Raw genomic sequence first — 115,264 nt, forward strand, 5'->3', positions numbered from 1 at the left:
TATTCCGCCATAGCTCAGTTGGTAGTAGCGCATGACTGTTAATCATGATGTCGTAGGTTCGAGTCCTACTGGCGGAGTAAGTAGAGGATAGCTGTATAGCTATCTTTTTATTTTGTCAACGGTAGTTGATGTCGAAGGTTAATAGTTTGAGAGGTTCGGAAAGGACCTCTTTTTGTGTTTATTCAGAGTTATGATGACCTATTTCCTAAAGGTGAAATGTTTTTAGGCAATGTTAGCTCTTATGAAAAGTCCTAAACTTCCTAATTCCTCGTGTAGTCTCTAGGTTTGACGGAAATTCTTTGAATACAGGGTTCTGGGAGATAGCTTATGGCTGTCCTGTGGTATTTGGAATGAGTTTCATAGGGTCTCAGTAATGATGGTATTTATGAGACTTTTTGTATACATTCAAAAGGCTCTATAATCTCTAAAGCGGTTTTACCCACTATAGAAATTACAGAGCCTTTCATTTATCGTTTTGCAATAGTAGTAAATTGAAATTTATCTAATTTATGATGACTTTCGGTGAACTGAAATTGTCTTCCATCAGTTAAGTAGGCCTTGGAACGAATGCAGACAATTTGGAGGTCTTTACCTAAGTCAAGGTAGTTTTTGTCATTTTCTGATATTTTTTCAATAGTGATTTCTTTTTTGGCAAAATCAATACGATGGTTTTGTTCAATGGTCGAATAAAGAGACTTTGTGGCTTCTTCTTTGGTTAAGGCAGGAACGATATCTTTTTTGATGTAGTCTGTGTCGAGTATGGTTGCTTTTCCATTGACAATGCGTTGTCGGATGATTTTCCATAAAAGTGTTTGTTCAGGAAAACCAGTGAGTTGCGAAAGTTTTTGGTCTGTGATTATCTTGCTGAAAGCTATTATCCTGGTTTGTGAAGAAAAATTGAGTTGGTTGACTAGCTGTTGGTAATTTGTAAGCTGGGCAACAGGAAGAGGGATTGTGGTACGGTTAAGAACTTGTGAACCTTGCCCTTGCGTTTTTTTGATATAGCCATTTTCTTGAAGGAGATCTAGAGCTTTTCGGATGGTACTGCGACTAACTTGATAGGTTGTTTGCAAGTCTTTCTCTGTTGGTAAATTGCTATTGGCTGGAAATTCTGATTCTAAAATCTTTTTCTCTAAATCTGCATAGATAAATTGGTATTTTTTCATAAGGGTCTCCACAAGGATTTGTCCTTATTTTAGCATACAAATTTGAATTTTTGACATTTAAGTTGAGAAAAAAGACCAGCTTGTCTTGTTTTAAAATTTGGAATCGGTTACAATAAAACCATAATAAATCTTATCACTAGATTGGAGTGTATACATGGGAAAATTTGAAAAGGATGCTAAGGAGCTCTTAGGGGCTATTGGTGGTAAAGACAACATCACAGCTGTTACGCATTGTGCCACACGGATGCGTTTTGTATTAGCTGACGATAATAAGGCAGATGTTAAGACCATCGAAGCGATTCCTGTCGTTAAGGGAACTTTTACCAATGCTGGTCAGTTTCAGGTTATCATTGGTAACGATGTTCCTATTTTCTATAATGATTTCACAGCTGTTTCTGGCATCGAAGGGGTGTCAAAAGAGGCAGCCAAATCAGCTGCAAAAAGCAACCAAAACCCTGTTCAGCGGGTTATGACGACTTTGGCGGAGATTTTTACACCTCTGATTCCTGCCTTGATTGTTGGCGGTCTCATTTTAGGTTTTCAAAATGTTTTAAGTGGCATCCAGTTTGAGGGTCTCGGTGGCAAAACAATTGTTGAGACGTCGCAGTTCTGGGCTGGAGTTAATGAATTATTGGGTATTCCTGGCGGTGCTATTTTTGGCTTTTTACCTGTAGGGATTACTTGGTCCGTCTCTCGGAAAATGGGGACGAGTCAAATCTTAGGGATTGTCCTGGGAATTTGTTTGGTTCATCCGAATCTGCTTAGTGCTTATGAATATGCTGCAGCACAAGCAGCTCATAAGGTACCAGTTTTTGACTTTGGAGCCTTTACTTTACAAAAGGTCGGTTACCAAGGGCAAGTTATTCCTGCCTTATTAGCTGGTTTGGCTTTAGCTTATCTTGAAATCTTCTGGCGCAAGTATATTCCAGAAGTGATTTCAATGATTTTTGTACCTCTTTTGTCTTTGATTCCAGCTGTTATCTTATCTTATGCAGTTCTTGGCCCAATTGGCTGGTGGCTAGGTGGAATCATTTCTAGTGTTGTTTTAGCAGGATTGACAGGTCCCGTTAAATGGCTCTTTGGTATTATTTTCGGGGCAATCTATGCACCATTTGTTATCACTGGTCTGCATCACATGACCAATGCCATTGACTTGGAGTTGGTTCGGACGTCGGGTGGAACAGGTCTTTGGCCGATGATTGCACTGTCTAATATCGCACAAGGTTCAGCCGTATTTGCTTACTATTTAATCAAACGACACAATGAACGCGAAGCACAAATTTCGTTACCAGCTGCCATTTCTGCTTATTTAGGAATTACAGAACCTGCCCTTTTTGGGGTCAATGTCAAATATATCTATCCTTTGGTAGCTGGGATGTCAGCCTCAGCGCTTGCAGGTTTACTTTCTGTAACTTTTGGTGTACAAGCCAATTCAGTCGGTATTGGAGGACTTCCTGCCATCTTGTCTATTCAACCGCGATTCTGGGTGCCATTTGCCCTAATCATGGTTGTTGATATCGCAGTTGCGATGGTATTGACCTTTATTTTCCATAAAACTGGTTTTCTGACTAAGACCGAAGAAGAAGGGCAAGCAAAACAAGTGGATGCCATCAAAGAGGCTGAGCAAGCGGCACCAAAAGCTGATTTTGAAACGATTGTTAGCCCATTGTCCGGTGACGTTAAAGACCTCAGTCAGGCATCAGACCCTGTCTTTGCACAAGGCGTTATGGGGCAAGGTGTGGTTATTTTTCCAAGTGAAGGGGAATTGGTCTCTCCAGTTAATGGAACGGTTACTGTCCTCTTTCCAACAAAACATGCAGTTGGTATCCTTTCAGATGAAGGGGTGGAACTGTTGATGCATATCGGAATGGATACGGTCAGTCTTGACGGTAAGGGCTTTGAGGCGCATGTGTCACAAGGTTCTCAAGTCAAAGTGGGTGATTCTTTGATTAGCTTTGATAAGCAGGTGATAGAAGAGGCTGGTTTGGTGACTGAAACACCTGTTATAATCACCAATCAAGACGTTTTCCAACCGGATGCTTTAGGGGAATTGCCACGTCAAGTCGCCCGCGGTGAACAGTTGATGACTGCAACTCGGATTTAAGCAAAAGTATAAGAGGTGACAGCTAGCGCTACACCTCTTTCCTTTAGACAGAAAAGAGATAAAAATGGTATTAGACAAAACAAAAGTGATTTATCAGATTTACCCGAAGTCCTATAAGGATACGACGGGAAATGGTGTTGGCGATTTTCAAGGGATTATTGAAAAGATTCCTTATCTGGCGGAATTGGGGATTGACATGATTTGGTTAAATCCATTTTACCCAAGTCCTCAGCGAGATAATGGCTATGATATTTCAGACTACACAGCAGTAAATCCTCTCTTTGGGGATATGGCAGACTTTGAAAAGATGGTAGCTGTTGGTAAGGCTTATCACATTGATTTTATGTTAGATATGGTTCTCAATCATTGTTCTACTGAGCATGAGTGGTTCCAGAAGGCTCTAGCAGGTGACAAGTATTATCAAGATTTCTTCTTTATTCAGGAGCAACCAACCGACTGGCAGTCTAAGTTTGGTGGCAGTGCTTGGGCACCTTTTGGCGATACAGGGAAATATTATCTTCATCTTTTCGACATAACTCAGGCGGATTTGGATTGGCGCAATCCAAATGTTCGTAAAGAATTATTTAAAGTGGTTAATTTCTGGCGAGAAAAAGGTGTTAAAGGCTTTCGGTTTGATGTGATTAATCTCATCGGAAAGGACCCAGTATTAGTGGATTGTGCCGAAGATGAGGGCAAACCAGCTTACACTGATAAGCCGATTGTACATGATTATTTGCACATGATGAATGAAGCAACTTTTGGTGAAGACGATAGCTTTATTACTGTAGGGGAAATGTCTTCTACCACTATTGATAACTGTGTCTTGTATTCAGCACCTGAGCGACATGAATTATCAATGGCCTTTAATTTCCATCATTTGAAGGTGGATTATGCGGATGGGCAAAAATGGACCCTTCATCCTTTTGATTTTGAAGCCTTAAAGCGTCTTTTCCATACCTGGGGACGTGAAATGAGCGACCGCGGAGGATGGTCAGCCCTATTCTGGAATAATCACGACCAACCACGTGCCCTCAATCGCTTTGTTGATGTTAAGAATTTCCGTCAAGAAGGAGCGACCATGTTGGCGGCCAGCATCCATTTGTCCCGTGGGACACCCTATATTTATATGGGAGAAGAGATTGGTATGCTAGATCCCGACTACGATACGATAGCGGATTATGTCGATGTTGAATCACTGAATGCTTTTGAGATGTTAAAAGGGGAAGGCAAATCAGAGGAAGAAGCGTTTCGAATTATTCAAGCCAAATCTCGAGATAACTCACGGACTCCCATGCAATGGGATAGTAGTTTAAATGCAGGTTTTTCAACAGGCACACCTTGGCTAAAACCAGGAAAAACTTATCCTGAGATTAATGTCGAGCGAGAAAAAGATGGGCCAATCTTCCAATTTTATCAAACATTAATTCAGTTAAGGAAATCGCATCCTATTATTTCAGAAGGGACTTATCGGCCAGTATTGGAAGACCACCAGCAGGTTTACGCTTTTGAACGCCTTTACAAGGACGAGAAATTGCTGGTTCTTAATAACTTTTATGATCAGACAGTTGAATTAGACCTACCAGAAGGCTACCAAGAGGGAGAAGTTTTCTTAACCAATCAAGAGCTAGCTAAGTGGGATAAAAAACTTCTATTGAAACCTTATCAGACCTTGGCGATAAAAGCTTAAAACCGAACGGACACTCGAAAAGAGTGTATTTTTTTGACTTATTGGTAAAATAAGGAGATTTAACACCAAAAAACGAAGGAAAATGCTATAATTATTTCATAAAACACGAAAAATATTCTTTTTTGGTCTAATATGTCCTTTTCTTCCTTTTAAAGTGACCGTATACTAATGCTATCACTTAAAAGGAGATTTTATATGGAAAATATTGGGAAATATTATGGAAAAGTTCGTTTGATTGTGTTGAAGCAACAAAAGCAGTATGGCATCCAGTTATGGGAAAAAGAAGATTGGGAACAAGAGGGCCTTATCTGTCTTTATCAGCTACTGACTAGCCATCCAGAGTTGCGAGATGATGAAGAAAAGTTGAGGATTTATTTTAAAACAAAATTTTCAAATTACGTTAAAGATCAATTGAGGGCTCAAGGGAGCCTCAAACGACGGATTAACAATCAAACTTTTGAAGATGTTCATGAGTTAGAGTATTTAATTGAGGACCCGAGAATGGCTGTGGAAAACTATCTTATCTTTCAGGAATGCTACCAATCTTTCAAAAATCAGTTAGAGACTAAGGAAGAGCACGAACAGTTAGAAAAAGTGGTAGCTGGAGAAGTCTTTCGTGGTCGCAAAGCCATGTTACGCCGTATGCAGACGTATTTTGAAGATGTTATAAAATAATCTCTCCCCTAGCAATGAGGAGAAATTTATGTTGGGAACGTTGGGAAATCGGATTAAAACACTACGAAAGGAAAAAAAGTTAAGCCGAGAGGCAATTTGTGAAGATGGTGAAGTGCTTTCTCCGAAGCAACTCTATCGCATTGAGGCAAATATTTCAATGCCCAGTGTGGAGAAAGTCGTCTTTTTGGCCAAACAGTTAGATGTTTCGGTGAGTGAACTCTTTGATGAGAAGAAAGAGTTACCTCAAGAATATCTTTCATTAAAGTATGATATTTTAAACACCCAAGTCTATCGGCATCCGGATTTAATGACTCAGGTCTTGAAACAGATATCAGATGTTCATGAGCGGTTCTATGCTGACTTACCTCAAGAGGAGGCCTATATCTTTGGTCTCCTCGAAAAAATGCTACGTGCCTATAACTTGGAGGAAGACCAGATGCCTATTACCGAGATAAAAGAGCATCTGCGACCCTTGTTGAATCATTTGTATTTTGATTTAAATACACTCATTATGATTCGGTATGTTCTTAATCGTGAAATCAGTTATGATGAAAAATATAAGAAAAGTTTGTTTGGTGCGTCCTATATTGCAATGGTTCAAGAGGAACTGGTCAATCTGACAACAACAGTGAGACGCGAAGACTGGTTTATCTGTCGAGACAATTTAATCACCGCCTTGACCTTAAGTTTAAATCATGCAGACCATGAGAAGTGTTTTCTTCTATTAAAAGTATTGAAAGAAAATATGGCGCGTTTTCAAGATGTCCAGAAAAAAATGATTGTGATGATGCTGGAATGGAAAATATTTCTGTTAAACAATCAGCTGGACGAAGCACAGGAAACCTATGATAAGACAAAGGCATTCGTGCAAATTATTGGTGACAAACATGTTCTAATGAAAATTATGGAAGAATGGGAAAGTGATTTCAAAGATTTCCAAAAGAAAAAGGAAATCTAATGGAAGCATAAAAAGCACGTTTGTAACATTTTTGTAATGGAAATGATATGATAAATATGGTAGCATAGTAATGTCTTATCAAAAAGGAGTTTTTATTAGATGAAAAAAAGCATTTTATCTGCAGTCTTGGTAAGTGGTGTTACCCTTACTTCTGCACAAACTTTGACTCATGTAAACGCTGATGAATATGATAATCAGATTGCCGCTAAGGATAGCGTCATCAGCGACCTTACTGCTCAACAAACTGATGCCCAAAAACAAGTAACCAATATTCAAGCACAAGTTGATTCATTGACAACTCAACAAAATGAATTGGCTGCGCAAAACGATCAATTGCAACAAGAGTCACAAGAACTCTCAACTGAGATTCAAACACTCTCTAACAAGATCGTTGCTCGTAACGAAACATTGAAGAAGCAAGCGCGTGCGGCTCAAAAAGCAAGCACACTCTCAAGCTACCTCGATGCCATTGCTAACTCAAAATCAATCTCAGATGCCATCAGCCGTGTTGCTGCTGTCCACGAGGTTGTTTCTACCAACCAAGCGACTATCAAGCAACAAGAATCTGATAAGTCAGCCTTGGAAGAAAAACAAGTAGCTAACCAAGAAGCTATCAATACAGTTGCAGCAAACCAAGTGCAATTGCAAGAAACTTCAGCTGCCTTGACAACTCAACAAGCTGAATTGCAAGCAGCACAATTGGCATTGCAAGCACAATTGGCGACAGCTCAAGAAGAAAAAGCATCTCTTCAATCACAACAAGCAGCCGCTCAAGCAGCCGCTCAAGCAGCCGCTGAACAAGCAGCTGCGCAAAAACAAGCGCAAGAAGCAGCTGCTCAAGCCGCTCAAGAATCAGTTCAAACAGCTCAAGCTGCTGTAGAAACTGGTACTGCTACAACGGATACTACAACAGATACTTCTGCTGATGCGGCAACTAGCCAACCAGCAGCGTCAACAGCTTCTGCAACACCTGCTGCAGCAACAGCAACAGCTGTGTCAGCAAGCGTGAATACAGCTGGTAACACCTATCCAGTTGGACAATGTACTTGGGGTGTTAAATCTCTCGTATCATGGGCTGGAAACGGCTGGGGAAATGCTAACCAATGGGGAGCTTCTGCAACAGCTGCTGGTCACTCAATTTCATCTACACCTTCAGTAGGTGCTATCGCAGTTTGGCCAAATGATGGTGGAGGATACGGACACGTGGCTTATGTGGTCGCAGTGAACGGAACAAACAGCATTCAAGTTATGGAATCAAACTATGCGGGTAACATGTCTATCGGTAACTACCGTGGTTCATTTGACCCAACAGCTTCAACTTGGGGTGGATCAGTATACTACATCTTACCTTAAGAACAAAACATTAAAAAAAGAGTGGGGACGCCTGCTCTTTTTTGCTGTTGCGAAAAGAGCCGAAAAAAGATAAAATAGAGGGGTAGTGAACTCGGTGTATATAATGTGGAGGGTATCATGTCTTACGCCAATTTAAAACTTTTTGCCTTATCATCTAATCAGGAATTAGCGGCTAAGGTTGCAGACACGATGGGGATTTCTTTAGGAAAATCAACTGTGCGTGAATTCTCAGATGGTGAGATTCAAGTTAATATTGAAGAATCTATTCGTGGCTGTCATGTCTTCATTTTGCAGTCGACTAGTGCGCCAGTCAATGATAATTTAATGGAAATTTTGATTATGGTGGATGCCTTACGTCGAGCTAGTGCAGCGACCATTAATGTCGTGATGCCATATTATGGCTACGCGCGTCAAGACCGTAAAGCACGTTCGCGTGAACCTATCACTTCCAAGCTGGTTGCCAACATGTTGTCTGTTGCTGGGGTTGACCGTTTGTTGACAGTAGATTTACACGCTGCTCAAATCCAAGGTTTCTTTGATATTCCAGTAGACCACCTCATGGGGGCGCCTCTCATTGCAGATTACTTTATCCGTAAAGGGATGACTGGAGATGACTATGTCGTTGTCAGTCCTGACCACGGCGGTGTAACCCGAGCGCGTAAGTTAGCGGAATACTTGAAAACGTCAATTGCCATCATTGACAAACGTCGTAGTGTCGATAAGATGAATACCAGTGAAGTGATGCATATTATCGGGGACGTTTCAGGCAAAACCTGTATTTTGATTGACGATATGATTGACACAGCTGGAACAATCTGTCACGCAGCGGACGCATTAGCAGAAAGTGGCGCAACAGCAGTTTATGCTTCTTGTACGCATCCTGTCTTGTCTGGTCCTGCCTTGGACAATATTGAAAAGTCAGCTATTGAAAAACTAGTGGTTCTGGATACAATTTATTTACCTGAGGAACACTTGATCGATAAGATTGAACAAATCACAATTGCTGATTTGATTGCGGAAGCCATTATCCGTATTCATGAAAATCGGCCCTTGTCTCCGCTGTTTACGATTCAAACCCAAAAATAATGACTTTAAAAAAGAGCCGGGTAGCTTTTACGTCTACAAGTGCTCTTTTTTGCTTGGTTTTAGTTTGTTTGTTGCTGGACTTGTAGTATAATGGTTAAAAATGATTTTTGGAGGGTGTATGGCATTAGTAGATCGCTTTAATAAGCATTTGGATGATATTCAGGTATCTTTAATTCGGCAATTTGATCAATCTATTTCAGATATTCCAGGGATTCTCAAGTTGACATTAGGGGAACCTGATTTTAATACGCCTGAACATGTCAAAGAGGCAGCTAAATCAGCGATAGATGCCAATCAGTCCCATTATACCGGTATGGCTGGTCTTTTACCCTTGCGTCAGGCGGCTGCAGACTTTGTGAAATCTAAGTATGGCTTGGCTTATGCCCCAGAAGATGAAATTTTGGTAACGATAGGCGCTACTGAAGCTCTATCAGCTACCTTAACAGCTATTTTGGAACCAGGGGATTCGGTTCTCTTACCAGCGCCTGCTTATCCAGGGTATGAGCCAATCGCAAACCTCGTGGGAGCTGAAATCGTTGAAATTGATACAACGTCTAATCAATTTGTCTTGACTCCTGAGATGCTAGAAGAGGCGATTAAAAAACAAGGGTCACGTCTCAAAGCCGTCTTGTTGAACTACCCAGCCAATCCGACTGGTGTGACTTATAGTCGAGAACAAATGCAAGCTCTTGCAGAGGTCCTCAAGCGTTATGAAATTTTTGTTGTCAGTGATGAAGTGTATTCGGAATTGAACTATGATGCCGAAGGTCACGTGTCTATTGCAGAGTTTATTCCCGAGCAAACTATTGTCATCAATGGTCTCTCCAAGTCTCATGCCATGACGGGTTGGCGTTTGGGCTTTATCTTTGCACCACGTGAGTTGACAGCACAATTGATTAAGAGCCACCAATACTTAGTGACGGCGGCCTCCACGATTTCTCAATTTGCTGGGATCGATGCCTTGACAGTTGGTAAAGATGATACCCTTGCGATGAAACAAGAATACCTGAAACGGCGTGATGTGATTATCGAGAAAATGTCAGCACTAGGATTTGACATTATCAAACCAAATGGTGCCTTTTACATTTTCGCTAAAATTCCAGAGGGCTATGAGCAGGATTCCTTTAAATTCTGTCAAGAATTTGCACGGCAACAGGCAGTTGCTATCATTCCTGGTGTGGCTTTTGGACCTTATGGAGAAGGCTACGTGCGTTTGTCTTATGCAGCTAGCATGGAAACCATTCAGGAAGCTTTGAGCCGTCTGGAGGAATTTATGCATGCCACTACAAGCAGTCACTAGTCGCGGACTGGTTTTGTTTGAACGCCCCTATCGTGAAAAAGATCGGCTGGTGAAGATTTTTACTGAACAGGCAGGCAAACGGATGTTTTTAGTGAAAAATAGCGGTCAATCGCGTTTACGTTCGGCTTTGCAACCCCTGTCTCTAGCAGACTACCTGTGTAAAATCAATCCTAATGGCCTGTCCTATTTGGATGATTACCGAGATTTGGAACCTTTGCATGAGGTGAGTCAAGATATTTTTAAATTGGCTCATGCGACTTATGCTATGGATTTGGCTGATCATGCGATAGATGATGGTGAGGAGGACCCAGCGCTCTTTGCTTTTTTGACTCAGATTTTACAGCTAATGAATCAAGGGGTTGATGAGGCGGTCTTATTGTTGATATATGAGACGCAGCTTTTGTCCCGTTTTGGGGTATCCTTGGACTTTAGTCACTGTGTATTTTGTCACCGTAGTCAGCAACGGTTTGATTTTTCCTTTAAATACTCAGGGGTTTTGTGTCCAGAACACTATTTGGAAGATGAAAAACGCCTCCACGCAGATCCGAATGTTTTGTACCTATTAGCGGGTTTTCAAGAGATTTCTTTGGAACGCTTGCAGGGGATTTCATTAAGCGCTGAGACAAAAGAGAAGCTGAGAGAGTTTATGGATGCTATTTATGATAATTATGTAGGAATACACTTAAAAAGCAAGAAATTTTTGGATGGCTTATCTGACTGGGGAGAAATCATGCGCTAATGTTTTACGTGAAACAAGCCATAAGGAAAAGAACTAGAAAGTAAGGAATAAAAATGACAGTTAAGACAATTGCAATTGATGCCATGGGAGGAGACCATGCGCCACAGGCTATTATTGAGGGAGTTAACCAAGCCTTGGCTGAGTTTTCAGATTTTGACGTAATCCTTTATGGCGATGAAGATAAAATCAAACCTCATCTAACGGCGACAGAGCGTGTTTCTATCGTACATACCACTGAAAAAATTTTTTCAGAAGATGAGCCCGTTAAAGCTATTCGAAAGAAGAAAAACGCCTCAATGGTTTTAGCGGCGCAAGCCGTTAAAGAGGGCAAGGCTGATGCCATGTTATCTGCGGGAAATTCAGGTGCCCTTTTGGCAGCTGGTGTCTTTATTGTTGGGCGAATTAAAGGGATTGACCGACCAGGTTTCTTGTCTACCTTACCAACGGTTGATGGACAAGGTTTTGACATGATGGATTTGGGGGCGAATGCTGAAAATACGGCGCGTCATTTGGACCAATACGCGACCTTGGGGTCTTTTTATGCCAAGCATGTTCGCGGGCTGGCTAAACCACGCGTTGGTTTGCTCAATAATGGAACAGAGTCCAGCAAAGGAGCACCTCTGCAACAAGATGCTTTTGGCTTACTGTCAGAAAATCCGGATATTCATTTTATTGGCAATATTGAAGCGCGTGAACTGCTCAATGGCGTTGCAGATGTTGTCGTGACAGATGGATTCACGGGAAATGCTGTCCTAAAAACGATGGAAGGGACGGGGGCGACTATTCTGTCCAGTTTAAAAACAGCCATTTTGAACGGTGGCTGGAAAGCTAAACTCGGGGCTCTTTTATTGAAAGATAGTCTCAAAGGCTTGCAGGCACAGATGGATTACTCAAACTTTGGTGGTGCGGTGCTCTTTGGCTTGAAGGCGCCAGTTGTTAAGAGTCACGGTTCTAGTCAGGCAAAGGATATTTACACTACTATCAACCAAATTCGTCGTATGCTAGAAGCTGACGTGGTTGCTAAATCCATTGAGGCATTTTCACATAAGGAGAAATAGATGACTCGCACACAGATTTTAGCACAGATGCAGGTTTTGGCAGAGGAACAAACCAATGAAAAACTGCTTTTTACAGAGTCATTAAGCCTGCAAGAAGGTTTAGGGGTGGACTCGATTGCGGTAATGGAATATATTATCAGTTTGGAAGATAATTTTGGCATGGATATTCCCGATGAGGTCCTTGACCATGTTCAAACGGTGGGGCAATTAGCTGATTATATTACAGAAAAGTTGGCCTAAGCCAATGGAGAGACTGGAGTGGTCTCTTTTTTTGTGTCTTGGAAAATGAAATTGGTGAAAATTGGGAAAAAGACAAGAAAATGCTAGATTATAGAAAAAAGCAAATGCAAACATTCGTAAATAACGAACAATGTTATTTAAATAAAGGTCTAATGTCTGTAAATTATTGAAGATAAGTGGGGGATATGTTAAAATAAGAAGAACACTTTAGGAAAGGCGAACAATTATGACGAAGGAACTGATTTATTCAGGAAAGGCCAAAGACCTTTATACAACTGAGGATGACGATGTTATTTTATCTGTCTACAAAGACCAAGCGACTGCTTTTAATGGCGTGAAAAAGGAGCAAATCGCTGGTAAAGGCGTTCTCAACAATAAGATTTCATCTTTTATCTTTGAAAAATTGAATGCTGCTGGGGTTAAGACACACTTCATCAAGAAGGTTTCTGAGACGGAACAATTGAATCAGAAGGTTACGATTATTCCATTAGAGGTTGTTTTACGTAATTACACGGCTGGTTCGTTTTCTAAACGTTTTGGTGTGGCAGAAGGTATCGCTTTGCCAGAGCCAATTGTTGAGTTTTATTACAAAAACGATGATTTGGACGACCCTTTTATCAATGATGAGCATGTCAAATTTTTAGATATTGCTAATGATGCTCAAATTGCCTACCTAAAAGAAGAAACCCGTCGCATCAATGCTCTCTTGGTGGATTGGTTCCAACAAATTGGCTTGAAACTGATTGATTTCAAGCTAGAATTTGGTTTTGATAAAGACGGCAATATTATCCTGGCAGATGAGTTTTCACCAGATAATTGCCGCTTGTGGGATGCCCAAGGACATCATATGGATAAGGATGTCTTCCGACGTGGTTTGGGAGAATTAACAGATGTCTATGAAGTCGTCTGGCAGAAATTGCAAGCATTAAAGTAAGCAGACCGTTAACTGGCTGAGTGTGAGTTCTAGGACATAAAGGAAGGAAATGAAATAGCCGTAAGACAGATGGGTGCTGTTGTCTAAAAGAGAGAGGCAATAGGCCTACTGTTTGCTATGACTGGGGATTTGATATATGGATAAACGTATTTTTGTAGAGAAGAAAGCAGATTTTGGAGTTAAGGCTCAGAGCTTGCTGGAAGAATTACGCCATAATTTACAATTGAAAACTTTGAAGAATGTGCGTGTTGTGCAAGTTTATGATATCTTTGATTTGGAAGACCACTTGCTTTCTCGGGCACAAGAACGCATTTTTTCAGAACCTGTGACGGATGTCTTGCTGACTGAGGCTGACATCAAGGCTACCTTGGCTCAGTCTGCCTTTTTTGCCATTGAAAGTTTGCCTGGTCAGTTTGATCAACGCGCAGCAAGTGCACAAGAAGCCCTTCTCTTGTTGGGAAGTCAGGGACAAGCAAGTGTTAATACCGCGCAATTGTATCTGGTTAACAAGGATATTGACTCTGTCGAGTTAGAGGCCGTTAAAAATTACTTGCTCAACCCTGTGGATTCGCGTTTTAAAGACATCACTGTTGGGATTGCCAAGCAAGATTTTTCTGAGTCTGATAAGACTATTCCAAACTTGGACTTCTTTGAAGGCTATACGGCAGAAGATTTTGCACAGTACAAGGCAGAGCAAGGATTGGCCATGGAAGTGGATGACCTGCTCTTTATTCAAGATTACTTCAAATCGCTTGGACGTGTGCCAACTGAGACGGAATTGAAGGTTTTGGATACTTACTGGTCTGACCACTGCCGTCACACAACCTTTGAGACGGAGTTGAAAAACATCGACTTCTCAGCTTCTAAATTTGAAAAACAATTGCAGGCGACTTATGACAAGTATATTGCCATGCGTGATGAGTTGGGACGTACGGAAAAACCGCAAACCTTGATGGATATGGCGACTATTTTTGGGCGTTATGAGCGTGCCAATGGGCGTTTGGATGACATGGAAGTGTCTGATGAAATCAATGCCTGCTCAGTTGAGATTGAAGTGGATGTCAATGGGGTCAAAGAACCATGGCTCCTCATGTTCAAGAATGAAACCCACAACCACCCAACAGAGATTGAACCATTTGGTGGTGCGGCTACCTGTATCGGTGGTGCCATTCGTGACCCATTGTCAGGGCGTTCCTACGTTTACCAAGCCATGCGTATCTCAGGTGCAGGCGATATTACAGCTCCGATTGCTGAAACTCGTGCGGGTAAATTGCCCCAACAAGTGATTTCAAAAACCGCAGCTCACGGTTATTCTTCCTACGGGAACCAAATTGGTTTGGCAACAACTTATGTTCGTGAATACTTCCACCCAGGCTTTGTGGCCAAACGGATGGAGCTAGGTGCCGTTGTCGGTGCAGCGCCTAAGGAAAATGTGGTCCGTGAGAAACCTGAAGCTGGTGACGTGATTATCTTGCTCGGTGGGAAGACTGGACGTGACGGTGTCGGTGGGGCGACAGGTTCATCTAAAGTTCAAACGGTTGAGTCTGTGGAAACAGCTGGTGCCGAGGTTCAAAAAGGAAACGCCATCGAAGAACGTAAGATTCAACGTCTTTTCCGCAATGGGGATGTGACCCGTCTCATCAAGAAATCCAATGACTTTGGTGCCGGTGGTGTCTGTGTGGCGATTGGGGAATTAGCCGACGGTCTTGAAATTGATTTGGACAAAGTGCCTCTGAAATACCAAGGCTTGAACGGTACCGAGATTGCCATCTCTGAATCACAAGAACGGATGGCGGTTGTCGTTCGTCCTGAAGATGTGGACGCTTTCGTTAAGGCTTGTCACAAAGAAAACCTTGATGCAGTTGTAGTGGCAACGGTTACTGAAAAACCAAATCTTGTCATGCACTGGAATGGGGAAACCATCGTTGATTTGGAACGTTCTTTCCTGGATACTAACGGTGTGCGTGTCGTGGTAGATGCCAAGGTGGTTGACAAGGCTGTCAAGCTCCCAGAAGAACGCCAAACATCTGCTGAAACCCTTGAAGCGGATACGCTTGAAGTCTTGGCTGACCTTAACCATGCCAGTCAAAAAGGCTTGCAAACCATCTTTGATAGTTCCGTTGGTCGGTCAACGGTCAACTCTCCACTTGGTGGGCGCTACCAAATCACGCCTACGGAAGCCTCTGTTCAAAAACTACCCGTTCAACATGGCGTAACAACAACGGCTTCTGTCATGGCGCAAGGATTCAACCCTTACATTGCTGAATGGTCTCCCTATCACGGGGCAGCCTATGCCGTCATCGAAGCAACCGCTCGTTTGGTGGCTGCAGGGGCAAACTGGTCGAAAGCACGTTTTTCTTACCAAGAGTATTTTGAACGCATGGACAAACAAGCAGAACGTTTTGGCCAACCGGTATCGGCTCTTCTTGGTTCCATTGAAGCGCAAATTCAACTTGGTTTGCCATCTATCGGTGGGAAGGACTCCATGTCTGGTACCTTCGAAGAATTAACCGTACCACCAACCTTGGTTGCTTTTGGTGTGACAACAGCTGATAGCCGTAAGGTTCTTTCCCCTGAATTTAAAGCAGTGGGTGAAAATATCTACTATATCCCAGGTCAAGCCCTTTCCCAAGAGATTGACTTTGACTTGATTAAGAAAAATTTTGCTCAGTTTGAAGCCATCCAAGCGGACTACCAAGTAACCTCTGCTTCAGCAGTCAAATATGGTGGTGTCCTTGAAGCGCTTGCTCTGGCAACCTTTGGGAACCATATCGGTGCTACAGTGGACTTGGCTAATCTTGAAAGTGCTTTGACCGCTCAATTGGGTGGCTTTGTCTTCACATCTGCTGAAGACATTGCAGGTGTTGAGAAAATCGGTCAAACAAGTGCTGACTTTACACTCACTGTCAATGGTGTAAGGCTTGATGGACACAAACTTGACAGGGCCTTCCAAGGGAAATTGGAAGAGGTTTACCCAACCGAATTTGTCCAAGCGACTGAGTTGGAAGACCTACCTGCTGTGGCCTCAGAAACAGTCATCAAAGCCAAAGAAACCATTGAGACACCAGTGGTTTACATCCCAGTATTCCCTGGAACAAACTCTGAGTACGATTCTGCTAAGGCCTTTGAAAAAGAAGGTGCGAACGTCAACTTGGTGCCATTTGTGACGCTTAACGAAGAGGCTATCGTCAAGTCTGTTGACACCATGGTTGACCATATCGAAAAAGCTAACATCATCTTCTTTGCTGGAGGATTCTCAGCAGCGGATGAGCCCGATGGATCTGCGAAATTTATCGTGAACATCTTGCTCAATGAAAAAGTACGTGCAGCCATTGATGCCTTCATCGCGCGTGGTGGCCTGATCATTGGTATCTGTAACGGATTCCAAGCCCTTGTTAAATCAGGTCTTCTCCCATATGGTAACTTTGAAGACGCTAGCAGTACCAGTCCAACTCTCTTTTATAATGATGCCAACCAACACGTGGCCAAGATGGTGGAAACACGCATTGCTAACACCAACTCACCATGGCTTGCTGGAGTAGCAGTTGGTGACATCCATGCCATTCCAGTTTCTCACGGGGAAGGGAAGTTTGTTGTAACGGCTGAAGAGTTTGCAGAGCTTCGTGACAATGGTCAAATCTTTAGCCAATATGTGGACTTTGACGGCCAACCAAGCATGGATTCCAAGTACAATCCAAATGGTTCAGTTAATGCCATCGAAGGAATCACCAGCAAGAACGGTCAAATCATTGGGAAGATGGGTCATTCCGAACGTTTCGAAGACGGACTCTTCCAAAATATTCCTGGCAAGAAAGACCAAGGTCTCTTTGCATCAGCCGTTAAGTACTTTACTGGGAAATAATTTTCTTCTCTCTACTCGACACTTGCAGAGAGGACAAAAAGACTGTTGCTAGAGTTGCTTGCCAAGCTCTTCATCGCTTGGATGGTCTAGCGGACGCGTAACAGGTATTTTCCATCTTAGCAGTGGTCCACTAGGACTTGGGCATGTTGAGAGATAGCAGGCATGTAAGCCAGGATATGATGGCTGTCATACGTGCTTTTTGAGGAAAATATCACAAATAAAAGGTATAGAAAATGACATACGAAGTGAAATCTCTTAATGAAGAATGTGGGATTTTTGGGATTTGGGGACATCCCCAAGCCTCACAAGTTACCTATTTTGGACTTCATAGCTTACAGCACCGTGGTCAAGAAGGGGCAGGTATTCTTTCAAATGATCAGGGGCAACTGAAACGCCACCGTGATTTGGGGCTTTTGTCTGAAGTCTTTAAAAATCCTGCGGATTTAGATGGCTTGACAGGAGAGGCTGCTATTGGGCATGTACGCTATGCGACAGCTGGAAATGCCTCAATCAATAATGTTCAACCTTTCTTGTTTGAGTTTTATGACATGCAGATGGGCTTGGCGCATAATGGCAATTTGACAAATGCTGAGACTCTTAAACGAGAGTTGGAAAAAGAGGGAGCCATTTTTTCAAGTTCATCGGATACTGAAATTTTGATGCACCTGATTCGCCATAGCAAAAAAGAGCACTTTGAGGATAAACTCAAAGAGGCGCTCAATACGGTTAAGGGTGGTTTTGCCTACCTCGTCATGACGGAAGACAAACTCTACGCCGCTTTGGACCCCAATGGTTTTCGTCCCTTGTCCATTGGACGCATGAAAAATGGCGCTTGGGTCGTTTCTAGCGAGACCTGTGCTTTTGAAGTGGTTGGCGCTGAGTGGGTCCGTGATGTCAAACCAGGAGAGTTGGTCATTATCGACCAAGATGGCGTGACCTATGACAGCTACACCAATGACACCCAGCTGGCTATTTGTTCGATGGAATATGTCTATTTTGCACGGCCTGACTCTGTTATTCACGGGGTAAATGTTCACACAGCTCGTAAAAACACAGGTCGTATCCTTGCCCAAAACTTCCCGTTTGAGGCGGATATCGTCGTTGGTGTGCCCAATTCGTCTTTGTCAGCGGCCTCAGGCTTCTCAGAAGAGTCCGGTTTGCCAAACGAGATGGGCTTGATTAAAAACCAATACATTCAGCGAACCTTTATCCAGCCGACGCAGGAACTACGTGAGCAAGGTGTCCGCATGAAGCTGTCCGCTGTTTCAAGCATCGTCAAGGGCAAGCGCGTGGTAATGGTAGATGATTCTATTGTGCGTGGAACGACTTCCAGACGTATTGTGCAATTGTTGCGAGAAGCGGGTGCGGCTGAGGTTCATGTGGCCATTGCGAGTCCACCGTTGAAGTACCCTTGCTTTTATGGTATCGATATTCAAAGCCGTCGGGAGTTGATTGCGGCCAACCATACGGTTGAAGAAACTCGCGAAATCATAGGTGCAGATAGTTTGACTTACTTGTCGATTGAGGGCTTGATTCAGTCTGTTGGTCTCGAAACGGATGCGCCAAATGGGGGTCTTTGTGTGGCCTATTTTGACGGAGATTATCCAACACCACTTTACGACTACGAGGAACGCTATCTACAAAGTCTAAAAGAAAAAACGAGCTTTTACTAGGAGGATTTATGAAATTTTCCATTCAAGCGTCTAATGTCGCTAAAAAGAAAGACTTCACCTACGAATTTAGTTTGTCCGATGCCGTTATTATTGCAACGACAGTGACCTTAGTGGGTTCCATTGCTTTGGTGAAAATTGCGAAAGATTATAAACCTCTCCTGAAAAGAGGATAGGTGTCTAAAAGAAGGAAATAAATATGACTGAAAATAAAAATGCATACGCTCCACGTCTCACTACTGACTAAAAGCTAAAGCATTTGTCAGTAGACGCTTTGTCCTATGGGACCAAAGCTAGAGACCTGACTAGTATTTTTAGATAAAAAGATGGTTTATCTAAAAATACGTCGCACTCTTTCTCAAAAAAGAAAAGGATTAAAAAATGACAAATAAAAATGCATACGCGCAGTCTGGCGTAGATGTTGAAGCAGGCTATGAAGTGGTTGAACGAATCAAAAAACACGTGGCGCGTACGGAGCGTGCCGGTGTTATGGGAGCTCTTGGTGGCTTCGGTGGGATGTTTGACCTGTCAAAAACAGGTGTCAAAGAGCCTGTTCTGATTTCAGGGACAGATGGTGTTGGGACCAAGCTCATGTTGGCCATCAAGTATGACAAACACGACACCATCGGTCAGGACTGTGTGGCCATGTGTGTTAACGACATCATCGCTGCAGGTGCAGAACCCCTTTACTTCCTGGACTACGTCGCAACTGGTAAAAACGAACCAGCTAAACTGGAGCAAGTCGTGGCTGGTGTGGCTGAAGGCTGTGTGCAAGCTGGTGCTGCCCTTATCGGTGGGGAAACAGCTGAAATGCCTGGTATGTATGGCGAAGACGACTATGATTTGGCGGGATTTGCAGTCGGTGTGGCTGAAAAATCTCAAATCATCGACGGTTCAAAGGTGGCAGCAGGCGATGTCCTTCTTGGACTGGCTTCCAGCGGGATCCACTCCAATGGGTACTCCCTCGTCCGTCGTGTCTTTGCTGACTACACAGGTGAGGAAGTCTTGCCAGAACTGGAAGGCAAAAAACTCAAGGAAGTTCTCCTAGAACCAACGCGGATCTATGTTAAGGCAGTGTTGCCACTCATCAAAGAAGAATTGGTCAACGGAATCGCCCACATCACTGGTGGTGGTTTTATCGAAAACATTCCTCGTATGTTTGCAGATGACTTGGCTGCGGAAATCGACGAAAGCCAAGTACCTGTTCTTCCTATTTTCAAAGCCCTTGAAAAATATGGGGAAATCAAACATGAAGAAATGTTTGAAATCTTCAACATGGGGATTGGACTCGTGCTGGCAGTGAAACCTGAACATGTGGAACGTGTCAAAGCCTTGCTGGATGAACCTGTCTATGAAATCGGTCAGATTGTGAAAAAAGAAAATGAAAGTGTCATCATTAAATAAAAAAATCGCTGTCTTTGCCTCTGGTAACGGCTCCAACTTCCAAGTGATTGCAGAACAATTTCCCGTGGCGTTTGTCTTTTCAGATCATCGTGATGCCTATGTGCTTGAACGTGCTGACCGTCTAGGTGTGCCTGCTTATGCCTTTGAGCTTAAGGAGTTTGAGAACAAAGTTGCCTATGAAAAAGCCATCGTTAAACTCTTGGACGAGCACCAAATCGACTTGGTTTGTTTGGCGGGCTACATGAAAATTGTCGGCCCAACCTTGCTAGCAGCTTATGAAGGCCGTATCATCAATATTCATCCAGCCTATCTGCCGGAATTCCCAGGTGCCCACGGTATTGAGGACGCTTGGGAGGCAGGTGTTGCCCAATCTGGCGTGACCATTCACTGGGTGGACTCCGGAGTGGATACCGGCAAGGTCATCAAACAAGTCCGTGTCCCACGACTGGCAAAGGATAGCCTCGATACCTTTGAAACCCGCATCCATGAAGCAGAGTACCAACTCTATCCAGAAGTGTTGGATGGATTAGGGGTTGCGAGAAAATGAAAAAATGGCTAGAATGGCCAGCACTAGCTATCTTGGTAATCCTGTTAAGAACCCTTGTCAGTCTCACTGTCCCGGATTTTCCCTATTGGGCACGGTTTTTATTGACAATTGTTCTGGGAGTTGTAGTGATTGTTTCTATTCACCTCGTCAGTAAGAAATGGAATAGACCTAGCTAATTTGAAAATGAAAGGAATTAAAGCCGTCAGGAAGGTTCGAAAAATAGGAAAATAATCCTTAGACGTAAGTGTCTTTGATAGGTTTCTTGTTTTTCATCCCCCTTCTCGTCGGACTTGGTATCTTAATTATGACTAAACGTGCACTGATTAGTGTTTCAGACAAAGCGGGCATTGTTGAATTTGCTCAAGAACTAAAAAAACTCGGTTGGGACATTATCTCGACAGGTGGGACCAAGGTTGCCCTTGACAAGGCTGGGGTTGACACCATTGCCATCGATGATGTGACTGGTTTTCCAGAAATGATGGACGGTCGTGTCAAGACTCTCCACCCAAAGATCCACGGTGGTCTCCTTGCTCGTCGTGACCTTGATAGCCACCTAGAGGCTGCCAAGGACAATAATATCGAACTTATCGACCTTGTTGTGGTTAACCTCTACCCCTTCAAGGAAACCATCCTTAAACTAGACGTGACCTATGCGGATGCGGTTGAAAATATCGACATTGGTGGTCCATCCATGCTTCGTTCTGCTGCGAAGAACCACGCTAGCGTGACAGTTGTAGTTGACCCAGCAGACTATGCTGTTGTTCTTGACGAATTGGCAGCCAACGGCGAAACGACTTACGAAACCCGTCAACGCTTGGCAGCAAAAGTATACCGTCACACAGCTTCATACGACGCTTTGATTGCGGAATACTTCACCGCACAGGTGGGGGAAAGCAAGCCTGAAAAACTCACCTTGACCTATGACCTCAAGCAAGCCATGCGTTATGGGGAAAACCCTCAACAGGATGCGGACTTCTACCAAAAAGGCTTGCCAACGGACTACTCTATCGCGGCTGCCAAGCAGCTGAATGGTAAAGAATTGTCCTTCAACAACATCCGTGACGCTGATGCGGCTATCCGGATCATCCGTGACTTCAAGGAACGCCCAACCGTTGTGGCTCTCAAACACATGAACCCATGTGGAATTGGTCAAGCCGACGACATCGAAACGGCTTGGGACTATGCTTATGAAGCTGACCCAGTCTCCATCTTTGGTGGAATTGTCGTTCTCAACCGTGAAGTGGACGCTGCGACAGCCCAAAAAATGCACGGGGTCTTCCTTGAAATCATCATCGCACCAAGCTATACAGATGAAGCGCTTGAAATCTTGACAACCAAGAAGAAAAACTTGCGGATTCTTGCCTTGCCATTTGACGCGCAAGAGGCCAGTGAAGTGGAAGCAGAATACACGGGTGTTGTTGGTGGACTTCTGGTTCAAAACCAAGACGTGGTCAAAGAAAGTCCAGCGGACTGGCAAGTGGTGACCAAACGTCAACCAACTGAGACAGAAGCGACAGCCCTTGAGTTTGCTTGGAAAGCTATTAAGTACGTCAAGTCAAACGGGATCATTGTGACCAACGACCACATGACCCTTGGTGTCGGACCAGGTCAAACCAATCGTGTGGCTTCAGTCCGCATTGCCATTGACCAAGCCAAAGACCGTTTGGACGGGGCTGTCCTTGCTTCCGATGCCTTCTTCCCATTTGCGGATAACGTGGAAGAAATCGCCAAGGCAGGGATTAAAGCCATCATCCAACCCGGTGGCTCCGTGCGTGACCAAGAGTCTATCGAAGCGGCAGACAAGTATGGCTTGACCATGATTTTCACTGGTGTACGCCACTTTAGACATTAAGAAAAAAGTCAATTTCTGGCAGTCTGAGGACTGGCTGAGATTGGCTTTTTTAGCGAAAAAAATAAAAAATAATTTTCATGTCATAAAACGTTACATTTATTGTTGACAAGGCTATTTAATCACGTTATACTAGGGGAGAAAGGAGCTTGCCATGAAGGAAAAGGAACTACGTCGATCGCTTGCAGTCTTTACGATTGGCTCAGTTATGAAGTTGACAGATTTGACAGCGCGTCAAATTCGTTACTATGAAGAGCAAGGTTTGGTTTTTCCAGAACGAACCCAAGGAAATCGGCGTCTGTATTCTTTGAATGATATGGATCGGCTCCTAGAAATCAAGGACTTTATTGCTGATGGCAAAAAGATGTCAGCTATTCGGGCGATTTATGCCAGTCGGAAACAGAAAGAACACAATATTTCTGATGAAGAGCTAAGACATCGTTTACGTCAGGAGATGAGCCAACAAGCTGGCTTTACCAGTCCTTCCGCAACCCACTTTGGTAATCTACGCTTCTAATTTCCAATTCGTAGATAGAGATTTTAAGGAGATCTTAACATTATGGCTATCACAGCAGAAGACATTCGTCGCGAAGTGAAAGAAAAAAATGTCACATTCTTACGTTTGATGTTCTCAGACATCGCAGGTTCCCTCAAAAACGTTGAAATTCCTGCGACAGATGAGCAGTTGGATAAGGTTTTGAGCAACAAAGCCATGTTCGATGGGTCTTCTATCGAAGGGTTTGTCCGGATTAATGAATCTGACATGTACCTCTACCCTGACCTTGACACTTGGATTGTCTTCCCTTGGGGGGATGAAAATGGCGCAGTAGCTGGTCTGATTTGTGATATCTATACTGCCGAAGGGGAGCCTTTTGCAGGTGACCCACGCGGCAACCTGAAACGCGCTTTGAAACATATGGAAGAGGTTGGCTTTAAATCCTTTAACCTAGGACCTGAGCCAGAATTCTTCCTCTTCAAGCTCGATGAAGATGGTGAAACAACATTGGAAGTCAACGACCGTGGTGGCTACTTTGATTTGGCACCGACCGATTTGGCAGACAATACCCGTCGTGAAATTGTGAATGTCTTGACTCAGTTAGGCTTTGAAGTGGAAGCATCCCACCACGAGGTTGCGGTTGGACAACATGAGATTGACTTCAAATATGCGGATGTCTTAAAAGCATGTGATAACATCCAAATCTTTAAACTCGTTGTTAAGACCATTGCACGCAAACATAACTTGTATGCGACCTTCATGGCAAAACCAAAATTTGGTATCAATGGGTCTGGAATGCACTGTAACATGTCACTTTTTGACAAAGATGGCAACAACGCCTTCTTTGATCCAGAAGACCCACGTGGTATGCAACTGTCACAAAATGCTTACTACTTCTTGGGTGGTCTTATGGAGCATGCCTACAACTACACGGCTATCATGAACCCAACTGTAAACTCTTACAAACGTTTGGTCCCTGGTTATGAAGCACCTGTCTACATTGCATGGGCTGGTCGTAACCGTTCACCATTGATTCGCGTACCTGCTTCACGTGGAATGGGGACACGTTTGGAATTGCGGTCTGTTGACCCAACAGCGAACCCTTACCTGGCTTTAGCGGTTCTTTTGGAAGCGGGTCTTGACGGAATTGAAAATAAAATCGAAGCGCCAGAACCTGTGGAATCTAATATTTACGTTCTTAATGAAGCAGAACGTAAAGAGTACGGCATCAAAGACCTGCCATCAACACTGCACAATGCGGTTAAAGGGCTTTTGGAAGACGATGTTGTTAAGGAAGCCTTGGGTGACCACATCTTGACGAACTTCGTTGAAGCTAAGCGCATTGAGTGGGCATCTTATGCTGCCTTCGTTTCACAATGGGAAATTGATAACTACCTGCACCTATATTAAGCAAAGCAAGGGGCCTAAGGGCCCTTTTGCTATGAGTCAGTCGCTTGTGGGGATTTTCAAACGAGAAGCGCCTAGCGCGAGTAATATTTCAAATTACCCCTTGTCAATCCCATAAGACTGTGGTAAACTAGTACAGAATGTGGCGTATGCCCGAAAACTAAGAGGAGGTATTCCATGGCTAAAGTATGTTATTTTACTGGTCGTAAGACAAAAGCAGCTAATAACCGTTCACACGCAATGAACAAAACAAAACGTACCGTTAAACCAAATCTTCAAAAAGTTACGATTCTTGAAGACGGAAAACGTAAAAAGTTTGGGTTTCAGCTCGTGCCCTTAAATCAGGTAAAGTTGAGCGTGTCTAACCTAGATAAAAAAGAGTTTGGAAGTTATTCCGAACTCTTTTTTTGTGCCTAAACACGATCATCTTCTGACTGAAAAATGGCTTTAAATTGTCAAGCCTAATAAGATTATGATAAAATGGAGTGATTAAAGAATTTGAGGTTAGGAATATGACAGTAAAAATTAATACACAAGACGGTCAAATTGAACTGTCTGATGATGTCATTGCTACAGTTGTTGGGGGTGCTGCAACACAGATTTTTGGTGTTGTCGGTATGGCTAGCAAAAGCGCTGTAAAAGATAATATTCAAGCTCTCTTGCGTCGTGAAAATTACGCCAAGGGTGTCGTTGTGCGCGCCAGTGAAGAAGACGGTATCAGCGTTGATGTGTATACGGTGATGAGTTATGGCGTGAAGATTTCAGAAGTTTCAAAGAATATCCAAGAACGTGTGAAATTTAATCTAGAAAACCAATTGGGCATTGCAGCAGATACGGTCAATGTCTACGTACAAAATATTCGAGTGATGGGAGAAAAAGCGTGACAACAATTACTACAAGTCTCTTGCAGGAAATGGTTCAAGCGGCCGCAACACGCTTGAGCAGCCAGGCAGAGTATGTTAACTCGCTAAATGTCTTCCCTGTTCCAGATGGAGACACAGGGACTAACATGAGCATGACCATGGATAATGGGGCAAAGGAAGTTTCTCGCCAAGATGCTGCTACAGTTGGCGAAGTTGGACAAATCTTGTCCAAAGGGCTTTTAATGGGTGCCCGTGGGAACTCTGGAGTCATCACCTCTCAGCTCTTTCGTGGTTTTGGACAAAGCATCAAAGAAAAAACCGAGCTAGATGGTAAAGATTTGGCTCAGGCCTTCCAAGCAGGTGTAGAAGTTGCCTATAAAGCGGTGATGAAACCCGTAGAAGGGACCATTCTGACAGTTTCACGGGGGGCTGCAACAGCGGCTATCCATAAGTCTGAAACGAGTGATGATGCTGTTGCTGTTATGACGGCGGCCCTTGACGGTGCCAAAGCCGCCTTAGCTAAGACACCAGAAATGTTGCCGGTTTTAAAAGAGGTCGGCGTCGTGGACTCTGGTGGCCAAGGTTTGGTGTATATCTACGAAGGCTTCTTATCCGCTTTGACTGGCGAATACATTGCTTCAGATGATTTTCAAGCGACTCCCGCAACGATGACGGAAATGATTAATGCCGAACACCATAAGGCGGTCGCTGGACACGTGGCAACTGAAGATATCACCTTTGGTTATTGTACGGAAATTATGGTGTCTTTGGGACAAGGGCCTACAGTTGTTCAGGACTTTGACCACGACACTTTCCGCAACTACCTCAATAATCTGGGGGACTCGCTTTTAGTCGTCAATGATGATGAAATCGTCAAAGTCCACGTCCATACAGAAGATCCAGGCTTGGTTCTTCAAGAGGGACTCAAATACGGGTCTTTGGTCAAGGTCAAGGTAGATAACATGCGCAACCAGCATGAAGCTCAAGTTGAAAAAGAAGAACGCCTTGAGCCTCAGACGCAAGCGCCAAAACCTTATGGTGTTATTGCAGTAGTCGCTGGTCAGGGAATGGCTGATATTTTTGAGTCACAGGGTGTTGATTACGTGATTTCAGGTGGGCAAACCATGAATCCGTCAACCGAGGATGTGATTCGTGCCATCAATGCTGTCAATGCAGAGCAAGTTATCATTCTTCCAAATAACAAGAATATCTTTATGGCAGCCCAAGCCGCAGCAGAAGCCTCTGATATTCCAGCTGGAGTTGTGCCGACTAAAACCTTGCCACAGGGCTTGACCAGTCTTTTAGCCTTCAACCCAGAGGTAGATGTTCAAACAAACGTTGACGCGATGACTGCAGCACTAGATGACGTGGCTTCTGGCAGTGTCACACTGGCAGTTCGTGATACGACAATTGACGGTTTAGCTATCCACGAAGGTGACTTTTTAGGGATGGTTGATGGGAAAATTGTCATTTCAGCGACTGATTTGGAAGCCGTTCTCTTGACCAGCTTTGAGCGCATGATCACAGAAGACAGTGAGATTGCTGCTATCTATGTTGGTGAAGAAGGTGATCAGGCCTTTGCGAAAGCCATTGCACAAAAATTGGAAGAAGCGCATGAAGATTTAGAAGTTGAGATTCATTTGGGTGGTCAGCCAGTCTATCCTTATCTCATGAGCGTTGAATAAATAAAGGAGTCTGAGACAGTTGTCTCGGGCTTTTTGCATGGGCAAAAGGAAATTTGTCAAAAAAGGCGAAATTTTCTGACAATTCCCTTGACAATCTCCTTAAAAATGTTAGTATATGATGTACTGATGTGGTCGTTATCTATTCGGAAAATGCTTGCAAAATTTGCAGAAAATGATATCCTAGGGATAACGTTTTACCATGATGACAGAAATGAAAAAGAAAGGAAGCCTATGGGAAAAATCACGCTTGATGAGCCCAAAACAGGGTCGCAACTCCTTCTTGAAACCCTAAGGGATCAGGGAGTCGATACGATTTTTGGTTATCCAGGGGGAGCTGTTTTACCCCTTTATGATGCGATTTACAGTTTTGAAGGGATTCATCATATTTTAGGACGTCATGAGCAGGGCTGTGTTCACGAAGCAGAAGGTTATGCAAAGTCAACCGGTAAAGTTGGTGTGGCAGTTGTGACCAGTGGTCCTGGGGCAACCAATGCCATTACGGGTATTGCAGATGCCATGAGCGATAGCGTTCCCCTCTTAGTTTTCACGGGGCAAGTGGCGACGGCAGGGATTGGTAAGGATGCCTTTCAAGAAGCTGATATTGTTGGGATTACCATGCCAATCACGAAGTACAATTATCAGGTTCGTGATACGGCAGATATTCCACGGATTATCACAGAGGCTATCCATATCGCAACGACGGGACGTCCAGGCCCAGTCGTCATTGACTTACCAAAAGATATCTCAGATAAAAAGGTTGAGGCCATCAATGACCCGGCCGTTCACTTACCGAGCTATCAGCCGACAGTTGTGCCAAATGAGATGCAAATCAAAAAAATTCTCAAGCAACTGGGCAAGGCTAAAAAACCTGTTATTGTCGCAGGTGGCGGGGTGACCTATTCGGAAGCCAGCGATGCTTTGATCGCCTTTGCAGAACGCTATCAGATTCCAGTCGTGACTAGTCTTTTGGGACAAGGAACTATCGCAACGACTCACCCCCTATTTTTGGGAATGGGTGGCATGCACGGCTCCTATGCGGCAAATATCGCCATGACGGAAGCAGACTTTATGCTTGCTATCGGCTGTCGGTTTGATGACCGCCTGACAGGTAATCCAAAAACCTTCGCCAAAAATGCCAAGGTTGTCCATGTAGATATTGACCCTGCTGAGATTGGGAAAATCATTGCTGTTGATATTCCGGTTGTTGGTGATGCCAAGAAGGCACTAGAAATGCTTCTAGCAGAAACGCCAATCCATAATAACACGCAAAAATGGATTGAAAAGGTCAATAAAGACAAGGAACGTGTGCGATCTTACGATAAGAAAGAGCGCGTGGTTCAACCACAGGCTGTCATTGAGCGTATCGGTGAACTGACGGATGGTGACGCCATCGTCGTGACCGATGTTGGTCAACACCAAATGTGGACAGCTCAGTATTACCCTTATAAAAATGAACGCCAGCTTATCACATCGGGTGGTTTAGGTACCATGGGATTTGGTATTCCAGCGGCTATTGGGGCCAAGATTGCCAATCCTGATAAAGAGGTTGTCCTGTTTGTCGGTGACGGTGGGTTCCAGATGACTAACCAAGAGTTAGCTATCTTGAACATCTACAAGGTGCCTATCAAGGTGGTTATGCTGAACAATCATTCACTGGGAATGGTTCGGCAGTGGCAGGAGGCTTTCTACGACGGTCGGACGTCCGAGTCAGTCTTTGATGTTCTCCCTGATTTCCAAAAACTTGTAGAAGCCTATGGTATCGAACACTACAAGTTTGATAATCCTGCAACCTTAGAAGATGACTTGACGGTCATTCAGAAAGACAAACCGCTCTTTATTGAGGTTGATATTTCTCGCAAAGAGCATGTGCTTCCTATGGTGCCAGCCGGAAAGAGTAATCATGAGATGTTGGGGGTGAACTTCAATGCGTAGAATGTTAACCGCTAAACTGCGAAACTCGACGGGTGTCCTCAACCGTTTTACCGGTGTCCTCTCTCGTCGTCAGGTCAATATTGAGAGTATCTCTGTCGGCGTAACCGAAGAACCAAATATTTCACGTATTACGATTATCATCGATGTGGCTAGTCATAATGAAGTCGAGCAAATCATTAAACAGCTTAATCGTCAGATCGATGTGATTCGCATCCGTGACATTACCGATCAACCACACTTGGAGCGAGAGGTGATTTTGGTTAAGGTGACCGCACCACCAACCAAACGGGCTGAGGTTTTGGCTATCATTCAACCTTTCCGTGCAACGGTTGTGGATGTGGCACCGACCTCGATTACGGTGCAGATGACTGGCGATGCTGAAAAGAGCGAGGCGCTCCTGCGTGTGATTCGCCCTTACGGCATCAAAAACATCGCCCGTACGGGGGCAACTGGTTTCACCCGAGACTAGTTAGCTTTCCTTTTCCTTATTATTGTTACCCCATGTCTTAAAAAGACAAATATATTTTTTAGAAAAGAGATTTTTCATGGCAGTAGAAATGCAATACGAAGCAGACGTAAAAGTTCCAGCACTTGACGGTAAAAAAATTGCCGTTATCGGTTATGGTTCTCAAGGACATGCGCACTCACAAAACTTGCGTGATACAGGTCACGATGTGATTATCGGTGTTCGTCCAGGTAAGTCTTTTGATAAAGCTAAAGAAGATGGTTTTGATACTTACACAGTAGCAGAAGCAACTAAATTGGCTGACGTTATCATGATTTTGGCACCAGACGAAATCCAAGCAGACCTCTACGAAGCAGAAATTGCACCAAACTTGGAAGCTGGTAATGCCGTTGGTTTTGCACATGGATTTAACATCCACTTCGAATTCATCAAAGTTCCTGAAGATGTTGATGTCTTTATGTGTGCGCCTAAAGGACCAGGTCACTTGGTACGTCGTACTTTTGAAGAAGGCTTTGGTGTTCCTGCGCTTTACGCAGTTTACCAAGACGCTACAGGTAATGCCAAAGACATCGCTATGGACTGGTGTAAAGGTGTTGGTTCAGCTCGTGTTGGTCTTCTTGAAACAACTTACAAAGAAGAAACTGAAGAAGATTTGTTCGGTGAACAAGCAGTTCTTTGTGGTGGTTTGACTGCCCTTATCGAAGCAGGTTTTGAAGTCTTGACTGAAGCTGGCTATGCTCCAGAATTGGCTTACTTTGAAGTGCTTCACGAAATGAAATTGATCGTTGACTTGATCTACGAAGGTGGCTTCAAGAAAATGCGTCAATCTATTTCTAACACTGCTGAATTCGGTGACTACGTATCAGGTCCACGTGTCATCACTGAACAAGTGAAAGAAAACATGAAAGCTGTTTTGGCTGACATCCAAAATGGTAAATTCGCTAACGACTTCGTTAACGACTACAAAGCTGGACGTCCTAAATTGACTGCTTACCGTGAAGAAGCTGCTAACCTTGAAATCGAAAAAGTTGGTGCTGAATTGCGTAAAGCAATGCCATTCGTTGGTCAAAACGACGATGACGCTTTCAAAATCTACAACTAATTGATAGCCGTATAAACTCACAAGAGCTCAGCTTTTGTGGGTTTTCTTATGGGAAATCCAAGGGAAAGAGTTTTTTTTAGACTCTTTTTTTGATATAATGACAGGTAAATAGACAGAAAATTTTGAAAAAAGAGGGACTTATGATTACTGCTAGAGATGTCGTGGCGGCACAAGCCGTTTTAGGGTCGGTGATTGAGCGGACACCATTGGATTTTGACCGCTACTTGTCGGAAAAATATGGGGCGACCATTTACCTGAAACGTGAAAATATGCAAAAAGTGCGTTCCTTTAAGATACGGGGGGCTTACTATGCTATTTCCCGTTTGAGTGATGATGAGAAAGCGCGTGGCGTGGTCTGTGCGTCGGCGGGAAATCATGCCCAAGGTGTGGCTTTTACCTGCAATGAAATGAAAATTCCTGCAACTATTTTCATGCCAGTTACTACCCCACAACAAAAGGTTGGCCAAGTGCAGTTTTTTGGTGGAAAATTTGTCACGATTAAACTGGTTGGAGATACCTTTGATGCGTCGGCTCAGGCAGCGCAGGATTACACCAAAGAGCATGACATGACCTTCATCGCCCCTTTTGATGATCCGGATGTCCAAGCAGGTCAGGGGACTGTCGCCGTGGAGATTTACGAGCAAGCGCAAGACGAAGGGGTGAGCTTTGATGAGGTCTTTGTCCCTGTTGGTGGGGGTGGCTTGATCGCAGGGGTGGCTACCTATCTTAAGGATGTCTCACCTGAGATTAAGATTGTCGGTGTCGAGGCAAATGGGGCGCGTTCGATGCGGGCGGCCTTTGATCAAGGGCGACCAGTCAAGTTGGAAAAAATTGATAAATTTGCTGACGGTATCGCTGTTCAAAAGGTCGGTCAATTGACCTATGAGGTGGCTCGGCAAACTGTGGACCAGTTGATTGGTGTAGATGAAGGCTTGATTTCTGAGACACTGATTGACATGTATTCTAAGCAGGGGATTATCGCTGAGCCTGCAGGGGCAGCTTCTATTGCGGCACTTGAAGTCCTCAAGGATGATATCAAAGGCAAAACCATTTGCTGTATCATTTCTGGGGGGAACAATGATATCAACCGTATGCCTGAAATGGAAGAGCGAGCACTCATCTATGATGGGGTTAAGCATTACTTTGTGATTAATTTCCCGCAACGTCCAGGGGCTCTGCGAGAGTTTGTCAACAATATCTTGGGGCCAAACGATGACATCAGCCGTTTTGAATATATCAAACGGGCTAGTCGTGGGAAAGGGCCTGTCTTGATTGGGGTAACCTTAGCGGACAAGAAGGACTACGAGGGGCTATTGCAGCGTATCTCAGAGTTTGACCCTAACTATATCAACCTGCATGGTAATGAAAGTCTTTACAACATGCTGGTCTGACAAAAGTAACCATAAGGCGGGTGGGCGGATTGGGCTCCTCGCCTTTTTATATCGGAAACAACTGGAAATAACCGAACGGTTTTGGTAAAATAGAAATGAAAAATTCGTAATTTGGAGTGTGTCATGAAACTTTTGGTTGTTGGTTCGGGTGGACGCGAACATGCGATTGCAAAAAAATTGTTAGAGTCTAAGGACGTCGAACAGGTGTTTGTAGCCCCTGGTAATGACGGCATGACCTTGGATGGGCTGGAAACCATTAACATTGGGATTTCCGAACATTCTCGCTTGATTGCTTTTGCTAAGGAACAAGAGATTGCTTGGTCCTTTATCGGACCAGATGATGCGCTAGCAGCTGGTATCGTTGATGATTTTGAACAGGCCGGTCTTCGAGCCTTTGGGCCGACACAGGCGGCTTCTGAGTTGGAGTGGTCAAAAGATTTTGCCAAGGAAATCATGGTCAAATATGATGTTCCGACAGCTGCCTATGGCACATTCTCAGATTTTGAGGAGGCCAAGGCCTACATCGAAGAAAAAGGCGCTCCCATCGTTGTCAAGGCAGACGGTTTAGCCCTTGGTAAAGGGGTTGTCGTAGCAGAAACCGTTGAGCAGGCGGTCGAAGCGGCTCACGAGATGCTGTTGGACAATAAATTCGGTGACTCTGGTGCGCGTGTGGTCATCGAGGAATTCCTGGACGGGGAAGAGTTCTCGCTCTTTGCCTTTGTCAATGGCGACAAGTTTTACATCATGCCAACGGCTCAGGACCACAAACGGGCCTATGATGGCGACAAGGGACCAAACACCGGTGGAATGGGTGCCTATGCACCAGTGCCACACCTGCCACAGAGCGTGGTGGATACAGCGGTTGATACCATTGTCAAGCCAGTCCTTGAGGGCATGATTAAAGAAGGCCGTCCTTACACGGGTGTCCTTTATGCGGGGCTTATCTTGACAGCTGAGGGTCCAAAAGTCATCGAGTTTAACGCTCGCTTTGGCGACCCTGAAACCCAAATCATCCTGCCACGCTTGACCTCTGACTTTGCACAAAATATTACAGACATTTTGGATGGCAAAGAACCTGCCATCACTTGGACGGACAAGGGCGTGACACTGGGTGTTGTTGTCGCTTCAAACGGTTACCCGCTCGCTTATGAGAAGGGTGTCAAACTTCCAGCCAAAACGGACGGTGACATCATCACCTACTATGCTGGTGCTAAATTTGCTGAAAATGGCCAAGACCTCCTCTCAAACGGCGGACGCGTCTACATGCTGGTCACCACAGCCGACACCGTCAAAGATGGTCAAAACATCATCTACAAGGAACTCAACAACCAAAACACAGAAGGCCTCTTCTACCGAAATGACATTGGAAGCAAAGCTAACAAATAAAACTCTTCGAAAACCTTCGATTGACTGTGTTAAAGCTCCTTGATGAACTTTAGTTCTATCTTCGTCGCTTTGCCTTGTCACTCTATGATTTTCTTCGAGTTTTCGAATATCAATGCTATTTTAGGCGACACAGTCACCAATCCGATAATGGTCGCCATGGTGAAAAGACCAGAACAGTCTTTGTTCTGGTCGAGGGAAACTTTGAGACCTTAGGCTCAAAGTTTAGGAATGAAACCGAAGGTTTGCTTCCGTCCCCACCACCTAAGACCATTATCAAAAAAGAAAAGGATATTAACTATGAAACCAGTAATTTCCATTATCATGGGCTCCAAATCCGACTGGGCTACCATGCAAAAAACCGCTGAAGTGCTCGACAACTTCGGTGTTGCCTACGAAAAGAAAGTTGTCTCTGCCCACCGCACACCAGACCTCATGTTTAAACACGCTGAAGAGGCCCGTGATCGTGGCATCAAAGTCATCATCGCGGGTGCAGGTGGCGCTGCCCACCTGCCAGGGATGGTTGCTGCCAAAACCACCCTGCCTGTTATCGGTGTACCGGTCAAATCTCGTGCCCTTAGCGGTGTGGACTCGCTTTACTCTATCGTGCAGATGCCCGGTGGGGTGCCTGTGGCAACCATGGCCATCGGTGAAGCAGGTGCGACTAACGCGGCCCTCTTTGCCCTTCGTCTTCTTTCAGTAGAGGACCAGGCTATTGCGACAGCGTTAGCGGATTTCGCAGAAGAACAAGGAAAAATCGCAGAGGAGTCGACAAATGAACTCATCTAAAACCATTGGGATCATCGGGGGCGGTCAGCTGGGGCAGATGATGGCCATCTCGGCTATCTACATGGGCCACAAGGTTATCACACTGGACCCAGCAGCAGATTGTCCTGCTTCACGTGTGTCTGAGGTTATCGTGGCACCCTACGATGACGTAGACGCCCTTCGTCAGTTGGCGGACCGCTGTGACGTTCTCACTTATGAATTTGAAAATGTCGATGCTGATGGACTCGATGCTGTTATCAAAGACGGTCAGCTCCCACAAGGAACAGACTTGCTTCGCATTTCCCAAAACCGTATCTTTGAGAAGGACTTCCTCGCAAACAAGGCTAAAGTAACCGTTGCCCCTTACAAGGTCGTGACCTCTAGCCTTGATTTGGAAGATATTGACCTGTCTAAAAAATACGTCCTCAAGACTGCGACAGGTGGTTACGATGGCCACGGTCAAAAAGTCATCACATCAGCTGACGATTTGAAAGAGGCCAATGCCCTGGCTAACTCAGCCGAGTGTGTCTTGGAAGAGTTCGTCAACTTTGACCTTGAAATTTCAGTCATCGTGTCTGGGAACGGCAAGGATGTGACAGTTTTCCCCGTTCAGGAAAATATCCACCGCAACAACATTCTTTCAAAAACCATCGTGCCTGCTCGCATTTCTGACAGTCTAGCGGAAAAAGCCAAAGCCATGGCTGTGCGAATCGCTGAACAACTGAACCTCTCTGGTACCCTTTGTGTGGAAATGTTTGCGACCGCTGATGACATTATCGTCAATGAAATCGCACCCCGCCCACACAATTCAGGCCACTACTCCATCGAAGCCTGTGACTTTTCTCAGTTTGACACCCACATCTTGGGTGTTCTCGGAGCCCCACTCCCAGCCATCCACCTCCATGCCCCTGCTGTCATGCTCAATGTCCTCGGCCAACATGTCGAAGCTGCTGAAGCATATGTCACAGAAAATCCAAGCGCCCACCTCCACATGTATGGTAAACTAGAAGCAAAGCACAACCGCAAAATGGGACATGTGACCTTGTTTAGTGATGCGCCAGACGGGGTTGAGGAGTTTTAAAAAACAAAATTATGATTACTTGATGAGTTAAATAACTTTATAAGGATTTTATAGTAAGAAATTAATATTTTTTAATAGTATTGGAATGGTAGCTATATGAAAGTATTAGCAATCTAAGGAGTAAAAATGGATTATTCATTGATTACAGATGATTTTAATCGGGGAGTTTCAGAAGTTAATGAAACAATGACAAGCTTGGATTTACAAGTGACTCAAATATTAAAATGTTTGAATCTACCGACTAAGGATGTTGTAAGTGAAGTTCGACAAAGAAAATATGTTTATTCAAATTTACTATTTGTTTTTGAAGCTTTAGAGGAGCAACCTAATAATCAATTGTATTTATCTCGCTTTGTACATGCGTGTGCAGATGGATTATTTGATGCGGCCTTGAATTATCTATGGGATGCAGTAGTAGAAGTTTTACGAGCAAAAATTATAGACTATGACTTGGTCTATTTCTATGATTTACTTTATTCTGATAAAAAGGATAGGAAAAACTATAAGGATGAATCTGATATAACTAAAGTATCTGAGGCGGAATTATTACAGGGAATCAAGTTAATGGGCTTTATCAATGATACTGAATATCAACAATTAATGCACATAAATTATATGCGGAATTGGAGTAGTGCAGCACATCCAAATAGAGTTTCTTTAGATGGGCCGACCCTAATAAGCTTTTTAAATCAGTGTTTTGACATAGTGTTTAATATGAAAGTCTCTCCTCTTAATTTAGAGATTAGTACGCTTCTAAGAGATATAAAAAACAGAAAACTAGATACTAGTGAAATGACTTCTAGAAAACAGATTATGCGAGATCTTCCTAAGGATAAAGCTAATAGTTTAATTCAAGGTTTTTTTGGCATATACACTGATGAAGGTGTCTCACAGGATACAATGGAAAATATTCATGGGTTAGCACCTACGTTGTGGAATGTTGCAGATGAATCTACTAAAACTAAAATTGGTATGAACTATGCACAAATAAAAATAAATGGAACCACTGAGGCTTCGAAGACTGCAGAGGCATTTTTGGAGGTTGTAGATGGAAAATCCTATATCCCTGCTGTGCTTAGAGCTGGAGAAATTGATAACATATTAGATGAATTGCAAAGTGCTCATAAAGCTGCCGGAAATTTTTATAGTGAGCCATTGATAGTTCAAAATTTAATTTCAATTATTTCTAGCGTTGGTGGACCTCTTCCTAAAGAAGTAGAATTTAAATATGTTAATACGATAGTTAATTGTTTTTTGACTAATGGAATTGCAGAAGCTTGGAATGCGAATTCGTATTATGTAAGATTGATTAGTAGTTTTACAAAGGAGCAAGCTGAGCTAGCTTTAATTTCATTTTTTGAAGTAGAAATAAATCAAAAATTAAATTATGCAATATGTAGTACTAAATTCAAAGAGATGCTAAAGAAAATACGAGACAAATTTACTGGTGGTCAATATACCTTGTTTATTGACTATTTAATTGGGTTTGAAACAGAACCTTTAACAAAATTTTTACAGGATCAAAATTATAAACATCAATTTGAACGATTTATTCATACGTTAAATAGTTTTAATGAGCATTATAGTAAATAGGAGACAACAACATGATCAACCGTTACTCTCGCCCAGAAATGGCGAACATTTGGACTGAGGAAAACAAATACCGTGCTTGGCTTGAGGTGGAAATCTTGGCTGACGAAGCATGGGCTGAGTTGGGAGAAATCCCTAAGGAAGATGTGGCTTTGATTCGTGAAAAGGCGGATTTTGACATCGACAGGATTTTAGAAATCGAGCAGCAAACGCGTCACGATGTGGTGGCTTTCACGCGTGCGGTTTCTGAGACACTTGGTGAAGAACGTAAGTGGGTTCACTATGGTTTGACTTCTACTGACGTGGTGGACACTGCCTATGGTTACCTCTACAAACAAGCCAACGACATCATCCGCAAAGACCTTGAAAACTTCCTCAACATCATTGCGGACAAAGCGCGTGAACACAAGTTCACGATCATGATGGGGCGTACCCACGGTGTGCACGCTGAGCCGACTACTTTTGGTTTGAAATTAGCGACTTGGTACAGCGAAATGAAGCGCAACATCGAGCGTTTCGAGCATGCAGCTGCTGGTGTGGAAGCTGGTAAGATTTCTGGTGCGGTTGGGAACTTTGCCAACATCCCACCATTTGTGGAAAAATACGTCTGCGACAAACTGGGTATCCGTGCTCAAGAAATCTCGACACAGGTCCTTCCTCGTGACCTTCACGCGGAGTACTTTGCAGTTTTGGCGAGCATCGCAACTTCTATCGAGCGGATGGCAACTGAAATTCGTGGTCTGCAAAAATCAGAACAACGTGAAGTGGAAGAGTTCTTTGCCAAAGGGCAAAAAGGGTCGTCAGCCATGCCTCACAAACGCAACCCTATCGGTTCTGAAAACATGACAGGTCTCGCGCGTGTTATCCGTGGTCACATGGTAACAGCCTACGAAAACGTCGCTCTTTGGCACGAGCGTGATATTTCCCATTCATCAGCTGAGCGGATTATCACACCAGATACGACCATCTTGATCGACTACATGCTCAACCGCTTTGGCAATATCGTCAAGAACTTGACCGTCTTCCCAGAAAACATGATCCGCAACATGAACTCTACCTTTGGTTTGATCTTTAGCCAACGTGCCATGCTTACTTTGATTGAAAAAGGCATGACCCGTGAGCAAGCTTACGACCTTGTTCAACCAAAGACTGCCCAATCTTGGGACAACCAAGTGGACTTCAAACCCTTGCTTGAAGCAGATCCAGAAGTGACTTCACGCCTCACGCAAGAAGAAATCGACGAAATCTTCAACCCAGTTTACTACACCAAACGTGTCGACGAAATCTTCGAACGCATCGGTTTGGACTAAAAGGAGAAAACGAGCGACAGCTCGTTTTTTTGTCATCATTTTGTTAACAGGCTTTTCTGGGAAAGGATTGACAATTTATGTTGTTTTATGGTATCTTTAAGCTAATAACAATAAGGAGCAGACAGGAATCATCAGGCTTCCAGGAGCCTAAAGAGATCCCTTGCTGGTCTTAAGAAAACAAAGCCCAAAGGCCATTAGGAAAGGAAAAGGAGAGGACACATGAATAAAGCAGATTGGTTAGACTACTTTGAGACAGTCAACGGTCGCAAACCATCAGAGGAAGAGTTGCAAGCAGCCTTGGCTGCTGGGGAGTTTGAGGAAGAGTCTGACAGCACAGATGCTGTTACAGACGCCTCTACCAGCAGTTCAGAAAGTGTTTCTGAGTCATTGTCTGAAAAAGCAGGCAGTGAGGTAGCTGCAGAAGTGCTGGTAACGGAAGCTCAGGTGCAAGAAGGTTTGGTGCAGTCTCAAACCAATGCTCAGACAGCAGGTGTGGTGCCACCGACCTATGTCTTGCCACAAGAAGGGAAAAAGTTCTCTACAAAGAAACTCTTGCTGATTATCGCTGCGGTTCTAGCGGTTCTTGTCCTCACTCTAGGGGCTGGGACAACCTTTTACTATATTTCAGGTAACGTGGATGGGTCTTACCACAATAAAACCCTCGAAACAAAGCTGAAAAAATCTTGGAAAGAAAGCCAATCAACCAGCGCTGAGGACGTGCTATCTGATGCCAATGTGAACTTGGATGTTAAAAAGGATAAAGCAGTGGCCACCCTTACCATGAAGATGGATTATTCAAGCTACTATAAGAGCCTTAAAAAGACCTATGATTGGATGAGTGATAGCTCTCTTTACAGTAGTTATTACAGCTATTTCATGCCATCATACCTCAAGTCAGAGTCAGCTTTTGATAGTTACATGGATGACAATATGAAAGAGACTCTTGAAGACGCAGAGGCGACTTATGATGCGAAAACCAATACCATTACCTATGTTATTTTCAAGGGAAATGTTGATCGCTGGTCACGGGCAATTAAGGTGACATGGGTCAACAAAACCATCTATAAAGATTCTTCTAGCAACGGCGAAAGTGTGAAAGATGCCTTTGAAAAATCTCTGAAATTCAAAAAAGGTAGTTACGTTAGCTACAAAAAAGAAGCGAACAAACTGATCTTAAACAACAAGTCAGACAGTGCTTTCGTCAAGCGTTAATAGAAAAAAGGAGGGGGCACAATGATGTCACGAGAGGAATGGCTGGACTACTTTGAAACAGTCAACGGCCGTAAGCCATCGGAAGAAGAAATCAAAGCGGCTCAAGCGGTGGGAGAGTTTTCTGTAGCAACCGATCAGCCTGTAGCTCAAGAAACTTCTGATGCATCCGCTAACATCATCCCATCAGAACCCGTACAGGCGGATGGACCGATTGAAAAACGGCCACCTGTTTCCCCGGTAGGGGGCGTCCCTGTGGCTGGCCAGCCCTTCCAACAAGTGCCTGCTAACCAAGGTCCCTTTGGGCAACAACAGGCCCCAGTTGGCCCTTATCAAACAGGTGTTCCAACTTACGTCATGCCGTCAGCTAAGCGCAAGGGGAAAATCGGCTTGATTATCGGTTTAGTGGCTGGTGTGCTTGTATTGCTCGGTCTGGGCGTCGGTGGTGTCTTTGGTTTTCGGTATATGACGGGCTGGGTACCAGATGGGACTTTTACAAGTACAGCCATTACAAAAGATATCGAAGATGCCCAAGATGAGGTCGATGACTACCCCGAAGTTCAAGATGTTATCTCTAAACCGAAACTGCAGCTGACGGTTGATGACAAAGATGTTGCTGTCTCTTTGACCTATCAGTTTGACTGGGATACCTATTGGAAAAATTACCTGTCTATCCTAAAGCAAGAGTTAAAGAGTAGCTATGGTGACTATGTCTCAGATACGACGATTGATAGTTATGTCGAATCAAACTACGCTTCCAGCGAATCCACTTATAAGTCTAAATACCTGACAGAACTGAAAACACAAATTCAAGATGCTGGTGGGATGTTTGACAAGTCAACGGGTGAGGTTAGCTTCTTGCTCGTGCGTGGAAAGCTTGATTATCTTAGCCATAAAATGACCGTAACCTCTGTCAATACAGATGCGCTGCGTACAAAAGTCGGCAAGGACTATACGACAGATTATTTAGCTTCGGTTTATGTCAATAAACTCTCTACTTATTTTGCGAATCTCTCCGAAGGAAAAGAGGTTGATTATAGCTATAACGACGGTGACCTCGAAATCGGCAATGTCACTTATAGTCGTTAAAAGGCTAGCGAATTGACCGAGAGGCTGGAAAACCAAAGCCAGAAAGAAGACCAGAAGGTCTTCTTTTTTGGTTACTGCGGGAGATTGGATGAAACTAGGGGTGAAACTTTCAGAAAATTCCAAAAAACATTGACCGAAAGCTTAAAAAAAGCTATAATGGTGACAATTTTAGCTTTAGGAGGAGTTCATATGCAGACAAAACGCCTAACTTTGGGGTCGTTCTTTATGGCCTTGACGATTATTTTAAGTTCTAGTTGGCTGAGTTTTCCGGTAGCTGGAGGTCACTTTTACTTCAATGGTATCCTTATCTTTTTAGTGGCCTTGATTTTCCAACCATGGGAAGCCGTGATTATTGCAGGCTTTGGGTCTTTTTTAGGGGATTTCTTCTTTTATCCCTTACCAATGTTTGTGACCCTGGTTGTGCACAGCGTTCAAGTGTTGGTTATCGCTTTGTTGCTCAAACGCTACCAACAACCTGCCCCTAAGATTCCGACGATTATGGCGCTTTTGATGGGTAGTGTCATTGTTGTGGTTGGTTATTTCTTTGGTCGTGGTTATGTCTATTCGACACTGGCCTATGCCTGGATGAAACTGCCTTTTGATATTTTGGCAGCGATCCTAGGCGCATCTGTGGCTTATGTGATTTACTACCATACCGATTTTCTCAATAGTTGGAAGGCCCTTTTGAAAGGCTAACTATAAGAGGAATCGCAGACCTTGCGTTCACGCCACTTTAGAGGAAACAAAAAGCACTCGACAGGAGTGCTTTTTTAGTTTTCTTTGCTGGCCAGACTATCTTTGGCCTTGGCTGATGTGTCTGCTTTAACCTGTATCTTTCCTTTACTGCTAAGGACAGCACGCAGGCGTTTTTCTTCGGGGTGCTCTAGGTAATAGTCAGTGATGGCATCTTCGATGTATTCTTGAATGGTGCGACGCAGTGGGCGAGCTCCCATTTTAGGGTCATAGCCAAGGTCAACCAATTTTTCCTTGACCTTTTCTGTGACGTGAAGGTGCAAGTCGTTTGATGCTAGTCGGTTATTGACATCGTCTAACATTAGGCTGACAATGGAAAGGAGGTTTTCCTTGCTCAAGGCCTTGAACTCAATAATTCCATCGAAGCGGTTCATAAACTCAGGACTAAAGAAGTTGCCTAATTCACCTAAGACAGAGTTGGTACGGCCTTCTCGGGCAGCCCCAAATCCCACGCTGGCTTCAACCTTACCGGTTCCGGCATTGGAAGTCATGATGATGATGGTATCTTTAAAGCTGACTGTCCGTCCTTGACCATCCGTTAAGCGGCCATCGTCTAGAACTTGCAGGAACATGTGCATGACATCTGGGTGGGCTTTCTCAACTTCGTCTAAGAGAACGAGAGAGTAGGGATTGCGGCGAACCTGTTCGGTCAGTTGTCCAGCTTCATCGTAGCCAACATAACCAGGAGGTGCTCCGACCAACTTGGCCACGCTGTGTTTTTCCATGTATTCGGACATATCAAAACGAATCATGCTATCTGCAGAACCAAACAGTTCGATGGCTAATTGTTTGGACAGCTCAGTTTTTCCGACACCTGTTGGTCCCACAAAGAGGAAGGAGCCGATAGGACGGTTGGGAGACCCAAGGCCGACCCGGTTGCGGCGAATGGCTTTGGCAATCTTATCCACCGCTTCATCTTGGCCGATGACGTGTTTTTTGAGGTCGCTGGCCAAGTGAATGAGTTGACTTTGTTCTTTTTCCTTGAGGTCGCCCACAGGAATATTGGTTTTTTCTTCAACAATCCCTTCGATGTTTTGTTCTGTGATCACAGGGATGTCTTCCTCGGTGAGGGTCTGCGCTTGCATTTCTTTGTATTTGGCAATCTGGTCGCGGAAATAGGCAGCGCGTTCAAAATCTTCCTCACGTGTGGCTTGGGCTTTGAGATTTTCAGCTTCGACCAGGCGGTTATCAATCTCTTTAGGATCGATAAAGTTGAGGGTTAGGTTCATCCGTGAGCCTGACTCATCCAAGAGGTCAATCGCTTTATCTGGCAAGAAGCGGTCCTGGATATAACGGTTGGACAAGACCGCCGCAGCCTTGATGGCATCATCGGTATATTTGACGTGGTGGTAGTCTTCGTATTTTTTCTGAATTCCTTTGAGGATGGTAATGGTTTCATCCACTGTCGGTTCATCAACCTTGACAGGTTGCATCCGACGTTCTAGGGCTGCATCCTTTTCGATAATACGGTATTCGTTGAGAGTAGTGGCACCAACCAGTTGTAATTCCCCGCGAGCCAAGGCAGGTTTGAGGATGTTGCCAGCATCCATATTGCCATCACCTGCATTTCCAGCGCCGACGATTTCATGGATTTCGTCAATAAAGAGAATAACATCTTGGCGCTGACGGATTTCTTCCATGAGCTTTTGCATGCGCTCTTCAAATTGGCCTCGAATACCAGTCCCTTGGACAAGACTGACGACGTCTAGGCGAATGACCTTGCGGTTTTGCAGCTTTTGTGGCACACTGCCATCGACAATTTTTTGCGCCAGACCTTCAACAACGGCTGTTTTACCAACTCCAGGCTCTCCGATGAGAACAGGGTTGTTTTTGGTTCTGCGGTTGAGGATTTCGATGACGCGTTTGATTTCATCGTCTCGTCCGATGACAGGGTCAATGTCCCCCTTACGAGCAATCTCAGTGATATCCACTCCAAACTCATCCAGAAGTCCTGCTTGTTCTGGTGGTTGTTGAGAAGGGCGTCCACCACCTGAGCGACCGCCGTTGTTTCCGCCCCCTCGGTTGCCCCCGGCTTGGGTTTCTGGGTCATTCGGCAGGTTGCTGTTAAAAGCGCGGAAGTTGTTCAGGTCCCCGATCAGATCTTCAAATGGGGTAATGTCTTGGTGCTTGGTGAACTGACCGAGCAAACTATTTTCAGGGTCAGTTTTCATGATTTGGTAGCAGTTTTGGCAGAGGTCGATTTGTTTTTGGTGCCCATTTAAATTGGTATATAAATGTATGGTTGATTCATTCAAATGGCAGTTTTGACACAGCATAACTGTCTCCTTTCTCAGCTATCAAGGAAGCCTTGACGAGTTACTTCAACCACTTTATAGTCAAAAATGGTCAAACTTATAGCTTCATTATACGCTTTACGGCTTGAAATGCAAGCAAAAAGATTCGATTTCTGGCACTCTCGGATGAGACTGCTAAAAACTTTTTTTGAAAAATGTATTTTATTTCAGAATAATCTGTGGTATAATGCATAAAAATACAATATAGGAGAAAAATCATGCATTTTTTAAAAGAAATCGATTTTACGAAAGACCAACTCTTAGATTTGCTGGCCCTATCGGCGCAATTTAAGGCGCAAAAAAAAGCAGGGGAGGCGCACCGTTATCTGGAAGGAAAAAATATTGCCCTGATATTTGAAAAATCAAGCACTCGGACGCGGTCTGCCTTCACAGTTGCCGCTCAAGACCTCGGCATGCAGGCGACTTATCTGGGTGCTGGAGAGATTCAGCTAGGGACGAAAGAATCGGTCGCTGATACCGCTAAGGTTCTGGGGTCTATGTTTGATGGGATTGAGTATCGGGGGTTTTCCCAAGAGGCTGTCGAAACCCTGGCTAAGGAGTCCGGTGTCCCTGTCTGGAACGGCTTAACAGATACCTGGCACCCTACGCAAATGATAGCAGATTTTTTGACGATTCAAGAACAATTCGGTAGCCTTGAAGGGCTCCACTTGGTCTACATCGGTGACGGAAGAAACAACATGGCCAACTCCTTGTTGGTTACCTCAGCTATTTTAGGGGTTGACGTCACAATTGTAGCACCTAAGGCCCTTCAACCCGAGGCTGAAATTGTGGCCTTGGCTCAGGCGCACAATACAGGCGCCAAACTGACAATCACGGAGGACACTGCTGCAGTGGCAGGTGCTGATATCCTTTATACAGATGTTTGGCTATCTATGGGGGAAACCGTTGACTTCAAGGAGCGGATTGACCTGCTGTTACCCTATCAAATCAATGCAGATTTGATGCAAAAGGTGGCCAATCCTCAGGCGATTGTCATGCATTGTCTGCCAGCCTTCCATGATACAAAGACCCTGATTGGTCAAGAAATGTTTGAAAAGTACGGCCTAGAGGCGCTAGAAATTACGGATGAGGTCTTCCAAGCTCATAGTGATGTCATCTTTTCTGAAGCTGAAAATCGGATGCATTCGATTAAAGCCATCATGTATCAGAGCTTTCTCCAGCAAAAAAACAGTCCTAAGTCATGAAATCAGAGCCTTTTGACAGGGAAATTGCGGTTTGGGTACACATTTAACGCTTTTTATGTTAGAATGGGTTGACTAATAAAAAAGGGAGTACATATATGGAATCTCATTTGGTGAGAATTATCGACCGTCTTGAGCTTATGGCTGGTGATGGCGGTAATACAAAGCGTAATTTTGAACGTGAAGGGGACGTCGTTGCGGAAGTTAGCTTTAGTAACGACCCTGAAAATGGTCCTGTATTTACTTTGCGTGATGTCAAAGCGCGTGAGACCTATACATTTGATAGTATTGATTTGATTGCGATGGAGATTTACGACTTGATCTACTAAAGCAGTTACAGAATGCTTGGTTTGCTTACCCTAGGGTGAGTTGCCAGGCATTTTTTTTGAAAAAAACAGGCAAACAGTTGTATTTTTATACAATGTTATGCTATAATATGTTTACTATCATAAGGAGTCATTCATGGATTTTTCATTTTTGCCAAAATATTGGCCTTATTTTAACTACGGTGTTCTGTTGACCATTATTGTTTCGGTATTGGTCGTTTTCTTTGGAACCATCTTGGGGGTATTTGTTGCTCTCGTCAAACGCAGTAATATTAAGATTTTAGACTTACTGGTTTCTTTGTATGTGTGGATTTTCCGCGGTACACCAATGATTGTTCAAATCATGGTGGCCTTTGTTTGGATGAATATGCAAGCTCTGCCGGTCGTTCGTTTCGGGATTTTTGATTTGGAACTGTCTCGGGTGGTGCCAGGGGTGATTGTCCTCTCACTCAATAGCGGGGCCTATATCTCAGAGGCTGTTCGGGCTGGGATTGAATCTGTTCCTAAGGGGCAGATGGAAGCGGCCTATTCTTTGGGGATAAAACCACTGAAAACCTTGCGTTATGTCATCTTACCACAAGCCATTCGCAATATCTTGCCAGCTTTGGGGAATGAGTTTGTTACTATTATCAAGGACAGCTCCCTCTTGCAGACTATTGGGATTATGGAATTGTGGAATAGTGCCCAAACCGTATCAACATCAACCTATATTTCATTGACACCCCTGCTGGTAGCAGCTGGTTACTATCTGGTTTTGACAACTGTGATGACCAGTTTGTTAAAAGTATTGGAACGTAAAATGGGGCAAGGAGTGAGCAAATGACAGAGGCAATTATAAGTATTAAAGGGCTACAGAAGTCCTATGGCGATAATGAAGTGCTAAAGGGCATTGACCTGGATATCACAAAGAGTGAAGTGGTGGCCATCATTGGGCCATCCGGGAGCGGGAAATCAACGTTTTTACGCACCATGAATCTCTTAGAAGAACCCACAAAAGGGACCATCACTTTTGAAGGGGTGGATATTACGGATTCGTCAAACGATATTTTCAAAATGCGTGAGAAAATGGGGATGGTCTTTCAACAGTTCAACCTTTTCCCTAATATGACCGTTTTGCAAAACATCATGTTGGCACCGACCAAGGTCAAAGGGGAATCGCCAAAAGAGGCAAAGGAAAAGGCCTTGGAATTGTTGGAACGTGTCGGTTTGTCTGACAAGGCGGATGCCTACCCAAGTAGCTTATCTGGTGGCCAACAACAGCGGATTGCCATTGCACGGGGCTTGGCTATGGACCCTGATGTCCTGCTCTTTGATGAGCCGACTTCTGCCTTAGACCCAGAGATGGTCGGAGAAGTGCTTAATGTTATCCAAGACTTGGCGAAGTCTGGGATGACTATGGCAATTGTGACGCATGAGATGGGCTTTGCGCGTGAGGTAGCTGACCGTGTGATTTTCATGGATGGGGGCTACATCGTGGAAGAAGGGACGCCAACTGACGTCTTTGAAAACACCAAAGAAGAACGGACGAAAAACTTCCTTAGTAAAGTTTTATAAGATCAAAAAGCAGTTCCCTGAGATGGTCAGTAGGGGCTGCTTTTTTGCTGGGGGATACAGGGTGGTGACCTCCCATATGATGCAGTCTATGGTATAATGGAAGTAATTAACTTTTGGAGATGGTTATGACGATTATTGATGGGAAAAAGATAGCGCAGGATATGAGGACACGTCTGGCGGACAAGGTCCAAGACATGAAAGCTAAGGCAGGTATTGTGCCTGGGTTAGCCGTGATTGTGGTGGGGGATAATCCCGCCAGTCAGGTTTATGTCCGCAATAAAGAACGGGCGGCCCTAGCAGCTGGTTTTCACAGTGAGACGATACGCCTACCTGAAAAAACAAGCGAAGCTGACCTTTTAGAGGTTGTTGAGCAGTGCAATCAGAACCCTAGTATCCATGGGATTTTGGTGCAATTGCCTCTGCCTGACCAGATTAATGACAAGAAGGTGCTTTTAGCGATTGACCCGCACAAGGATGTGGATGGTTTTCATCCGATGAACACAGGCCACCTGTGGAGTGGGCGACCTGTCATGGTTCCCTGCACGCCGGCGGGTATCATGGCGCTTTTGGATGCCTATAATGTGACCTTAGAAGGCAAACGTGCCGTCATTATTGGGCGTTCCAATATTGTCGGAAAACCGATGGCCCAGCTCCTTTTGGCTAAGGATGCCACGGTGACCTTGACCCATTCACGCACCAAAGACTTGCAAGGTCTGGCAAAGGAAGCAGATGTCTTGATTGTGGCCATTGGTCGCCCTGAATTTGTGACCAAGGATTTTGTCAAAGACGGTGCGGTAGTCATTGACGTAGGCATTAACCGTCAAGCAGATGGGAAATTGGTTGGTGATGTTGCTTTTGAGGAAGTTGCGCAAGTTGCCAAGTTGATTACGCCTGTTCCAGGAGGGGTTGGCCCGATGACCATTGCGCTCTTGCTGGAGCAGACCTATCAAGCTGCCCTAAGGAGTGTGACGAAAAATGATTGACCAAGATTGGGCAAAGGCTGTTATTAGGAGTCGGCCAAGGGAGTCTCATAAGGGGGATTATGGGCGTGTTCTTTTGATTGGTGGGAACCCACCCTATAGTGGGGCCATTATCATGGCGGCGCTTGCCTGTGTTCGCTCAGGGGCAGGTTTGGTCAGCGTGGCAACGCACCCTCAAACGATAGCAGCGCTTCATGCCCAATTACCGGAAGCCATGGCCTTTGATATGGCTGATAAAGAGCGCCTTTCCCAACTGATACAGGCTGTTGACTTGGTGGCTATTGGGCCTGGATTAGACGAAACAGCTAGCGCCCAAGCAGTTTTTGACTTGGTTTGTGACAAGGTATCAGCCAATCAGATGTTACTTTTAGATGGTTCCGCTTTGAATCTCTATGCCAAACGCTCAGGGACTGATTTACCAGCCGGTCGGGTTATTTTAACGCCCCATCAGATGGAATGGGAGCGGCTTTCTGGTTTGGCACCTAAAGAACAGGCTCCGGAGCGAAATTGGCAGGCTTTGGCACAATTTCCCGAGGGGACACTACTGGTTGCCAAGCGCCATCACACACAGGTCTATGATAAGGAAGACCATCAGATGGCTGCCATCGCAGTTGGCGGTCCTTATCAAGCAACAGGTGGCATGGGAGATACCCTAGCAGGAATGATTGCCGCTTTTGCAGTTCAGTTTCCCCAAAGCAGTTTGTATCAGCGTGTTGGGGCAGCGGTCTACTTGCACTCAGCCATCGCAGACGATTTGAGTCGGACAAACTATGTGACCTTACCGACAGCCATTAGTCAGCAAATCCCTCAGGCTATGAAGATTTTGGAAATGTCACACAACTAGAGTGAAGAGAAAGGAGCCTTGTGTCAGACTATTTAACAGTTACCCAATTAAATAAATATCTGGGACTTAAATTTAGCAAGGACCCCTATTTGGAGCGGGTTTATTTGAAAGGACAGGTGTCCAATTTTCGAAAACGGCCCAATCACCAGTATTTCTCTTTGAAGGATGAGGGAGCCGCAATTTCTGCCACCATGTGGGCCTCTCAGTATCGCAAATTAGGTTTTGACTTGGAAAATGACATGCAAGTCAATGTGGTTGGTCGGGTTCAAATCTACGAAAAAACAGGGCAGTACAGCATTGTCATCGAAGAAGTGATTCCAGATGGGGTGGGTGCTCTGGCCTTGCAGTTTGAACAGCTCAAAAAGAAGTTGTTGGAGGCGGGTTACTTCGACCAGCAACATAAACAGCCGATTCCTCGTTTTGTTTCGCATATCGGGGTTGTCACTAGCCGGAGCGGTGCGGTTATTCATGATATCCAAACCACGGTAGCGCGTCGTTTTCCCGGGGTGTCTATCACACTTTATCCAACCAAGGTTCAAGGCACAGGCGCTGCTAAAGAAGTCGCAGAAAATATCAGGCGTGCCAATGCGGATTCAAAATTGGATGTGCTCATTGTTGCTCGTGGAGGTGGCTCCATCGAAGACCTTTGGGCCTTTAATGAAGAACTGGTGGTTCAAGCCATTTTTGAGTCACGTTTGCCGGTTATTTCTAGTATTGGACATGAAACAGATACGACTCTGTCTGACTTGGTCAGTGATGATAGGGCAGCGACCCCGACGGCGGCAGCTGAGCATGCAACGCCTGTGACAAAGGCTGATGTGCTAGCGCGTCTGTCTGAGCTACGGGCGCGTGCCTACCGGGCCAGCAACCGTCAACTGGAATACTATCAGGAGCGCTTGAAAAAATTACAAGGGTCGTCTTTTTTTCGGCAACCCGAGCGCTTATATGACGCCTATTTGCAAAGGTTAGACCAGTTGCAATCGCAACTGCTTCATGGGATGCGTCAGCAGTATCTGGCGCAAAAAAATCGCCTGCTTCAAGTGCAACAAGGGCTTAATCAACGTCTCTTGCAACAGCAGGTCAAGGCTTATCAGGAACGCCTCAATCAGGACAAACGTCTCCTGCAAAGTCAAGTTGCTCAGCAATATGACGCGGCTGTAGCCCGTTTTGAAAAGGCTAAGGAAACCTTGCTGTCATTGGATACGAGCCGGATTGTCTCCCGGGGCTATGCGGTGGTGTCAGACGAGACTCATATCGTTTCTTCGGTCAAAGAAGTACAAGTCGGGCAAAGCTTAACCGTGCAAATGCAAGATGGGCAGATAGATGTAGAGGTGAAAGATGTCAGAAAAGACTAAAACATTTGAAGAAAATTTAGCAGATTTAGAAACGATTGTCAGCCGATTAGAAGCTGGGGATGTCCCTTTAGAAGAGGCGATAGCAGAGTTTCAAAAAGGGATGAAATTGTCGCAGGATTTGCAATCGAGACTAGAGAAGGCTGAGAAAACTCTGGTAACTATTGTGAATAAGGACGGCTCAAAAGAGGAACAAGTCTAGTGTTGATGAATGAGAAGATGCTTGCCTTAGATGGTGTCCTAGAAGATTTTTACCAAAAAAAGGGCCTTGCTCCTGAACTGCAAAAAGCAATCCTTTACTCGATTCATGCAGGTGGAAAACGGATTCGCCCCCTGCTCTTTTTGGCCTTGTTAGAGGGATTTGGACAAGAGCTCGATCAGGATGCTTTCAAGGTCGGTGCTGCTTTGGAAATGGTTCATACAGCAAGTTTGATTCATGATGATTTACCTGCCATGGATAACGACGATTACCGGCGTGGGCGCTTGACCAATCATAAGGTTTTCGGTGAAGCCTTAGCTATATTAGCTGGGGATAGTCTCTTTTTAGACCCGTTTGCCTTGTTGATGGAGACGGGTTATCCCGATTCGGTCAAAGTGGCTTTAGCTCAGGGACTATCGCAGGCCTCGGGGACCTATGGGATGGTAGCCGGTCAGGCTCTAGATATGGCCAGTGAAGGGCAAGATATTCCACTAGAAACATTGGAAGCCTTGCATGCCCATAAGACCGGAAAACTATTAACCTTTCCTTTTGAAGCCTGTGCTTTAGTTTTGTCCTTGGATGACAAGGAAGGCCAAGCCCTTGTTCAAGCGGGTGAGGCTTTGGGGTTAGCCTTTCAAATACGAGATGATATTTTAGATGTGACAGCAGACTTTGAGACCATCGGAAAAACACCGAATAAAGATATAGCAGAACAAAAAGCTACCTACCCGAGTTTGCTTGGCTTAGAGCAATCTCGGAAGCTACTTGATAACTGTCTCGATCAGGTCTTGTCCTTACAAGCAGATTTTTCGGCAAGGCGTCCCTTTAAAGCTCCCCAGTTTGTAGAAATGGTAGAAAGGTTGCGGTTAGATGCCTAAAGAACGAGTAGATGTCTTGGCCCATCAACAGGGACTTTTTGAAACACGTGAACAAGCCAAGCGTGGTGTGATGGCGGGTTTAGTCATTGCCAGCCATAATGGCCAACGTTATGATAAGCCTGGTGAAAAGATTGACACGACGATTCACCTGAGACTAAAGGGTGAAAAAATGGCTTATGTGAGTCGTGGTGGGCTAAAGTTAGAAAAAGGTCTGGCTGTTTTTGGAATTGATTTGTCCCATCGGACTTGTTTAGATATCGGTGCGTCAACAGGTGGCTTTACAGATGTCATGTTGCAAAAGGGAGCGAGCACTGTTTATGCCGTTGACGTTGGGACCAACCAACTGGCCTGGAAACTTCGGCAAGACCAACGGGTCTTATCCATGGAGCAGTACAATTTTCGGTATGCTGCCTTGGCGGATTTTACAGCAGGGCAACCGACTTTTGCCAGTATTGATGTGAGTTTTATCTCACTCGGACTGATTTTTCCAGCTTTGGCACGGATTCTTGCAGATGGTGGAGAAGTTGTTGCGCTGGTTAAGCCACAGTTTGAAGCCGGCAAGGATGCCGTAGGGAAAAAAGGGATTGTCAAAGACCCTCAAGTCCACCAAAAAGTGATTAAAGCAGTGATGGCACAAGCCAATAGCAATGGTTTTAGCAACTGCGGACTAGATTTTTCTCCTATTCAAGGGGGGCATGGAAATACGGAGTTTTTGCTCTATCTAAAAAAAGCGCCCCAGATGGACAACCTAGACGAAGCGCTTGTTTCTAGGGTTGTTGCTGATGCACAGAAAGGATTTAAAAAATAGATGAATAAAAGAGAACGCCTTGCGTTGATTCGCGAGTTGATTGAAAATGAGAATTTCTCCAAGCAAGGAGATTTGGTCAAAGCCTTACAGGCGCGTGGTTGCCATGCGACACAAGCGACCATCTCACGGGATATGGATGAGATGGGGATTGTTAAGGTCCCAATTGGGAATGGTTACCGCTATAGTTTGGCAAAACCCAAAGCGCCTGCCCATACGGAGGATAAACAGGCAACAGCTCTGGTAACGGTTCTGAATGTTACTGATAAGCACACCACCTTGCCTTGCCTGTTGTCAGTTGATGTGGTGCCAGGAACCAGTCGTCTGGTGAAACGCCGTTTGCTAGATGAAGAAAGTGACGCTATTTTCAGTATCTTGACAGATGACGAGACTCTTTTAGTTGTCGCGAACACGCCAGAACAAGCCAGTCAACTACGAACCATTTTACTGAGCTGGAAAGAAGCCTAAAGGAGACGAGCGCATGCTTGAGACGATTTCGATAAAAAATTTCGCTATTATTGAAGCCGTCAGTCTTCAGTTTGATCAGGGAATGACGGTCTTGAGTGGTGAAACGGGCGCTGGGAAGTCAATTATTATTGATGCGATGAACCTGATCTTAGGCGGACGGTCCAACCTGGATATGATTCGTCATGGGGCAGCAAAAGCTGAAATTGAAGGCTTGTTTAGTCTAGCAGAAGATTCTCCTGTCATGACCCTTCTAGCGGATAAGGGGATCGATGTCACGGATGACCAGGTGATTATTCGAAGGGACCTGATGGCCAATGGACGCTCAGTCAGCCGTATTAATGGGCAATTGGTCAATCTGAGTCTCTTGCGTGATATCGGTCGTTATTTGGTCGATATTCATGGGCAACATGACCAAGAAGAATTGATGCGCCCGGCCTACCACTTGGGTCTCCTAGATAGTTTTGGTGATGCGAGCTTTTTGGAGTTGAAAAATCGGTATCAAGCGGTTTTTGACGCCTATCGCCAGGCACGTCAACGTCTCCAAACCCTGCGTCAAAATGAAGCCAGTAATAAAGAGCGGGTAGCGCTCTTGAACTTTCAAATTAGTGAAATCGAAGCAGTAGACCTTAAAGATGGCGAAGAAGATGACCTGACTCGTCGCCTGACTGCGCTACAAAACCATAAAAAAATTGCTGACACGTTGAGCAATGCCTATCAACTACTGGATGCTGAAGATTTTTCTAGCTTGGGAAATGTCCGCGATGCCATGGGAGACTTGCAGGAGCTTGAAAGCTATGATGCCGAATACAAACGGTTAGGCGATAGTTTGGCAGACGCTTATTATGTCCTAGAAGATGTGACGCGTTCCTTGGAAGATGCTGTTGACCGGCTCGAGTTTGACAGTGAGGAATTGCTTCTGGTTCAGGCTCGCTTGGATGTGGTTAATAGTTTGATTCGCAAATATGGTAGCAATAGTAAGGATGTATTGGATTATTTTCAAAATATCCAAAAGGAGTATCACTTACTTGCTGGCGATGGTCATCAAGATAAGCAACTCGAAGAGGAAGTAAAACATCTGCAGGCTGACCTCGTTGAATTAGCACACCAATTGAGTCAGCAACGTCACCTTATTGCTGACAAACTAGAAGCAGATATTCATCGTGAATTAGCGGAACTTTACATGGAAAAGGCTACCTTTCAGGTGCATTTTTCGACCGGTAAATTTAACCGCCAAGGGAATGAACAGGTTGAATTTTATCTGTCAGCCAACCCAGGAGAAGGCTTTAAACCACTTGTCAAAGTGGCGAGTGGCGGGGAATTGTCTCGGATGATGTTGGCTTTAAAATCAACCTTTTCACGCCAGGCCGATAAAACCAGTATTGTCTTTGATGAAGTAGATACCGGTGTATCCGGGCGTGTCTCTCAAGCGATTGCCCAAAAAATTCATAAGATTGGGCAAAACGGTCAGGTGCTGGTAATTTCTCATTCCCCCCAAGTGATTGCCATCAGTGACCATCAATTTTTCATTGAAAAACAAAGCAGCCAAGATGCTACTGTATCAACTGTCCGTCTGTTAACAACAGATGAACGTATCGAAGAGATTGCGAAACTGCTCGCCGGTGACAATGTGACCGAAGCCGCTCGCAGTCAGGCTAGAGAGCTCTTAAAACACTAGTCATTGAGCTGGTCAAGAGGGATTGTGGGGAGTTTGTAGACTTCTGACTTGATTAGGCTCGAAAGAAAACTCTTACAAAAGACTTGCACCTGTTCAAAAATATGCTATACTAGTTGTGGAGCAACGGCTTCGCGTGAAGTGGGTCAGGGGAGGAATCCAGCAGCCCTAAGCGATGCTAGTCGTGTGCTCTTTTTTGTATGAGTTTTACGCAAACGGATGCATTGCCAGATTGCCCTAAAATCGACAGTTGACCGTTGAAAAAAAACCAGCAAAAGAGTATGATGATTAGGGTATAGATTCACAGATAAAAGGAGTTACACATAGATGGCACACATTTCATTTGATTATTCAAAATCACTCGGTAAGTTTATCGGCCAGCATGAAGTTGATTTTATGCAAGGTCAAGTCACTGAAGCAGACCAACTCTTGCGTCAAGGAACTGGACCTGGTTCAGATTTCTTGGGTTGGTTAGACTTGCCAGAAAATTACGATAAAGAAGAGTTTGCTCGCATCCAAGCAGCAGCTAAAAAGATTCAGTCAGATAGCGAAGTCTTGGTTGTCATCGGTATCGGTGGTTCATACCTAGGAGCTAAAGCTGCGATTGACTTTTTGAGCAACCATTTTGTTAACCTGCAATCTGCGGACAAACGTCAAGCACCCCAAATTCTGTATGCCGGTAACTCTATTTCATCAACCTATTTAGCTGATTTAGTGGAATACGTGGCTGATAAAGAATTTTCTATCAATGTTATTTCTAAGTCAGGAACGACGACTGAACCAGCAATCGCCTTTCGTGTTTTCAAGGAATTGTTGGTTAACAAGTATGGACAAGAAGAAGCCAACAAACGGATTTATGCAACAACAGATCGTCAAAAAGGTGCGGTTAAGGTTGAAGCAGACGCTAATGACTGGGAAACTTTTGTAGTTCCCGATAATGTTGGTGGACGTTTTTCTGTCTTGACAGCTGTTGGTCTTTTGCCTATCGCTGCATCAGGTGCTGATATCACAGCCTTGATGGAGGGCGCTGCTGCTGCGCGTCAAGCCTATGCCTCAGCAGACCTTAAAGAAAACGAAGCCTACCAATATGCTGCAGTGCGTAATATCCTCTACCGGAAAGGTTATGCGACGGAAATTTTGGTCAACTACGAACCATCCCTGCAATACTTTGGCGAATGGTGGAAACAACTGGCTGGTGAATCAGAAGGAAAAGACCTCAAAGGCATTTACCCAACTTCTGCCAACTTCTCTACCGATTTGCACTCTTTAGGGCAATATATCCAAGAAGGTGCACGTATTCTATTTGAAACGGCAATCCGTGTGGACAAGCCACGCAAGAACGTGATTATCCCAGAATTGTCTGAGGATTTGGATGGTTTGGGCTACCTGCAAGGCAAGGATGTCGATTTTGTTAACAAAAAAGCGACAGATGGTGTGCTTTTGGCGCATACAGATGGGGATGTTCCAAATCTGATTGTGACAATTCCAGAACAGGATGCCTTCACGCTGGGTTACTTGATTTACTTCTTCGAGTTGGCTATCGCTCTCTCAGGTTACCTCAATGCGGTCAATCCATTTGACCAACCAGGGGTTGAAGCCTACAAGAAAAACATGTTTGCACTTTTGGGCAAACCAGGTTTTGAGGAATTGTCAGCCGAACTAAACGCCCGTTTGTAAGATTAACCAACATTAGAGTAACAACAGGGGTCCTTGGATTCCCTGTTTTTTTTACTGTTGACATTCTTTGTTGCTGATTTGTTAGCTTCCCTACATTGACAGAGACTAGCAAAGCCGGTAAGATAAAGAAAGAAAAAACGAAGGGCAGGAAGAGGATGCTGTTTGATGATCCCGATTTATTAACTTGGGAGGAGTGGCTAGGTCAGTTTGAAATGGTCAATGAACGCTTGCCTAAGCTAGAGGAAATTCAACAAGGCCGTGTGCAGAAGGGGTTTCACTCAGATTATAGCGATGAGGAGTTGTTAGCCAGCCTGCCAGCGCCTGCAAGTGTAGCCGGACCGGTGGGTAAAAAGAGGAAGAAGCTTCTCCTGGGGCTTGGCCTGCCTGTTTTGCTAGCTCTCGTTTTGGGGCTTGTAGCAATTGGCTACTATCAGGCAGGTGTGTTGCAGGGGAATTGGCACAGCAACACCATGTCCATGGATTTTAAAAAAATGCGTGGAAAGAGTGCGGCGAGTTATGTAGCAGATAGTCAACAAGCCAGCAATACCTGGGTCAAGCCGGAGGGGGTTGCGCTCGAAAGTCATCGCAACATCGTTCGTCTGACAGCCACTCAAACCATTGATAAAAAAGCGGTTTACCAGAACTATGTAGCTAAGACCACAGCCGATGCCCAAAAGAAAAATCAAGAAGCCACTTATTTTTCTTATGAAGCCTGGCTTTCCTTTTTTGATCAACAAAGAGCCAAAGATGCTGAAAAGCTGGGAGGGTCTTACGATGCGAAAAAAGGCAAGCTGACAGTGGTACTCATGACCTTGCGCTACAATTCATGGACACGAGAGATGGAAGTCATTGGTGTCAATAGTGAGTTCAACCTGGCCAATGCCTTTGGCAATTATCATGCCTTGAGTGAAGTTGCGCGTGGCGAACGGTTCCGCTACCAAAAAAACGGACGCAAATTGTCGGTGACAGGTGACCAACTCACCTTGCTTTTCACAAAAGATGAGGAGAAAGAATGACGAAAAAAGAATGGCTAGTAGCCTTTAAAAACTATTACGGGCGTAAGCCAAATAAAGATGAGCAATTGCGAGGCCTTTTGGCTGGACAGTACACGCTCCCTCCTCGAAAAAGCTTGGGCATGAAGCGTAACCATCTTATTACTTTGCTGGTTGGTCTAGTGCTTGTCCTTATCCTCGGTGTTGGTGCGACCGCAACCTATCGCTACCAGTCGGGCTGTATTCGTGGACAGTGGCAGGCCACAACGTTGACCAAGAGCCTATCGGCTGAACTTGAAAGTGAGCTAAAGCAAGAGACGGAGTATTATAACTACTATAAAGCCTTTTCTAATGGCAATAGTTTTTACACCAATCAGGCGGTAACCCTAAAGGCGACAGGGCATAAGGTGGAGGCGCAGGTGACTTATTCGGTCGACCGCTTGGCCTTGTATAGTGCGATGAGTTCAGTCGTTTCATCAGCATACGGCGTGACAGCCGATGAATTGGATACTGTCTTGCCCTATGATGATTTTGTAAAATCGCTGGATAATAGCATGAAAAAACAAGCCAAAGAGGCAGGTGCTCGCTACGATAGTAAGACAGCCACGGTGACAGCCAGCTTATTTACCGCGCGAGTGGCTCCTTTTAGGCACAGTTGGCACGTCACAGAAGTCAATGACAAATTGTACCGTGCTTATTTTTCGAAAGCTTTGACCTTGCGTAGTGGCAAAGACATGCCCTATCAGTTGTCAGGTAAAACCTTGACACTGGATAAGAAAATCATTTTCTCTCAAATAAAAAAATAGAAAAACCTAGTATCAGGCTAGCTTGATAGGACCTCATCCTTGGAGTGTGAGAGAGCAGGACCTTGCGTGAAAGTTCTTGCTCTTTGACCTCCTTTTTTGATGCTTTGTGCCAAATTGTCAGAAAATATGGTATGATAGTAAAAAAGCATCTGGGGGAATATCATGCCATTAGTATACCAATCCACACGAGACGAAAACAATCGCGTCACGGCAAGTCAAGCCATCTTACAAGGACTTGCTCAAGATGGTGGTCTTTTCACGCCGATTGCGATGCCAGCAGTGAGCCTGGATTTTGACCAACTCCAGCAAGCGTCTTATCAAGAGGTTGCTCGATTGGTGTTAGGGGCTTTTCTGGATGATTTTACACCAGAAGAGATAGACCACTGTATTCGTCATGCTTACGATGATAAATTTGATACACCAGCTATTGCAGAAGTGGTGTCCGTCGATGGCCACTACAATTTAGAGCTGTTTCACGGTGCAACGATTGCTTTTAAAGACATGGCTTTGTCTATTTTGCCGCACCTGTTGACGACAGCTGCCAAAAAACAAGGGGTAACCAATAAAATTGTTATTCTGACAGCGACATCGGGGGATACAGGGAAAGCTGCTATGGCAGGTTTTGAGGATGTTCCTGGTACTGAGATCATTGTCTTTTACCCACATGGTGGTGTCAGCAAAATCCAAGAATTGCAAATGACGACACAAACAGGGCAAAACACCCATGTCGTCGCTATTGATGGGAACTTTGATGACGCCCAAACCAACGTCAAGCACATGTTTAACGATGTAGCCTTGCGTGAGAAGATGGCGGCTAGAGGCTTGCAATTTTCATCTGCTAATTCTATGAATATCGGGCGCTTGGTGCCACAAATTGTTTACTATGTCTATGCTTATGCCCAATTGGTCAAGCAAGGGGTGGTGGCAGCTGGCGATCCGATTAATATCACAGTCCCAACAGGTAACTTTGGGAATATCTTGGCTGCCTACTATGCCAAGTTGATCGGGTTACCTGTGGCCAAGCTCATCTGTGCCTCAAATGAAAACAAGGTTCTCACAGACTTCTTCCATTCCAAGACTTATGATAAGAAGCGTGAGTTTAAAGTGACGACGAGCCCATCCATGGATATCTTGGTATCGTCTAACCTTGAACGTCTGATTTTCCACTTGGTTGGCAATGATGCTAGCCGGACCAAAGCTTTGATGGAAGCACTGGTAGAAAAAGGCGAATATAGCTTGTTGGAAGGGATTGACGACAGCATTTTCGACCTCTTTGAGGCGGGTTATGCGGATGAGCAAGCCACTGCAACAGAAATTAAACGCGTTTACGAGCAAGACCATTATGTGGAAGACCCACATACAGCGGTAGCTTCCGCGGTCTATGTTGCTTATCGCACAGCTAGTCAGGATCAGACGCCGACTGTGGTGGCTTCAACGGCCAGTCCCTACAAGTTCCCCCGTGTAACAGTTGAAGCTGTGACTGGTCAGGCGCCTGCGGATGATTTTGCTGCCGTGGACAGCTTGGTTGAATTATCAGGTGTTGCTATCCCTAAAGCTGTGCAAGGCTTGCAAGATGCCCCTGTTCGTCACGAAACAGTTGTTGCTGCCCAGGATATGCAAACGGAAGTCGAACGTTATTTGGGAATTTAACTTCATTGAAAAAAGCCGTCAGGCTTTTTTTGTCAATTAAACAAGAGGAATTGGTTATGAAAGTCTCGAGACAATTATTAGCGATTGGCCTACCTGCTATGGTTGAAAACCTGCTTCAGATGCTAATGGGAATGGTGGACAGTTACTTGGTCGCTATTTTAGGACTTGCGGCTGTTTCTGGAGTGTCAGTGGCTAATAATGTCACAGCGGTTTATCAGGCTATTTTTATTGCTTTGGGGGCTGCGGTCTCTAGCGCCTATTCTGCCCGGCGTAGTCAGCAAGGGGGAAAGAAAGCCCAGGCGCTCATTGGGGAAGCCCTGCTTTTGACACTTTTTTTAGGGCTAGTTCTAGGTCTTTTTTCGCTCTTTTTTGGAGAAGGTCTGCTCAGTTTTTTGGGAACCACACCGCAAGTGAGCCGTCAAGGGGGGCTTTACCTAGCCATTGTCGGAGGAGGGATTGTCTTTTTAGGGCTCATGACAACTGCTGGCAGTGTGGTGCGTAGTCAAGGCAAACCCCAATTGCCCATGTATGTCAGCTTGTTAAGCAACCTGATGAATGCCTTGCTAGCTAGTGTCGCGATTTTTGTATGTCATTGGGGAATTATGGGGGTCGCCTTTGCAACAGTCATCTCACGGGCTGTTGGTTTTGCTCTCTTGGTCGGCGCTATGCGCTACGACTGGAAAAGTCTGGTATTAAGCTGGCGCATTGACAAAGAGCTGGTTCATTTAGCCCTGCCGGCAGCTGGAGAACGCTTGATGATGCGCGTGGGTGATATTGCCATTGTAGCCATCGTTGTCACTTTTGGGACGAAAATGGTTGCGGGCAATGCCATTGGTGAGACCCTAACACAGTTTAACTATATGCCTGGGATGGGTCTTGCCACAGCGACGGTGATTTTAGCCGCCAGGGCAAGAGGAGTAGGGGATATGGCTAGTGAGACCAAACTGTTGAAAAAAGCCTACTTTCTTTCCTTATTATTGATGGCCATCGTTTCAGGAGCGATTTTTGTTTTTGGACAGCCCTTGACATTGCTTTATACCATGGACCAGGAGGCTGTTTCTGCTAGTCTTGTTGTCATCCTTTATTCCTTTTTAGGAACTCCTGCAACAGCTGGAACGCTTGTTATGACTGCTATGTGGCAAGGTCTGGGAAATGCCAAATTGCCCTTTTATGCAACAACGTTTGGAATGTGGGTGATTCGCATCGGTTTAGGGGTTGTCTTAGGAATCGGTCTTTCTTGGGGCTTAGCGGGAGTTTGGTTGGCGACAATTGCCGACAATGTCTTTCGCTGGGCCTTCCTGACCTATCTCTATCGTAAAAAAGTTAGAAAAACCAGAAAAAGTCTTGCTTAGGGCTTTTTTTTGTGTTAAACTACTATGGTGCTGTAAAAAAACAGCTATAGCTGTGATGCAAGAGGTTGCGACACGCTCGGTTGCATTGCCACGCAACCACCTGTCGGTTTTCTTGTGGAGCTAGCCTATTATCGTAAATAGACGAGAGGAGAAAAGATGGCAACTAAAAAAATCCGTATCCGCTTGAAAGCGTACGAACACCGTACACTTGACACAGCGGCTGAGAAAATTGTAGAAACTGCAACACGTACTGGTGCTCAAGTAGCAGGTCCCGTTCCACTTCCAACTGAACGTAGCCTCTACACCATCATCCGTGCAACGCACAAATACAAAGATTCTCGTGAACAATTTGAAATGCGTACACACAAACGTTTGGTAGACATCATCAACCCAACTCAAAAAACAGTTGACGCTTTGATGAAACTTGACTTACCAAGTGGTGTGAACGTCGAAATCAAATTGTAATACGCTGAGCACAAAAAACGCTCATTAAAAACTTTTAAAAACTATAGAAAAGGAATTCTTTCTCATGACAAAAGGAATCTTAGGGAAAAAAGTGGGAATGACTCAAATTTTCACTGAATCAGGTGAATTTATCCCTGTAACTGTCATCGAAGCAACTCCAAACGTTGTGCTTCAAGTGAAAACTGTTGAAACAGACGGTTATGAAGCAGTTCAAGTTGGTTTTGACGACAAACGTGAAGTATTGAGTAACAAACCTGCCAAAGGCCATGTCGCTAAAGCAAACACGGCTCCTAAGCGCTTCATTCGTGAATTCAAAAACGTTGAAGGCTTAGAAGTTGGACAAGAAATCACAGTTGAAACTTTCGAAGCTGGAGACATCGTTGACGTTACCGGAACAACTAAAGGTAAAGGTTTCCAAGGGGTTATCAAACGCCATGGACAATCACGTGGACCTATGGCTCACGGTTCTCGTTACCACCGTCGTCCTGGTTCAATGGGACCAGTTGCACCAAACCGTGTGTTCAAAAACAAACACTTGGCAGGTCGCATGGGTGGCAACCGCGTAACTATCCAAAACTTGGAAGTTGTTCAAGTGGTTCCAGAAAAGAATGTTATCCTTATCAAAGGTAACGTCCCAGGTGCTAAGAAATCACTTATCACCATCAAATCAGCTATTAAAGCTGCTAAATAATAACAGAAAGGAGATTGATATCTAATGGCAAACGTAAAATTATTTGACCAAACTGGTAAAGAAACTGGCGAAGTTGTTTTAAACGATGCAGTTTTTGGAATTGAACCTAACGAATCAGTAGTCTTTGATGTTGTTATCAGCCAACGTGCTAGCCTCCGTCAAGGGACTCACGCAGTGAAAAACCGTTCAGCTGTTTCAGGTGGTGGACGTAAACCATGGCGCCAAAAAGGAACTGGTCGTGCTCGTCAAGGGTCTATCCGCTCTCCACAATGGCGTGGCGGTGGGGTAGTCTTTGGACCAACTCCACGCTCTTACGCGTACAAGTTCCCACAAAAAGTTCGTCGCTTGGCTTTGAAATCAGTTTACTCACAAAAAGTAGCTGACAACAAATTTGTAGCCGTTGAAGCTTTGTCATTCGAAGCGCCAAAAACAGCTGAATTTGTTAAAGTGCTTTCAGCTTTGGCTATCGATAGTAAAGTTTTGGTTATCCTCGACGAAGGAAACAAAAATGCAGAATTGTCAGCGCGTAACGTGAAAAACGTTAAAGTTGCAACCGCAACAACAGCAAGCGTCCTTGACATCGTTAACAGCGACAAGGTTCTTGTTGTGAAAGACGCGATCTCAACCATCGAGGAGGTTCTCGCTTAATGAACATCTACGACGTAATTAAACAACCAGTTATTACAGAAAAATCAATGGCTGCTTTAGAAGAAGGCAAATACACTTTCGAAGTTGACAGCCGTGCCCACAAATTGTTGATCAAACAAGCCGTTGAAACAGCATTTGAAGGGGTTAAAGTTGCTGCTATCAAGACAGTCAACGTTAAACCTAAAGCTAAACGTGTTGGGCGTTACACTGGTTTTACAGCTAAAACTAAAAAAGCTATCATTACTTTGACAGCTGATTCAAAAGCAATCGAGTTGTTTGCAGCTCCAGAAGCTGACTAATTCATAAGGAGGAAATAAAGTGGGTATTAAAGTTTACAAACCTACGACTAACGGCCGTCGTAACATGACATCGTTAGATTTCGCAGAAATCACAACCAGTACACCAGAAAAAACTTTGTTGACTTCTTTGAAGAGCAAAGCTGGTCGTAACAACAACGGACGTATCACTGTTCGTCATCAAGGTGGTGGACACAAACGTCATTACCGTATCATCGATTTCAAACGTAACAAAGATGCGGTTGAAGCAGTTGTTAAAACTATCGAATACGATCCAAACCGTTCTGCAAATATCGCTTTGGTTCACTACACAGATGGTGTGAAAGCGTACATCATTGCACCAAAAGGACTTGAAGTTGGTCAACGCATCGTTTCTGGACCAGAAGCTGATATCAAAGTGGGTAACGCTTTGCCATTGGCGAACATTCCAGTCGGTACTGTTATCCACAACATTGAGTTGAAACCAGGTAAAGGGGCTGAATTGGTCCGTGCCGCTGGTGCTTCAGCTCAAGTGTTGGGTCAAGAAGGAAAATACGTTTTGGTTCGCCTGCAATCCGGTGAAGTTCGTATGATCTTGGCAACTTGTCGTGCGACTATCGGTACAGTTGGTAACGAACAACATGCCTTGGTTAACCTTGGTAAAGCTGGACGTAACCGCTGGAAAGGTATTCGCCCAACTGTCCGCGGTTCTGTAATGAACCCTAACGATCACCCACACGGTGGTGGTGAAGGTAAAGCACCAGTTGGACGTAAAGCGCCATCTACTCCATGGGGTAAACCAGCGCTTGGTCTCAAGACCCGCAACAAGAAAGCGAAATCAGACAAACTTATCGTTCGCCGTCGCAACGAAAAATAATCTGGCCGCTTAACATCATCCGCCAACTCGGTAGCGCGCAGCGCAAGCCGTTGTGGTACGTAATTTAAAGGAGAAAACTACAAAATGGGACGTAGTCTTAAAAAAGGACCTTTCGTCGATGAGCATTTGATGAAAAAAGTTGAAGCTCAAGCAAATGACGAAAAGAAAAAGTTATCAAAACTTGGTCACGTCGTTCAACGATTTTCCCAAGTTTCATCGGTTACACAATTGCAGTCTACGATGGACGTAAACATGTGCCTGTTTACATCCAAGAAGACATGGTAGGTCATAAGTTGGGTGAATTCGCTCCAACTCGTACTTACCACGGACATGCAGCAGACGACAAGAAAACAAGATAAGGAGTTAAGAGACTATGGCAGAAATTACTTCAGCTAAAGCAATGGCTCGCACAGTACGTGTTTCTCCTCGCAAGACTCGTCTTGTACTTGATTTGATTCGTGGAAAAAACGTTGCTGATGCAATTGCCATCTTGAAATTTACCCCAAACAAAGCTGCACGTGTTGTTGAGAAAACATTGAACTCAGCTATCGCTAACGCAGAAAACAACTTTGGTTTGGAAAAAGCTAACTTGGTCGTATCTGAAACTTTCGCCAATGAAGGCCCAACCATGAAACGGTTCCGCCCTCGTGCCAAAGGTTCAGCTTCACCAATCAACAAACGCACAACTCACGTTACCGTAGTTGTTGCAGAAAAATAAGGAGGGGAAACGTGGGTCAAAAAGTAAATCCAATTGGTATGCGTGTCGGTATCATTCGTGACTGGGATGCAAAATGGTATGCTGAAAAAGAATACGCTGAATACCTTCATGAAGATTTGAAAATTCGCAAATTCATCCAAAAAGAATTGGCTGAAGCTTCAATCTCAAAAATTGAAATCGAACGTGCAGTAAACAAAGTGAACATCTCTCTTCACACTGCTCGTCCAGGTATGGTTATCGGTAAAGGCGGAGCAAACGTTGATGCACTTCGTGCTCAATTGAACCGTTTGACTGGTAAACAAGTTCACATTAACATTGTGGAAATCAAAAACCCTGATTTGGATGCTCACTTGGTTGGTGAAAGTATCGCTCGCCAATTGGAACAACGTGTAGCTTTCCGTCGTGCACAAAAACAAGCTATCCAACGTGCAATGCGTGCTGGTGCAAAAGGAATCAAAACTCAGGTTTCAGGTCGTCTTAATGGTGCAGATATTGCCCGTGCTGAAGGCTACTCTGAAGGAACTGTTCCATTGCACACACTTCGTGCAGATATCGATTACGCTTGGGAAGAAGCAGACACAACTTACGGTAAACTAGGTGTTAAAGTTTGGATCTACCGTGGAGAAGTTCTTCCAGCTCGTAAAAACACAAAGGGAGGTAAATAACACATGTTAGTACCTAAACGTGTTAAACACCGTCGTGAGTTTCGTGGAAAAATGCGCGGTGAAGCTAAAGGTGGTAAGGAAGTCGCTTTTGGAGAATTTGGTCTTCAAGCAACAACTAGCCACTGGATTACAAACCGCCAAATCGAAGCTGCCCGTATCGCTATGACGCGTTACATGAAACGTGGTGGTAAAGTTTGGATTAAAATCTTCCCACACAAATCATACACCGCTAAAGCTATCGGGGTACGTATGGGTTCTGGTAAAGGGGCACCTGAAGGTTGGGTAGCACCTGTTAAACGTGGTAAAGTCATGTTTGAAATTGCTGGCGTTTCAGAAGAAGTTGCTCGTGAAGCACTTCGTTTGGCAAGCCACAAGTTGCCAGTGAAGACTAAATTCGTTAAACGTGAAGCAGAATAAGGAGAAGACATGAAACTTCAAGAAATTAAAGATTTTGTTCAAGAGCTTCGTGGATTGTCTCAAGAAGAATTGGCTGCTAAAGAAGTTGAATTGAAGAAAGAATTGTTCGATTTGCGCTTCCAAGCTGCAGCTGGTCAACTTGATCAAACTGCTCGTTTGGACGAAGTTAAAAAACAAATTGCACGTGTGAAGACAGTGCAAACTGAATTAAGCAAATAATAGATTGGGAAAGGAGTCTTTTTAAATGGAACGTAATCAACGTCGTAGTCTTGTAGGACGTGTCGTATCTGACAAGATGGATAAAACTATCACTGTTGTAGTTGAAACCAAACGTAACCACCCAGTCTATGGAAAACGTATCAACTATTCTAAGAAATACAAAGCACATGACGAAAAGAACATCGCAAAAGAAGGCGATATCGTTCGTATCATGGAAACTCGTCCATTGTCTGCTACAAAACATTTCCGTCTTGTAGAAGTTGTGGAAGAAGCTGTTATTATCTAATCAGACTAAAAGGAGATATTTGTAATGATTCAACAAGAAACTCGCCTGAAAGTTGCTGATAATAGCGGTGCTCGTGAAATCTTGACCATCAAAGTTCTTGGTGGTTCAGGACGCAAATTCGCTAATATCGGTGATGTTATCGTAGCGACTGTTAAACAAGCAACTCCTGGTGGAGCTGTTAAAAAAGGTGATGTTGTCAAAGCTGTTATCGTTCGTACAAAATCTGGTGCGCGCCGTGCAGACGGTTCTTACATCAAGTTTGACGAAAATGCGGCAGTTATCATCCGTGATGACAAAACCCCTCGTGGAACACGTATCTTTGGCCCAGTAGCACGTGAATTGCGTGAAGGTGGCTACATGCGTATTGTCTCATTGGCACCAGAGGTATTGTAATACAAACCTAGTCCCCTAGATTCCTAGGGTGCCCCTAAGGGCGTAAGAAATTTTAAGGAGAAACTCTCAATGTTTGTAAAAAAAGGCGATAAAGTTCGCGTCATTGCAGGAAAAGACAAAGGTGTTGAAGCTGTTGTCTTGACTGCTTTGCCAAAAGTTAACAAAGTAGTGGTTGAAGGTGTTAACATCATCAAGAAACACCAAAAACCTAACAACGAAAACCCTCAAGGTGCTATCGTTGAAAAAGAAGCACCAATCCATGTGTCTAACGTTCAAGTGTTGGATAAAAATGGTGTAGCTGGTCGTGTCGGATACAAATTCGAAGACGGCAAGAAAATCCGCTACAACAAAAAATCAGGCGAAGTGCTTGATTAATCACGAAGGAAAGGAGAAAAAAGATGGCAAATCGCTTGAAAGAAAAATATCTTAATGAAGTAGTTCCAAGTTTGACTGAACAATTCAACTATTCTTCAGTTATGGCTGTGCCTAAAGTTGAGAAAATCGTTCTTAACATGGGTGTTGGGGATGCAGTATCTAACGCTAAAAACCTTGACAAAGCAGCTGAAGAATTGGCTTTGATCTCAGGTCAAAAACCATTGATCACAAAAGCTAAGAAATCAATTGCCGGCTTCCGACTTCGTGAAGGGGTAGCTATCGGTGCTAAAGTGACATTGCGTGGTGAACGCATGTATGAATTCTTGGATAAATTGGTTTCAGTTTCTTTACCACGTGTGCGTGACTTCCATGGAGTGCCAACAAAATCATTTGATGGCCGTGGAAACTACACACTTGGTGTGAAAGAACAATTGATCTTCCCAGAAATTAACTTTGACAATGTTGACCGTGTCCGTGGATTGGATATCGTCATCGTCACTACAGCGAACACTGACGAAGAATCACGTGCTTTGTTGACAGGCTTAGGCATGCCTTTTGCTAAATAATAAGGAGGAACGATTTGGCTAAGAAATCTATGATTGCTAAGAACAAACGCCCTGCGAAGTTCTCTACGCAAGCTTACACACGCTGTGAACGTTGTGGACGCCCACATTCTGTTTACCGCAAGTTTAAACTTTGCCGTATTTGCTTCCGCGATTTGGCTTACAAAGGTCAAATTCCAGGCGTTACCAAAGCATCTTGGTAATAGCATAATTCATTTGAACAACTTAAGGTTGTTTGAGTGAAGAAAACTTTATTTGAGCAAAAGCTCATTATTAACTAGCAAGTGAGTAATCAAACTACTAGTAAAGGAGAATAACATAATGGTTATGACAGACCCAATTGCAGACTTTTTGACTCGCATCCGTAACGCAAACCGCGCTGGTCATGAAGTATTTGAAGCACCATCTTCAAAATTGAAAGTTGGTATTGCTGAAATCTTGAAACGTGAAGGATTTATCAAAAACGTTGAAGTGATTTCAGATGACAAACAAGGTATCATCCGTGTCTTCTTGAAATACGGTCAAAACGGTGAGAAAGTTATCACTGACTTGAAACGTGTTTCTAAACCAGGTCTTCGTGTTTACGCGAAAGCTGAAGAACTTCCAAAAGTTCTTAACGGTTTGGGTATCGCGATTGTTTCAACTTCAGAAGGCCTTCTTGTTGACCGTGAAGCACGTCAAAAGAACATTGGTGGAGAAGTAATCGCCTACGTTTGGTAATTCATGATACGAAGCTTGTAAAGAACAAAGCAAAATGAGGAAGTTAGTGAGGTTTGTTTACAAACAGGTCAACTAATCCATTTTACTCGGTTCTTAGAGCGTGTTCAATTTAGCTATTGAACGTAATCGTATCGGTGCATTCGCGTCTGAGCTAAGGGCTGGGTAAAAAAGATAGAATTTTTGGAAGCAAGGCTCCTAAAACATTCTTCTTTTTAGCGGTGTCCTTGTCGCTCTTGCTCTCATGCATCCCCGTGAAAACTAGTCGCCCAGGCGGCTTGATAATCTAACAGGAGAAATAATACATGTCACGTATTGGTAACAAAGTCATTGTCGTGCCTGCTGGTGTCGAATTGACAAACAACAATAACGTTGTGACCGTTAAAGGTCCAAAAGGGGAATTAACTCGTGAATTCCCTAAAGCAATCGAAATCGTTCAAGAAGGAAACGAGATTACTCTTCGTCGTCCAAACGATTCTAAAGAAATGAAGACAATTCATGGTACTGCTCGTGCCAACCTTAACAACATGGTTGTTGGTGTTTCTGAAGGTTTCAAAAAAGCCTTGGAAATGCGTGGGGTTGGTTACCGTGCACAACTTCAAGGAAAGAAATTGGTTCTTTCTGTTGGTAAATCTCACCAAGACGAAGTTGAAGCGCCAGAAGGCATTACTTTTGAAGTGCCATCAGGAACTGAAATCAACGTTATCGGTATCAACAAGGAAGTTGTTGGTCAAACAGCTGCTTACATCCGTAGCTTGCGTTCACCAGAACCTTATAAAGGTAAAGGTATTCGCTACGTTGGTGAATTTGTACGTCGTAAAGAAGGTAAGACTGGTAAATAATCGTTAAGATAACCAGTCCTGAATATTAAGAGGAGAAAATTGTGATTTCTAAACCAGATAAAAATAAACTCCGCCAAAAACGCCACCGTCGCGTCCGCGGAAAACTCTCTGGAACTGCAGAACGCCCACGTTTGAACATTTTCCGTTCTAATACAGGCATCTACGCTCAAGTGATTGATGACGTAGCGGGTGTAACGCTCGCAAGTGCATCAACTCTTGATAAAGAAGTTTCTAAGGGCACAAAAACAGAACAAGCTGCTGTTGTTGGTAAGCTCGTTGCTGAACGCGCAGTGGCTAAAGGCATTTCTGAAGTGGTGTTTGACCGTGGTGGATACCTTTATCACGGACGTGTGCAAGCTTTGGCTGACGCTGCCCGTGAAAACGGATTGAAATTCTAATAGGGAGGACACTAGATAATGGCATTTAAAGATAATGCAGTTGAACTTGAAGAACGCGTTGTAGCCATCAACCGTGTCACTAAAGTTGTTAAGGGTGGACGTCGTCTGCGCTTTGCCGCTTTGGTAGTTGTTGGTGACCGCAATGGTAACGTTGGTTTTGGTACAGGTAAAGCTCAAGAAGTCCCTGAAGCAATCCGTAAAGCCGTTGATAACGCTAAGAAAAACTTGATTGCTGTACCAACAGTTGGCACAACAATCCCTCACGAAGTGCGCTCTGAGTTTTCAGGAGCTCGCGTCTTGTTGAAACCAGCCGTAGAAGGTGCTGGGGTTGCCGCTGGTGGTGCTGTTCGTGCCGTTGTTGAATTGGCAGGTATCCAAGATATCACATCTAAATCATTGGGTTCTAACACACCAATCAACATCGTTCGTGCAACTATCGAAGGTTTGAAACAATTGAAACGTGCCGAAGAAGTCGCAGCACTCCGCGGTGTATCCGTTTCTGATTTGGCATAAGAAAGGAGAACTCATGGCTCAAATTAAAGTAACTTTGACTAAGTCTCCAATCGGACGCAAACCAGAACAACGTAAAACCGTTGTTGCGCTTGGACTTGGTAAATTGAACAGTTCCGTTGTCAAAGAAGACAACCCAGCTGTTCGTGGAATGATCACAGCAGTGTCACACTTGGTCACTGTTGAAGAAGTCTAAACTATTAGGCGAAGATGAGGTTGGGGCTAACTGCCCCAGCCTTGTCTTGAATATCATCGTCGTTGAATAAAGCGACAATCGTATAGGCGAGTTTTCATGGAGAACCCCTTTTCCTCCATGAAGGCGTTAGCAGTTTACACATAAGGAGAAATTAATAATGCAACTTCATGAATTACAACCAGCAGAAGGCTCACGTAAAGTCCGCAACCGTGTCGGACGTGGAACTTCTTCAGGTAATGGTAAAACTTCAGGTCGTGGACAAAAAGGTCAAAAAGCCCGTAGTGGTGGTAGCATCCGTCCAGGATTTGAAGGGGGTCAAACACCTTTGTTCCGTCGTTTGCCAAAACGTGGTTTCACAAACATCAATGCTAAAGAATACGCTTTGGTGAACTTGGATCAGTTGAACCGTTTTGAAGACGGTGCCGAAGTGACACCTGCAGCGCTTAAAGAAGCTGGTATCATCCGTGCTGAAAAATCTGGCGTTAAAGTTCTTGGTAACGGTGAATTGACTAAGAAATTGACTGTTAAAGCAGCTAAATTCTCAAAATCTGCTGAAGCAGCGATTACTGCTAAAGGTGGTTCTATCGAAGTCATCTAATGAGGAGCACTCATTATGTTCTTTAAACTTTTAAAAGATGCTTTAAAGATCAAAAATGTTAGGAACAAAATTTTATTTACGCTCTTCATCATTTTTGTCTTTCGCTTAGGAACACATATTACAGTTCCAGGCATCAATGTGCGGAGCTTGGATCAGTTAGCTAACCTGCCCTTCCTAAATATGCTTAACCTCGTTTCAGGGAATGCCATGAATAACTTCTCGGTTTTCTCATTGGGGGTTAGTCCATACATTACAGCTTCAATCGTTGTTCAACTCTTACAGATGGACATCTATCCGAAGTTTGTCGAATGGAGCAAGCAAGGGGAAGTTGGTAGACGAAAGCTTAATCAAGCAACGCGTTATATTACATTGGTTATTGCCTTTGCCCAATCATTAGGGATTACGGCTGGTTTTAATGCTTTATCAAGCGTTTCTTTGGTGGCCACACCAAACCCGCAGACATTCATTCTGATTGGTGCAATCTTGACAACAGGTAGTATGATTGTTGGCTGGCTGGGAGAACAAATTACAGATAAAGGTTTCGGTAATGGTGTTTCTACCATAATCTTTGCAGGGATTATCGCTGGACTTCCAGGCATGTTCTCTTCTATCTATGAAGATTACTTTGTCAATGTTAGTGCTAACAGCTTGACCCACTCTATTGTTATGGTCTCTATTTTAGCTTTGTCGGCTTTAGCGATTGTTTTCTTTACGACTTTCGTACAGCAAGCAGAGTACAAGATTCCTATGCAATATACCAAATTGGCTCAAGGGGCACCGACTAATTCCTATCTGCCTTTACGGGTTAATCCGGCTGGTGTTATTCCAGTAATCTTTGCTAGCTCAATTACTACCATTCCGAGTACGATTATTCCTTTTTTAGGAAATCGATTCCCATGGTTGAATAGCTTGCAAACAACCTTGTCTTACCAGACACCTACGGGCATGGCGGTCTACGCTGTCCTAATCGTTCTATTTTCATTCTTTTATACCTTTGTTCAGGTTAATCCTGAAAAAACGGCTGAAAATCTTCAAAAGAATGGGTCTTACATTCCGAGCGTCCGTCCTGGTAAAGACACCGAAGACTACCTGTCTTCCTTGCTTAAGAAGTTGGCCACTATTGGTTCAGTCTTCTTGGCATTTATCTCGATTGTTCCCATTATGGCGCAACAACTCTTCAACCTCTCAAGCGGTATTGCCCTTGGAGGAACCAGTTTGCTCATCTTGATTTCTACTGGTTTTGAAGCGATGAAACAGTTGGAGGGCTATCTCCTCAAACGTCAATATGTTGGCTTTATGAACGTCGAAAATTAAAACAAAATAGAAGAAGCAACTATCTTGCGACTTCTCTTTTGTTTTTATCATAGGGTTTCTAAACTTAGGAACCCCATGATAAAAATAAAAAGGAGTTTTAGATTATGAATCTGTTGATTATGGGGCTTCCTGGTGCAGGTAAAGGAACGCAAGCGGCTAAAATTGTCAAAGCTTTCAACCTGGTACACATTTCTACAGGGGATATGTTTCGAGCTGCCATGGCAAACGGCACAGAAATGGGTAAATTAGCCAAATCTTATATTGATCGTGGTGATTTGGTCCCTGATGAGGTGACGAACGGGATTGTCAAAGATCGTTTGGCAGAAGAGGATATTAAAACCAACGGTTTCTTGTTGGACGGTTTCCCACGGACAATTGAACAAGCCTACGCTTTGGATACCATTCTCAAAGAGTTGGATTTGCCTCTTGACGGTGTGATTAATATTTCCGTTAATCCAGATATTCTCTTGGACCGTTTGAGTGGACGGATTATCAATAAGAAAACAGGAGAAACTTTCCATAAAGTTTTCAATCCACCAGCAGACTACAAGGAAGAGGATTACTACCAACGTGAAGACGATAAACCTGAGAGTGTGAAGCGTCGTTTGGAAGTAAATATCTCTCAAGGCCAACCTATCTTGGACTACTATGCGGAACAAGGACTTGTTCAAGACATTGAAGGAGACCAAGAAATCGACCAAGTCTTTGCGGATGTTGAAAAGGTATTGAACAAGATTTAAGTCATAAAACGACTTGATTATTTTTTAGAAATAAGCTATAATAGGTCAGTCTGACTTATAGCTATCCCGATTAAGGGAACTAATCGAAATTAAAGGGGGAACTTTTGCGTGGCAAAAGATGACGTGATTGAAATTGAAGGTAAGGTTGTTGAAACCATGCCCAATGCAATGTTTACTGTTGAATTGGAAAATGGGCATCAAATCTTAGCGACGGTATCTGGAAAGATTCGGAAGAACTATATTCGTATCTTGGTAGGAGACCGTGTAACTGTTGAGATGAGCCCGTACGATTTAACGCGTGGACGGATCACTTACCGCTTTAAATAATCGAAGAAAATGGAGGAGCTAACATGAAGGTAAGACCATCGGTTAAACCGATTTGCGAATACTGTAAAGTTATTCGCCGTCGTGGCCGTGTTATGGTAATTTGCTCAGCAAACCCTAAACACAAACAACGTCAAGGATAATTTAGAAAGGAGAAAACATGGCTCGTATTGCTGGAGTTGATATTCCAAATGATAAACGTGTTGTCATTTCATTGACCTACATCTATGGTATTGGTTTGACAACTTCTAAAGAAGTGCTTGCTGCTGCAGGTGTTTCTGAAGACGTTCGTGTTCGTGACTTGACACCAGATCAAGAAGACGCAATCCGTCGTGAAGTTGACAAAATCAAAGTTGAAGGTGACCTTCGCCGTGAAATCAACATGAACATTAAACGTTTGATGGAAATCGGTTCATACCGTGGGATCCGTCACCGTCGTGGTTTGCCTGTTCGCGGACAAAACACTAAAAACAATGCGCGCACTCGCAAAGGGAAAGCTGTTGCGATTGCAGGCAAGAAAAAATAAATAAGGAGGTAATAAAGTGGCTAAACCAACACGTAAACGTCGTGTGAAAAAGAATATCGAATCTGGTATTGCTCATATTCACGCAACATTTAACAACACCATTGTTATGATTACGGATGTGCACGGGAATGCATTGGCGTGGTCTTCAGCTGGAGCGCTTGGTTTCAAAGGTTCTCGTAAATCTACACCATTCGCAGCGCAAATGGCTTCAGAAGCAGCAGCAAAATCTGCTCAAGAACATGGTTTGAAAACAGTTGAAGTTTCCGTTAAAGGCCCAGGTTCTGGTCGTGAATCAGCTATTCGTGCCCTTGCAGCAGCAGGTCTTGAAGTTACAGCTATTCGCGATGTGACACCTGTACCGCATAATGGTGCTCGTCCTCCAAAACGTCGTCGTGTGTAATTTTTCGTTTTCATAACATACACTAGATTCGTTGAAGAGGGAGTTTATCATAGATGATTGAGTTTGAAAAACCAATAATTACAAAAATTGATGAAAGTAAAGATTACGGTAGATTTGTAATCGAACCACTAGAACGTGGTTATGGAACTACCCTTGGTAACTCTTTGCGAAGAGTTCTCTTATCTTCTCTGCCAGGTGCGGCAGTCACCTCTGTAAATATTGAAGGCGTCTTGCACGAATTTGATACTATTCCAGGTGTGCGTGAAGATGTGATGCAAATCATTTTGAATATCAAAGGAATTGCAGTCAAATCACACGTCGAAGAAGAGAAAAATATTGAGCTAGATGTTGAGGGCCCAGCGGAAGTAACTGCTGGAGACTTATTGACAGATAGTGACCTCGAAATTGTTAATGCGGATCATTACTTATTTACTATCGGAGAAGGGCACAGCGTAAGAGCAAGCATGACAGTGAATACTAGTCGTGGTTATGTCCCTGCAGATGAAAATAAGAACCCTAATGCCCCTGTTGGAACCTTGGCGGTTGACTCTATCTACACACCAGTGAAGAAAGTGAATTACCAAGTTGAACCAGCTCGCGTTGGTAGCAATGATGGTTATGACAAATTAACAATTGAAATCGAGACAAATGGTACAATCATCCCAGAAGATGCTCTCGGATTATCTGCAAAAGTTCTGATCGAACACTTGAACCTCTTTACGGACCTGACTGAAGTCGCTATGACGACAGAAGTGATGCGTGAAGCGGAATCAACTTCAGATGAAAAGGTATTGGATCGTACCATTGAAGAACTTGATCTTTCTGTGCGTTCTTACAACTGCTTGAAACGTGCTGGCATCAACACGGTTTATGATCTCACTGAGAAAACTGAACCAGAAATGATGAAAGTTCGTAACTTAGGTCGTAAGAGTCTTGAGGAAGTTAAAGTCAAATTGGCTGAATTAGGTCTCAGCCTGAAAAATGATTAAAATTTTATAGAGGAGGAAAGAATGGCTTATCGTAAATTAGGACGTACAAGTTCACAACGTAAAGCAATGCTTCGCGATTTGACAACTGATCTTTTGATTAACGAGTCAATCGTGACAACCGAAGCACGTGCAAAAGAAGTGCGTAAAACTGTTGAAAAAATGATTACCCTTGGTAAGCGTGGTGATTTGCATGCACGTCGTCAAGCGGCAGCATTTGTTCGTAATGAAGTAGCATCAGAAAGCTACGATGAAGCAAATGACAAATACACTGCAACAACAGCTTTGCAAAAATTGTTTGATGATATTGCGCCTCGTTATGCAGAACGTCAAGGTGGATACACTCGTATCTTGAAGACTGAACCACGTCGTGGGGATGCTGCACCAATGGCAATTATCGAATTAGTTTAATTTCATCATTTTTGTTGAGTGTTACGATGATGGTCCTATGAAGTAGGACTTAGTCTAGCTCTGGTCTACCGCTGTGCCGTCGGAGTACAGCGGGAACACTCATCATTATAGAATAAGTAAGCGTAACGCTTGTTTACGAGATATTTTCACTTCTGAAGTTGCCTCGTAAGCAGGCGTTTTTATAGTTTGGAGAGAACAGGGACATGGGCAAGACCTCAAAACAACTGTTAGAAGAACGTTACTTGAATCCCTTAAAGGAAAGGCCTTTATTGCTAGGTGTTGAATTCGAGTTTCCTATTATTAATCAAACTCACCCTGAGTCTGAGCAAGGTCTAGACCAGTGTTGTCTCTTGTTAGAGCGTTTGAGTCAGGATGGGAATTATGTCGTTCTCAAAAGAGATACGGATGGGCAGGCCATAGAGCTCTCCCATCAAAAATCGGGAGACCATCTCCTCTTTGAGGTGGCCTATACGACTCTTGAAATTGCTTTTGCCCCTGCAAAAGATTTGACGACACTCGTGAAACGGTTTGAGGGCTATCTTCATCAGCTAAATGCCATCTTGGCAGAATGGGGGCTGACCATTGGTGGTTTTGGTCTTCACCCTGCATGGGAAAAAACCAAAAACTACATGGTAAAAACAGACCGCTATGAGATGTTGACCCAATTTCTCGCTTTGTCTCAAGACTATCAAGAAAAAACGGCGCATCAGTTGCATCCCTACCCGAGCTACGGTGGCTTTATCATGGGAAACCAAGTGCAGTTTGATGTGAGTAAAGAGAATCTATTATCTGTCTTAAATTTGTTTAATCAAATCGAACCAGCCAAGGCATATCTTTTTGCTAATTCAGCTTTTGCTCCCTGGGAAGATACGCGCATCAGTCGAGATCGATTTTGGGAAGCGTCCATGCATGGGATTTATGCAGAGAATATCGGTGTTTTTCCTCGGGATTTTAGCTCTTTGTCTGAATGGTTGGACTATGTTAATCAGTCGGCCATGTTTTATGTGAAACGTGGCGAAGAAACCATCTACTTTGAACCTTATCGCTTGCCTGATTTTTTTAGTGCAGCATCTATTCAAGGATGGAATTTGCAAGGTCAGAGGCGTCAGTTTAGTCCTAAGGAATCGGATATCTCCTTTCATAGAGCCTACCATTATCAGGATGTGACAGCGAGAGGGACTGTGGAGTTACGTAGTGTTTGTACGCAACCATTGGAGCTAACCTGGGCACCGATTGCTTTTGAGCTTGGGCTTCGTGCTAATCTGGAAAAATGGGAAGCCTTGATGGCTAATCACGTATTTTTTAGCCTCTACGGTCGAGACTATCCTGAACTCCGTCGTCGATTTTCAGCTCCGCACTTATCCAAAGAAGAGGAAGAGGCAATTCGTCAATTGTCAGGAGAACTTTTAGTTTGTGCCAGAGAAGGCCTAGGAGAGCGTGGGCATGGGGAAGAAGTCTTTTTGAAACCTATCGAAGATTTTCTCGCTGAAAACTAAATTGTTGGGCACCAAATCCCTTGCCCTTAAGAGAAGCAAAAACGTCTGGAATGACCATTCCAGACGTTTTGTTTTTAGTAAGTAAGGACAAAGTATTTTTTCTTGCCACGACGGATGACGGTTAATTCATTTTCCAGTTTATCCGTATCTGTTAGCTGGTAGTCGAGGTCTTGGATGCGCTCACCATTGATATAGATGGCGCCGTTTGTAACATCTTCGCGCGCTTGGCGTTTAGAGGAAACAATGCCTGACGTGACTAGAAGGTCAACCAGATTAAGGCTATCTTCACTTTGGACAGTATAACTTGGGACGTTACGGAGTCCTTGTTTGAGTTCTTTGACAGACAAGTTCTTAATGTTACCCGTGAAGAGTTGCTCAGTGATATTGAGGGCCTCTTGGTAAGCTTCCTCACCGTGGACAAGGGTTACGACTTCTTTAGCGAGGATTTTTTGTGCTAAGCGTTCATGTGGTGCCGCTTCGAATTGTTGCCGAATGTCTTCAATTTCATCTAGGGTCAGGAAGGTGAAAATCTTGAGGAAACGAACGGCATCTGCATCCATGACATTGAGCCAAAATTGGTACATTTCGTAAGGGGTTGTTTTGTCAGCATTGAGCCAGACAGCGTTTCCTTCGGATTTTCCGAATTTTTTGCCAGTCGAATCTGTGATCAGTGGAACGGTGACAACGTGACCGGTTTTATCAGCTTTACGACGGAGGAGCTCAGTACCTGCGGTCATATTTCCCCATTGGTCAGAACCTCCGATTTGGAGTGTGACATTGTGGTCGCGGTTGAGGACGTAGAAGTCATACCCTTGCATGATTTGGTAAGCAAACTCGGTATAGGAAATACCAGTCTCAATCCGTTTTTTCACGGATTCTTTACTCATCATGGTGTTGACCGTGAAATATTTTCCAACATCACGCAAAAAGTCGATAAAACTGATGCTGCCAAACCAGTCGTAGTTATTGACCATCACAGCTTTATTGTCTCCTTTGTCAAAGTCAAGGAAACGAGAGAGTTGCCCTTGAATGGAAGTCACCCACCCATCAACGGTTTCTTTGGTTTGAAGGCTACGTTCAGCATCTTTGAAAGAAGGGTCTCCAATCAGTCCGGTAGCCCCACCAACGAGCGCATAAGGTTTGTGTCCAGCTAATTGCAGACGACGACTGGTTAAAATAGCCACCAAGTGCCCTAAATGCAAGCTGTCTGCTGTTGGGTCATATCCAGTATAATAAGAAACTTGACCTTCTTCTAGGGCTTGGCGTAAAGCTTCTTCGTCTGTAGTCTGGAAAATCAAACCACGTTCTTTGAGCTCATCAAAAATGTGCATGTGTATCTCCTTCTAAAAGTGTTCTAACCCTTATTATAGCAAAAAGAAAGCTGGGTATGCAAGTTGAGAAAAGGTGAAATGATTTGGTATAATAAGAGGCGGAAGTATCGGAGAACAAACATGAAAAAATATTTACAAAGACGGCTAGCAGGTCTTGCCCAGCTGGTCTCTAAGCGACGGCAGAAAAAACGCAATGACCGCGTTGACACATCGGATTTTACGCTTAAGGACTACGGAACCGTAAGTTTACGTGTCTTAAAGCTGATTGTTGATTTCGGTTATGTCGTTATACTCGCTTTTTTCTTTTTAGGAGCAGGACTCGGACTGGGCTATTTTGCTAGCCAAGTGAAGACGGTAAAGGTGCCAACTAAGGCGACGCTCTTGCAAGATGTGAATAACCTTTCTCGGGTATCTCAGATGACCTACTCTAATGGGAGCTTGATTTCAGCGGTGGACTCTGACCTTTTGCGGACACCGGTTGACGGCTCTGCCATTTCGGACAATGTTAAAAATGCTATCATTGCGACGGAGGATGAAAACTTTAAGACGCACGATGGGGTAGTGCCTAAGGCTGTCTTTCGGGCCTTGTTGTCCTCACTTTTGGGATTGGGAGAATCTAGTGGTGGTTCGACCTTGACACAACAGCTCATGAAGCAACAAATCTTAGGGGATGACCCGACTTTCAAGAGAAAGACTAAGGAAATCATTTACGCATTGGCCGCGGAACGCTACATGAGTAAAGATGATATTTTAACGGCTTATCTGAATGTCTCGCCTTTTGGGCGAAACAACAAGGGTGAGAACATCGCAGGTGTGGAAGAAGCCGCTCAAGGCATTTTTGGCAAATCGGCTAAAGACTTAACCATTCCACAAGCAGCATTTATCGCTGGTCTGCCTCAAAGCCCTATCGTTTACTCGCCTTATGCAGCGGATGGTTCGCTTAAATCAAGTGAAAATCTGCAGTATGGTCTCAATCGCCAAAAGGATGTGCTTTATAATATGTATCGTGCCGGCTACCTGTCTAAGGCCGACTATGAGACCTATAAGGCCTATGATATTACACAAGATTTCTTGGCTCCCCAAGCTGCGACAGCCAATACCCATGATTATCTTTACTATGCTGTCTACAATGAAGCAGTGACCGCCATGTATGACTACTTGGTGAAGCGGGATAAGGTTTCTGAGAATGATTTGAAAAACGATAGCACCAAGGCATCCTACCGGGAACTGGCTCAGCAGGCGGTCAGCCAAGGTGGCTACACGATTTCAACGACCATCAACCAGAAGATTTATGCAGCCATGAATCAAGTGGCTGCCAATAACGCTTCGGTTTTGGATGATAGCAATGGGCAAACACAAGTCGGGAATGTCCTGATGGACAATAAAACGGGGGCTGTCTTGGGCTTTGTTGGTGGGCGAGATTATAATGCCAACCAGAACAACCACGCTCTGGATACGGAACGGTCACCTGGCTCTAGTATTAAACCAATTCTGGCTTACGGGATTGCCATCGATCAAGGATTGATGGGGTCTGCTAGCATGCTGTCAAATTACCCAGCGAGCTTTTCTAGTGGCATCAAAATCATGCACGGAGCAGATGAAGGAACCGCCATGGTTAATCTTCAAGAGGCCCTCAATACGTCTTGGAATATTCCAGCCTACTGGACCTATCAACTGCTGCGCCAAAAAGGTGTGGATGTCCAAAGTTATATGGAAAAAATGGGCTACAAGATTCAAGACTACAGCATTGAGAGTTTGCCATTGGGAGGCGGGATTGAAACAACGGTCCTTCAACAAACCAATGCCTATCAGACCTTGGCCAACGGGGGCCAATACTTAGAACATTATATGGTGGACAAAATAACAGCCCCTGATGGTAGCGTCATTTACCAACATCAGGCGAAACCTGTTCAAGTTTACTCCAAAGCAACGGCCTCCATTATGACCAACCTTCTGCGTGAAGTGTTGACCAAAAAAGGAACGACGAGGTTTTATGATCGGATAACCGAACTAAATGGGAACCTAACCAATATTGATTGGGTCGGAAAGACAGGAACGACAGATAATGTGACGGATGTCTGGTTGATGTTGACGACGCCAACCGTTACACTAGGCGGTTGGGCTGGACATGACGATAACACCTCGCTGGCGTCAGATGCAGGTTACAATCGTAACGCGACCTATATGGCTCAGATGGCCAATGCTATCTATAATGCAGATAGTTCTGTCTTTTCAACGGACAAGTTCACCTATGATAGCAGTGCAATCCAGTCGACAGTTCTTACGTCCACGGGTGAAAAACCTGGAACTGTGACGGTCAACAATAAGTCGGTCAACCTATCTGGGGAAACAACGACCAGCTATTGGGCAAAAAATGGTGCACCGACCACGGTGTATAAGTTTGGTATCGGGGGAACCGATGCAGATTATGTCAAAGCCTGGCAAGCCATTCTAGGAAGTGGCTACTAAATCATGATGGAAAATCTCACAGGTGTCATAGACACCTGTTGAGATTTTTTTGTGTATTGACGCCTTTCTTTAAGATTTGTTATAATAACTTTATCTTTAAAAAAGGAGTTTTAGGATGTTTCCTCAAGAAAATTTTCAAAACAAAGATAGTAAATCTTTGGCAACAGCTTGTGCTATCGTTGGCTTAGCTGGTGGTATCTACTTGTTGTTTGGTTTTTGGTTTTTGATGTTGGCTGCGGCAACGGGCTCAGACTTTCTGACTAGTATTGTCCTTGTCTTTGGCTACCTGGTCCGTTTGGCTGTCTTGGTTCTCGGTATTGTCGGTGCGGTTACCTTCAAGGGGGCTCTATCACCGGTTAAATCAGCTCCAAGCGTCTTGTTGATTGTTGGTGGTGCGATTTCCTTTATCCCTCTCTTAGGTTGGATTGGCGGCATTGTGGCTATCATTGGTGGGGCGCTTTATTTGGCAAGTCTTAAGAATTTCAACCAAACCCCACAAGCTCCACAGAATCCCCAAAATCCCTTTATGCGATAAGGGTGTTTTCATAATTTAAAAAGGAGGTTTGGTATGTATCCTGATGGGACACTTGTGAAACAGTATAACAAAGGTTTGGCGATAACTATCGCGATTCTTAGCCTAATTGGTGGCTTTATCTTTTTGCCTGATAGCCTTAACATAATTTTATATTATCTTCTTAACGGTTATTTTGGTCCTTTGTTTCCCGTTTGGCTTAATTTTTTCATCCTTTTGCCCATTCTGCTTTTAGCTATTATCGGTGCCCTTGTCTATAGAGGGGCACAATCCCCTGTCTATAAGGCGGCTAGGGTATTGACGCTTATTGGTGGCATTCTTTTAGGAATCAATTTTTTGATGATTATGTCTTCACCGTTTTACTATTATTATTTGTCTGGATTCTCCACTATTTTATGGTTTGTTCGCGATTTTATGGCTCTGGTAGGAAATGCGTTTCTTATTGTCGGTGCCTTCCTTTACCTTGCTAGCTTGAAAAAATTCAACCGAGTGTTTATGAATCCCCAAAATCCCTTTATTCGATAAGGGAGAAAGCAAGGTTTTACCTTGCTTTTTTTGACATTTATGCTATAATAAATGTAACTATTTGTCGTCTGCTTTGGTTGAAATATTGTCCAATCAAGGCTTACAGCAGTTAAATCCGCGGTTTCGCTCAGTGATTTAGCTGCTATTTTTGTGTCTATTTTTGGAAAAAAGGAAGGATGTCACATATTCTTAATGATTCTAAAAATTCTGACAATTACAAATAGTAAAGACTTTGGGCTCATACAGAGCAGATGACTAGATAAAGGAGAAAGCATTTTGGCAGGACATGAAGTGCAGTACGGAAAACACCGTACGCGTCGAAGTTTTTCACGCATCAAAGAAGTACTCGACTTACCAAACTTGATTGAGATTCAGACGGATTCCTTTCAAGAATTCTTGGACTCAGGGTTGAAAGAAGTTTTTGAGGACGTGCTTCCAATCTCTAACTTTACAGACACGATGGAGTTAGAATTTGTCGGTTACGAGTTTAAGGAACCTAAATACAATATCGAAGAGGCGCGTGCCCACGATGCGCACTATTCTGCGCCGATGTTTGTCACTTTCCGTCTCATCAATAAGGAAACCGGTGAAATCAAGACGCAGGAAGTCTTCTTTGGTGATTTCCCACTCATGACGGAGATGGGAACCTTTATCATCAACGGGGCAGAACGGATTATCGTATCTCAGTTGGTGCGTTCACCAGGGGTTTACTTTAGTGAAAGTGCTGATAAAAACGGAAAAATTAACTATGGTTCCACAGTTATCCCTAATCGTGGGGCTTGGTTGGAATTGGAAACGGATTCCAAAGATATCGCTTATACCCGTATCGACCGGACACGTAAGATTCCATTTACAACCTTAGTGCGGGCGCTTGGTTTCTCTGGAGATGACGAAATTGTTGATATCTTTGGGGATAGTGACTTGGTGCGCAACACCATTGAAAAAGATATCCACAAAAATCCAAGTGATTCACGGACGGATGAAGCGCTCAAGGAAATCTACGAACGTTTGCGTCCAGGAGAACCTAAGACAGCAGATAGTTCACGTAGTCTCTTGACGGCTCGTTTCTTTGATCCACATCGCTATGATTTGGCAGCTGTTGGTCGTTACAAAATTAACAAAAAACTAAACCTTAAAACACGTCTTTTGGGTCAAACCATTGCTGAAAACTTGGTAGATCCTGAAACTGGTGAGATTTTGGTTGAAGAAGGCACTGTCTTGACCCGTGATGTGTTGGATAGTATCTCAGAACAACTTAATGGGGACCTCAACAAGTTTATCTACACACCAAATGAATATGCTGTGGTGACAGAACCTGTTGAATTGCAAAAATTCCGTGTTGTTTCTCCAGTTGACCCTGATCGTGTGGTAAACATCATCGGGAATGCCAACCCAGGCGAAAAAGTCCGCCATGTAACACCAGCGGATATTTTGGCTGAAATGAGCTACTTCCTTAACCTGGCAGAAGGCTTGGGAACAGTTGACGATATCGACCACCTAGGAAACCGTCGTATCCGTGCGGTTGGTGAACTTTTGGCCAACCAATTCCGTATTGGTTTGTCACGGATGGAGCGTAATGTCCGTGAAAGAATGAGCGTTCAGGACAACGAAGTCTTGACACCACAACAAATCATCAACATTCGTCCTGTGACAGCTGCAATCAAAGAATTCTTTGGTTCTTCTCAATTGTCACAGTTCATGGACCAACACAACCCACTGTCAGAGTTGTCCCACAAACGCCGTTTGTCAGCCTTGGGACCTGGTGGTTTGACGCGTGACCGTGCCGGCTATGAAGTTCGTGACGTGCACTACACGCACTACGGACGGATGTGTCCGATTGAAACACCTGAAGGACCAAACATCGGTTTGATTAACAACTTGTCCTCATACGGTCACCTGAACAAGTACGGCTTTATCCAAACACCGTATCGTAAGGTAGATCGGGCAACGGGTCAAGTGACAAACACGATTGAGTGGCTAACAGCTGATGAAGAAGATGAGTACACTGTTGCTCAGGCCAACTCCCCATTGAACCCAGATGGTAGCTTTGCGACAGATATCGTGATGGGACGTCATCGTGGTAACAACCAAGAATTCCCTGCTAGCAGTGTGGATTACATGGACGTGTCACCGAAACAGGTAGTTGCCGTGGCGACAGCATGTATTCCATTCTTGGAAAACGATGACTCCAACCGTGCCCTCATGGGTGCCAACATGCAACGGCAAGCTGTACCATTGATTGACCCACATGCACCATACGTGGGGACTGGTATGGAATATCAAGCGGCTCACGATTCAGGTGCTGCTGTGATTGCCCAACATGATGGACGTGTGACTTATGCCGATGCAGACAAAGTCGAAGTGCGCCGTGAAGATGGGTCGTTGGATATTTACAATATTGTCAAATACCGCCGTTCAAACTCTGGTACGGCCTATAACCAACGTACCTTGGTTAAGGTTGGCGACCAAGTAGAAAAAGGTGACTTTATCGCTGACGGGCCATCTATGGAACGTGGCGAAATGGCCTTAGGTCAAAACCCAATCGTTGCCTACATGACCTGGGAAGGGTATAACTTCGAGGATGCGGTTATCATGTCCGAACGCCTGGTCAAAGATGATGTCTATACTTCCGTTCACTTAGAAGAATTTGAATCTGAAACACGTGATACCAAGCTTGGGCCTGAAGAAATCACCCGTGAAATTCCAAACGTCGGGGAAGATGCCCTGAAAGACCTTGATGAGATGGGAATTATCCGCATCGGTGCTGAGGTCAAAGAAGGGGATATCCTTGTTGGTAAGGTGACACCGAAGGGTGAAAAGGACCTTTCAGCAGAAGAACGTCTTCTTCATGCCATCTTTGGTGATAAGTCACGTGAAGTGCGTGATACTTCACTACGTGTACCTCACGGTGGTGACGGTGTGGTCAATGATGTCCGTATCTTTACCCGTGAAAACGGCGATGAACTCCAATCTGGTGTTAACATGCTTGTGCGGGTTTACATTGCACAAAAACGTAAGATTAAAGTCGGTGATAAGATGGCCGGTCGTCACGGAAACAAGGGGGTTGTCTCTCGTATCGTTCCAGTTGAAGACATGCCTTACTTGCCTGATGGAACACCTGTTGATATCATGTTGAACCCTCTTGGGGTGCCATCTCGGATGAATATCGGTCAGGTTATGGAACTCCACCTGGGTATGGCTGCGCGTGAGTTGGGTATTCATATTGCTACACCAGTCTTTGATGGAGCAAGCTCAGAAGACCTTTGGGCAACAGTCAAGGAAGCTGGAATGGCGAGTGATGCCAAGACAGTTCTCTACGATGGCCGTACAGGGGAACCATTTGACAACCGTGTTTCAGTAGGTGTCATGTACATGATCAAGCTTCACCACATGGTTGATGACAAGCTCCACGCTCGTTCAACTGGTCCTTACTCACTGGTTACCCAACAACCGCTGGGTGGTAAAGCGCAGTTTGGTGGACAACGTTTCGGGGAAATGGAAGTTTGGGCTCTAGAAGCCTACGGTGCTTCTAATGTCTTGCAAGAGATTTTGACCTACAAATCAGATGATGTGAATGGTCGTCTTAAGGCGTACGAAGCCATCACTAAAGGAAAACCAATTCCAAAACCTGGTGTGCCTGAATCCTTCCGCGTTTTGGTCAAAGAATTACAATCTCTTGGTCTTGACATGCGTGTCCTTGATGAAGACGACCGAGAAGTTGAATTGCGTGACTTGGACGAATTGGACGATGATGAAGTGATGCATGTGGACGATTTAGAGCGTGCGCGTGAAAAGCAAGCCAAAGAAGATCAAGAATTTAAACAAACAGAACAATAAGACGCGGTCTTAAGAGAAACAATTAGAAAGGGATAGAAAGTGGTTGACGTAAATCGATTTAAAAGTATGCAAATCACTTTAGCCTCACCAAGTAAGGTCCGCTCATGGTCTTACGGTGAAGTTAAAAAGCCTGAAACCATCAACTACCGAACGCTGAAACCTGAGCGTGAAGGTCTATTTGACGAAGTTATTTTCGGTCCAACCAAAGATTGGGAGTGTGCCTGCGGGAAATACAAACGTATTCGCTACCGTGGTATTATCTGTGACCGCTGTGGTGTTGAGGTCACACGTGCCAAGGTTCGTCGCGAACGCATGGGGCACATTGAACTTAAGGCGCCTGTTTCACACATCTGGTATTTCAAGGGTGTGCCATCTCGGATGGGCTTGACCTTGGACATGAGTCCACGTTCTTTGGAAGAAGTCATTTACTTTGCTGCCTATGTTGTCATCGATCCCAAGGAGACACCTCTAGAAGCTAAGTCACTCTTGACAGAACGGGAATACCGTGAAAAATTACAAGAATACGGTCCAGGTTCCTTTGTGGCCAAGATGGGAGCGGAAGCTATCCAAGACTTGTTAAAACAAGTGGACTTGGAAAAGGAAATTGCAGAGCTTAAGGAAGAGTTGAAATCTGCAACGGGACAAAAACGGGTCAAGGCTGTTCGCCGTTTGGATGTTTTGGATGCATTCTACAAGTCTGGGAACAAACCAGAATGGATGGTCCTCAATATCCTGCCGGTTATTCCGCCAGACCTTCGCCCAATGGTTCAATTGGACGGTGGCCGTTTTGCGGCTTCTGACCTCAATGACCTCTACCGTCGTGTTATCAATCGGAACAACCGTTTGGCTCGTCTCTTGGAACTCAACGCTCCAGGAATCATTGTGCAAAACGAAAAACGGATGCTACAAGAAGCAGTTGATGCCTTGATTGATAATGGCCGTCGTGGTCGCCCAATCACAGGTCCAGGAAGCCGTCCGCTCAAATCTCTCAGCCACATGCTGAAAGGAAAACAAGGACGTTTCCGTCAAAACTTGCTAGGGAAACGGGTTGACTTCTCTGGTCGTTCCGTTATCGCTGTCGGGCCAACCCTCAAGATGTACCAGTGTGGTGTGCCGCGTGAAATGGCGATTGAACTCTTCAAGCCATTTGTGATGCGTGAAATCGTGGCTCGAGACATTGCCCAAAACGTCAAAGCCGCTAAACGTCTTATTGAACGTGGTGACGAGCGCATCTGGGACATTCTGGAAGAAGTGATCAAAGAACACCCTGTTTTGCTTAACCGGGCACCTACCCTTCACCGATTGGGGATTCAGGCCTTTGAACCTGTCCTCATCGACGGGAAAGCTTTGCGTCTTCACCCATTGGTCTGTGAGGCCTACAATGCCGACTTTGACGGGGACCAAATGGCCATCCACGTGCCTCTTTCCGAAGAAGCGCAAGCTGAAGCACGTTTGCTCATGTTGGCCGCAGAGCACATCCTGAATCCTAAGGATGGTAAACCAGTTGTTACGCCATCTCAAGATATGGTTTTGGGGAACTATTACCTCACCATGGAAGATGCAGGGCGTGAAGGGGAAGGCATGGTCTTCAAGGACAAGGATGAAGCTATCATGGCTTACCGCAATGGCTATGCCCACTTGCATACGCGTGTAGGTATTGCTGTGGACAGCATGCCTGAAAAACCTTGGACTCCTGACCAAGAGCACAAAATCCTGATTACAACAGTTGGTAAGATTATCTTTAACGATATCATGCCTGCTGATTTGCCTTACTTGCAAGAACCAACTCAAGAAAACTTGACCAAACAAACACCAGACAAATATTTTGTGGCACCTGGTCAAGATATCAAGGCCATCATTGCTGACCTCGAGTTGAATATTCCATTTAAGAAGAAAAATCTAGGAAATATCATCGCAGAAACCTTCAAACGTTTCCGTACTACAGAAACGTCAGCCTTTTTGGACCGCCTAAAAGATTTGGGATACTACCATTCCACATTGGCTGGTCTGACCGTAGGTATTGCCGATATTCCTGTGATTGATGACAAACAAGAAATCATCGATCGTGCGCACCACAAGGTTGAAGAAATTTCCAAAGCCTTCCGTCGCGGTCTCATGACTGACGATGACCGTTACGATGCAGTAACAACTACTTGGCGTGAAGCCAAAGAAGAACTGGAAGCTCGTCTGATTGAGTCTCAAGACCCGAATAACCCAATCGTTATGATGATGGACTCTGGTGCCCGTGGTAACATCTCCAACTTCTCCCAATTGGCGGGGATGCGTGGTCTGATGGCAGCACCAAACGGACGTATCATGGAGTTGCCAATCTTGTCTAACTTCCGTGAAGGGCTCTCCGTTTTGGAAATGTTCTTCTCTACGCACGGAGCCCGTAAAGGGATGACCGATACCGCCCTTAAGACTGCCGACTCAGGTTACTTGACCCGTCGTCTGGTTGATGTGGCGCAAGACGTTATCATCCGTGAGGACGACTGTGGAACTGACCGTGGTTTGGTTGTTACAGCTATCACAGACGGAAAAGAAGTGACAGAAACACTAGAAGAACGTCTACAAGGCCGTTACACGAAGAAGACGGTTCACCATCCAGAAACTGGTGCTGTCTTGCTTGGTGCAGACCAATTGATCACTGAAGCAAAAGCTGCTGAGATTGTCGCTGCCGGTGTTACTGAAGTGACCATCCGTTCTGTCTTTACATGTAATACCCGTCATGGGGTTTGCCGCCACTGTTACGGTATTAACCTTGCGACAGGTGATGCGGTTGAAGTGGGTGAAGCTGTTGGTACCATTGCAGCCCAATCTATCGGGGAACCTGGTACTCAGTTGACCATGCGGACCTTCCACACGGGGGGTGTGGCATCAAGCGAAGACATCACTCAAGGTTTGCCTCGTATCCAGGAAATCTTTGAAGCACGTAACCCTAAAGGGGAAGCGGTCATTACAGAGGTTAAAGGTGAAGTTGTTGCTATCGACGAAGATGCAGCGACACGAACCAAGAAAGTCATCGTCGAAGGGGCTACAGGAACTGGAGAATACACCGTTCCATTTACCGCTCGTATGAAAGTTGAAGTTGGTAGTCAAGTCCAACGTGGAGCCGCTCTGACTGAAGGGTCTATCCAACCAAAACGCTTGTTGGAAGTGCGTGATGCCCTTTCTGTTGAAACTTACCTGTTGGCTGAGGTTCAAAAAGTTTACCGTAGCCAAGGGGTAGAAATCGGAGACAAACACGTTGAGGTTATGGTTCGCCAAATGTTGCGCAAGGTACGTGTCATGGATCCAGGAGACACAGATCTCCTGCCAGGTACCCTGATGGACATTTCAGATTTCACTGACGCTAACCGTGAAGCTGTTGTCTCTGGTGCCAACCCTGCTACTTGTCGTCCAGTTCTTTTGGGAATTACCAAAGCCTCATTGGAAACGAACTCATTCTTATCTGCTGCGTCCTTCCAAGAAACAACACGTGTCTTGACCGATGCTGCCATTCGTGGTAAGAAAGATCATTTCTTGGGTCTTAAGGAAAATGTTATCATTGGTAAGATTATCCCAGCTGGTACTGGTATGGCGCGTTACCGCAATATCGAACCATTAGCTAACAATGAAAATCTTGAAGCTGAAGTTGCATTAGCCCAAACGGGAATGGAACAAGCTGTAGCTGATTTTAAAGAAGAATTAGCCAAAGAAGGTCTTGTCGAAGAAGCACAAGCAGTTGCTGAAGATGAGTTAACTAAGGCTTAAAAGAAAAGGTCCGAGAGGGCCTTTTTTCTTGTCCCCTCAATTTAAAATCAAAGTTTTTTGATAATTCGCTCAGATGCGCTATAATAGCCCTAAGAAATAAATGGGGGTGAGCAGGTGTATCAGGTGATTCAATTAGAAGGCACCATTGAACCTTGGTGGCTCTTTGATGAGTTGCAAGAAGATATTGTGTCTGTGCAGGAATATCAAGATTTTTATGAAGCCCTCAAGGCCTATAAAAAGTTGTGCCAGACGTATTTGGCTCGTTGCCCACAGTTTGATAGCAGAGAAGAGCTGATGGCAGCTTTTTGGGATGAAAGCGAGCAGACCTGGTGTGAAGAGTGTGGCGATATGCTACAAGAATTTCACTCGATTGCCTTACTAGAAAATGGCAAGGTTGTTTCTAAAGCGCGCTACCGCCCCGGTTATGACCATGATACGGATAACCCATTTCCATCGGGCACCAGCCTCAACTAGTCACTACCACACAGAGAGATTATCTCTGTGTGGTTTTTTTGTGGCTAGTTTTCTGCTCCTTTTCGAATAAGGAATTGAAAGGAGTTTTATGGTTCAACGATTAGCAAAAGACTTGATTGCCCAGGCTGTGCAATCACAGGCGCAAGATATTTATCTTATTCCACGTAAGGACGAGTATGAGTGTTTCTTACGGGTGGGAGATAAGCGCCAAGCAGTCGGGACATACCCATTGGAAAAAGGCAAACAGCTGATTAGCCATTTCAAGTTTCTGGCAGGAATGAATGTGGGGGAACAGCGTCGGACGCAACTTGGCTCTTGCGACTATTTGTGGAGTGGCCATCAAACGGTCTCTTTACGTCTCTCTTCTGTAGGTGACTACCGTTCCCTGGAAAGTCTGGTCTTACGTGTTTTGTATGATGGCGAACGTGACCTAAACTTTTGGTTTTCGGGCTTTGAACAAGTTGAAAGCATCCTGGCAGGCCGTGGACTCTATTTGTTTTCTGGACCTGTTGGCTCGGGAAAGACCAGCCTCATGTATCAGCTGGCGAGGACACATTTTAAAAACCAACAGACACTCACGATTGAGGACCCTGTCGAAATCAAGCAAGAAGACATGCTTCAATTACAACTTAATGACAGTATCGGCATGACCTATGATAACCTCATTAAGCTGTCCTTGCGCCATCGGCCAGATTTATTGATTATCGGGGAAATCCGTGACAGCGAAACCGCACGGGCGGTGATTCGAGCTAGTTTGACAGGCGCAACCGTATTTTCTACGATTCATGCCAAGAGTATCCCTGGTGTTTATGCCCGACTCATAGAACTGGGCGTTTCCCCTCAGGAGTTAGCTAATTGTTTGCAAGGCATTATTTACCAACGATTAATTGCAGGAGGAGGTTTGATTGATGTCGCAGATAAGGATTTTAAAACGCATAAGCCCACGCAGTGGAACGCCCAATTGGACCAACTGGCTTTGGATGGTCATCTCACGGAGTTACAAAAGGAAACCGAAAAAATTAGGCCTTAAGCAGGAACGAAAAGTCATTCAGCTGTTTAACAATCTCTTTCGGGCAGGATTTCATTTAACCGAAATTATCGATTTTCTTGAACGCAGCCACCTGTTGCCCGACCAGGCGGTTCAAACCATGGCCAAAGGGCTGGCCTCTGGCGGTCAACTAGCAGATGTCTTACGTGAACTGCGTTTTTCGGATACCGTGGTCACTCAACTGTCCTTGGCGCATATTCATGGCAATGTTCAGGGGAGTCTGGCCCGCATTGAAATCTATCTGACTAGCCTTGCTCAGGTTCGCAAAAAGCTGATTGAGGTGGCGACCTATCCGCTTATCCTATTGTCTTTTTTGGTGCTGATTATGCTAGGTTTAAAGCAATACTTGTTACCGCAAGTCAGCGAGGCGGGCAATTTTGCCGGTCAGCTAATTCGTCTATTTCCGACTCTGTTTTTTATGACTATCCTGCTAGGGAGCTTAATCGCCTTTGGGCTTGTATTTTGGGTTAAAAAAAGCGAACGTCTGTCTGTCTTGACAAGAGCTGTTCGTCTTCCGTTACTAGGACGCTTTATTAGACTTTATTTTAGCGCCTATTTTGCTAGAGAATGGGGAAATCTGATTGGTCAGGGCTTGGAAATGACTCAGATTGTTCATATCATGCAAGAACAACCCTCGCCTTTATTTGTTGAACTAGGACGTGATATGGAAAAGGGGATGTTATTGGGGCGGTCCTTTTCACAGCAAGTTGCAACTTACCCCTTTTTTACCTCAGAGTTGAGTGTGATGATTGCTTATGGCGAAATGAAATCTAAGGTGGCTAGTGAATTAGACATTTATGCCCAAGAGACCTGGGAAACGTTTTTTGAGGGGCTTCATCGTGCCACACAAGTTATCCAGCCCCTTGTCTTTATCCTGGTTGCGCTGGTTATTGTAATGATATACGCAGCCATGCTTTTACCAATGTATCAAAATATGGAGGTGCCTTTTTAAATGAAAAAATTGATTCAATCTTGTCGGGCGAAAACAGCCCAAGCTTTTACCTTAATTGAAATGCTAGTTGTGCTGTTGATTATTTCCGTCTTGCTCTTACTCTTCGTTCCAAATTTGACCAAACAAAAAGATACGGTTAAAGACACAGGCGGTGCTGCTATCGTTAAAGTGGTCGAAGCTCAGGCGGAACTCTATGAGATGAATGGTAGTGACTCAGCTACCTTGGCCAAATTAGTGTCTAATGGAAGTTTGACCAAGGAGCAGGTCGACTCTTACAAAAACTATTATGCAAAACACCATGACCAAACCCAAAAAGTTTCAGGTTAGTGCTTTTACCTTAGTTGAATCTCTGGTGACTTTAGCGGTGACAGCCTTTTTAGTCATGCTTACCTCAGGAGTGGTCACACGTGTTTACCAAACGGTAGAGGAAGGCTTGTTTTTTGCCTCTTTTGAATCCCTGTATCGCCATGGGCAAAAGTTGAGCAATAGCCTACAAAGCCCACAAGAAGTGACCATAGCAGGAGGTCTTGTGTCAGGGCCAGACAGTCGAATTGTGGTGCCGACGACCATTCGTGCAAAAGCAGACTATGAGATTCGTTTTAACCAAACAGGAGGGAACTCCTCCTTGCAGAAAATTCAATTTACTTGTCGTGGAAAAACCGTATCGTATCAACTGTATATAGGGAGTGGTCGTTATAAAAAAAGTATCTCTTAAGGCTTATATTTTGGTGGAAAGTCTGGTAGGCTTGGCCATTTTTGCAGGTGTTGTGACCTTATTGTTGTCTACGACTCAAGCGCAAGTGCGCCAACGATCAGCGAATCGTACTCGCCAGGAAGCTTTTCTGGTCGCCCAAATGGCAGTGCAAACGAAGCAAGAGACCTTGACCCTTAACGGACAAACGGTTCAAGTAGAACGCACACCTACTAGCATGCGATTGTTGGTTCAAGGAGAGGAGTTGGTCTATGTTTATCAAGTGCCGTAGGCTGGCAGCCTTTACCCTTCTGGAATGTCTGGTTGCCTTGGTGGTAATTTCAGGAGGGTTACTCCTCTTTCAGGCGATGAGTCAATATGTTTCCCAGCAGGTCGTGTTTTTGACGCAGGACAAAGAAGAAGACTGGCTCATTTTTGCCCAACAGTTGCAGGCTGAATTTTCAGAATCCCAGTTAGATCACGTCTCAGGCGACAAGGTCTATCTTAAAAAATCAGGGCAAGATTTGGCTATAAGCCTCTCTAAGTCGGGAGATATTCGAAAGACAAATGCTCAGGGCAAGGGCTACCAACCCATGCTCTTTGATGTCTCGTCATTCAAGGTAAGCCAGGAGGGGCAACGCGTTTGGATTATCTTGCAACAAAAAAGGGGGCCAGAGAGGAGACTTTGCTATGATTTTTAAAAAGCAAGTGCGAGCAGGTGTTCTCCTCTATGCGCTTTTGATGGCGGCTGTTTTTAGTCTCTTGCTGCAATTCTACTTACAAGAAGTATTGGCTGATGGACGTGAACAAGAAGCGATGACACAAACAGCCAAGGCGCAGCTGATGGCTGAAATGACACGAGAAGCAGCTGACAAGACAAGTGGTGATTTGCAGTATAATCTAGGAAAGACCCACTATGAGGTCCAAGGTAAGACACTGACAGTTTTGGTAACCCTCTCTAATGGTGCTCAAAGACAATTTACGTTTAATGATAAGGCTAAATCACTGCCTTCTTCTCGTTCACAGGAAGCGCCTCTTTCAGATGAGAGTAGTGCTCCCACAGAGGTGAGAAAGTCTGAAACGTCTGAAAGTAAAGCCTCGTCTTCACCGAAAGAAGAAGTCCCAACGAAAACCAGCCCCGAGGCGAACTCCCTACCACCTACCCTGGTTGGTAGCTGGACAGCTGAACTTGATGGTCAGGAGGTTACGATTACCTATAGTCAGACGGGACAGATCACTTTGCAACAAAACGGGGAGAGCGCAAAAGGCACCGTCAAGGCGTGTGAAGAGCTATCCGAGGGACTCTATCGGGTCACCTCACCTTTGGAAGATTACACCCTTCCTCACCAAGATAGGACAGAAAGCAGACTGGCAGAAGGTTTTCGACTGAAAGATAATGTGTTGACCTATGTTTACTGGACAGGTGATTCTCCTGCAGCTCTTGAAAAAGGCGAAGGGGTCTTGCATGAGGACCCAGTGTCCTTTCATCGGGTGAGCTAAGTCTTATGCGAGTTTTTGAGGCCTAATCCTTAGCTTACCTGATAGATCTGGCCTTAAGTTGTAGTACTAGGGAGGAACAAGAAAACCGTCTAGGCATAGGTCTAGACGGTTTTTGCTGATTAGACAGGCTCAGAGGATAGCTGGCCTGCTAAGTTTTTTTAAGAGAAGTTTTATCTTATTCCTCATCATCGCTCACGATAAGGACGGAAAAGCCTTCTTTAACGGTTTCATAGAAAACAGCGGTCGCCGCCTGGTAGTAAGGGATGACGTAAAAGCTAGCCAAACCAAGTGTTAAAGGAATGAGGAGATACCAACCAAGAAAGCTCAATTGTAGGATAAAGAAACGGAACTTGTAGCCCTTCATCATGGCACGGCTTTCCATAAGACAGTCCCAGGCGCGTGTGTAACTGTTTTGGCTAATACTGTCATAGAGGATAAAGTAAGTCATGCTAAAATGGTAAATATAGCGTACCATCAGTACAAACCAAGTGATAAACAAGACCAAAATAACGATGAGGTTGATGAGGACGGTGGCTTCGCTAGTAATGGCCCCGCTGGCGATTCCTAGGATGGTAATACTGTAAAAGAAAATACCAGCCAGTGCGATAAGGTAGAAAACCGCGTAAATAACAAATTGTAAGAGGGCTACCTTGATGGCCTTACCCAGAAAAGGTCTGCTAAAGATGAGGCCGGCATCTGATACTGCCAAGGCACCTTGTTTATTTTTTCGAAAAAGGGACAGAAGGCCTAAGGTCAAAGATAAAAAACAAGCACTGATGATGAGACTAACGATTGTTGTCGATAGGCTCAACCAGACTGGTAGCGTCGGATTTGCAAAATTACCTGTAGAAGCAGAGGTTAGGATGCGCCGGAGGAAGGGGGCTAACTGACTGACATTAAGGATGAGGGTTAAAAGGATAAAAGGGGCAAATGCTTTGCGGTTGCCTGAGATAAGTTGCCGGGCTTTTTGCCGGATTGCTGAATAATTCATAACGGTAGAGTTCTCCTTTTCTTCTGGTATTATAGCATTCAAAGAGGAAGTCTGACAAGCGCTCCAAAATGTGGTAAAATAAATGGCTTTATGAAAGTTTTAATACCATTGGAGGAAATATGACAGAAAGTCCGATTCGATACCGATTAATCAAAAAAGAAAAACATACAGGTGCTCGCTTGGGGGAAATTATCACCCCACACGGGACCTTTCCCACACCTATGTTTATGCCTGTCGGGACACAGGCTACGGTAAAAACTCAGTCCCCAGAAGAACTCAAAGAGATGGGGTCGGGTATTATTTTAGCCAATACCTATCATCTGTGGTTGCGCCCTGGGGATGACTTGATTGCGCGTGCTGGAGGACTGCATACCTTTATGAACTGGGACCAACCCATTCTGACCGATAGTGGTGGTTTTCAGGTATATTCCTTGGCAGAGAATCGCAATATTACTGAAGAAGGGGTCACCTTTAAAAACCACCTTAACGGCGCTAAAATGTTTTTGTCCCCAGAAAAAGCGATTTCGATCCAGAATAATCTGGGAAGTGATATCATGATGTCCTTTGACGAATGTCCACAATTTTACCAACCGTATGACTACGTCAAGAAATCTATCGAACGAACCAGTCGTTGGGCAGAACGAGGGCTTAAGGCACACAAACGCCCGCAGGATCAAGGGCTATTCGGGATTGTTCAAGGTGCTGGTTTTGAAGATCTTCGTCGCCAGTCAGCACGCGACCTAGTGAGCATGGACTTCCCAGGCTATTCTATCGGAGGTTTGGCAGTTGGAGAAAGTCACGAAGAGATGAATGCTGTTTTAGACTTTACCACTCAACTGCTACCAGAAAACAAACCCCGTTACCTTATGGGGGTTGGAGCGCCGGACAGTCTGATTGACGGGGTTATTCGTGGAATTGATATGTTTGATTGCGTTTTACCAACTCGGATTGCCAGAAATGGAACCTGTATGACGAGTGAGGGACGTTTAGTGGTGAAAAATGCCCAATATGCGGAAGATTTTACTCCTCTTGATCCCAACTGTGATTGTTACACCTGTCAAAACTACACGCGTGCCTACCTGCGTCACTTGATTAAAGCAGATGAAACCTTCGGGATGCGTTTGACCAGTTACCATAACCTTTATTTCCTCGTTAACCTGATGAAACAAGTCCGTCAAGCTATCCTGGATGATAATTTATTAGAATTCCGTGAAGATTTTATTGAACGCTATGGCTACAACCGCAACAAAAGGAATTTCTAAAAAACACCCACAAGCACTTGACGGCAGTAGCGATTTTTTGATAAGATATAAGACGGTATTGTTTACCCCATTTGTAAGGCCCCGGAACCTTTCAAATACCTCGTGGACCGGAACATCCACACTGTAAACAAATATTACGAATTCGTATAGGAGAACTCATGAACAAAACAACATACATGGCTAAGCCAGGTGAAGTTGAACGCAAGTGGTACATCGTTGATGCCACTGATGTCCCTCTTGGACGTCTTTCTGCAGTAGTTGCTAGCGTACTGCGTGGAAAGAACAAACCAACCTTTACCCCTCACACAGATACTGGTGACTTCGTTATCGTCATCAACGCTGAAAAAGTGAAATTGACTGGTAAAAAAGCAACAGACAAAATCTACTACACACACTCAATGTATCCAGGTGGATTGAAACAAATCTCAGCAGGTGAACTTCGTTCTAAAAACGCTGTACGTTTGATCGAAAAATCTGTAAAAGGTATGCTTCCACACAACACTCTTGGACGCGCACAAGGTATGAAGTTGAAAGTCTTCGTTGGCGCTGAGCACACTCACGCTGCACAACAACCAGAAGTACTTGATATCTCAGGACTTATCTAATTTTTTAAGGAAAGGAGACATATAAATGGCACAAGCACAATATTCAGCAACTGGACGCCGTAAAAATGCGGTTGCCCGCGTTCGTTTGGTACCAGGTACAGGTAAAATCACTGTCAACAAAAAAGATGTTGAAGAATACATCCCCCACGCAGACCTTCGTTTGGTCATCAACCAACCATTTGCAGTAACTTCAACTGTTGGTTCATATGACGTTTTCGTAAACGTTGTCGGTGGTGGTTATGCAGGTCAATCAGGAGCAATCCGTCATGGTATCGCTCGCGCCTTGCTTGAAGTAGACCCAGACTTCCGCGATTCATTGAAACGCGCAGGCCTTCTGACTCGTGATGCTCGTATGGTAGAACGTAAGAAACCAGGTCTTAAGAAAGCTCGTAAAGCTAGCCAGTTCTCTAAACGTTAAGAGACAGCTACAATACAGCATTTATCAACACTTCATGGTTCACACCATGGGGTGTTTTTTGATGGTTTTTTAGCAAAATTCACACCACTTTTCACACCAAATTCACACCATTATTTTTAAGGTTTCGGTAGGCGATTTCACCAACAGCCATTGGTATGACATTTGAAGTATTGACATAGGTCTTAGTTGTGAGAGTGTCGCTATGCGTTAAAGCCTCTGAAATGGCTTCTAGTGATGTGCCAGATTGTTTGGCAAGAGTTGCCCCCGTATGACGTAATTTATGAGGTGTAGCGTGTATTAGTTCCTTATGACGGCGTTCGACTGACTTCATCTTATTATTAAGATAATCAGCATGTAAGGGACTATTAACGTTTCCTTTTGTGTCAATATAAGTAAAGACATACTGTTCATCAGATTGAATAATATTGAATTTTGCTAATTCCAATTTTTGTTGCTTTTTCCAAGCACGGAGTAAATCAGCTAGCTCAATAGGAATATGGAAAGTTGTCTTTTTATTACCCTTAGTTGATTTTGGATTTTTATACTTATCCAAGGCTTTCACTAACTGAATTTCTTGTTTCTTTAGGTCAATGTGCTTCCATTGTAAGGCGTAGCTTTCAGATTTTCTATCTCCTAAGAAAAAAGTTGTATAGAATAAGACATAATCTTTGAAGAGAAGTTTGTCATTTTCTAAATCTTCTTCAAAAGCTGTGAACCATGCTTGTAGTTCTGATTGTGACAGATACAAATCTTCATCATTTTTAGACTCTTGTAGTTTGATTTTTTTAGTTGCCTTAATACGGCTAATGGTTTTAGAGAGACGATTGATTTCGATATATTCTAATTCCTCAGCCCAATCAAAAACAGAGTTAACATAACTTCTGATGACTTTGAAGTTGGCATATTCTTCTGCTTTTTGGGTCAATAGGTTCAAAACGACTTGTTTATTTTGATTGAGAAAATCAATAGAATAATTTCCAAGCAAGGGTAGGATATGTTTTCTAAAGACAATTTCTGTACCGTCAATAGTAGCTTGTGACGGTGGTTTTGTGGTAGATGTTGTTTGACCTGCTTTGTAAGATTCCCACCAAATATTGTGATAAAAATCGGAAAAGAGGATTGAACTATTTGTTTCCAATGAGGTTGAATCTCCGCTTAAAATTCTATCAATCCTGTTTTGTAATTCAAGTTCGTATTTTTTAGCATCACCTCTTAATTTGAAACGTTTTTCAATCACTTTTTTATCAATTCCCAATGATGATTTGACTTCTTCTGGGATATAGATACGTAAGCGATAAGTTCCATTTTTAGTTTTTGTAATTGACATAGTATTCTCCTTTTCTTGAATTGAGCTAGAAAAATACCGTGGCTTAATTATATCAAACCACGGTTATAGTGCTACTGATTTTGTAACCAGTGATTGAGTTCAGCTTTATCAAAGCGGACAGTTTTTCCAACTCGAATAACTGGTAATCCCTTTTTTATCCAAGAATCAAGCGTATTATTGGCAATTCCTAGATACTTACAAGCTTGTTGCTTGTTCAAAAACGGACTTTCAACGTTGTTACTATCCAATTTATTTTTTATTTCATTTTCTATAAGCTGGCTAATTAACAGTTGTAGCTGATGAATTTGTTCGTCTGGTAAAATCACTTGCATAGCCTTTTTTGTCCTTTCATGATATAATGTCAGTAGTTATTATTTCTAAGGCGATTTGTTTACGGCAAGTCGTCTTTTTGTATGCCCCAAGTCCCGGAACTCTGATGTTCACGGACATATTGGTCAATCTCCTTTTCATCGCTGTTAGTAAATTTCGATAGTCCCAATTTTAAGAGGTCTTGGAGAAATTGGTTAGCTTCTTCAAGTGTGGTTGCCTCGTACTTAGCCACATAGAGTTTGGCTAAGGTCTTTGAGACTTGTTTTTCCGTCCATTGTTCCGATTGTCTAAGTGTTGGCTTGGTGCGTTCAATACTTAATCGTGTTTTAGTTTCCGTCTGGAGGTAGTCCAGCCACCATTTAACAGGTTGACGTCTGCGTTTGTTGGTATCCCTGTCATTAGGTCTGACAAAGCGGTAGTGTCCGTTGATTGCCTCAAAGTAAATGGCTGTCAGAGGTCTTTTAAGAACCATTTGCTGGGCGATAATATTGGCTTTGCCTTGCCAACAACGGAGCTCCGCTCTGACCCAAGCACTTATCTTATCAACAATCTTACCCTTGCCTGTTTGTTCCATGAGTTTGTTGTAAACACACCACTGCTGGCTTCCTCGTGCGCCTATGGTGACGGTCTCGCCAATCTGTTCCCCTGTTTCAAGGACTGACCGCTCGTGATAGTCCATGTGTTGGGCTCTGGTGATACACAAGCCCCGTTTACAGTAAGCATAGAGAGTTTGAACCGATAAGGCATTATCGTAAATGTCATTAGCAATATCAATTCGGGTAAAGTTAACCTGATAGCGGTAAAGGCGTGTGACTAGAGCTACCCAGTTGTTAGCGTTACCCTCCATAAATTCCTCATATTGGCGACAGCCTTGTCCTTTTAGTTCCAGATAGACCCCCATATTATCTAAGGCTTGGTTAAAGTAAACTTTGATGTCTGAACAGGCATAGTGGCGTTGATACTTATTTATTCCCCAAGCATTCAGTGCAAACTTGTCTTGGGGGATAAGGAGTATCTCTTCTAACACCTCCTTTGGTGAAACATCTTTAACGGTTACAGCGAAGTAGTCAATTCTTACGCTGTTGTCCATGATTAGTCACCAGTCAATTTAAGGTCATTTGCCACTAGTTTTACGCCAGACCAGTTGTTACGAGTCATGTTCCACATGAGACGGACTTGAGGATTGACGAGTTCAACGGTCTTATCAAGTAAACCGTCGTTTTCTGCCAGTTTCGTGATTTTCTCGAGGTTGTCATGAATTTCAAGCGTAATCGCTTTGAGTTCTTCAATGGCAATGTTCATTTCTTTTAACATTTTGATTTTATCCGCATCTTGAACGCTACAAACTAGTTTGGATGGTACGTCTGTTCGGACTTGTTCGCCATTTACCTCTTGATACTTATAACTCATACGAGCAGAAAGTACCACTACTTTTTTAGGAAGCATGAATTGACTTTTATCAAGATTCAATTCGCCAAGTTTAAGTGTTGTGTCAGTTAGTGTTAAGTTTGTCATCATATTCTCCTTTGTGCTTTTTAGAGTTGCTATATTTTCTAAACGTACGCAGAATTATCTTTGAACCTTACTCTCCCAAGGGATTTCAGCGAAAACTTCAACTGATTGGCTTTAACCCCAGACGTATCAAGGGGTTAGCCCTACTTTCGTGTACGTTCGTACCCCCTATTAGTATCGGGGCACTAATTTTGGGGGAAGATTGCCCGTCCAAGCACGGGCACGCCATTATGGGCTACTGTGTTTCTACACACTCGCCCATGGCGTTGTGCTTCTAGCCGTGCTCACTTCCCAAATAATTTTTTCCTCTTTGGTTTCTCTAACTCTTCAATCTGTTTGCTTAACTGCTCTATACGAATAGTTAATAGCTGTTCCTGTTGTGTTAAGTCAGTTACCTTTTGGTTTAATCCTTTTAGCTGAACGGTTAAGCGACTGATTTTTTGGTTAACGGATAAAGGGGAAGCTCTACTTGGTGCATAAGCTTTTAGGATTGCCTTATCAAGTCCAAGGTTTCCTTTGGTATCTGCAATTCGTTGGAGCTTTTCAATATCATCAGCTGTAAAGAGAAATACTTTGTTGTAGGAACGTTTTCCTGTTCGTATCCTATCTTCTTGAAAGGCATGCCCTGTTAACTGTTCAATCTTTAAACGCCATTTCTTTAAGGTTGAGACAGAGTTCAAGCCAGAGACAAGCTCAATTATTTGGGCATAATCATAAAATTGCGTCATTTTTGTCTCCTCTAATTTACATTTAAGGTAAAATATCATATAATCAAGAGGTAAATAATTATTTTACCTCGAATTATCTTTATTATACAAAACAGATTTTTACCTGTCAACCAAAAAGTAAAAAAAGCTTTTACCCAGAAAGTGAGATACTAATGGCTCCTTTATATAATTATACGACTGTTCTACGAGCTGGAGAATTGGATATTAAGTCGGCTCGCTTAAAAGCAGGAATGACCCAAAAAGAATTGGGAAAAATTCTTGGTGTAACCAAACAGACGATTATTAACTACGAAAAAGGCACTACCGAACCAAGTTGGGAGCGCCTTGAAGATATAGCGAAAGCCTTGAAAATTGATATAGATGACCTTTTTCCTTATAGTGAACTTGGAGAAAAAAAGGGGGATTTAAAGTGGGCAGAGCATTTGGAACGTTTGGCAAATAACTTTCAGTATGCTCGTATGGCAGAAGAAGAATTGCTGTTACAAAGTCTTTTTGATTACTCAAAATTTCAGCGAGAGGTGGAACAAAAAACTTATACGAAAGAGCAACTCAATCAAGCGTTGGAATTGGAAAGTAGCAATACCATGTCTGATGAGAATAAAATAGACCTCATCAAACTTAAATATGAAAAAGATATTCAGAAGAAAACCGACAATCTTATCTCGTTGTATAAAGACCAATCAGACAAGGAACTTGACGTAATTCGATTTGAAAATACAAAGCTATAAATAGTTATTTGAGTCTTAGTAATTTTTGCCAAAACTTTTTTGATTGTTTTTCAACCAAATTTAATGTTGGCTTTTGCGCTAAATACTTATTATATAATTAAGCAAATAAAGTGGCTCTTTATAAAAAAAGTAGCTGTGACAAATACCGATATTAAGGTATTTTCAACCTATATTTTTCTACAATGATTATTCTTTAAAATATACAACAAAAAGCCCTTAACCTGATATAGGGCTTTTTAGCTGGATTTAAACTATTATAATAACATTAACCAATGTGAATGGTAAGAGGCTTATTAAGAGCAAATGCGATTTTGCTCATGGTTTCGATACTCGTATTGTTGCCTCGCTCAATACGTGCGATGGTGGATTGTGGAACATGTGAGAGGTCAGCGAGTTCACGTTGGCTAAGCCCCGCCTTTTGGCGTGCATTGTAGACAGCAATGGCGCTTTCTAAGATAGCTTTTTCAGTCAGATAGCCAAATTTGAAGTCATCGTTTTTCAATTCTTCATTCAAAAAATCGTCAAATTTAATGGTTGTCATTGTTATTCTCCTCAAATTCTTTTTTCAAAGCTTTAGCGTGCTGGATTTCAGTAGTAGGGGTCTTTTGCGTTTTCTTAGTAAATCCATGCGTAATGATAAAGCGGTCATCAACAACATGAAAATAAAGGGCACGCTGAATATTACTTGATACCTTAGAACGAATTTCAAAAATATCACTATCTAACTTTTTAACCCACTCCATACGTTGAGCCACCAGTAAGCCTTGCTCTTGAATTACACTAATAGTAGAAAGGAGTTTCTGCTTGTCCTTTGTCGGTATACTTTGTAAAAATTCGATAAACTCAGTCCGTCCATTTGGACGTGTGTAAAATTCAAATTGTGGGTATTTCATTATATCTCCATGATAGCATATATTGTTCATTTGTGCAATCGTCAATGGAATGGTGTGAACTTTTAGTATTTATCAGCTCAATTCATGTATTTTAGAGGTAAAATTCACACCATTCAGATGAAATTAGTTAAAATTGATTGAAATAACGCTTTCAGAAAAGCGTAGAAATGCCTGATATTAAAGGCTTTTAAAATTTAGTTAAACAAAAGTTGTTCAAACCAGGTCTTAAGAAAGCTCGTAAAGCTAGCCAGTTCTCTAAACGTTAATTCGTTACTGGACAGCAGAGTACAAACGAAAACACCTTGCAGCTTGCAAGGTGTTTTTTGTATGAGAACTGGCGGTGCGCAATTAGGATAGCTCTAGCGACTTTAGTCGCGTAGAGATATGCTATGCAAAGTTGCCCCAAGAAAACAAGCGAAGCGATGTTTGATTGGATGGCAACCACTGCACTCAAAACGTTAATTATCAGCGATATATCAACGTTTACAGACATTCAAGAATTCTTTCTTGGATGTCTTTTTTGTCTCAAAAATCGAAAGTTTCCACCAAATTTCCACCATTAATTTTTTAAGCTACGAAATGCAATATCTCCGACAGTTTGATTTACAGTATCTTTAGTATTAACATAGGTCTTGGTGATCTCTTTATCACTATGAGTTAAAGCCTCGGAAATAACTTCGAGTGAAACACCAGCTTGTTTAGCTAACGTGGCTCCTGTATGTCTTAGCTTACAGGGAGAAGCTGGAGCTAGTTCAGGATGTCTACGTCTTACGGAGTTCATCCTATGGTTTAGCTAACTTAATTTGACAATCTAGGTGTAATTTTTCAAAATGGGGCAAAAGCTATCTTATAAAAGTTTTTATAGTCGGGAAATAAAAATTATTAAAAATAGCATGAAAGGCTTCATTTTGTTAAGGACTAATTTTGTTAGTTCAATTTTATCCTAACAAGAATAGTAGGAGCAAAGTAAAGCTCTTTCAAGATTGTATCTGGTATAATAAGACGAAAGGAAATGATGATGTCAGAAGATTTACGTATAAAAAAAACCAAACTCGCCATTCGCACGACCTTTTTAGAGTTGCTAGCTAAAAAACCACTTAAGAAAATAACTGTTTCAGAAATTATTCAAACTGCTCAAATTAACCGTGGGACATTTTACGCTCACTATTTAGACAAATATGATTTATTAGAAAAAATTGAGGTAGAAGTGGGAGCTGAATTTTCAGTAGCTCTGCAAAATATCAATTCAACCTCTCTCAAGGATAATTGGGAGCAAGGTGACAGTTTTTCTCATATGTTACCAATTTTAGACTATGTAGAACAAAACAAATCTCTGTTTAAATTAATGGCAGAGAATAAGTTGGGGAATGGTTGGTTCGACAAAATTGTGTCGCAGTATTTTCAGAAACTTTTTCCTTCTAATCAACCTGATGATGTTTGGTCAAAATATAAGGAAGATGTTTTAAAGGCTAGTATTATTGCGACGGTTAATTGTTGGATTTTAGGTGGATGCTTGGAAGATAAAGAAGACCTTGCAGCCTGGATGACAGAGACCGAGCAACTCATTTTGTTTGAACATAGTTAAGACAACCATACAATTTTCAAAGAAGTGTTCGATAAGCAACAGATTGAAAAATCTTGCTCGTTGAACGCTTTTTAATTTCGCGTATAATGGGTAGTGTAATAAATGAAGTTACAACAAAGAAACGAAATGAGGAAAAACAAATGGAAAAAGATTTTACACTTTCAAATGGGACTCGCTTACATGTATTTACAGCTGATGAAATGGGCTTTATGGTCACATCGACTCTAGTGATTCGAAATAACAAGGCCCTTCTTATTGGAGCACGCTTTCGTTTATCAGATGGACGAGAAATAGTGAATTATCTTAAAGAAAATAACCTAGAGTTAGAACAAATCTTCATTATCCATGGTGATCCAGATTATTATTTTGGGCTAGAAGAAGTTAAAGCAGCTTTTCCAGAGGTAGTTGCGGTTGCGACTCCATATGTTGTCGAACATATCCTAGCAACGGTTGAAAATAAACTGGAAGTATGGCGTGATTTCCTAGGTGAAGATCTTCCTAAAAATGTTGTCATCCCATCTGTCATGACTGAGCAAGTCATCAACTTTCAAGAAACCAGCTGGGAATTGATTGGTTCTGAGCCAGCTCAGATTAATTTGTGGAATGAAGAAACCAAAACACTGATTGGTGGAGTTAATGTTTTCAATGAAATCCATCTATTCTTAGCGGATACACCAACTGTTGAAGAATTACGTAATTGGCAAGATCGTTTGCGTGAACTCATGGCATTGAATGCTGACCTAGTTGTTGTGAGTCACGGTGATGAAACCAAGTCATTTGACAATCAAGCTTTACAATTTTCAATTGAATATATAGATTATGCGATTGAAATAAAGGATAAGGTTGCCGATTCAGAAGAATTTAAAGAAAAAATTCAAGCAAGATTCCCAAATCTACGAAATGAACCAGTACTTGATATGAGTGCCAAAGTCATGACTGGAGAGATGAATTGGGGGTAAAAATGAAACTATATTATATATGGGATGCTTACTGTGGTTGGTGTTATGGCCTTGATAAACATCTGACTATGTTTATGGATAATCACCCAGAACTTGATTTAGAGATGATATCAGGTGGACTATTTGCAAAAGGAAATGAAAAAACAACAAAAGAGCTCGCAGCTTACCAGGGGATGAACCAAGAAATAGCGAATCGATATGGAGTGGTCTTTGGTGAAGAGTTTGAAAAAAATTTCCAGCAAGATTTGGAAGTCAATTCTCTTCCTATTGCTCAAGCATTTGGTGTGATTCGGAAATATCTACCAAGTCAACAACATGTCTTTCTAGGATATAGATTACAACAAGCTTTTTATATGGATGGCCAAATACTTTCAGAGCTTGAAACTTATCAAAAAGTGCTGGATGAATTTTCTTTGAATAGTTCCAAGATTTTGAAAGAGATTGAAAAAGCTTGGTCCTCAGCCGAGGAGCCATATGATTTTCATAAAGCTAGTCAATTAGGTGTATCGACTTATCCAACATTGATACTTGAAAAAGATGGAAAGTATTATGATTTAAGAGGTCAGGCTACAAATATCCAAGAATTGGAGATAAATTATCAACAAATTTTGAGTGCTAGATAACTGAAAAGTAGCTAGATTCCGATTGATATGATAAAAGTAGAGGTAAAGAAAATGAAAAATGATTATAAAAAACTAGTTTCCCAATCCTATCAAGCAATGGATGATGGGCGAATTGAAAATTTTAAAACCTATTTTGCAGATGATTTGGTATGGAATGAAGCTCTTGGCTTTCCTTATGGTGGGATTTATCATGGTATTGATGCTGTTATTGAAAACGTCCACAGTCGTCTAGGGACGGAATGGACTAACTACAAGGCAAGTCCAGAAAACTACATCGTATCAGGGAATGATGTAGTTGTATACGGGAAATATAGCGGAAGCTATAAAGTTACTGGAAAATCCTTCCAAGCTGATTTTGCACATTTCTATCATTTTAATGAAGAAGGAAAAATTAATCATTTTATCCAAGTAGTAGATAGCGCTTTGGTAACAGAAAGTATGAAAAATTAATAGAAAAGAGAAGAAAAAATGAAAAAAACAATGAAAACATGGATTGCTGGATTGACTGCTGTAGCTCTTTTAGGAGCTGTAGGAACAGTTTATTACGTAAATCAAAAGCAAATAAATCAACAACAAATTTCAAAAAGAAATAGCGAGGTATCAAAAATGACAAATACAGAAAAAGCAGTAGCACTGTTAAAATCCTTTGAAACAGGAGATACATCAATAGCTAAAGAAGTTTTAAATAAGGACTATATCCAACATAATCAAACTGTACCAACAGGATTGGATGGTTTCTTACAAATTATGGAAGACGCTCAAAATGGCCAAGGTACTACAACTGTTGAAATCAAACGTCAGATTGAAGACGGAAATACTGTCGCTCTTCATAGTGTTTACGATTTTGGCGGTCAGAAAATGGTAGGTTTTGATGTTTTCAAATTTGATGATAATGGAAAAATCACAGAACATTGGGATAATTTGAGCCCAGTCAGAGATGCGAATCGTAGTGGTCATACCCAAGTAGACGGTGTGACAAGCATTGATACAAATGTTAATAGCGAACAAACTAAAAAGCTCGTTTCAACCTATATCGATGACATTATCTACGGAAAGAACCCTGATAAACTCGATTCTTACTTTGATGGAGATAACTATATTCAGCATAATGCTGATATGGTAGATACAGTATCAGGATTTAAAGCTTCTTTAGAACAAATGGCTCAGTACGGTATCAACATGGACTACAAGCAAACCCATCAAGTAATTGCTCAAGGAGACTTTGCCTTGGTTATCAGTGAGGGAAATCTAGCAGGTAAAGATACCGCATTTTATGACCTTTACCGTGTTCAAAATGGAAAAATTGCAGAACATTGGGACGTAGTTGCAGATATTCTTCCAGCTGCAGATGCTAAGAATATAAACGAGAAATTTTAAATTTTTCAAATTGGAAACTAAAAGAGACCTTGTCAGATCTAGTCTTAAGAAAGCTCGTAAAGCTGGCCAATTCTCTAAACGTTAATTCCTTACTGGACAGCAGAGTACAAACGAAAACACCTTGTAGCTTGCAAGGTGTTTTTTGTTATTTTTAGAGACTAAATTGGGGCACGAAAGGTGTTACCGTTCACCCTTTTACAATTAGAAACAATTAGGTTTTTGACCGGAGGTAGAATCTTTTTTAAAACTTCCTTATAGGTGAAAGGTGGACGGTCGCAAATTCTAACAGATTTCCTCCCGAAGGTTTTCGAACGCTTTCAACACCAACTATAGAATAGTTGGTGTTGTTTCATTTAAAGAAAAGACAAACAGATACTGGTTCGTAGCATCCTCTTGTTACTTGGTGCTATCTCTGATGGTCAATTTGGTTGCTAGCATAGTCAGCGTTGGTGTTTTTTCTGGTGTTAAGACTTGCTTATTGAGGATATCCATAGCTGTTCGTCCCATTTCCTCGGTGTAGACGGTAACACTAGATAAAGGCGGATAGACTTGTCTAGCGAGACTGGTGTCATTAAAGGAAATGATTTGGATAGCATCAGGGACAGCGATGCCGTTTTCTTGCAGGGCTTTGAGTGCCCCGATAGCGATGCTATCACTCGCAGCAAAGTAAGCGTCAGGTAGGGTTTCTCCACTAATTATTAGGTTATTTAAAAGGTCGTAGCCAGACTGAACGGTAAATTGGCCAATCAGAATGAGGTTGGGGTCGTAGATAGCTTTTTCGATACAGAAGTTGCGATAGGCACGTAAACGAGGCTCAGGAACGATTTCGGTTGCGTCAGTTGTTTTTTCATGTCCTGTCAGGAGGCCAATAGTCTGACAACCTTGTTTTCTGAGATAGCCCAGTGCAGACTGGACCGCGTTTTCAAAATCAGTTGTCACGCAAGGGTGGCCCTGACTAAGCGTGTCACTATCGACAAAAACCAAGGGTCTTCCGAGTTCTTCCAAAGAGGCAATCTGTTTACGACTAAATTTGCCGATGCAGAGCACCCCGATGACCTCTTCTGCTAGTCTAAAAGGAATGTCGTTGAAGAAGCGTAGGATGTCGTAGTCGAGATCCTGGGCTCTCTTTTCAATCCCGATGCGGATGTTGTAATAGTAAATGTCATCGAGTTCGTCTTCTTCACTGACCCATTGGATAACCGCTACTTGAGACTTTTTCCTTTGTAAGCTATTGATTTTTTTGTGTTTTGTATACCCGATGTCATCAGCTGTAGTCAGGATGCGATGTCGGGTCGCTTCTGTTACGGATAGGCTCTCATCTTGGTTGAGGACACGCGATACCGTTGCAATGGAAACTCCCGCTAATTTGGCAATATCTTTTAATGTTGGCATGATACCCTCCCTAGGAATTAGTGTAACATAAGGTGTTATTTTTACCTATATTTTACTAAAAAATTAGTAAAAGGATTGATTTCAAACATGTAAGGGGTTACAATGTCGTCGAAAAAACAAAAAGTGAGGAGATTCTTATGAAACCATTAGAATTAAGAGAAACGTTTAAGGCGGTCTTTGGCCTAGAAGCTGAACACACTTTCTTTTCACCAGGTCGGATTAACTTGATTGGGGAACACACGGATTATAATGGCGGGCACGTTTTCCCAGCGGCGATTACTCTTGGGACCTATGGCGCTGCTCGTAAGCGTGATGACAAGTTGCTTCGCTTTTACTCAGGAAATTTTGAAGATAAGGGGATTATCGATGTTCCGCTTGAAAATCTTCATTTTGAAAAAGAGCACAATTGGGCGAATTATGCTAAGGGTGTTATTCATTTTCTGCAGGAGGCTGGGCATGAGATTGATAGTGGGATGGACGTGTATGTTTACGGTAATATTCCCAATGCTTCTGGCTTGTCATCGTCTTCTTCATTGGAGCTGTTGATTGGTGTTATTGCCGAAACACTTTATCATCTCCATTTAGAACGCCTTGATTTGGTTAAAATCGGTCAGCAAACTGAAAACGATTTTATCGGTGTCAACTCAGGCATTATGGACCAATTTGCGATTGGTATGGGGGCCGATCAGCGTGCGATTTACTTGGATACCAATACGCTCGCCTATGATTTGGTGCCACTAGACCTTAAGGACAATCTTCTTGTCATTATGAATACCAACAAACGTCGGGAATTGGCAGACTCTAAATACAATGAACGCCGTGCAGAGTGTGAGCAAGCACTAGCTGAGTTCCAAGAAAAACTTGCCATTAAAACGCTAGGGGACTTGGACCTTTGGACCTTTGATGCTTACAGTTATTTGATTAAGGATGACGAGCGGCTCAAACGGGCCCGCCATGCTGTCCTAGAAAATCAAAGAACTTTGCAAGCTCGCAAGGCTTTAGAGGCAGGCGATTTGGAGACCTTTGGGCGTCTGATGAACGCTTCACATGTCTCTTTGGAACACGACTACGAGGTGACAGGGATTGAGCTGGATACCTTGGTTCACACAGCCTGGGAACAAGCTGGTGTCCTAGGTGCCCGCATGACAGGAGCGGGATTTGGTGGCTGTGCCATTGCACTGGTCAATAAAGACAAAGTAGAAGCTTTTGAACAAGCTGTCGGGAAACGGTATCAAGAAGTGGTGGGGTATGCCCCAAGCTTTTATATCGCTGAAATAGCTGGTGGTACACGGATGCTTGACTAAGAAAGATGTAGACATTATGGCTGAAAATTTAGTAAATGCTTTTGTCACTAAAGTGATTGAAAATAGTGATTATGAGGAAATGGACCGTATTTACTTGACGAACAGAGTTTTTGCTTTAGTTGGTGACGGCGTCGCAGAAGTGGTGACAGAGAGCTCTGAAGCCATCGAACTTAAGGACCAGTTATTGCAGGCAGGCGCTCAAGTGGGTTCCATTAGTGAGTTTGCCCATATCCAAGAGAGTATCGGGGCGCAACTGATGGACTTGATGACCCCGAGTCCCAGTCGTCTGAATCGCCAGTTTTGGGAAACTTACAAGACGAGTCCTGAAAAGGCTATTGCGGACTTCTACAAGCAAAGTAAGCAAAATGATTATGTGAAAACAAAGGCCATTGCCCAGAACATCGCCTATAAGGCACCGACGACATACGGTGATTTGGAAATCACAATTAATCTGTCTAAACCAGAAAAAGATCCCAAAGCCATTGCAGCAGCTAAACATGCAGTAGCCTCAGATTATCCTAAATGCCAACTCTGTATGGAAAATGAAGGCTACCTTGGTCGCATCAACCACCCTGCTCGTAGCAATCATCGTGTGATTCGCTTTCAAATGGAGGGAAATGACTGGGGCTTTCAGTATTCTCCCTATGCTTACTTTAACGAGCATGCCATTTTCTTTTATAGTCAACACGAACCGATGCATATTAGCGCATTGACTTTTGAACGGTTACTAACCATCGTAGAAACCTTTCCAGGTTATTTTGCCGGTTCAAATGCTGACCTGCCTATTGTCGGTGGCTCTATTTTGACCCACGAACATTACCAAGGTGGTCGCCATGTTTTCCCCATGGAAGTAGCCGATATCAAGGAGAAGCTTGTCTTTCGTGGCTTTCCTGAGATTGAAGCGGGCATTGTGAATTGGCCCATGTCAGTGATTCGTCTGAGAAGTGATAACAAAGAAAAGCTTGTTGCTCTAGCAACTAAAGTGTTAGAGTGCTGGCGAGTTTATTCAGATGAGACAGCTGGTGTTTTGGCGGCATCCGAAGGGGAGCCCCACCACACGATTACACCGATTGCGCGCAGAAAAAACGGCAAATTTGAATTGGATTTGGTTCTTCGTGACAATCAAACCTCCAGCGAGCATCCTGACGGTATTTACCATCCTCATCAAGATGTTCAACATATTAAAAAAGAAAATATTGGCTTGATTGAGGTAATGGGTTTGGCCATTCTCCCTCCCCGCTTGAAAACAGAACTCAAGGAAGTAGAAGCTTACCTTTTGGGAAAGGATAGCCAAGTTGCTCCCATTCATCAAGCGTGGGCAGATGAACTTAAGACAAAAAATCCGATGGTTGGCAAAGACGCGGTAGCGGGCATTGTTCGACAAGCTGTTGCCGATATTTTTGCTCGTGTCTTGGAGGATGCTGGGGTTTATAAATCTGGTAGCGAGGGTCTAAAACACTTCAAAGATTTTATCAGTTTTGTAAATGCGACTCAGGCATGATTTTTCAGTAGAAAGGAAAGCGCAATGGCGATATTGGTATTAGGTGGAGCTGGCTATATCGGTTCTCATATGGTTGATCGCTTAATTGAAAAAGGTCAGGAAAAAGTGGTTGTCGTGGATAATTTGGTGACGGGGCATCGGGCAGCGGTGCATCCCGATGCCGTCTTTTACGAAGGTGACTTAGCGGATCAAGATTTCATGCGGAGAGTATTCCAGGAAAATCCAGATGTTGACGCTGTGATTCACTTTGCTGCCTATTCCTTAGTCGGAGAGTCTATGGAAGAGCCACTCAAATATTTTGATAATAATACGGTTGGAATGGTCAAATTACTTGAAGTGATGCATAGTTGCGGTGTCAACTATATTGTGTTTTCATCTACGGCTGCGACCTATGGTATTCCAGAGGAACTCCCTATCCTTGAAACCACACCGCAAAGACCCATCAATCCTTATGGTGAAAGTAAGTTAATGATGGAGACCATTATGAAATGGTCTGACAAGGCTTATGGTATAAAATATGTCCCCCTGCGCTATTTTAATGTTGCTGGCGCAAAACCAGATGGCAGTATCGGTGAAGACCATGGACCGGAGACCCATCTGTTACCTATTATCCTTCAAGTAGCACAAGGTGTCCGTGAGAAAATCATGATTTTTGGCGATGATTACCAGACTCCAGACGGGACCAATGTTCGTGATTATGTTCATCCTTTCGACCTGGCAGATGCGCACCTCCTAGCGGTGACTTATCTTCGTGAGGGAAACCCGTCAACAGCCTTTAACTTGGGGTCATCAACAGGGTTTTCCAATCTTCAAATTTTAGAGGCGGCCCGTAAGGTGACAGGTAAGGAAATTCCTGCAGAAAAGGCTGACCGTCGCCCAGGGGACCCGGATACGCTGATTGCCTCATCTGAAAAAGCTCGGAGGCTACTGGGATGGCAACCACAATTTGACAATATCGAAAAAATCATTGCCAGTGCTTGGGCTTGGCACTCCAGTCATCCAAAAGGTTATGATGACCGAGGCTAGTAGTTATCCTTAGCTAGGTGACAAAGCGTTTAAGAGGTTCTAGACAGGTTAGATTATTTGTTTTGAGGTAATAAGATGAAAATAAATAGTGAAGTTATAGGGGAAGTTGACTCTCGTGATGTTAGTAAGATTACAATGACCAATGCGAATGGCCTTGTCATCTCAACGCTGACTTTAGGAGCAACCTTGCAAGCATTTTTGCTTCCAACAGACAGGGGTGACTTGAAAAATATCGTTCTTGGTTTTGATAACTATGAAGATTATAACCAGAATAGTTTACGCGCCTGTCAGTCTGTTGGAAGGGTTGCAGGAAGAATTGGCGGGGCTTCCTATACCTATAAAGGTGTCCGTTATAATCTTCCCAAAAATGAAGGCGAGAATTGTTTGCATGGTGGACCAAAAGGCATGCAAGTACAAAATTGGGACTACACGACACACGTCGATGATGATTATGTTGAGACAAGGTTTGTAAAAAAACTCTATTCACATGTCGATGGTTTTCCTGGTGATTTATCGGTGTCTATTATCTATAGGCTAGATAATGCCAATCGGTTGACCATACGCTTTGAAGCCTTTGATGTGACAGAAACAACCGTTTTTAATCCGACCAATCATGTTTACTTAAATTTAAGCGACAAGCAAGATTTATCAACACATACCTTGCAAATTCATTCAGACCAGTATTTGGCTTTGGCTTCTGACTTAATCCCGACAGGAGACAAAATCACGGTTGACCAATCGTATTATGATTTTAGAAATGCAACCGATTTGTTACCACGAATTGAGGCAAACAATGGCTTTGATGATGCCTTTGTTGTTGCTGATGAAAAGAGTGACCAGCTAAAAGCCATCGCAACCCTACAGGACAAGGAAAGCGGAGACGGGATAACCCTCTTTTCTAACCGTAATGGCTTAGTCATTTACACGATGGATATTATAGAAGGAAACATTTCCTTTGCAAGAGATAAGGGTCAGCAGGCCAAAGGGCGGGAGGCCCTCGCCATGGAAGCGCAAACGCTCCCCGATGCGGTAAACCATAAAGGATTTGGAAATATTATTTTAGAAAAAGGTCAGCAGGCCACCTATGAAATTGGTTTTCAATACTTTAATGCTAAGACCTTAAGTAAATAACTCTAAAAATACTAACGACTAGGTAAATTGGCACGCATTTTAAAGCGATGCACATGTATTAACAGGAGGTTCTCATGATGGGAAAAGCTAAAGGACAGATGAAATCACGTCTATCTTATACGGCTGGTGCGTTTGGCAATGATGTTTTTTACGCCACATTGTCAACTTATTTCATTATGTTTGTGACAACACATTTATTTAACACAGGCGACCCTAAGCAAAATAGCCACTATGTTTTACTGATTACCAACATTATTGCCATTTTGCGCATTTTAGAAGTGTTTATTGACCCGTTGATAGGGAATATGATTGATAACACCCAGACTAAATATGGCAAATTCAAACCTTGGGTCGTTGGTGGAGGTATCATCAGTTCTATCACCCTATTATTTCTCTTCACTGATTTGGGTGGTTTAAATAAAACGAATCCCGTCTTGTACCTTGTTCTCTTTGGGGTTATTTACCTTCTGATGGATGTCTTTTATTCGATTAAAGACATTGGTTTTTGGTCCATGATTCCTGCCTTGTCCATTGATAGCCGTGAACGTGAAAAAATGGCAACATTTGCCCGTATTGGGTCAACCATCGGTGCCAATATTGTCGGTGTCGCCATTATGCCAATCGTTTTATTCTTTTCGCTGACTAAAACAGGTGGTTCAGGAGATAAGACGGGTTGGTTTTGGTTTGCCTTCATTGTCGCATTTATCGGGATTATCACTTCTCTAGCTGTGGGTATCGGGACCAGAGAAGTGGAATCAAAACTGCGAAACAATAAAGAAAAAACAAGCTTGAAACAAGTCTTCATGGTGCTTGGCAAAAATGACCAATTACTGTGGTTGTCGCTCGGTTACTGGTTCTATGGTTTGGGAATTAATACACTGAATGCCCTCCAATTGTACTATTTTACCTTTATCCTAGGAGACTCAGGAAAATATTCTATTCTTTATGGTCTCAATACCCTTGTTGGGTTGGTTTCAGTTTCTCTCTTTCCTAGTCTTGCCAGTAAATTCAATCGCAAACATGTGTTTTATGGCTGTATTGCAGTCATGTTGGTAGGTATTGGTGTTTTTAGTATGGCAGGGACATCGTTACCTATCATCCTCATTGCCGCTGAACTTTTCTTTGTACCACAACCGCTAGTTTTCTTAGTCGTTTTGATGATTATTTCAGACTCTGTAGAGTATGGCCAATGGAAGCTAGGGCACCGCGATGAGTCTCTGACTTTATCCGTTCGTCCCCTTGTTGATAAATTGGGGGGCGCCACATCAAACTGGTTAGTCTCATTAATTGCCGTTGCTGCAGGGATGACCACAGGTGCTTCCGCATCAGACATCACAAGCCACCAACAATTCGTCTTTAAGCTGTGCATGTTTGGTTTTCCAACAATTGCCTTGTTGATTGGACTTCTCATCATTGCACGAAAAATAAGTTTGACTGAAGCACGTCACGCCAAAATTGTCGATGAGTTAGAACACCGCTTTAGTGCAGCAACTTCGGAAAATGAAATTAATACCAAAGTTGTTTCTCTTGTCACTCCGACAGCAGGTGAATTGGTAGCCCTTAACCATGTAGGAGACAAACATTTTGCATCAGGAAATTTAGGGGAAGGCTTTGCGGTTAAGCCAACAGAAGGAACGGTCCTAGCACCTATTAGTGGTACTATTCGACAAGTTTTACCAACGCATCACGCTGTAGGGATCGAAAGCGATGATGGTGTCGTTGTTCTGGTTCATGTTGGAATTGGTACTGTCCGCCTAAAAGGAGAAGGGTTCATCAGCTATGTACGGCAAGGAGATCAGGTCAAGGTCGGTCAAAAACTCATAGACTTTTGGTCGCCAATTATTGAAAAAAACGGTTTGGATGATACAGTAATTGTTACCGTAACCAACTCCGAACAATTTAGCGCCTTCCATCTCGAAAAAGAAATCGGGGAAGAGCTACCAGCCTTAACTGAGGTCGTTACCTTTAAAAAAGAAAAGTAGAACAAGCATTTGAAGAGCTATCTTCGGATGCTTTTTCAATTTTGGTGGCAAGTTAAAAAGTGTGTGACAAAGCGTACAGAAAAATAAAAAATATTTTTTTCAAAAACCTATTGACAGTAGTGTAGGATATTTAGTATACTAATTTAGCTGTCAGGGCGACGGCGCAAGACTGAGAAAAAGTTAAAAAACTTTTTTAAAAAAAGTGTTGACAAACCCTAAA

Annotated in this window: 118 protein-coding genes, 1 tRNA gene, 1 other RNA gene and 3 pseudogenes; 110 read left to right on the forward strand and 13 right to left on the reverse strand. The window is 43.6% G+C overall.

Going from position 1 to position 115,264, the window contains the following annotated elements:
• Positions 1–3: 3 nt before the first annotated feature.
• Positions 4–77: transfer RNA gene (locus STRDD12_RS06990), tRNA-Asn, on the forward strand.
• A 390-nt stretch (positions 78–467) separates the two neighbouring features.
• Here the strand turns inward: STRDD12_RS06990 and treR are convergent.
• Positions 468–1,166, reverse strand: a complete 699-nt coding sequence (gene treR, locus STRDD12_RS06995; RefSeq protein WP_066916590.1) for a trehalose operon repressor — start codon at positions 1,164–1,166, stop codon at positions 468–470.
• Between the two features lie 154 nt (positions 1,167–1,320).
• Between treR and treP the strand changes: the two genes are divergently transcribed.
• The 34 genes and pseudogenes from treP (at position 1,321) to STRDD12_RS07160 (ending at position 41,100) form a co-directional block, all read left to right on the forward strand.
• Positions 1,321–3,270, forward strand: a complete 1,950-nt coding sequence (gene treP, locus STRDD12_RS07000) for a PTS system trehalose-specific EIIBC component (protein WP_066916592.1) — start codon at positions 1,321–1,323, stop codon at positions 3,268–3,270.
• A gap of 64 nt (positions 3,271–3,334) precedes the next feature.
• Positions 3,335–4,957: an alpha,alpha-phosphotrehalase gene (gene treC / locus STRDD12_RS07005; RefSeq protein WP_066916594.1), complete on the forward strand. Its 1,623-nt coding sequence runs from the start codon at positions 3,335–3,337 to the stop codon at positions 4,955–4,957.
• A gap of 195 nt (positions 4,958–5,152) precedes the next feature.
• Positions 5,153–5,632: a hypothetical protein gene (locus tag STRDD12_RS07010; RefSeq protein ID WP_066916596.1), complete on the forward strand. Its 480-nt coding sequence runs from the start codon at positions 5,153–5,155 to the stop codon at positions 5,630–5,632.
• A gap of 28 nt (positions 5,633–5,660) precedes the next feature.
• Positions 5,661–6,590: a helix-turn-helix domain-containing protein gene (locus STRDD12_RS07015; RefSeq protein ID WP_066916598.1), complete on the forward strand. Its 930-nt coding sequence runs from the start codon at positions 5,661–5,663 to the stop codon at positions 6,588–6,590.
• Positions 6,591–6,689: 99 nt separating this feature from the next.
• A complete protein-coding gene (gene pcsB, locus STRDD12_RS07020) occupies positions 6,690–7,943 on the forward strand; it encodes a peptidoglycan hydrolase PcsB (RefSeq protein ID WP_066916600.1) in 1,254 nt (417 codons plus the stop codon).
• A gap of 117 nt (positions 7,944–8,060) precedes the next feature.
• The gene (locus STRDD12_RS07025; protein ID WP_066916602.1) at positions 8,061–9,029 is read left to right on the forward strand and encodes a ribose-phosphate diphosphokinase; all 969 of its coding nucleotides are present in this window, start codon (positions 8,061–8,063) and stop codon (positions 9,027–9,029) included.
• 118 nt (positions 9,030–9,147) lie between these two features.
• Entirely contained in the window at positions 9,148–10,329 is a 1,182-nt protein-coding gene (locus tag STRDD12_RS07030) for a pyridoxal phosphate-dependent aminotransferase (protein WP_066916604.1), read from the forward strand.
• The gene (gene recO, locus STRDD12_RS07035) at positions 10,307–11,068 is read left to right on the forward strand and encodes a DNA repair protein RecO (protein ID WP_066916606.1); all 762 of its coding nucleotides are present in this window, start codon (positions 10,307–10,309) and stop codon (positions 11,066–11,068) included. Before STRDD12_RS07030 ends, recO begins: the two co-directional genes overlap by 23 nt.
• 53 nt (positions 11,069–11,121) lie before the next feature.
• A complete protein-coding gene (gene plsX, locus STRDD12_RS07040) occupies positions 11,122–12,126 on the forward strand; it encodes a phosphate acyltransferase PlsX (RefSeq protein WP_066916608.1) in 1,005 nt (334 codons plus the stop codon).
• A complete protein-coding gene (locus STRDD12_RS07045; RefSeq protein WP_066916610.1) occupies positions 12,127–12,366 on the forward strand; it encodes a phosphopantetheine-binding protein in 240 nt (79 codons plus the stop codon).
• A 226-nt stretch (positions 12,367–12,592) separates the two neighbouring features.
• A complete protein-coding gene (gene purC, locus STRDD12_RS07050) occupies positions 12,593–13,300 on the forward strand; it encodes a phosphoribosylaminoimidazolesuccinocarboxamide synthase (protein WP_066916612.1) in 708 nt (235 codons plus the stop codon).
• A gap of 136 nt (positions 13,301–13,436) precedes the next feature.
• Positions 13,437–17,162, forward strand: coding sequence for a phosphoribosylformylglycinamidine synthase (locus STRDD12_RS07055; RefSeq protein WP_066916614.1), 3,726 nt, complete (start codon positions 13,437–13,439; stop codon positions 17,160–17,162).
• A 233-nt stretch (positions 17,163–17,395) separates the two neighbouring features.
• Positions 17,396–18,835 (forward strand): amidophosphoribosyltransferase, encoded by a 1,440-nt coding sequence (gene purF / locus STRDD12_RS07060; RefSeq protein ID WP_066916616.1) that lies wholly within the window; start codon positions 17,396–17,398, stop codon positions 18,833–18,835.
• Between the two features lie 8 nt (positions 18,836–18,843).
• Complete coding sequence (locus STRDD12_RS08260; protein ID WP_156471475.1) at positions 18,844–19,008, forward strand: hypothetical protein; 165 nt, start codon at positions 18,844–18,846, stop codon at positions 19,006–19,008.
• A 205-nt stretch (positions 19,009–19,213) separates the two neighbouring features.
• The gene (purM, locus tag STRDD12_RS07065) at positions 19,214–20,236 is read left to right on the forward strand and encodes a phosphoribosylformylglycinamidine cyclo-ligase (RefSeq protein ID WP_066916618.1); all 1,023 of its coding nucleotides are present in this window, start codon (positions 19,214–19,216) and stop codon (positions 20,234–20,236) included.
• Positions 20,220–20,783 carry a phosphoribosylglycinamide formyltransferase gene (gene purN / locus STRDD12_RS07070; RefSeq protein ID WP_231853458.1) on the forward strand — a complete coding sequence of 188 codons (564 nt, stop codon included), beginning with the start codon at positions 20,220–20,222 and terminating at the stop codon, positions 20,781–20,783. The genes purM and purN overlap by 17 nt, the downstream gene beginning before the upstream one ends.
• 304 nt (positions 20,784–21,087) lie before the next feature.
• The gene (gene purH / locus STRDD12_RS07075) at positions 21,088–22,635 is read left to right on the forward strand and encodes a bifunctional phosphoribosylaminoimidazolecarboxamide formyltransferase/IMP cyclohydrolase (protein ID WP_066916819.1); all 1,548 of its coding nucleotides are present in this window, start codon (positions 21,088–21,090) and stop codon (positions 22,633–22,635) included.
• 151 nt (positions 22,636–22,786) lie between these two features.
• Complete coding sequence (locus tag STRDD12_RS07080) at positions 22,787–23,149, forward strand: MerR family transcriptional regulator (RefSeq protein ID WP_066916622.1); 363 nt, start codon at positions 22,787–22,789, stop codon at positions 23,147–23,149.
• Between the two features lie 42 nt (positions 23,150–23,191).
• Complete coding sequence (gene glnA / locus STRDD12_RS07085) at positions 23,192–24,538, forward strand: type I glutamate--ammonia ligase (protein ID WP_066916624.1); 1,347 nt, start codon at positions 23,192–23,194, stop codon at positions 24,536–24,538.
• A 174-nt stretch (positions 24,539–24,712) separates the two neighbouring features.
• A pseudogene (gene rpmB / locus STRDD12_RS07090) lies at positions 24,713–24,900 on the forward strand (50S ribosomal protein L28).
• A 147-nt stretch (positions 24,901–25,047) separates the two neighbouring features.
• Positions 25,048–25,419, forward strand: a complete 372-nt coding sequence (locus STRDD12_RS07095; RefSeq protein ID WP_066916626.1) for an Asp23/Gls24 family envelope stress response protein — start codon at positions 25,048–25,050, stop codon at positions 25,417–25,419.
• Positions 25,416–27,083 carry a DAK2 domain-containing protein gene (locus STRDD12_RS07100; protein ID WP_066916627.1) on the forward strand — a complete coding sequence of 556 codons (1,668 nt, stop codon included), beginning with the start codon at positions 25,416–25,418 and terminating at the stop codon, positions 27,081–27,083. Before STRDD12_RS07095 ends, STRDD12_RS07100 begins: the two co-directional genes overlap by 4 nt.
• 231 nt (positions 27,084–27,314) lie before the next feature.
• Positions 27,315–29,015: an acetolactate synthase large subunit gene (locus STRDD12_RS07105; protein WP_066916629.1), complete on the forward strand. Its 1,701-nt coding sequence runs from the start codon at positions 27,315–27,317 to the stop codon at positions 29,013–29,015.
• Complete coding sequence (gene ilvN, locus STRDD12_RS07110) at positions 29,008–29,484, forward strand: acetolactate synthase small subunit (RefSeq protein ID WP_066916631.1); 477 nt, start codon at positions 29,008–29,010, stop codon at positions 29,482–29,484. Before STRDD12_RS07105 ends, ilvN begins: the two co-directional genes overlap by 8 nt.
• 76 nt (positions 29,485–29,560) lie before the next feature.
• Positions 29,561–30,583, forward strand: coding sequence for a ketol-acid reductoisomerase (gene ilvC, locus STRDD12_RS07115; protein ID WP_066916633.1), 1,023 nt, complete (start codon positions 29,561–29,563; stop codon positions 30,581–30,583).
• 140 nt (positions 30,584–30,723) lie between these two features.
• A complete protein-coding gene (gene ilvA / locus STRDD12_RS07120) occupies positions 30,724–31,974 on the forward strand; it encodes a threonine ammonia-lyase IlvA (protein ID WP_066916634.1) in 1,251 nt (416 codons plus the stop codon).
• 123 nt (positions 31,975–32,097) lie between these two features.
• Positions 32,098–33,360, forward strand: coding sequence for a phosphoribosylamine--glycine ligase (purD, locus tag STRDD12_RS07125; RefSeq protein WP_066916636.1), 1,263 nt, complete (start codon positions 32,098–32,100; stop codon positions 33,358–33,360).
• A gap of 297 nt (positions 33,361–33,657) precedes the next feature.
• Entirely contained in the window at positions 33,658–34,146 is a 489-nt protein-coding gene (purE, locus tag STRDD12_RS07130; RefSeq protein ID WP_066916638.1) for a 5-(carboxyamino)imidazole ribonucleotide mutase, read from the forward strand.
• Complete coding sequence (gene purK, locus STRDD12_RS07135) at positions 34,133–35,206, forward strand: 5-(carboxyamino)imidazole ribonucleotide synthase (protein ID WP_066916640.1); 1,074 nt, start codon at positions 34,133–34,135, stop codon at positions 35,204–35,206. The genes purE and purK overlap by 14 nt, the downstream gene beginning before the upstream one ends.
• Positions 35,207–35,332: 126 nt before the next feature.
• A complete protein-coding gene (locus STRDD12_RS07140; protein ID WP_066916642.1) occupies positions 35,333–36,799 on the forward strand; it encodes a hypothetical protein in 1,467 nt (488 codons plus the stop codon).
• A gap of 11 nt (positions 36,800–36,810) precedes the next feature.
• Positions 36,811–38,106, forward strand: a complete 1,296-nt coding sequence (gene purB, locus STRDD12_RS07145; RefSeq protein ID WP_066916644.1) for an adenylosuccinate lyase — start codon at positions 36,811–36,813, stop codon at positions 38,104–38,106.
• 219 nt (positions 38,107–38,325) lie between these two features.
• A complete protein-coding gene (locus tag STRDD12_RS07150) occupies positions 38,326–39,318 on the forward strand; it encodes a hypothetical protein (protein WP_066916646.1) in 993 nt (330 codons plus the stop codon).
• Positions 39,319–39,339: 21 nt separating this feature from the next.
• On the forward strand, positions 39,340–40,404 hold the full coding sequence (locus STRDD12_RS07155; RefSeq protein ID WP_066916648.1) for a hypothetical protein: 1,065 nt from the start codon (positions 39,340–39,342) through the stop codon (positions 40,402–40,404).
• A 189-nt stretch (positions 40,405–40,593) separates the two neighbouring features.
• Positions 40,594–41,100, forward strand: coding sequence for an ECF transporter S component (locus STRDD12_RS07160; protein WP_066916650.1), 507 nt, complete (start codon positions 40,594–40,596; stop codon positions 41,098–41,100).
• 74 nt (positions 41,101–41,174) lie between these two features.
• Here STRDD12_RS07160 and STRDD12_RS07165 read toward each other — a convergent pair whose 3' ends face one another.
• Positions 41,175–43,433: an ATP-dependent Clp protease ATP-binding subunit gene (locus STRDD12_RS07165; RefSeq protein WP_066916652.1), complete on the reverse strand. Its 2,259-nt coding sequence runs from the start codon at positions 43,431–43,433 to the stop codon at positions 41,175–41,177.
• Positions 43,434–43,669: 236 nt separating this feature from the next.
• On the opposite strand from STRDD12_RS07165, the gene argF reads away from it, so the two are divergent.
• The 48 genes and pseudogenes from argF to STRDD12_RS07400 all read left to right on the forward strand — a co-directional run bounded on the left by argF (position 43,670) and on the right by STRDD12_RS07400 (position 76,258).
• The gene (gene argF, locus STRDD12_RS07170) at positions 43,670–44,656 is read left to right on the forward strand and encodes an ornithine carbamoyltransferase (RefSeq protein WP_066916654.1); all 987 of its coding nucleotides are present in this window, start codon (positions 43,670–43,672) and stop codon (positions 44,654–44,656) included.
• A 95-nt stretch (positions 44,657–44,751) separates the two neighbouring features.
• The gene (locus tag STRDD12_RS07175; RefSeq protein ID WP_066916655.1) at positions 44,752–44,982 is read left to right on the forward strand and encodes a YkuJ family protein; all 231 of its coding nucleotides are present in this window, start codon (positions 44,752–44,754) and stop codon (positions 44,980–44,982) included.
• A 133-nt stretch (positions 44,983–45,115) separates the two neighbouring features.
• A complete protein-coding gene (locus tag STRDD12_RS07180; protein ID WP_066916657.1) occupies positions 45,116–45,802 on the forward strand; it encodes an amino acid ABC transporter permease in 687 nt (228 codons plus the stop codon).
• The gene (locus STRDD12_RS07185) at positions 45,799–46,533 is read left to right on the forward strand and encodes an amino acid ABC transporter ATP-binding protein (protein ID WP_066916659.1); all 735 of its coding nucleotides are present in this window, start codon (positions 45,799–45,801) and stop codon (positions 46,531–46,533) included. Before STRDD12_RS07180 ends, STRDD12_RS07185 begins: the two co-directional genes overlap by 4 nt.
• 119 nt (positions 46,534–46,652) lie before the next feature.
• A complete protein-coding gene (locus tag STRDD12_RS07190; RefSeq protein ID WP_066916661.1) occupies positions 46,653–47,516 on the forward strand; it encodes a bifunctional methylenetetrahydrofolate dehydrogenase/methenyltetrahydrofolate cyclohydrolase in 864 nt (287 codons plus the stop codon).
• Entirely contained in the window at positions 47,509–48,357 is an 849-nt protein-coding gene (locus STRDD12_RS07195) for an NAD(P)H-hydrate dehydratase (RefSeq protein WP_066916663.1), read from the forward strand. Before STRDD12_RS07190 ends, STRDD12_RS07195 begins: the two co-directional genes overlap by 8 nt.
• A gap of 20 nt (positions 48,358–48,377) precedes the next feature.
• A complete protein-coding gene (xseA, locus tag STRDD12_RS07200) occupies positions 48,378–49,712 on the forward strand; it encodes an exodeoxyribonuclease VII large subunit (RefSeq protein WP_066916665.1) in 1,335 nt (444 codons plus the stop codon).
• A complete protein-coding gene (locus STRDD12_RS07205) occupies positions 49,696–49,911 on the forward strand; it encodes an exodeoxyribonuclease VII small subunit (RefSeq protein ID WP_066916667.1) in 216 nt (71 codons plus the stop codon). Before xseA ends, STRDD12_RS07205 begins: the two co-directional genes overlap by 17 nt.
• 5 nt (positions 49,912–49,916) lie before the next feature.
• A complete protein-coding gene (locus tag STRDD12_RS07210; RefSeq protein ID WP_066916821.1) occupies positions 49,917–50,786 on the forward strand; it encodes a polyprenyl synthetase family protein in 870 nt (289 codons plus the stop codon).
• Positions 50,779–51,594, forward strand: coding sequence for a TlyA family RNA methyltransferase (locus tag STRDD12_RS07215; protein ID WP_066916670.1), 816 nt, complete (start codon positions 50,779–50,781; stop codon positions 51,592–51,594). The genes STRDD12_RS07210 and STRDD12_RS07215 overlap by 8 nt, the downstream gene beginning before the upstream one ends.
• Entirely contained in the window at positions 51,595–52,059 is a 465-nt protein-coding gene (locus tag STRDD12_RS07220) for an arginine repressor (RefSeq protein WP_066916671.1), read from the forward strand.
• 13 nt (positions 52,060–52,072) lie between these two features.
• Positions 52,073–53,734 (forward strand): DNA repair protein RecN, encoded by a 1,662-nt coding sequence (gene recN / locus STRDD12_RS07225; protein ID WP_066916673.1) that lies wholly within the window; start codon positions 52,073–52,075, stop codon positions 53,732–53,734.
• Positions 53,735–53,841: 107 nt separating this feature from the next.
• An RNA gene (gene ffs, locus STRDD12_RS07230) (signal recognition particle sRNA small type) lies at positions 53,842–53,939 on the forward strand.
• A gap of 119 nt (positions 53,940–54,058) precedes the next feature.
• Positions 54,059–55,408 (forward strand): glucose-6-phosphate isomerase, encoded by a 1,350-nt coding sequence (locus STRDD12_RS07235; protein ID WP_066916675.1) that lies wholly within the window; start codon positions 54,059–54,061, stop codon positions 55,406–55,408.
• Positions 55,409–55,563: 155 nt separating this feature from the next.
• Complete coding sequence (locus STRDD12_RS07240; protein ID WP_066916677.1) at positions 55,564–56,424, forward strand: hypothetical protein; 861 nt, start codon at positions 55,564–55,566, stop codon at positions 56,422–56,424.
• Positions 56,421–57,206 (forward strand): hypothetical protein, encoded by a 786-nt coding sequence (locus tag STRDD12_RS07245; protein WP_066916679.1) that lies wholly within the window; start codon positions 56,421–56,423, stop codon positions 57,204–57,206. The genes STRDD12_RS07240 and STRDD12_RS07245 overlap by 4 nt, the downstream gene beginning before the upstream one ends.
• A gap of 162 nt (positions 57,207–57,368) precedes the next feature.
• Complete coding sequence (gene thrC / locus STRDD12_RS07250; protein WP_066916681.1) at positions 57,369–58,856, forward strand: threonine synthase; 1,488 nt, start codon at positions 57,369–57,371, stop codon at positions 58,854–58,856.
• A gap of 56 nt (positions 58,857–58,912) precedes the next feature.
• Positions 58,913–60,208, forward strand: a complete 1,296-nt coding sequence (locus STRDD12_RS07255) for an MATE family efflux transporter (RefSeq protein WP_066916683.1) — start codon at positions 58,913–58,915, stop codon at positions 60,206–60,208.
• 156 nt (positions 60,209–60,364) lie between these two features.
• A complete protein-coding gene (gene rpsJ / locus STRDD12_RS07260) occupies positions 60,365–60,673 on the forward strand; it encodes a 30S ribosomal protein S10 (protein ID WP_066916685.1) in 309 nt (102 codons plus the stop codon).
• Positions 60,674–60,737: 64 nt separating this feature from the next.
• Positions 60,738–61,364: a 50S ribosomal protein L3 gene (rplC, locus tag STRDD12_RS07265; protein WP_066916687.1), complete on the forward strand. Its 627-nt coding sequence runs from the start codon at positions 60,738–60,740 to the stop codon at positions 61,362–61,364.
• A 24-nt stretch (positions 61,365–61,388) separates the two neighbouring features.
• Positions 61,389–62,012, forward strand: coding sequence for a 50S ribosomal protein L4 (gene rplD, locus STRDD12_RS07270; RefSeq protein WP_066916689.1), 624 nt, complete (start codon positions 61,389–61,391; stop codon positions 62,010–62,012).
• Positions 62,012–62,311 (forward strand): 50S ribosomal protein L23, encoded by a 300-nt coding sequence (locus tag STRDD12_RS07275; protein ID WP_066916691.1) that lies wholly within the window; start codon positions 62,012–62,014, stop codon positions 62,309–62,311. The genes rplD and STRDD12_RS07275 overlap by 1 nt, the downstream gene beginning before the upstream one ends.
• 19 nt (positions 62,312–62,330) lie before the next feature.
• Positions 62,331–63,164 (forward strand): 50S ribosomal protein L2, encoded by an 834-nt coding sequence (rplB, locus tag STRDD12_RS07280; protein WP_066916693.1) that lies wholly within the window; start codon positions 62,331–62,333, stop codon positions 63,162–63,164.
• Positions 63,165–63,248: 84 nt separating this feature from the next.
• Positions 63,249–63,523 (forward strand): annotated as a pseudogene (gene rpsS / locus STRDD12_RS07285) (30S ribosomal protein S19).
• A gap of 14 nt (positions 63,524–63,537) precedes the next feature.
• Entirely contained in the window at positions 63,538–63,882 is a 345-nt protein-coding gene (gene rplV / locus STRDD12_RS07290; RefSeq protein WP_066916697.1) for a 50S ribosomal protein L22, read from the forward strand.
• A gap of 11 nt (positions 63,883–63,893) precedes the next feature.
• Positions 63,894–64,547: a 30S ribosomal protein S3 gene (gene rpsC / locus STRDD12_RS07295; RefSeq protein ID WP_066916699.1), complete on the forward strand. Its 654-nt coding sequence runs from the start codon at positions 63,894–63,896 to the stop codon at positions 64,545–64,547.
• Between the two features lie 3 nt (positions 64,548–64,550).
• Positions 64,551–64,964, forward strand: coding sequence for a 50S ribosomal protein L16 (gene rplP / locus STRDD12_RS07300; protein ID WP_066916701.1), 414 nt, complete (start codon positions 64,551–64,553; stop codon positions 64,962–64,964).
• 9 nt (positions 64,965–64,973) lie between these two features.
• Positions 64,974–65,183, forward strand: a complete 210-nt coding sequence (rpmC, locus tag STRDD12_RS07305) for a 50S ribosomal protein L29 (RefSeq protein ID WP_066916703.1) — start codon at positions 64,974–64,976, stop codon at positions 65,181–65,183.
• A gap of 25 nt (positions 65,184–65,208) precedes the next feature.
• On the forward strand, positions 65,209–65,469 hold the full coding sequence (rpsQ, locus tag STRDD12_RS07310) for a 30S ribosomal protein S17 (RefSeq protein WP_066916705.1): 261 nt from the start codon (positions 65,209–65,211) through the stop codon (positions 65,467–65,469).
• Between the two features lie 24 nt (positions 65,470–65,493).
• The gene (rplN, locus tag STRDD12_RS07315; protein WP_066916707.1) at positions 65,494–65,862 is read left to right on the forward strand and encodes a 50S ribosomal protein L14; all 369 of its coding nucleotides are present in this window, start codon (positions 65,494–65,496) and stop codon (positions 65,860–65,862) included.
• 69 nt (positions 65,863–65,931) lie between these two features.
• Positions 65,932–66,237: a 50S ribosomal protein L24 gene (gene rplX, locus STRDD12_RS07320; protein WP_066916709.1), complete on the forward strand. Its 306-nt coding sequence runs from the start codon at positions 65,932–65,934 to the stop codon at positions 66,235–66,237.
• A 23-nt stretch (positions 66,238–66,260) separates the two neighbouring features.
• Positions 66,261–66,803: a 50S ribosomal protein L5 gene (gene rplE / locus STRDD12_RS07325; protein ID WP_066916711.1), complete on the forward strand. Its 543-nt coding sequence runs from the start codon at positions 66,261–66,263 to the stop codon at positions 66,801–66,803.
• Between the two features lie 14 nt (positions 66,804–66,817).
• Positions 66,818–67,003 carry a type Z 30S ribosomal protein S14 gene (locus tag STRDD12_RS07330; protein ID WP_066916713.1) on the forward strand — a complete coding sequence of 62 codons (186 nt, stop codon included), beginning with the start codon at positions 66,818–66,820 and terminating at the stop codon, positions 67,001–67,003.
• A 118-nt stretch (positions 67,004–67,121) separates the two neighbouring features.
• Complete coding sequence (gene rpsH, locus STRDD12_RS07335; protein ID WP_066916715.1) at positions 67,122–67,520, forward strand: 30S ribosomal protein S8; 399 nt, start codon at positions 67,122–67,124, stop codon at positions 67,518–67,520.
• A 302-nt stretch (positions 67,521–67,822) separates the two neighbouring features.
• Complete coding sequence (rplF, locus tag STRDD12_RS07340; RefSeq protein WP_066916717.1) at positions 67,823–68,359, forward strand: 50S ribosomal protein L6; 537 nt, start codon at positions 67,823–67,825, stop codon at positions 68,357–68,359.
• Between the two features lie 41 nt (positions 68,360–68,400).
• Positions 68,401–68,757, forward strand: a complete 357-nt coding sequence (rplR, locus tag STRDD12_RS07345) for a 50S ribosomal protein L18 (RefSeq protein WP_066916719.1) — start codon at positions 68,401–68,403, stop codon at positions 68,755–68,757.
• An 18-nt stretch (positions 68,758–68,775) separates the two neighbouring features.
• Complete coding sequence (gene rpsE / locus STRDD12_RS07350; protein ID WP_066916722.1) at positions 68,776–69,270, forward strand: 30S ribosomal protein S5; 495 nt, start codon at positions 68,776–68,778, stop codon at positions 69,268–69,270.
• Between the two features lie 13 nt (positions 69,271–69,283).
• On the forward strand, positions 69,284–69,463 hold the full coding sequence (gene rpmD, locus STRDD12_RS07355) for a 50S ribosomal protein L30 (protein ID WP_066916724.1): 180 nt from the start codon (positions 69,284–69,286) through the stop codon (positions 69,461–69,463).
• A 157-nt stretch (positions 69,464–69,620) separates the two neighbouring features.
• Positions 69,621–70,061 (forward strand): 50S ribosomal protein L15, encoded by a 441-nt coding sequence (gene rplO / locus STRDD12_RS07360; RefSeq protein WP_066916727.1) that lies wholly within the window; start codon positions 69,621–69,623, stop codon positions 70,059–70,061.
• A 15-nt stretch (positions 70,062–70,076) separates the two neighbouring features.
• On the forward strand, positions 70,077–71,375 hold the full coding sequence (gene secY, locus STRDD12_RS07365; RefSeq protein WP_066916729.1) for a preprotein translocase subunit SecY: 1,299 nt from the start codon (positions 70,077–70,079) through the stop codon (positions 71,373–71,375).
• A 104-nt stretch (positions 71,376–71,479) separates the two neighbouring features.
• Positions 71,480–72,115 carry an adenylate kinase gene (locus STRDD12_RS07370; RefSeq protein ID WP_066916731.1) on the forward strand — a complete coding sequence of 212 codons (636 nt, stop codon included), beginning with the start codon at positions 71,480–71,482 and terminating at the stop codon, positions 72,113–72,115.
• A 108-nt stretch (positions 72,116–72,223) separates the two neighbouring features.
• A complete protein-coding gene (infA, locus tag STRDD12_RS07375) occupies positions 72,224–72,442 on the forward strand; it encodes a translation initiation factor IF-1 (protein ID WP_066916733.1) in 219 nt (72 codons plus the stop codon).
• A gap of 23 nt (positions 72,443–72,465) precedes the next feature.
• A complete protein-coding gene (gene rpmJ / locus STRDD12_RS08135) occupies positions 72,466–72,582 on the forward strand; it encodes a 50S ribosomal protein L36 (protein ID WP_082753091.1) in 117 nt (38 codons plus the stop codon).
• Positions 72,583–72,599: 17 nt separating this feature from the next.
• Positions 72,600–72,965, forward strand: coding sequence for a 30S ribosomal protein S13 (gene rpsM, locus STRDD12_RS07380; RefSeq protein ID WP_066916735.1), 366 nt, complete (start codon positions 72,600–72,602; stop codon positions 72,963–72,965).
• Between the two features lie 16 nt (positions 72,966–72,981).
• On the forward strand, positions 72,982–73,365 hold the full coding sequence (gene rpsK, locus STRDD12_RS07385; RefSeq protein WP_066916738.1) for a 30S ribosomal protein S11: 384 nt from the start codon (positions 72,982–72,984) through the stop codon (positions 73,363–73,365).
• Between the two features lie 53 nt (positions 73,366–73,418).
• Entirely contained in the window at positions 73,419–74,354 is a 936-nt protein-coding gene (locus STRDD12_RS07390; RefSeq protein WP_066916740.1) for a DNA-directed RNA polymerase subunit alpha, read from the forward strand.
• A 21-nt stretch (positions 74,355–74,375) separates the two neighbouring features.
• Positions 74,376–74,762: a 50S ribosomal protein L17 gene (gene rplQ / locus STRDD12_RS07395; protein ID WP_066916742.1), complete on the forward strand. Its 387-nt coding sequence runs from the start codon at positions 74,376–74,378 to the stop codon at positions 74,760–74,762.
• A 203-nt stretch (positions 74,763–74,965) separates the two neighbouring features.
• The gene (locus tag STRDD12_RS07400) at positions 74,966–76,258 is read left to right on the forward strand and encodes a glutamate-cysteine ligase family protein (RefSeq protein WP_066916744.1); all 1,293 of its coding nucleotides are present in this window, start codon (positions 74,966–74,968) and stop codon (positions 76,256–76,258) included.
• Positions 76,259–76,332: 74 nt separating this feature from the next.
• On the opposite strand, the gene tyrS is transcribed toward STRDD12_RS07400, so the two are convergent.
• Positions 76,333–77,589 (reverse strand): tyrosine--tRNA ligase, encoded by a 1,257-nt coding sequence (gene tyrS, locus STRDD12_RS07405; RefSeq protein WP_066916746.1) that lies wholly within the window; start codon positions 77,587–77,589, stop codon positions 76,333–76,335.
• 120 nt (positions 77,590–77,709) lie between these two features.
• Here tyrS and pbp1b point away from each other — a divergent pair, with 120 nt between their 5' ends.
• The 13 genes from pbp1b to comGG all read left to right on the forward strand — a co-directional run bounded on the left by pbp1b (position 77,710) and on the right by comGG (position 93,370).
• A complete protein-coding gene (pbp1b, locus tag STRDD12_RS07410; protein WP_066916748.1) occupies positions 77,710–80,058 on the forward strand; it encodes a penicillin-binding protein PBP1B in 2,349 nt (782 codons plus the stop codon).
• A 115-nt stretch (positions 80,059–80,173) separates the two neighbouring features.
• Positions 80,174–80,593, forward strand: coding sequence for a hypothetical protein (locus STRDD12_RS07415; protein ID WP_066916749.1), 420 nt, complete (start codon positions 80,174–80,176; stop codon positions 80,591–80,593).
• A 33-nt stretch (positions 80,594–80,626) separates the two neighbouring features.
• Entirely contained in the window at positions 80,627–81,115 is a 489-nt protein-coding gene (locus STRDD12_RS07420) for a hypothetical protein (protein WP_066916755.1), read from the forward strand.
• 276 nt (positions 81,116–81,391) lie between these two features.
• Positions 81,392–84,952: a DNA-directed RNA polymerase subunit beta gene (rpoB, locus tag STRDD12_RS07425; protein ID WP_066916760.1), complete on the forward strand. Its 3,561-nt coding sequence runs from the start codon at positions 81,392–81,394 to the stop codon at positions 84,950–84,952.
• Positions 84,953–84,991: 39 nt separating this feature from the next.
• Positions 84,992–88,705 carry a DNA-directed RNA polymerase subunit beta' gene (gene rpoC, locus STRDD12_RS07430; RefSeq protein ID WP_331709087.1) on the forward strand — a complete coding sequence of 1,238 codons (3,714 nt, stop codon included), beginning with the start codon at positions 84,992–84,994 and terminating at the stop codon, positions 88,703–88,705.
• A gap of 123 nt (positions 88,706–88,828) precedes the next feature.
• Positions 88,829–89,179 carry a DUF1033 family protein gene (locus STRDD12_RS07435; protein WP_231853459.1) on the forward strand — a complete coding sequence of 117 codons (351 nt, stop codon included), beginning with the start codon at positions 88,829–88,831 and terminating at the stop codon, positions 89,177–89,179.
• Between the two features lie 88 nt (positions 89,180–89,267).
• On the forward strand, positions 89,268–90,209 hold the full coding sequence (gene comGA / locus STRDD12_RS07440; RefSeq protein WP_066916764.1) for a competence type IV pilus ATPase ComGA: 942 nt from the start codon (positions 89,268–89,270) through the stop codon (positions 90,207–90,209).
• Complete coding sequence (gene comGB / locus STRDD12_RS07445) at positions 90,160–91,179, forward strand: competence type IV pilus assembly protein ComGB (RefSeq protein WP_066916766.1); 1,020 nt, start codon at positions 90,160–90,162, stop codon at positions 91,177–91,179. The genes comGA and comGB overlap by 50 nt, the downstream gene beginning before the upstream one ends.
• Entirely contained in the window at positions 91,180–91,506 is a 327-nt protein-coding gene (gene comGC / locus STRDD12_RS07450; protein ID WP_066916768.1) for a competence type IV pilus major pilin ComGC, read from the forward strand.
• A complete protein-coding gene (gene comGD, locus STRDD12_RS07455) occupies positions 91,478–91,894 on the forward strand; it encodes a competence type IV pilus minor pilin ComGD (protein ID WP_066916823.1) in 417 nt (138 codons plus the stop codon). Before comGC ends, comGD begins: the two co-directional genes overlap by 29 nt.
• Before the next feature lie 13 nt (positions 91,895–91,907).
• Complete coding sequence (comGE, locus tag STRDD12_RS07460; RefSeq protein WP_231853461.1) at positions 91,908–92,162, forward strand: competence type IV pilus minor pilin ComGE; 255 nt, start codon at positions 91,908–91,910, stop codon at positions 92,160–92,162.
• Positions 92,143–92,571, forward strand: a complete 429-nt coding sequence (gene comGF, locus STRDD12_RS07465; RefSeq protein WP_066916772.1) for a competence type IV pilus minor pilin ComGF — start codon at positions 92,143–92,145, stop codon at positions 92,569–92,571. The genes comGE and comGF overlap by 20 nt, the downstream gene beginning before the upstream one ends.
• Complete coding sequence (gene comGG / locus STRDD12_RS08375) at positions 92,561–93,370, forward strand: competence type IV pilus minor pilin ComGG (RefSeq protein WP_066916774.1); 810 nt, start codon at positions 92,561–92,563, stop codon at positions 93,368–93,370. The genes comGF and comGG overlap by 11 nt, the downstream gene beginning before the upstream one ends.
• 175 nt (positions 93,371–93,545) lie before the next feature.
• Here the strand turns inward: comGG and STRDD12_RS07475 are convergent, their stop codons facing one another.
• Complete coding sequence (locus tag STRDD12_RS07475; protein WP_066916776.1) at positions 93,546–94,361, reverse strand: DUF975 family protein; 816 nt, start codon at positions 94,359–94,361, stop codon at positions 93,546–93,548.
• 119 nt (positions 94,362–94,480) lie between these two features.
• On the opposite strand from STRDD12_RS07475, the gene tgt reads away from it, so the two are divergent.
• The 3 genes from tgt to rpsI all read left to right on the forward strand — a co-directional run bounded on the left by tgt (position 94,481) and on the right by rpsI (position 96,646).
• Positions 94,481–95,623, forward strand: a complete 1,143-nt coding sequence (gene tgt, locus STRDD12_RS07480) for a tRNA guanosine(34) transglycosylase Tgt (protein WP_066916778.1) — start codon at positions 94,481–94,483, stop codon at positions 95,621–95,623.
• A 158-nt stretch (positions 95,624–95,781) separates the two neighbouring features.
• Positions 95,782–96,228: a 50S ribosomal protein L13 gene (gene rplM, locus STRDD12_RS07485; RefSeq protein WP_066916780.1), complete on the forward strand. Its 447-nt coding sequence runs from the start codon at positions 95,782–95,784 to the stop codon at positions 96,226–96,228.
• Positions 96,229–96,253: 25 nt separating this feature from the next.
• The gene (rpsI, locus tag STRDD12_RS07490; RefSeq protein WP_066916783.1) at positions 96,254–96,646 is read left to right on the forward strand and encodes a 30S ribosomal protein S9; all 393 of its coding nucleotides are present in this window, start codon (positions 96,254–96,256) and stop codon (positions 96,644–96,646) included.
• Between the two features lie 91 nt (positions 96,647–96,737).
• On the opposite strand, the gene STRDD12_RS07495 is transcribed toward rpsI, so the two are convergent.
• The 5 genes from STRDD12_RS07495 to STRDD12_RS07515 all read right to left on the reverse strand — a co-directional run bounded on the left by STRDD12_RS07495 (position 96,738) and on the right by STRDD12_RS07515 (position 100,543).
• Complete coding sequence (locus tag STRDD12_RS07495) at positions 96,738–97,973, reverse strand: tyrosine-type recombinase/integrase (RefSeq protein WP_066916785.1); 1,236 nt, start codon at positions 97,971–97,973, stop codon at positions 96,738–96,740.
• Between the two features lie 71 nt (positions 97,974–98,044).
• Positions 98,045–98,305, reverse strand: a complete 261-nt coding sequence (locus tag STRDD12_RS07500) for a helix-turn-helix domain-containing protein (protein ID WP_066916787.1) — start codon at positions 98,303–98,305, stop codon at positions 98,045–98,047.
• A 59-nt stretch (positions 98,306–98,364) separates the two neighbouring features.
• Complete coding sequence (locus STRDD12_RS07505) at positions 98,365–99,393, reverse strand: replication initiation factor domain-containing protein (RefSeq protein ID WP_066916789.1); 1,029 nt, start codon at positions 99,391–99,393, stop codon at positions 98,365–98,367.
• Between the two features lie 2 nt (positions 99,394–99,395).
• Positions 99,396–99,818: a hypothetical protein gene (locus tag STRDD12_RS07510; protein WP_066916791.1), complete on the reverse strand. Its 423-nt coding sequence runs from the start codon at positions 99,816–99,818 to the stop codon at positions 99,396–99,398.
• Positions 99,819–100,099: 281 nt separating this feature from the next.
• Entirely contained in the window at positions 100,100–100,543 is a 444-nt protein-coding gene (locus STRDD12_RS07515; RefSeq protein WP_066916793.1) for a hypothetical protein, read from the reverse strand.
• Positions 100,544–100,695: 152 nt separating this feature from the next.
• Between STRDD12_RS07515 and STRDD12_RS07520 the strand changes: the two genes are divergently transcribed.
• Entirely contained in the window at positions 100,696–101,271 is a 576-nt protein-coding gene (locus tag STRDD12_RS07520; protein ID WP_066916795.1) for a helix-turn-helix transcriptional regulator, read from the forward strand.
• 265 nt (positions 101,272–101,536) lie between these two features.
• On the opposite strand, the gene STRDD12_RS07525 is transcribed toward STRDD12_RS07520, so the two are convergent.
• The 3 genes and pseudogenes from STRDD12_RS07525 to STRDD12_RS08140 all read right to left on the reverse strand — a co-directional run.
• On the reverse strand, positions 101,537–101,812 hold the full coding sequence (locus tag STRDD12_RS07525) for a helix-turn-helix domain-containing protein (protein ID WP_066916797.1): 276 nt from the start codon (positions 101,810–101,812) through the stop codon (positions 101,537–101,539).
• Positions 101,799–102,164: a type II toxin-antitoxin system RelE/ParE family toxin gene (locus STRDD12_RS07530; protein ID WP_066916799.1), complete on the reverse strand. Its 366-nt coding sequence runs from the start codon at positions 102,162–102,164 to the stop codon at positions 101,799–101,801. Before STRDD12_RS07530 ends, STRDD12_RS07525 begins: the two co-directional genes overlap by 14 nt.
• A gap of 559 nt (positions 102,165–102,723) precedes the next feature.
• Positions 102,724–102,957: pseudogene (locus tag STRDD12_RS08140) on the reverse strand (tyrosine-type recombinase/integrase); the annotation flags it as partial.
• A gap of 225 nt (positions 102,958–103,182) precedes the next feature.
• Between STRDD12_RS08140 and STRDD12_RS07535 the strand changes: the two are divergent.
• The 5 genes from STRDD12_RS07535 (at position 103,183) to STRDD12_RS07555 (ending at position 106,708) form a co-directional block, all read left to right on the forward strand.
• Complete coding sequence (locus STRDD12_RS07535; RefSeq protein WP_066916801.1) at positions 103,183–103,749, forward strand: TetR/AcrR family transcriptional regulator; 567 nt, start codon at positions 103,183–103,185, stop codon at positions 103,747–103,749.
• A 140-nt stretch (positions 103,750–103,889) separates the two neighbouring features.
• Entirely contained in the window at positions 103,890–104,708 is an 819-nt protein-coding gene (locus STRDD12_RS07540; RefSeq protein WP_066916803.1) for an MBL fold metallo-hydrolase, read from the forward strand.
• Between the two features lie 2 nt (positions 104,709–104,710).
• Positions 104,711–105,331, forward strand: coding sequence for a thioredoxin domain-containing protein (locus STRDD12_RS07545; RefSeq protein WP_066916805.1), 621 nt, complete (start codon positions 104,711–104,713; stop codon positions 105,329–105,331).
• Between the two features lie 51 nt (positions 105,332–105,382).
• Complete coding sequence (locus STRDD12_RS07550; RefSeq protein ID WP_066916807.1) at positions 105,383–105,781, forward strand: nuclear transport factor 2 family protein; 399 nt, start codon at positions 105,383–105,385, stop codon at positions 105,779–105,781.
• Positions 105,782–105,799: 18 nt separating this feature from the next.
• Entirely contained in the window at positions 105,800–106,708 is a 909-nt protein-coding gene (locus tag STRDD12_RS07555; RefSeq protein ID WP_231853460.1) for a nuclear transport factor 2 family protein, read from the forward strand.
• A 396-nt stretch (positions 106,709–107,104) separates the two neighbouring features.
• On the opposite strand, the gene STRDD12_RS07560 is transcribed toward STRDD12_RS07555, so the two are convergent.
• Positions 107,105–108,100: a LacI family DNA-binding transcriptional regulator gene (locus tag STRDD12_RS07560; protein ID WP_066916809.1), complete on the reverse strand. Its 996-nt coding sequence runs from the start codon at positions 108,098–108,100 to the stop codon at positions 107,105–107,107.
• 137 nt (positions 108,101–108,237) lie between these two features.
• Between STRDD12_RS07560 and STRDD12_RS07565 the strand changes: the two genes are divergently transcribed.
• The 5 genes from STRDD12_RS07565 to STRDD12_RS07585 all read left to right on the forward strand — a co-directional run bounded on the left by STRDD12_RS07565 (position 108,238) and on the right by STRDD12_RS07585 (position 115,044).
• Positions 108,238–109,404: a galactokinase gene (locus STRDD12_RS07565; RefSeq protein ID WP_066916810.1), complete on the forward strand. Its 1,167-nt coding sequence runs from the start codon at positions 108,238–108,240 to the stop codon at positions 109,402–109,404.
• A 16-nt stretch (positions 109,405–109,420) separates the two neighbouring features.
• A complete protein-coding gene (gene galT, locus STRDD12_RS07570; RefSeq protein WP_066916812.1) occupies positions 109,421–110,905 on the forward strand; it encodes a UDP-glucose--hexose-1-phosphate uridylyltransferase in 1,485 nt (494 codons plus the stop codon).
• Positions 110,906–110,929: 24 nt separating this feature from the next.
• Positions 110,930–111,931 (forward strand): UDP-glucose 4-epimerase GalE, encoded by a 1,002-nt coding sequence (galE, locus tag STRDD12_RS07575; RefSeq protein WP_066916814.1) that lies wholly within the window; start codon positions 110,930–110,932, stop codon positions 111,929–111,931.
• 75 nt (positions 111,932–112,006) lie between these two features.
• Positions 112,007–113,062 carry an aldose epimerase family protein gene (locus STRDD12_RS07580; protein ID WP_066916817.1) on the forward strand — a complete coding sequence of 352 codons (1,056 nt, stop codon included), beginning with the start codon at positions 112,007–112,009 and terminating at the stop codon, positions 113,060–113,062.
• Between the two features lie 77 nt (positions 113,063–113,139).
• On the forward strand, positions 113,140–115,044 hold the full coding sequence (locus STRDD12_RS07585) for a sugar MFS transporter (RefSeq protein ID WP_066916827.1): 1,905 nt from the start codon (positions 113,140–113,142) through the stop codon (positions 115,042–115,044).
• The last annotated feature ends 220 nt before the right edge of the window (positions 115,045–115,264 follow it).

The organism is Streptococcus sp. DD12, assembly GCF_001578885.1.
Classification (GTDB): Bacteria; Bacillota; Bacilli; order Lactobacillales; family Streptococcaceae; genus Streptococcus.

Excerpts from the sequence above, each read along its gene's own strand:
- treR (WP_066916590.1), bottom strand. The coding sequence starts at position 1,166 with ATGAAAAAATACCAATTTATCTATGCAGATTTAGAGAAAAAGATTTTA.
- treP (WP_066916592.1), top strand. The coding sequence starts at position 1,321 with ATGGGAAAATTTGAAAAGGATGCTAAGGAGCTCTTAGGGGCTATTGGT.
- treC (WP_066916594.1), top strand. The coding sequence starts at position 3,335 with ATGGTATTAGACAAAACAAAAGTGATTTATCAGATTTACCCGAAGTCC.
- STRDD12_RS07010 (WP_066916596.1), top strand. The coding sequence starts at position 5,153 with ATGGAAAATATTGGGAAATATTATGGAAAAGTTCGTTTGATTGTGTTG.
- STRDD12_RS07015 (WP_066916598.1), top strand. The coding sequence starts at position 5,661 with ATGTTGGGAACGTTGGGAAATCGGATTAAAACACTACGAAAGGAAAAA.
- pcsB (WP_066916600.1), top strand. The coding sequence starts at position 6,690 with ATGAAAAAAAGCATTTTATCTGCAGTCTTGGTAAGTGGTGTTACCCTT.
- STRDD12_RS07025 (WP_066916602.1), top strand. The coding sequence starts at position 8,061 with ATGTCTTACGCCAATTTAAAACTTTTTGCCTTATCATCTAATCAGGAA.
- STRDD12_RS07030 (WP_066916604.1), top strand. The coding sequence starts at position 9,148 with ATGGCATTAGTAGATCGCTTTAATAAGCATTTGGATGATATTCAGGTA.
- recO (WP_066916606.1), top strand. The coding sequence starts at position 10,307 with ATGCCACTACAAGCAGTCACTAGTCGCGGACTGGTTTTGTTTGAACGC.
- plsX (WP_066916608.1), top strand. The coding sequence starts at position 11,122 with ATGACAGTTAAGACAATTGCAATTGATGCCATGGGAGGAGACCATGCG.
- STRDD12_RS07045 (WP_066916610.1), top strand. The coding sequence starts at position 12,127 with ATGACTCGCACACAGATTTTAGCACAGATGCAGGTTTTGGCAGAGGAA.
- purC (WP_066916612.1), top strand. The coding sequence starts at position 12,593 with ATGACGAAGGAACTGATTTATTCAGGAAAGGCCAAAGACCTTTATACA.
- STRDD12_RS07055 (WP_066916614.1), top strand. The coding sequence starts at position 13,437 with ATGGATAAACGTATTTTTGTAGAGAAGAAAGCAGATTTTGGAGTTAAG.
- purF (WP_066916616.1), top strand. The coding sequence starts at position 17,396 with ATGACATACGAAGTGAAATCTCTTAATGAAGAATGTGGGATTTTTGGG.
- STRDD12_RS08260 (WP_156471475.1), top strand. The coding sequence starts at position 18,844 with ATGAAATTTTCCATTCAAGCGTCTAATGTCGCTAAAAAGAAAGACTTC.
- purM (WP_066916618.1), top strand. The coding sequence starts at position 19,214 with ATGACAAATAAAAATGCATACGCGCAGTCTGGCGTAGATGTTGAAGCA.
- purH (WP_066916819.1), top strand. The coding sequence starts at position 21,088 with ATGACTAAACGTGCACTGATTAGTGTTTCAGACAAAGCGGGCATTGTT.
- STRDD12_RS07080 (WP_066916622.1), top strand. The coding sequence starts at position 22,787 with ATGAAGGAAAAGGAACTACGTCGATCGCTTGCAGTCTTTACGATTGGC.
- glnA (WP_066916624.1), top strand. The coding sequence starts at position 23,192 with ATGGCTATCACAGCAGAAGACATTCGTCGCGAAGTGAAAGAAAAAAAT.
- STRDD12_RS07095 (WP_066916626.1), top strand. The coding sequence starts at position 25,048 with ATGACAGTAAAAATTAATACACAAGACGGTCAAATTGAACTGTCTGAT.
- STRDD12_RS07105 (WP_066916629.1), top strand. The coding sequence starts at position 27,315 with ATGGGAAAAATCACGCTTGATGAGCCCAAAACAGGGTCGCAACTCCTT.
- ilvN (WP_066916631.1), top strand. The coding sequence starts at position 29,008 with ATGCGTAGAATGTTAACCGCTAAACTGCGAAACTCGACGGGTGTCCTC.
- ilvC (WP_066916633.1), top strand. The coding sequence starts at position 29,561 with ATGGCAGTAGAAATGCAATACGAAGCAGACGTAAAAGTTCCAGCACTT.
- ilvA (WP_066916634.1), top strand. The coding sequence starts at position 30,724 with ATGATTACTGCTAGAGATGTCGTGGCGGCACAAGCCGTTTTAGGGTCG.
- purD (WP_066916636.1), top strand. The coding sequence starts at position 32,098 with ATGAAACTTTTGGTTGTTGGTTCGGGTGGACGCGAACATGCGATTGCA.
- purE (WP_066916638.1), top strand. The coding sequence starts at position 33,658 with ATGAAACCAGTAATTTCCATTATCATGGGCTCCAAATCCGACTGGGCT.
- purK (WP_066916640.1), top strand. The coding sequence starts at position 34,133 with ATGAACTCATCTAAAACCATTGGGATCATCGGGGGCGGTCAGCTGGGG.
- STRDD12_RS07140 (WP_066916642.1), top strand. The coding sequence starts at position 35,333 with ATGGATTATTCATTGATTACAGATGATTTTAATCGGGGAGTTTCAGAA.
- purB (WP_066916644.1), top strand. The coding sequence starts at position 36,811 with ATGATCAACCGTTACTCTCGCCCAGAAATGGCGAACATTTGGACTGAG.
- STRDD12_RS07150 (WP_066916646.1), top strand. The coding sequence starts at position 38,326 with ATGAATAAAGCAGATTGGTTAGACTACTTTGAGACAGTCAACGGTCGC.
- STRDD12_RS07155 (WP_066916648.1), top strand. The coding sequence starts at position 39,340 with ATGATGTCACGAGAGGAATGGCTGGACTACTTTGAAACAGTCAACGGC.
- STRDD12_RS07160 (WP_066916650.1), top strand. The coding sequence starts at position 40,594 with ATGCAGACAAAACGCCTAACTTTGGGGTCGTTCTTTATGGCCTTGACG.
- STRDD12_RS07165 (WP_066916652.1), bottom strand. The coding sequence starts at position 43,433 with ATGCTGTGTCAAAACTGCCATTTGAATGAATCAACCATACATTTATAT.
- argF (WP_066916654.1), top strand. The coding sequence starts at position 43,670 with ATGCATTTTTTAAAAGAAATCGATTTTACGAAAGACCAACTCTTAGAT.
- STRDD12_RS07175 (WP_066916655.1), top strand. The coding sequence starts at position 44,752 with ATGGAATCTCATTTGGTGAGAATTATCGACCGTCTTGAGCTTATGGCT.
- STRDD12_RS07180 (WP_066916657.1), top strand. The coding sequence starts at position 45,116 with ATGGATTTTTCATTTTTGCCAAAATATTGGCCTTATTTTAACTACGGT.
- STRDD12_RS07185 (WP_066916659.1), top strand. The coding sequence starts at position 45,799 with ATGACAGAGGCAATTATAAGTATTAAAGGGCTACAGAAGTCCTATGGC.
- STRDD12_RS07190 (WP_066916661.1), top strand. The coding sequence starts at position 46,653 with ATGGTTATGACGATTATTGATGGGAAAAAGATAGCGCAGGATATGAGG.
- STRDD12_RS07195 (WP_066916663.1), top strand. The coding sequence starts at position 47,509 with ATGATTGACCAAGATTGGGCAAAGGCTGTTATTAGGAGTCGGCCAAGG.
- STRDD12_RS07205 (WP_066916667.1), top strand. The coding sequence starts at position 49,696 with ATGTCAGAAAAGACTAAAACATTTGAAGAAAATTTAGCAGATTTAGAA.
- STRDD12_RS07210 (WP_066916821.1), top strand. The coding sequence starts at position 49,917 with ATGAATGAGAAGATGCTTGCCTTAGATGGTGTCCTAGAAGATTTTTAC.
- STRDD12_RS07215 (WP_066916670.1), top strand. The coding sequence starts at position 50,779 with ATGCCTAAAGAACGAGTAGATGTCTTGGCCCATCAACAGGGACTTTTT.
- STRDD12_RS07220 (WP_066916671.1), top strand. The coding sequence starts at position 51,595 with ATGAATAAAAGAGAACGCCTTGCGTTGATTCGCGAGTTGATTGAAAAT.
- recN (WP_066916673.1), top strand. The coding sequence starts at position 52,073 with ATGCTTGAGACGATTTCGATAAAAAATTTCGCTATTATTGAAGCCGTC.
- STRDD12_RS07235 (WP_066916675.1), top strand. The coding sequence starts at position 54,059 with ATGGCACACATTTCATTTGATTATTCAAAATCACTCGGTAAGTTTATC.
- STRDD12_RS07240 (WP_066916677.1), top strand. The coding sequence starts at position 55,564 with ATGCTGTTTGATGATCCCGATTTATTAACTTGGGAGGAGTGGCTAGGT.
- STRDD12_RS07245 (WP_066916679.1), top strand. The coding sequence starts at position 56,421 with ATGACGAAAAAAGAATGGCTAGTAGCCTTTAAAAACTATTACGGGCGT.
- thrC (WP_066916681.1), top strand. The coding sequence starts at position 57,369 with ATGCCATTAGTATACCAATCCACACGAGACGAAAACAATCGCGTCACG.
- STRDD12_RS07255 (WP_066916683.1), top strand. The coding sequence starts at position 58,913 with ATGAAAGTCTCGAGACAATTATTAGCGATTGGCCTACCTGCTATGGTT.
- rpsJ (WP_066916685.1), top strand. The coding sequence starts at position 60,365 with ATGGCAACTAAAAAAATCCGTATCCGCTTGAAAGCGTACGAACACCGT.
- rplC (WP_066916687.1), top strand. The coding sequence starts at position 60,738 with ATGACAAAAGGAATCTTAGGGAAAAAAGTGGGAATGACTCAAATTTTC.
- rplD (WP_066916689.1), top strand. The coding sequence starts at position 61,389 with ATGGCAAACGTAAAATTATTTGACCAAACTGGTAAAGAAACTGGCGAA.
- STRDD12_RS07275 (WP_066916691.1), top strand. The coding sequence starts at position 62,012 with ATGAACATCTACGACGTAATTAAACAACCAGTTATTACAGAAAAATCA.
- rplV (WP_066916697.1), top strand. The coding sequence starts at position 63,538 with ATGGCAGAAATTACTTCAGCTAAAGCAATGGCTCGCACAGTACGTGTT.
- rplP (WP_066916701.1), top strand. The coding sequence starts at position 64,551 with ATGTTAGTACCTAAACGTGTTAAACACCGTCGTGAGTTTCGTGGAAAA.
- rpmC (WP_066916703.1), top strand. The coding sequence starts at position 64,974 with ATGAAACTTCAAGAAATTAAAGATTTTGTTCAAGAGCTTCGTGGATTG.
- rpsQ (WP_066916705.1), top strand. The coding sequence starts at position 65,209 with ATGGAACGTAATCAACGTCGTAGTCTTGTAGGACGTGTCGTATCTGAC.
- rplN (WP_066916707.1), top strand. The coding sequence starts at position 65,494 with ATGATTCAACAAGAAACTCGCCTGAAAGTTGCTGATAATAGCGGTGCT.
- rplX (WP_066916709.1), top strand. The coding sequence starts at position 65,932 with ATGTTTGTAAAAAAAGGCGATAAAGTTCGCGTCATTGCAGGAAAAGAC.
- rplE (WP_066916711.1), top strand. The coding sequence starts at position 66,261 with ATGGCAAATCGCTTGAAAGAAAAATATCTTAATGAAGTAGTTCCAAGT.
- rpsH (WP_066916715.1), top strand. The coding sequence starts at position 67,122 with ATGGTTATGACAGACCCAATTGCAGACTTTTTGACTCGCATCCGTAAC.
- rplF (WP_066916717.1), top strand. The coding sequence starts at position 67,823 with ATGTCACGTATTGGTAACAAAGTCATTGTCGTGCCTGCTGGTGTCGAA.
- rpsE (WP_066916722.1), top strand. The coding sequence starts at position 68,776 with ATGGCATTTAAAGATAATGCAGTTGAACTTGAAGAACGCGTTGTAGCC.
- rpmD (WP_066916724.1), top strand. The coding sequence starts at position 69,284 with ATGGCTCAAATTAAAGTAACTTTGACTAAGTCTCCAATCGGACGCAAA.
- rplO (WP_066916727.1), top strand. The coding sequence starts at position 69,621 with ATGCAACTTCATGAATTACAACCAGCAGAAGGCTCACGTAAAGTCCGC.
- secY (WP_066916729.1), top strand. The coding sequence starts at position 70,077 with ATGTTCTTTAAACTTTTAAAAGATGCTTTAAAGATCAAAAATGTTAGG.
- STRDD12_RS07370 (WP_066916731.1), top strand. The coding sequence starts at position 71,480 with ATGAATCTGTTGATTATGGGGCTTCCTGGTGCAGGTAAAGGAACGCAA.
- rpmJ (WP_082753091.1), top strand. The coding sequence starts at position 72,466 with ATGAAGGTAAGACCATCGGTTAAACCGATTTGCGAATACTGTAAAGTT.
- rpsM (WP_066916735.1), top strand. The coding sequence starts at position 72,600 with ATGGCTCGTATTGCTGGAGTTGATATTCCAAATGATAAACGTGTTGTC.
- STRDD12_RS07390 (WP_066916740.1), top strand. The coding sequence starts at position 73,419 with ATGATTGAGTTTGAAAAACCAATAATTACAAAAATTGATGAAAGTAAA.
- rplQ (WP_066916742.1), top strand. The coding sequence starts at position 74,376 with ATGGCTTATCGTAAATTAGGACGTACAAGTTCACAACGTAAAGCAATG.
- STRDD12_RS07400 (WP_066916744.1), top strand. The coding sequence starts at position 74,966 with ATGGGCAAGACCTCAAAACAACTGTTAGAAGAACGTTACTTGAATCCC.
- tyrS (WP_066916746.1), bottom strand. The coding sequence starts at position 77,589 with ATGCACATTTTTGATGAGCTCAAAGAACGTGGTTTGATTTTCCAGACT.
- pbp1b (WP_066916748.1), top strand. The coding sequence starts at position 77,710 with ATGAAAAAATATTTACAAAGACGGCTAGCAGGTCTTGCCCAGCTGGTC.
- STRDD12_RS07415 (WP_066916749.1), top strand. The coding sequence starts at position 80,174 with ATGTTTCCTCAAGAAAATTTTCAAAACAAAGATAGTAAATCTTTGGCA.
- STRDD12_RS07420 (WP_066916755.1), top strand. The coding sequence starts at position 80,627 with ATGTATCCTGATGGGACACTTGTGAAACAGTATAACAAAGGTTTGGCG.
- comGA (WP_066916764.1), top strand. The coding sequence starts at position 89,268 with ATGGTTCAACGATTAGCAAAAGACTTGATTGCCCAGGCTGTGCAATCA.
- comGB (WP_066916766.1), top strand. The coding sequence starts at position 90,160 with ATGGTCATCTCACGGAGTTACAAAAGGAAACCGAAAAAATTAGGCCTT.
- comGC (WP_066916768.1), top strand. The coding sequence starts at position 91,180 with ATGAAAAAATTGATTCAATCTTGTCGGGCGAAAACAGCCCAAGCTTTT.
- comGD (WP_066916823.1), top strand. The coding sequence starts at position 91,478 with ATGACCAAACCCAAAAAGTTTCAGGTTAGTGCTTTTACCTTAGTTGAA.
- comGF (WP_066916772.1), top strand. The coding sequence starts at position 92,143 with ATGTTTATCAAGTGCCGTAGGCTGGCAGCCTTTACCCTTCTGGAATGT.
- comGG (WP_066916774.1), top strand. The coding sequence starts at position 92,561 with ATGATTTTTAAAAAGCAAGTGCGAGCAGGTGTTCTCCTCTATGCGCTT.
- STRDD12_RS07475 (WP_066916776.1), bottom strand. The coding sequence starts at position 94,361 with ATGAATTATTCAGCAATCCGGCAAAAAGCCCGGCAACTTATCTCAGGC.
- tgt (WP_066916778.1), top strand. The coding sequence starts at position 94,481 with ATGACAGAAAGTCCGATTCGATACCGATTAATCAAAAAAGAAAAACAT.
- rplM (WP_066916780.1), top strand. The coding sequence starts at position 95,782 with ATGAACAAAACAACATACATGGCTAAGCCAGGTGAAGTTGAACGCAAG.
- rpsI (WP_066916783.1), top strand. The coding sequence starts at position 96,254 with ATGGCACAAGCACAATATTCAGCAACTGGACGCCGTAAAAATGCGGTT.
- STRDD12_RS07495 (WP_066916785.1), bottom strand. The coding sequence starts at position 97,973 with ATGTCAATTACAAAAACTAAAAATGGAACTTATCGCTTACGTATCTAT.
- STRDD12_RS07500 (WP_066916787.1), bottom strand. The coding sequence starts at position 98,305 with ATGCAAGTGATTTTACCAGACGAACAAATTCATCAGCTACAACTGTTA.
- STRDD12_RS07505 (WP_066916789.1), bottom strand. The coding sequence starts at position 99,393 with ATGGACAACAGCGTAAGAATTGACTACTTCGCTGTAACCGTTAAAGAT.
- STRDD12_RS07510 (WP_066916791.1), bottom strand. The coding sequence starts at position 99,818 with ATGACAAACTTAACACTAACTGACACAACACTTAAACTTGGCGAATTG.
- STRDD12_RS07515 (WP_066916793.1), bottom strand. The coding sequence starts at position 100,543 with ATGACGCAATTTTATGATTATGCCCAAATAATTGAGCTTGTCTCTGGC.
- STRDD12_RS07520 (WP_066916795.1), top strand. The coding sequence starts at position 100,696 with ATGGCTCCTTTATATAATTATACGACTGTTCTACGAGCTGGAGAATTG.
- STRDD12_RS07525 (WP_066916797.1), bottom strand. The coding sequence starts at position 101,812 with ATGACAACCATTAAATTTGACGATTTTTTGAATGAAGAATTGAAAAAC.
- STRDD12_RS07530 (WP_066916799.1), bottom strand. The coding sequence starts at position 102,164 with ATGAAATACCCACAATTTGAATTTTACACACGTCCAAATGGACGGACT.
- STRDD12_RS07535 (WP_066916801.1), top strand. The coding sequence starts at position 103,183 with ATGTCAGAAGATTTACGTATAAAAAAAACCAAACTCGCCATTCGCACG.
- STRDD12_RS07540 (WP_066916803.1), top strand. The coding sequence starts at position 103,890 with ATGGAAAAAGATTTTACACTTTCAAATGGGACTCGCTTACATGTATTT.
- STRDD12_RS07545 (WP_066916805.1), top strand. The coding sequence starts at position 104,711 with ATGAAACTATATTATATATGGGATGCTTACTGTGGTTGGTGTTATGGC.
- STRDD12_RS07550 (WP_066916807.1), top strand. The coding sequence starts at position 105,383 with ATGAAAAATGATTATAAAAAACTAGTTTCCCAATCCTATCAAGCAATG.
- STRDD12_RS07555 (WP_231853460.1), top strand. The coding sequence starts at position 105,800 with ATGAAAAAAACAATGAAAACATGGATTGCTGGATTGACTGCTGTAGCT.
- STRDD12_RS07560 (WP_066916809.1), bottom strand. The coding sequence starts at position 108,100 with ATGCCAACATTAAAAGATATTGCCAAATTAGCGGGAGTTTCCATTGCA.
- STRDD12_RS07565 (WP_066916810.1), top strand. The coding sequence starts at position 108,238 with ATGAAACCATTAGAATTAAGAGAAACGTTTAAGGCGGTCTTTGGCCTA.
- galT (WP_066916812.1), top strand. The coding sequence starts at position 109,421 with ATGGCTGAAAATTTAGTAAATGCTTTTGTCACTAAAGTGATTGAAAAT.
- galE (WP_066916814.1), top strand. The coding sequence starts at position 110,930 with ATGGCGATATTGGTATTAGGTGGAGCTGGCTATATCGGTTCTCATATG.
- STRDD12_RS07580 (WP_066916817.1), top strand. The coding sequence starts at position 112,007 with ATGAAAATAAATAGTGAAGTTATAGGGGAAGTTGACTCTCGTGATGTT.
- STRDD12_RS07585 (WP_066916827.1), top strand. The coding sequence starts at position 113,140 with ATGGGAAAAGCTAAAGGACAGATGAAATCACGTCTATCTTATACGGCT.